Below are 101,779 nucleotides of genomic sequence, written 5' to 3' on the forward strand. Positions count from 1 at the left end.
GTGCCGTACGGCGCCCATCAGGCCATTGCGGTGTGTGTCCAGCCAGGTGAGCGCCGCCCCCGGGGCCGTCGAGTGGGGCCGGCACCGTTCCCGGCCAGGGGCTCACCGTGGCATGGGCTGCTGCGGTGACCAGGGGCAACGGGCCCGCCTGCCCGGCTCACTGACATCTCAATGAGTACACAAGAAGGAGCGGGGCGAGTGCGTGTGCTCCCAGGGGGCGTCACGGTGTGAGGGCCTTCAGACACAGCGCCTCCACTGTCCGAATCACCTCCTCGATCGGGTGCCCCGGCTGCGGGTCGAGCAGTGCCCCGTGCAGCTGCGCCTCCACGCCCTGCACCAGAAGGATCGCCGTGAGGTCCGGGTCGGGGCCGCCCACTCCCAGCCGGCGCAGGTGGAACTCGACCTCGGCGGCGATGTCCCTTTGCACCTCGCGCAGTTGGGCGGCGGCCTCCGCCGGCCGCGGGGCCTGGTCGTACAGCAGCCGGTGCATCCGGGGGCGGGCCAGGTGCAGGTCGGCCAGGGCTTGCACCAGCGCGTGCACACATGCGGGGAGCGGAGGCAGGTATCGGCGCAACTCCCCCGCGACATGGGCGAGTTCGGCCTGCAGGTGCCGTACGTGCTGTTCTCCGATGGCGTACAGCAGCGCGTCCTTGTTCGGGAAGTACTGGTAGAGGGACCCGATGGACACCCCGGCGCGCTCGGCGATCCGGTTCGTCGTCGCCCTGGCGTAGCCGTCCCGTTCGAAAAGCTGAGCAGCGGCCTCCACGATGGCGTCGTAGGTCTCCTGAGACCGCTCCTGACGTGGCCTTTTGCGGGGTGTGGCGGGTGGGGGCACAGACTGTCCAATGCGAGTTGTGGAGCCCGGGGATCGCGCCCACTCTAGGGCGGTGCTCACCTTCGACATCGCTCCCGCCGAGCTCTTCGACGAACGCTCCCGCCAGTTCGCTGCCTGGGGCATTCCCGCCCGGACCGTCGCCAGGGCGCGGGCCGGTATCACCGACATGTGGGAAACGGGCCCGCGTGGCTGGGTGCCGGTCTGGGCGCAGCTGGCCGAGGAGGCGGAGACCGCCGGGGAGTGGCTGCGCGCGGCCCAACTCTGGGGCGCTGCCCGCTTCCCGGCCCTGGCCACCCCCGAACGGCACGAGGCGTACGAGCGTCAGCGCGCCGCCTACGCACGGGCGACCGCCGGCCGCCGCCTCCCGGTGCGCTTCGCGCGCGGGACCGTGGAGCTGCCCCTGGACGGCGGCACGGTCCCCTTCCCCGTCCACCTCATGGCCCGCCGCCACCGGCGCCGCCCCGGCGTGCTTGTGCTCTCGGGCGGGGTCGACACCTGGAAGGTCGAGCTGCACCGCATGGCGGTGGCGACGGCGCTGGCGACCGGCCTGCTCGTGGTCTGCGTCGACATGCCCGGCACCGGCGAGGCACCGGGCCCCCTCACCCCGGACGGCGACCGCCTCCTCACCGCGCTCGTCGGTGAGATACGGCGCTGGCGCCCCGGCGAACCCGTGGCCTACCTGGGCTTGAGTTTCGGCGGCCACTGGGCGGTCAAACTGGCCCTGCGGGGCGTGGTCGACGCGGCGGTCGACATCGGCGGCCCGACCGGCGCGGCCGAGCCGGAGGAGCCGATCGACGTGCTCGCCCTCCCATATGGCATGCCGGGCATCCTGGGCAACGCCCTGGGCCTGGCCACCCTCCCCGAGGCGCCCCGAACCGACGTCATGCTGGCCGAGTTCTCGCTGCGCCGACAGGGACTGCTGGACTCCGCCGCGGACAACGACGTACCCCTGCTGGCCGCGAACGGAGCGCACGACCAGTTCATCCCGCGCGGCGACACCACCCGCCTGGCCACCCTCCCGAACACCACGGTATGGATCGTGCCGGGCGCCACCCACTGCGCCGCCGAACACATCCGGCCGCTGCTGGTGGCCACCTGGGCCTGGCTGCTGACCCGCTCGGCCTTCCGCCACCGCCCGGCCGCACGCACCGCCCGATCGGGCCGATGAGCGGCCCGTTGCGGGGCGAGCCCGCTCACTTGGATCGCCACCGAGCGGCCCCGGCTGCGACCGGGCACCCTTCCACTGTGACGAGGCTTCCGGCATTGAAGTCCCGGCCGCCGTCAAGGACTTCGGCAACCATCGCCTCCACTGCGCACACGACACCCGTCAGACTTGCCGAGGGAACGACAAGCTGAGGTCTTCCGGAGCGAGGAGCTTGCGAGGCGAACCGTGAAGCCGCAGGTCAATGCCGCATTTCGATGCTGGGAGCATGAGGTGTGCGGCCACCGCTCGCTCTCGTGCCCCCACGTGCCCGATATTCGTGCGCCTGGCGTGCTGAAAACCGCCGGACAACCCTCGGCAAGACCCCAGCCCCAGGCCACTGACCTGGGGCTTCAAGAAGAGCGGGTGACGAGAATCGAACTCGCACTCTCAGCTTGGGAAGCGACGGCGCTTGGGCGGCCACATGGGTGCTGACCTGTGTGGATTCTTCGTGCCGAAGCCTTTGCGTGCGCCCGATCACACCGCTGTTGACCGTGGTTGTCCGCTTTTACGGGCACGCAGTGGGCACGGATTTCGAACCACACGAGACACGGACGTCGGCGGTGCCGGCCGTGCGGCTCACTCGGTGCCGGCGGGACGGTGGGCGTCGGCGCCCGGGAAGAGGGCTGCGGCCACGTGCCTGGTGTCGGCGTATTCGATGACGGAGGCGATCTTGCCGTCGCGCACCGTGTAGATGCCGATGCAGCGATTGTCGTAGGTGCCGCCGTACACGGTCGTGGCCTTGGAGGTCCATTCGGCCACCACGCGGTCGCCCTCGGCGATCGTGCTGACCAGTTCGATCTCCATGGTGCCGGGGACCAGGACCGGTCCCATGCTGCCGAGGAACTCGTTGATGATCTCGTCGCGGCCGTGCCACACCTTGGAGATGGGCAGGTCGCCCGGGTAGTGCCAGGTCGCGTCGTCGGAAAAGCTGTCGTGGATGACGTCGGCGTCGCCGTCGCGGACGGCCTCGACGTAGCGGATGACGACGGCCCTGGGGTCGCTGGTGGTCATGGGTGTGCTCCTTCGGTTGTTCTTGCGTCCGGTCGTCTGGGCGTGGATCAGGAAAGGGTGAGGACGGCCTTGCCGCGGATGCGGCGGTCGCGCAGGTCGGTGAGGGCGGTCGCGGTGTCGGCCCAGTCCGTGACGCGGCCGATCTCGGGGTGCAGGCGGCCTTCGGCGGTCAGCCGGACGAGCGCCGCCAGGTCGTCGTCGAGGCGGCTGTCCGCGTCGAGGTAGTGGAAATGGCGGACGACAGCCGATTCGGGTCCGCTGAAGAAGTCGAAGAAGTCGAGCGTTGCCGGTGTGCGGCTGGCCTGCCCGAACCAGATCAGCGTGCCGCGCCTGGCGAGCCGCGCAAGTGCGAGGGAGAGAGTCTCTCCGCCGGTCGACTCCAGCACGATGTCGTAAGGGCCCTGGGCGGCGGTGACGTTCTGGACGATCTCGGTGGCGCCGAGTTCGGTGAGCCGGGCGCCGCGATCGACGTTCCTGGTCACAGCGGTGACCTGGGCCCCGGCGGCGGCTGCGAGTTCCGTGACGAAGTGGCCCACGCCTCCGGAGGCACCGGTCAGCAGGATCCGCCGTCCCAGCACCGGTCCGGCAGCGCGCAGCAGCCGCAGGGCGGTGAGCCCGGCCAGCGGCAGCGCCGCGCCCTGAAGCACGGAGACGGTGTCCGGCAGCTCGGCGAGCGCGTCGGTCGGCACAGCCGCGTACTCTGCCCAGCCTCCTTCCATGGGGTGGCCGACCACCCGGGTGACCCCGGACGGTCCGCTGCCGTCGGCGGCCGACTGCACCACCAGCCCCGCGATGTCCTTGCCCGGGCGATCGCCGGAGGCGGGCTTTTCCAGCTTGAACGTCTCACCCCGGTTGACCGAGAACGCCTCGACCTTCACCAGAGCCTCGTTGGGGCGTGGTGTCGGCTCTGGGACATCGGCGAGCACGACCGGCTCGGCGGGATCTCCGGTCGGTATGAAGGCCTTCATCGTGGTCATCTCCTCGGTGGTCCTCGGTGGTGTCTTCTGGGACCATCCGACCGGGTGGAGGGGCGGCTGTGCCAACAACGAAGCTGCCTGGCCGACAACTTGGGGTTGTCGCATATGGTCAGCAGCATGGACCTCGACCTCGCGCTGGTCCGGGCTTTTGTCGCGACCGCCCGGACGCTGCACTTCGGGCGCGCCGCCGCCGAGCTGAACACCAGCCAGCAGGCGCTGTCCAAGCGCATCGCGCGGCTGGAGAAGCTGCTGGCGGTGCGGTTGTTCGAGCGCCGGGGCGGCACCCGGCTGAGCGAGGCGGGGGAGCGGTTCCTGCCGGCCGCGCGTGAGGCGCTGGCGGCGGGCGAGCGCGCGATCGCGGCGGTGACGGGCGCCGGTCCGGTCGTACGGATCGACACATGGGGGCATCTGTACGCGCCGATGCGCACTGTTGCCGACGCGGTTCAGGAGCTCGGCCCGGTGCGGTGGGAGCCGAGCCCCGGACGTGACTGGTTGTCAGTCGCGGGGGCGTTGCTGCGCGGAGACACGGATCTGGGATTCGGCCGGGTGCACCCACTGCCCGACGGCCGGGACGCAGGACTCACCCAGCGGCTGGTGCGGCTGGAACCCGTCGATGCGGTGGTCAGCCCCTCTCACCCGCTGGCCGGCGCCCACGCACTGCGCCCGGCCGACCTGCGCGACAGCGTGTTGTGGTGCCCGGCCGAACTGAGTCGGCTGGACTTCCTGCGCCGCTTCGCCGACGAATTCCGGATCACTCGGCGGCACGATGGCCCCAATCTGGGCCTGGACCACCTTGTGCAGCACCTCCGCACCGAGCCCGACGGCTTCACCCTCTTCCCCGCCGACGCGCCGCTGCCGGACCACACGCGCCTGCGCTGCATACCGCTCGTCGAGCCGACACCGCTGTACGCGTGGTCGCTGGCCTGGCGCGAGTCCTCCCGCCATCCCTTGCTCGACACCTTGCTACGAGGCTTCACCGAGGCCGGCCGTAGCCGACGCTGGCTGGACTACACGCCGCAGCGTGACTGGCTCCCCGACATCGACCATCCGAAACTTACGGTTCGTCAGGCCTTCTAAGCGGTCTTGGGGAAGTGAGGCACGCCCCCACGCCGCCCGGCACGCGCCCCACCCTCGAACCGGCTTCGCACGGCTCGGGCGGGGGACCCCCTTCGCCGCACCGGGCAAAGACCCAAGTACGTCCGGTACGAGGGCCTTTGCCCGGCAATCCCCCAGCCTCCGGCCGGGGGACCCCCAGAGCACGCACCGGCTGCGACACAGGCCGCTGCCGCGGCGGGCGCGGGAACGCACCCCACTTCCCCAAGACCGCGTAGCCGTCGCAGGCAAGCTCGTAACGTGCGGTGCGGCTCCGGCGAAGGGCGGGTCCTGACCTCACGGCTGGGCTGCCGTCGCGCTCATGCACGTGGAGGACACGGCGCCAGTAGACAGAAAAGCCCCTCGGGTCTATGACCTGGGGGCGTATAGAGCGGTTGACGAGAATCGAACTCGCGCTCTCAGCTTGGGAAGCGACGGCGCTTGCAGAGCCTCGCACCGTCTGACCAGCGCAGATGCGTTCAGTCGCTGCTGGTGTGGGGGCTTGGTGGCCCCGTTGTTGACCGTGGTTGTCCGTCCTTAAGGGCACGCTATGGGCACGGCGCTCCAGGACGGGCAGGTGTCGGGCTGAAGTGGCCCGCTTTCTACACGCAGTCTGCCGGTGCCGAGGCGGACCACGCGGAGTCCTTGCGAGTGCACATGGACTCGTCTTCGGCCTATGGGCTCCGGCGTGGTGTCCATCTCCCGCTCCGGGCCTCTCGGCGGCTCAGGCAGCCGCCAGCTTCTGGATGCGTGGGTGGTTCTCCAACGCCCAGCGCACGGTCTTCGGCGGGCGTCCGAGCAGGGTCTCCAGTTGGTCGGTGGTGCCGCGGTACCCGCCGCCGCCCATCAACCGGGTCAGGGTCTTCAGGTGCTCCGCGGTGTGTGGGAGCGCGGACAGGGCGGTGTCGACGTAGGTGGCGTTCCAGGTTTCGATGTCTTCGGGGACGTAGACGACCGGGCGTCCCAGCACGGCCGCGTAGTCCTCCGCGAATCCGTGCATGTCCTTCAGCTCCGGGCCGTTGAGGTCGTAGGACTTCGAGATGTGCGGCGCCGGGTCGGTCAGGATCTTCACGCACAGTTCGGCCACGTCGTAGCCCGCGATGGGTGCGAGCCGGTGGTCACCGAAGGGCAGGCGCAGTTCACCTCTGCTCAGCGGCTCCAGGGCCAGCCAGGTCATCAGGGGGTTCTCGACGAACATAGCTCCGCGGATGTTGACGGTCGGGAGGCCGGACCAGTCCAGCACCTGCTCGGCGACCCAATGGGCCCGCTGCTGCGGCGACCAGTTGGCGAAGAGTCCGCCGAGCCACGCGCGCCGTTCTTCCTCCGGTGCGGTCATCTTCTCGAACGTCATGAACGACTGCTCGTACTCGGAGATGTTGACGAAGACCTCGATGTCGCCCTGGGCCCGCGCCGCCGCGGCCATCAGGCTCACGGCGTCGGTGTAGTACGGCGACAGGCTCATGCTGAAGTAGATGCGCCGCACCCCCTTCAGCGCGGCGGTCACCTCGGCGACGGTCAGCAGGTCACCGACGAAGACCTCGGTCCCGGCCCTGCGGAGCGCATGCGCGCGTTCGTCGTCCTGGCGCACGAACGCCCGTACCGGGTGCCCTTGTTCACGCAGCATGTCGACCATCGTCCGGCTCACACCACCGATTTCGCCGGCGGCACCGGTGATCAGGATGGGATTGCGCTCTGGCCTCAAGGGGTCCTCTGTCTGGTGGAGGTGGGGCGGCTGTCCGGAAAGCCCAGGCGGCGCCTGCGCGTCAGCCGGCCAGCTGGTTCATCTTGCGGATCTGCTTGTCGAAGACCCCGGCGGGAGCGAGACGGCGCAGTACGCGTGCGCGTCCGGCCAGGGGGCCGGCGGTGTAGCGCGGCTTCGGCTTCGGGTCGGTCGCTGCCGTGACGATCGCCTTGGCGACGACGGCGGGGGCGTCGCCGTCCCTGACGGCCTCCGCCATGACACGGTCGACGGTCTGCCGCTGCTTCGCGTAGGCGTGCAGGGGAGTGTCGGGCTTCGCGCTGTTGGCCTCGAATCCGGTTCTGGTGTAGGCGGGTTCGATGATGAGAGCCCGGACGCCGTGGTCACGGATCTCGTGGTCCAGGGACTCGGTGTAGCCCTCGATCGCGTGCTTGGAGGCGGCGTAGGCGGCCATGTAGGGCTGGGGCAGGAACCCGAGCACGGACGAGATGTTGATGATGCGCCCGCGTTGCTGAGTGCGCATGTGCGGCAGGACCTCGTTCACCATGCGCATGACCCCGAAGACGTTGGTGTCGAAGACGGACTGGGCCTGCTCGACGGAGGTCTCCTCCGCCGCACCCATCGAGCCGACGCCGGCGTTGTTGACCAGGACGTCGATCCGCCCGAACCGCTCGCTCACCTCCTGGACCGTGGCGGCGACCGAGGTGTCACTGGCGACGTCGAGTCCGAGGAACGTCACGCCGTCGAGCGGGGTGACGCGTGAGGTGTCACGGCTTGTGCCGCCCACGTTGAATCCGGCTGCGACCAGGGCGAGCGCGGTTTCCTTCCCGATGCCGGATGACGCACCCGTCACGAGTGCCACCGGCTGATCTGTCGTCATCATGGACTCCCGCGCTCACTCGAAACCGATCGGTTTCCTCTACGGTAAACTGATCGGTTTCCGCGTGCAAGTTCAAGCAGGGAGAATGTCGCCATGGGCAGGATCAGTGCGCTGGAGAGGCGTGAGAGCGTCACCCGCGCGGCGATCACCGAGTTCGCGATCGCCGGCTACCACGGCACCTCCACCGCGGCGATCGCCAAGCGGGCCGGCGTCACGCAGCCGTATCTCTTCCGCCTCTTCCCGGACAAGAAGGCGATCTTCGTCGCCGCTCTGGTGCGGAGCATGGACGACACCCGCCTGGCTTTCGAGACGGCGGCCGACGGGGCGGAGGGCGGCGAGCGGGTTCTTCAAGCCATGACGAACGCTTACGCGCAGCTGATCTCGACGCGACCCGAGACGCTCCTGATGCAGATGCAGGGATATGCCGCCGTGGCGGCCGCCGAGGCTCAGGGCGATGGCCTGATCGGCGAGGTCGTCCGAGCCGGCTGGATGAATATCTGGGAAACCGTGCACCTGTCGCTGGGCGCCGATGCCGACAAGACCGCAAGCTTCCTTGCCTGCGGCATGCTCGGCAACACGCTTACGGCCATCGGGCTTCCCGCGAGCGCCGGGACGTGAGGGAGTCTTCTGTGCGGGCGACGCGTCAGCGCACGCCTGCCGCGTCGAGCAAGGTGGTCACCGTGGGGGCGATGAGCCCTTTCAGGTTGTCGGCCTGAATTCCCGCGCGGGCGCTGGCTCCGTCGAAGACCAGGCTGAGCTGCCGGGCCAGCAGATCGGGATCGCCCGCCCCGCCCTGTTCGGCCTCGGCACGGAAGAAGCCGGTCAGGTTCGCCTTGACCTGATGGGCGACCCGGCTCGCGGGGTGACTCTGGTCCTTGAGTTCGACCTGCACGGCCAGGTACCGGCAGCCGCGGAACTCGGGGGCACCGGCCTGTGATTCCACCTGCGCGAAGACGTGCAGGATCCGCTCGCGGGGGGAGCCGTCGTCCGCCGCAGGCAGGAGAGTCGCCACGTAGGCGGAGGCGCGCTCCTTGAGGCTTGCTGCCAGGAGTTCGTCCTTGCTCTCGAACAACTGGTACATGGAGCGCTTCGACACCCCCGCCGCCTTGCACAGCGCCTCGACGCCGATGCTGACGCCGTCTCGGTAGGTGAGCGTGGCCGCCGCCTCCAGCAGCCGCTCCCTGGGGCACAGTTTCACTTCGGTGGTCATACCGCGAGGTTAACCCGAAGCGGACGAAATAAAAACCGATCGGTTTCCAGGGGGTCCCGGGGGAGAGGCTCGGCGACGGCCTGGGGGAAGGGCCGCCGCCGAGCCGTGATGGTGTGCGCGCCCGTCGTCCCCGGCAGGGCGACACACACCGGGGCCACTCCGAGTAATGACCCGTCCAGGGTGACCTGCCGTTACGCCGGGACGGCGGTCTTCTCGGGCTTCGTCTCCGTCGGGATGCGGTGCAGTCCCTTGCGGTCGTACCACCCCAGTACGCCGAAGCCGAACAGTGCAGCCGCCACGAGTCCGGCCGTCATCATGACCCAGCCCCGCGTCAGACCCGCGTCGCCCTGGGCGTCGTAGTAGAGGATCGAGCGGATCCCGCCGGTGATCTGCCGCAGGGGCTCGAACTCCGCGAGGAAGCGGTAGAAGCCGGGCAGTGCCTCGAAGGGGGTGGTGGCAGCGTGTGCGCCCCGCCACCGGTCCTGCGCCGGGCGAGTACAGCTTGAACCGACGGGTGGGCGGCCAGCTTCGCCGGAAGCCTGGGGGCCGGGGTAGTCGGTTGCCCCTCGGCGTCGCGCGCGGCAGTCATCCGTGCTCCTCGTGATTCGGGTGCGATACTCGCCTCCAGGGCGAGAAACCGATCAGTTTCGCCACTGTAAACCGATCGGTTTCCGCGTGTAAGCCCAGGCGGTGAGCCTCTCCTTCGGACTGTCGATCAAGTTCCTCGCGGACGTTGGCGATCGATCACCGGCGATCAGAGCTCAGCCCCGTGAGTCGGTCCGGGCCGCTGGATGTTTGTGAGGCCGTGCACTGCCGCTGGGGGCTGATGTCAATGAGGCCACGACCCTTCCTGGCTCACGGCATGCTCATCGACACTCTTGCGGCTACCTGACTCCCCTCGGATGGCAGGGGGTAAGGGTGTTGCTCGGGTCGCCGGAGGCCGGCCGCGACTCGCCGCGCACATCGGTCGCCGCAGCTGCTCGTAAAACGCGATGCGTCAGCGCATGTCCGCAGCATCGAGCAGGACGGTCACAGTGGGAGCGACGAGCCCAGTCGGCGTGTCGGCTTTGGTTCCCGCACGGGCGCCGGCGCCGTCGAAGACCGGGATCAGCTGCCGGGCCAGCAGGTCCGGGTCGCTCGCCCCGCCCTGTTCGGCCTCGGCGCGGAAGAAGGCTGTCAGGCACGTGGCTGACGAGGAAACGAGCCTGGACCCGGCTCCGACGGCCTCACCGAGCGCGACCGCCGCCACCACCGGCCTCGCGGACGTCCTCGGTTCCCTCCTCCATGGCGACACCGAGCAGCAGAGTCCGGCACCCGACACGAGTCCCTCATCGAGCCTGGCCGCTCCGACGCCGACGCCGACGACCGCGGAACCATCCGACGCGCCGCCGGCCGCACCTCACGCGTCACCCACCCCCGGCCATCGGACCACTGAGCCGTCGTCCCGACCAGCGTCCACCACAGGGACCTCCCGCACCTGTGACATCAGCGACGTCAAGGCTCCCGAGGACACGAGCGCCGGTCGATTCGCCGCCGAGTCCTGGAACATGAAGGGAAGCCGCCTCGAACTGCGCGACCTCGTCTTTGGTGGCGTGGTGATCGTGGACACGGCCGCCGGGCCCAAGCGGGTGCTCAAGTTCTCCGCGGCGGCCGTGACGATCCGCGACCTGCAGATGGCCGTACCCGTCGGCCCGCAGATCCAGTACATCGACGGAGCGCCCGGCTCGACGTCCACGCTGCGAGGCGACCGCATCACGATGTACGTCGAGAGCCTGACGGGCACCCTCTCCGGCGTCGAAGGCGTCCCCCTGCCCCCAGTCCTCCGCCTTCACCTCACGCCCGACACCGTCCCGGAGTGGCTCTACGACACGGTCGGGAAACTCGACCTCAAGCTCCAACTCGGCTTGGACGACGCCGACATCGACCAGGCCGGACAGACAGGTGGAGAACTCGTCATCCCAGGGATCCACGGGTACGGAACGCCCCGGTGAAGCCGGGGGCCCTGCCGGGCTTGCGCCTGGAAACCGATCGGTTTACTGTACTGGAAACCGATCGGTTTCTCATTCTGTGGAGGCAGTCATGACTGTTTTGAAGGGCGCGAACGTGTTCGTCACCGGCGGCAGCCGGGGCATAGGCAAGGCGCTGGTGGAGGAGCTGTATGTGCGCGGCGCCGGCAAGGTCTACGCCACGGCCCGCGATCCGCGCAGTGTGACGCACCCCGACGCGGTCCCGGTGGCGCTGGAGGTCACCGACCTTGCCTCCGTGGCGGCCGCCGCCGCGCAGGCGCAAGACGTGACCGTGCTGATCAACAACGCCGGTGCCTCGGTCGGCGCGTCATTCCTCGATTCCCCGGTCGACGACGTACGCCGGGAGTTCGAGACCAACTTCTACGGTCCGCTGCTTCTCACCCGCGCCTTCGTGCCGGTCATCGAGCGCAACGGCGGCGGCCACATCCTGAACGTGCACTCCGTGCTCTCCTGGCTGGCCCTCGGCGGCTCCTACAGCGCCTCCAAGGCGGCCCTGTGGTCGCAGACCAACTCTCTGCGCCTGGAGCTTCAGCCGCGCGCCATCGCCGTCACCGGACTGCACGTCGGCTACGTCGACACGGACCTGGCGGCGGACGTCGACGCACCCAAGTCCGACCCTCGTGACGTCGCCGCACTCGCCCTCGACGGCATCGAGACGGGCGCGTACGAGGTGCTCGCCGACGACATCTCGCGGCAGGTCAAGGCGGGCCTGGCCGGCGACCTGGCCGGCCTGTACCCCCAACTGGCGAAGTAACCCCCTTCACACCCCGAGGAGTCGGCGAGATGCCCAGCCACGAGTCACGTCCCACGATTCACATTCAAGGGACCACCAGCCACACCATCGCCCCGCGCGCGGGACTTGAAGGCCGCGAGGGAACCCTGCGCTACCTCAAGGCGGGGTCCGGTGCTCCCGTGGTCCTGCTGCACACCGTGCGCACGCAGGCCGAGCACTTCCGCCACCTCATCCCGCTGATCGCGGACCGGTACACCGTGTATGCCCTCGACCTGCCGGGGATGGGCTACTCCGAGATCGTGCCCGGGGCGTCGTACGACGAGCCGGCCATGCGCGCGGGCGTCGAGCGGCTCCTGACCGAACTCGACCTCCACGACGTGACGTTGGTGGGGGAGTCCATGGGGGCGGTGCTCGCCCTGACCGCCGCGGCCGATCTGCCGGAGCGGGTCCGGCGCGTCGTCGCGGTGAACACCTACGACTTCCGCGGCGGCATCGCCCGGTCCAGCCTCCTTGCCCGTGTGGTGATCAGCGGTGTCCTCGCCCCGGGCGTGGGCCCGGTGATCGCCGGGGTGGAGCCCAAGGCCGCCCTCCGCAAGATCCTTCAGGGCGGCCTCGGCGACAAGCGCGTACTGCGCGAGGACTACGTGGACGAACTCCTCCAGTCGGGCGCCCGTCCCGGCTACCCGACCGTCGCCCGGGCCGTGTACCAGGCCCTGCCCAGCCTCATCGCCGCCCGCCCGCGCTACCCCGAGATCAAGGCGCCCATCCACCTCGTCTACGGCGAAAAGGACTGGTCCCGCCCCTCGGACCGGGAAGCCAACAAGCAACTGCTTCCGGCCGCCGACTTCACACAGGTCCCCAAGGCAGGCCACTTCATCGCCCTTGAGCGCCCAGACGTGCTGGCCGACCTGTTGAACGCGGTGGCCTGACCCCCGGGACCACTGACCTGAGGAGCAGTGCATGGCGGAGATCCAGATCGGGGTCGACGTTCCGTCACAGATGCAGCACGTCCAGCGGTGGTGGTCGTCGCGTCGGCAGCTTGCCACCTGCCGAGGCGCAGTCACTGCATCAGGCGGAAGTCCCTCTGCTCGATGGCGTATTCGCACCAGACAGCGTCCGCCTGACCGGGCTGAGCCAGGAAGGCACAGGACGCCTGCAGATCGAGCTCCTCGCGGCGTACGGGCACCGGCACATCGGCTACGCCGCGCTGGACGACCCCCGAGAGCGCCCCTTCTGTCAGCCGCGCCTACGGGGAGCCACCGGGGCCTGCGGTGAGTTGGGTCTGCCGGCGCCACAGGTCGTCAGCCTGCGCCATCGCGGAATGGACGGGGGCACCACCCCGGTCACAGCAGTCGCCGCCTTCAACCATCTGATCGCTCTCGCCGTCCTGGCGAGCTGCCGCACGCAGCGCATCGAAGTCCCGGACGGCCTGGCGCACATCGGCGTCGACAACCTCCCCGTGAGCTCACACTCGCCTACCCGCCCTGACCACCATCGGGATGGGCCTCACCGGAGCAGCCGGCAGTCTCGCCATTACTTGGCTAGCCACATGATTGCTGTTACCTTGATTATGTGGCCAGCCACGCTTTTGGTGGCCGAAGGGAATGGAGTCATCATGAAAGCAATCGTTTTCGACCAGTTCGGCGGCCCGGATGTGCTGCACGAGGCGGACATCGAGGTCCCGCAGCCCGGCCCCGGCCAGGTCCGGGTCCGCGTGAAGGCCGCCGGGCTGAACGCGCTGGACGGCAAGATTCGCGCCGGGATGCTGGAGGCCGTCCGCCCGACGACCCTCCCCGCCGTCCCCGGTGGCGAGCTCGCCGGCGTGGTGGACGCCCTGGGTGAGGGCGTGAGCGACGTGCAGGTCGGCGCTGGGCTGGTCGGACACCGGCTCGTACGCCCAGTACGCGCTGGCCACCACCGTGGCCCCCAAGCCCGCCGGCCTCGACTGGCAGCACGCGGTCGCGCTGCCGGTGGCCAGTGAGACGGCCGAGCGGGTCCTGAACCTGCTGGAGGTGGTCGCAGCGGAGACCGTGCTGATGCACGGCGCGTCCGGAGCGGTGGGAACCCTGGCGGTCCAGCTCGCCACGGCCCGCGGAGCACGCGTGATTGCCACCGCGGGCCCCTCCAACCAGGACTACCTCACCTCGCTCGGCGCCACCGCGACCGTGTACGGCGAAGGCCTGGTCGAGCGGGTGCGGGCGCTGGCCCCCGACGGCGTGGACGCGGTGTTCGATCTGGCCGGGAAGGGCGCCCTGGAGGACTCCATCACCCTGCGGGGCGGTGCCGAGCGCATCGTCACCATCGCCGACTTCGGTGCACGGCAGCTGGGCATCACCTTCTCCCAGGGGTCCCAGGAACGCTCGACCGCCCGCTTGGCCGCCCTGGCCCAGGACGCCGCGGCCGGCAAGCTCGTCACCACCGTCACCGCCTACCCGCTCGACCAGGCGGCCACGGCCCAGCAGGTCAGCGACGCCGGGCACGTGCGGGGCAAGCTCGTCCTGACCGTCGACTGAGCACGCCCTCCCACCGCCTCCCCACGACCACCCGCCGCCTTTTCGGTGACCGGCCGGTCACCGCCCTATCGAAGGACCCCCTCATGCTGGATTCCCTGTGGACGCCGACCACTCTTGGCGGCATGTCTCTGCCGCACCGCCTGGTCATGGCCCCCATGACCCGTGACCGCTCCACACCTGAAGGCGTACCGACCGAGCTGAACGCCGAGTACTACGCCCAGCGGGCCTCGCACGCGCTCGTCATCACCGAGGGAACCCAGCCCTCCGCCGACGGGCAGGGCTACCTCCTGACCCCCGGCATCCACAACGACGAGCAGATCGCCGGGTGGCGCAAGGTCACCGACGCCGTGCACGCGGCCGACGGCCGGATCGTCATCCAGCTGATGCATACCGGACGCATCGCTCACCCCGACAACACCCCCCACGGCCGCCGGCCGGTCGCCCCTTCGGCGATCCGGCCGCAGGGCGCGATGTTCACCGCGTCCGGGCCCCAGGAGATGCCCACACCCCGTGCTCTGTCGACGCAGGAGGTCGCGGCGACCGTCGAGGACTTCCGCCGCGCCGCAGCGGCCGCCGTCGCGGCAGGCGCCGACGGCGTGGAGATCCACGGCGCCAACGGCTACCTGGTGCACCAGTTTCTGTCCGACAACACCAACCAGCGCACCGACCGCTACGGCGGCTCGATCGAGGGCCGCATCCGCTTCGCCGTCGAGGTCGCCGCCGCGGTGGCCGACGAGATCGGCGCCGACCGCACCGGCCTGCGCATCTCCCCCGGCAACCCCTACAACGACATCGCCGAGTCCGACACCGCCGAGCTGTATCCGGCGCTCCTACGCGCCGTCAGCCCGCTCGGCCTCGCCTACCTCCACGTGATGCACGCGGGCGACGAGGAGCTGCTGGGCACCCTGCGCACGCAGTGGCCGACCACGCTGATCCTCAACCGGGCCGGCACCGACCTGCCCGCCCGCGCCAAGGACATCGACCAGGGCACGGCCGACCTCGTCTCTGTCGGTGCCCTCGCGCTCGCCAACCCGGACCTGGTCGAGCGGCTACGCTCTGACGCGCCGCTGAACACCCCCGACCCGGCGACCTTCTACGGCGGCGGAGTGGCCGGCTACACCGACTACCCCACCTACACCGTCTGAGGAACCGAACCATGCCCGCCCCCACACCCCGCACCCCCACCACGGCCAGCGAGGGGCCGATGAGCTACGCGATCTTCCAGCTCGCCCGCGCCCACCGCGCCAGCGCCGCCGCCATGCTCCGCGAGATGGACCTGCATCCCGGACAGGAACTGCTGCTGATGCAACTCCTCGACCGGGACGGCCAGACCCAGTCCGAGCTGCTCGAAAGCGTCGGCCTGGACCACTCAACCGTCTCCAAGTCCCTACGCCGCATGCAGGACGCCGGCCTGCTCATCCGCGAGCCGGCCGAGCACGATCGGCGCGTCATGGTCGTCCACCTCACCGACAAGGGCCGTGCCATGCGCGAGCCCCTGGCAGCCATGTGGCGGGCTCTGGAGGAGACCTCCGCCCGGAATCTGTCGGAGCAGCAGGCGGAGTCCTTCGTCCAGACCGCCTACGCCATCACCGAGGCGATCAGCAGCCGCGCGCTGGCGCAAGAAGGGTCCGCGTGAGCACCCATGCCCGCGTACGCCACACCACACGTGAAAGAACCTCGGCCGCAACCTGATCCTGGACGCAGGTTGGGATAGCTACCCGTGGAAGCGGCACGCCGATCTCGATGAGGCCGACTCGGCATCGCCTGGCGTTGCAGCCGGGTAAGGAGACTCTTCATGTCAGTGGCTCGACGTCTTCTGCCGTGAGCCGGGGCGCTGGGTTCGCGTGATTGGCATAGGCAATTGGCTGCTGTTCGGGCGAGGGAGGCGGGCATCTGCCTGCTTCAGGCCGAGCAGTGGTGCGCCACCCTGCAAGCTGGCCTTTGCGTAAGCGACTTGAACCCCATTTGCTCGATACGTGACGCGGGTCAGTCGAAATGTGTCTCGTCATTTGAGACGATCTCGCCGGAGGGTGCCGCGATTCGTGCCCAAAGGGTCTCAGGTGCGGGCATGACCTCGACTTAGGGCGCGCGAAGAGCACGAAACCCCTGAGCTGATCCAGACAACAAACAAACCCCAGGCCACCGACCTGGGGTTTCATTATGGAGCGGGTGACGAGAATCGAACTCGCGCTCTCAGCTTGGGAAGCGACGGCGCTTGTGTGTGCCTTACGGCTTTGACCTGCGCAGATGGCTGCCCGCCGGGGTGGTTGTGTCGGTCGTATTGCACTGCTGTTGTCCGCACTGACGGGCATGCTGTGGGCACGGCTTCATGGAACGGCCGGCAGGGCCCTTGCGCGAACGGGCTCTGAGCTTGGCTCGGTTGGTGGGGATGTCCGGCTCGAGGGCGCCTTCGCGCGAGCACACGCCCTCCGGCACAGCTCCTCGGAACAGCGAAGGCGGCCCGGCTCATTTCCCGGCGTCTGGGCCGTACCACTGGAGCGCTTGTCCGGTGACCGCGGCGATGCACTCGAAGTCCCGGTCCCGGTGCAGAAGAGTCAGCCCCTGCAGCTCGGCCGTGGCGGCCACCACGAGGTCGACGGCTCCGGCGCTGCGGTGCTGTCCGCGCTGGGTGAGGATCTCCTGGACCTGCCAGGCGCGGTCGTCGACCGGCACCCCTCCGAAGAGCAGGCGCATGTCGTCGATGCCCTGTGCCCAGTCCGCAGCGGAACGTGCGCTGTAGAAGAACTCCAGCTCGGGGTGATGGGACAGGTGGCGATGAGCCCGGCGGTCGCCGCCTGGTCCCATCCGAACTGCTCAGCGTCGCCGCGCAGGAGGCGGGCGAGCGCGCTGGTGTCGATGAGGAATTGCGCGGCGTTCACCGGCGGTAGTTCCCCTTGTCCTCGAAGAGCTCCAGGTCGAAGGCGCCCTCGTCGGCCGCCGCTCGCAGGTGGGTGAGTGCCAGGGCGCGCCGCCGGTTCTCCAGCACTTCGCGCAGCGCGGTGTTCACCGTCTCCTTCTTGGTACTGGTGCCGAGGGCCTTGGCCACGTCCGCGACAAGTTGATCGTCGAGGTCGATCACGGTTCGGCTCATCGACCGCACCTCCATGGATATCAATAGTGTCACCGGTTATATCCGCACCTATGTATGAAGGGGAGCCGTCATCACCCTGTCGAACGACGTCGCGTTGGAAGGCAGCCCGCTGGTCGATGTCAGTATCGACGTACGGCGCAAGCACAAGGTGGCTCTCTGCCAGCTGTCCTGGGCTGAAGTGGCCCATCAGGCCCAGATGTTGATCCGGCATTAGGGCGTGGGCAACCTGGCACACGCCTGGCTGCCTCCAGGAGCTGCACTGCACCACTGGGAAGCGATGGCGCTGGGCGATGCTATGCCTCTGACCTGTGCAGATTTCCTCTCTGAGGTGATCGAGCACCGGGCATCCGCCCGCATGCTCACGATCGGTCAGCTGCCGCCGCCTGTCGCCCGATGGTGCTGGCTCTGGGAATCAGCCGGTGCGGCGCCCGGATCTCCATGCCCGGGACGGGGGTCGAGCTGCCGATCCGCTTGAGCAGTCGTTCCACCGCCGTCTCCGCGATCACCTTCTTGTCCGGGGAGACCGTGGTGACGGACGGATTGGAGTAGCGACCGTCCTCGATGTCGTCGTAACCGACGACGGCGACGTCCTCGGGGACGCGCAGTCCGCGGGAGGCCAGGGTGTGCAAAGCGCCCAGGGCGACCAGGTCGCTGTAGCAGAAGACCGCGTCGGGCGGTTCCTCCAGGTCGAGCAGGTGGGCCATGGCCGTCGCGCCGTCGGCGCGGTTGAAACGTGGGGTGGAGACGACGAGTTCCTCGCGGACGGGCAGACCGGCCCGCTCATGGGCCAACCGGTAGCCCCGGGTGCGCAGTTGGGCCGCCTCGCCGGTGCGGTAGGGCTGGTCGCCGATCGCTGCGACGTGGCGCCGGCCGAGGTCGAGCAGATGCTCGGTCGCCTCCAGGGAGGCGGCTACGTCGTCGATGCCGACGTGGTCGAAACCGCCGTCGCTCACCCGCTCGCCGAGCACGACGAGCGGCAGGCTCGGGTCGCGTTCGGTCAGGTCGGACTGGGCGAGGCCGAGGGGGCTGAAGATGACGCCGTCGAAGAGCAGGTGCTGGGAGCCGCGGCTGAGGAACAGCTTCTCGTGCTCGGCGTCGCCGTCCGTCTGGTCGATCAGGACGTTGTAGCCCTGGACGCGGGCCGCACGGATGATGCCCTGCAGCAGTTCGGCGAAGTACGGGGTGTCCAGGTACGGCACCACCACCGCGATCTGGCCCGAGCGGCCTGCGGCGAGGTTGCGGGCCAGGACGTTGGGCCGGTAGCCGAGCTTGTCCACGGCCTGCTGAACCCGGAGGCGGGTGGCCTCGGCGACGGGCGCGTAGCCGTTGACCACGTTGGACACGGTCCGGCTGGAGACGCCGGCGAGCTCCGCGACGTCGCGGAGTGTGACGCCCTTTGCCATATGCCACCTTCATCCCGGATGTCGGTTTCAGCGCTGAAATTTTCTCCAAGAGGTCCCCTGTGCCTCTTGCAGCGCGGCAACTTCTCGGTTAACACTTTTGCAGCGCTGCAGAGCGTAGCAGAAGGGCTTGATCCGGTCGGATCAAGTACCCAGGGACCGTGACGGAGCCGCGCCACGGACCGGATCCCCGAGAGCGATCACGGGGATGAACAGTAGGAGCCGCAGTGGGACCAGCAACCTCTCACGGGCCGGGAGCCGCACCCGTCCTGACCGGGCATCACTCTTTACTCACCGCGGTCTGAGCCGTTGCCCGGCGCGCCCGCCGCGCTGATCATCGAGCCGTCTCTCCTCTCACCCTCACCGACGTCACGCACGCCCACCCTCCCGCGTCGACCGACGTCCGCCCGCCGGCATCCGTAGGCGGGCAACCCCCTGAGCGCTTCGCGCCCGAAGCGCCCGCCCTTCACCCGGGCCGACGTAACCGCACGCCCTCGCCCCGTTCACCGTCTTCACCCTCTTCACGCCGGTCCTCCGTATGCCCGGCGCACCTCCCTGCACCCCCCGCACCTCCCGTACTCCGTCCTGCCCTCGGGCACCACACCCAGGAGATCGCTCATGTCGTCCAGCAGAAAGCCCCAGCTCCGTTCCCTCCGCCGGACCACGGTCGCGGCGGCCTCCGCCGCCCTCGCCGGTGTGCTCCTCGCAGCCTGCGGAGGCGGGGGCGGTAGCTCCAGCGGCGCGCAGAGCGGTCCCGTGCACATCAAGGTGTGGGCCTGGTACCCGCAGTTCAAGCAGGTCGTGGCCCAGTTCAACAAGACCCACAAGGACGTCCAGGTCGACTGGGTGCAGGCCGGTGTGGGCCAGGACGAGTACACCAAGCTGAAGACCACGCTGAAGGCCGGCCAGGGCGCCCCCGACGTCGTCATGCTGGAGTTCCAGGAGCTGCCGACCATCCAGCTCACCAAGGGCCTGCTCGACATGGGCAAGTACGGGGCGACCGCGGACAAGGACAAGTACGTGGCCTGGGCCTGGAACCAGTCCTCCGACGGCGACCACGTCTACGCCATCCCGGTCGACGGCGGCCCGATGGCGATGATGTACCGGGCCGACCTCTTCAAGAAGTACAACCTCAAGGTGCCGACCACCTGGGCGGAGTACAAGGAGGAGGCGGCCAAGCTGCACAAGGCCGACCCCAGCGCCTACATGACCGACTTCGGCAGCGACGAGACGGCCGCCGGCTGGCGTCAGGGCCTGATGTGGCAGGCCGGTTCCCGCCCCTACACGTACTCGGCGAGCAAGCTGCCGAACATCGGCGTGAAGCTGAACGACGACAACGCCAAGAAGGTGTACGGGTACTGGGGCGACCTGGTCAAGAACAAGCTGGTCGACACCCAGTCGTACGCCACCACGGACTTCTACAGCGGCCTCAGCAGCGGCAAGTACGCCACCTACATCGCGGCCGGCTGGGGCCCGGGCTACCTCTCCAGCGTCGCCGCGAAGACCTCCGGCAAGTGGCGCGTAGCCCCGCTGCCGCAGTGGACCGCGGGCGCGGGCGCCCAGGGCGACTGGGGCGGTTCGAGCTTCTCGGTGACCTCGCAGACCAAGCACCCCAAGGAGGCCACGGAGGTCGCCCGGGAGCTGTTCGGCACCTCCCAGGCGGCCTGGAAGATCGGCATCGACCAGGCCTACCTCTTCCCGCTGTCCAACCCGATCCTCAACGGGGCGTACTTCAAGTCCAAGAAGTACGACTTCTTCGGCGGCCAGCAGATCAACTCGGTGTTCGTGCCCGCCGCGAACGGCATCTCGACCTTCGACTGGAGCCCGTTCCAGGACTACGCCTACAACACCGACACCAGCGAGGTGGGCAAGGCCCTCCAGGGCCAGACCGCCTGGTCGTCCGTCAACGACAACGTCCAGCAGCAGGTGACCTCCTACGCGAGCAAGCAGGGATTCAAGGTCGGCAAGTAACCGGCCCGAGTCCCGACTCCCCACCGCCTCCGCCGGCGCGCCCGCGCCCGACAGCTCCGCCGCCGGCGGGGGCCCGCACCACGCGCAAGGAGAAGTGATGAGCCTGCTCCGACAGCAGGGATCCACCGCGACGGCACCGCCAAGTGCCGTCCCCGCGAGGGGACTTCGCACTCCCGTGGCGGGCCGGCGCCCCGGCGGGCTGTCCGCCCGCACCCGGCACAAGGGCATGGGCCTGCTGCTGGTCAGCCCGTTCCTCCTGCTCTTCCTGGCCTTCCTGGTGGCCCCGCTGTGCTACGCCTTCTGGCTGAGCCTGAGGACCTCCACCCTGGTCGGCGGGGACCACTTCAGCTGGTTCGCCAACTACCAGCAGACCTTCACCGACCCGCAGTTCCTGTCCGGCGTACGCAGAGTCGTCGTCTTCGGTGTGGTCCAGATCCCGCTGATGCTCGGCCTCGCCCTGCTGGGCGCGCTGATCATCGACGAGGTCACCAGCAGGCTCGCCAAGGTCTTCCGGATGACCCTGTTCATGCCGTACGCCGTGCCCGCGGTGATCGGCGCCCTGATGTGGGGCTTCCTCTACAGCCCGACCTTCGGCCCGGTGAACTCGATCAGCAACTCGCTCGGCCTCGGCAAGGTCGACCTGCTGTCGCACGGTCTGATGCTGACCTCGCTCGGCAACATCGTGACCTGGCAGTGGACCGGCTACAACATGATCGTCCTGTACGCCGCCCTGCAGGGCCTGCCCCGCGAGGTCTACGAGGCGGCGAAGCTCGACGGCGCCGGCCAGCTCCAGACGGCCCTGCGCATCAAGGTCCCGATGATCTCATCGGCGCTGGTGCTCACCCTGATGTTCACCCTCATCGGCACCCTGCAGTTCTTCACCGAGCCGCGGGTCCTGGAGAAGACCGCCTCCTCGGTGATCACCCCGGACTACACGCCGAACCTGTACGCCTACAACCTGGCGTTCCAGTACTCGGAGTTCAACTACTCCGCCGCCATCTCCTTCTCCCTCGGAGCGGTGGTCTTCATCGGCTCCTACATCTTCCTGTTCGCCACGCGCAAGAGGAGCGGACTGAAGTGACCACCGTCGCCGCACCCGCCGTAACCGCCGCCCCGGCCACCGGCCGTCGTCCGTCCGCCGCAGGTGGGCGCGTCACCGTCAACGTGGTGATGGTCGCGATGATCCTGTACTTCCTGCTGCCGTTCTGGTGGCTGGTCGTCGCCGCCACCAAGGGCAACGACGCGCTTTTCTCCACCGCCGCCCTCTGGTTCCACTCGCCGGGCTCCTTCTTCACCAACCTCCAGCAGCTGTTCACGTACAACGACGGCGAGTACCTGCGCTGGATGGGCAACACCGCGATCTACGCCGGTGTCAGCGGCGTCGGTGCCACCGCCGTGGCGACCCTCGCGGGCTACGCCTTCGCCAAGTACCGCTTCCCCGGTCGCAACCTGCTCTTCTCCAGCCTCCTCGGCGCCATCATGGTGCCCGCCACCGCGCTGGCCATCCCCACCTATCTGCTGCTGAGCAAGGTGGCGCTGACCAACACCATGTGGGCGGTCATCCTGCCCCAGCTGCTCAACCCCTTCGGCGTCTACCTCGTACGGGTCTACGTCCAGGAGTCCCTGCCGGACGAGCTGCTGGAGGCGGCCCGCATGGACGGGGCCGGCGAGCTGCGCGTGCTGTGGTCGGTGGCACTGCCGACCCTGAAGCCGGCGCTCGTCACCGTGCTGCTGTTCTCCATGGTCGGCACCTGGAACAACTTCTTCCTGCCGTTGGTGATGCTCAACAACGACAAGCTGTTCCCGCTCACCGTCGGCCTGCAGTCCTGGTACGAGGGGGCGATGATCCAGTCCGGCGCAAACGCGCTGTTCACCCTGGTCATCGCGGGTTCCCTGGTGGCGATCCTGCCGCTGATCGTCACCTTCCTGCTCCTCCAGCGGTACTGGCGCGGCGGTCTGACCGTCGGAAGCCTCAAGTGATCTGACGGGCCCGCCCGTTCTCCCCTCTTCTTCGCGCACCTCCCGGAGCGACCTTCATGCTGCACGCCTCCCTGGCCGTCGACCCCGCCTTCCGCGTCGCCGACGTGAGTCCCCGTACCTTCGGCTCGTTCGTCGAACACATGGGCCGCTGCGTCTACACCGGCATCTACGAGCCTGGCCATCCCCTTGCAGACGAGGACGGCCTGCGCCGTGACGTCCTGGATCTGGTGCGCGAGCTGGGCGTGACCGCCGTGCGCTATCCCGGCGGCAACTTCGTCTCCGGCTTCCGCTGGGAGGACAGCGTCGGCCCGGTGGCCGAACGGCCCACCCGTCTCGACCTCGCCTGGCACAGCACCGAGACCAATGCGTTTGGCCTGCACGAGTTCCACCGCTGGGCCGAGAAGGCCGGCGTCGAGCCGATGATGGCCCTCAACCTCGGCACCCGGGGCGTCGCCGAGGCCCTGGACCTGCTGGAGTACTGCAACCACCCGGGCGGCACCGCCTGGTCCGACCAGCGGATCAAGAACGGCGCCCCCGACCCCTTCGGCATCCGCATGTGGTGCCTGGGCAACGAGATGGACGGCCCCTGGCAGACCGGCCACAAGACCGCCCAGGAGTACGGCCGCATCGCCGCCGAGGCCGCCCGGGCCATGCGCATGATCGACCCTAAGCTCGAACTGGTCGCGTGCGGCAGCTCCAGCTCCTCCATGCCGACCTTCGGCGCTTGGGAGGCCACGGTCCTGGAGGAGGCGTACGACCAGGTCGACTACATCTCCTGCCACGCCTACTACGAGGAACTCGACGGCGACCTCGGCAGCTTCCTGGCCTCCGGAGTCGACATGGACCACTTCGTCGACTCGGTGGTCGCCACCGCCGACCACATCCGGGCCAAGCTGCGCCGCAAGAAGCGGATCAACCTCTCCTTCGACGAGTGGAACGTCTGGTACAACACCCGTTTCGAGGCGCAGGAGAAGCCCGCCGAGTGGGCCGTCGCCCCGCGCGTGATCGAGGACGAATACAACGTCGCCGACGCCGTCGTCGTCGGCGGGCTGCTGATCAGCCTGCTGCGGCACAGCGACCGCGTCACCGCCGCCTGCCTCGCCCAGCTCGTCAACGTCATCGCCCCCATCCGCAGCGAGGCCGGCGGTCCCAGCTGGCGGCAGACCACCTTCCACCCCTTCGCCCAGGCGGCCCGCCACGCGCGCGGCACGGTCCTGCGGGTGGAGCCGGTCGCGCCGACGTATGAGACGAAACGTTTCGGCGAAGTCTCCGTCGTCGACGCCGTGGCCACGCACCTCGCGGAGGCGGACGGCGCCGACGAGCTCACCGTCTTCGCCGTCAACCGGCACCAGAGCGAGAACGTCGAACTCGCCCTCGACCTGCGGGCGTTCCCCGGCTACACGCCGGTCGAGCACTCGGTGCTGAGCGACCCCGACATCCGCGCCGCCAACACCCAGGACGACCCCGACCGGGTACGCCCGTACGACGCCGACACCGGTCCCGTCGCCGACGGCCGTCTCACCGCGAGCCTGCCGCCGGTCTCCTGGAACGTCATCCGGCTGCGCCGCGCCGGCTGACCCACCCCCTCGGACACCCGCCGTTGCTTGTTCTCCCGGAGAGCGGCGGGTCCCGCACCACCCCCTCTTCCCGGACATCCCTTGGGAGCCGCCCATGTCCACCACCAGGGAAGGCGCCAGACACGGCGCCCTGCCCCGCACTCAGGCGATCACCCTGCTGCTGGCCCTGCTCGCAGCCGCCGTCGCCCTCGTCCTGCCCGCTGCCGGCCCGGCGCACGCGATCTCGCGCGCCTCGCAGACCATGTACACCCCGCCGTCGAACGCCCCGTCCCCCGGCTCGCTCTACCCGCGCGCCGTGCGCCTGCAGTACAGCGGATCCTCCGACGGCACCCTGCTCGCCACGTTCGAGCAGTACAGCTCGGGCACCCCGGTCTTCCCGATCTACCGCAGCACCGACAACGGCAACAGCTGGACGCAGATCTCCAGCATCACCGACACGCACAACGGCTTCGGCATGCGCTACCAGCCGTTCCTGTACGAACTCCCCACCGCCGTAGGCAACTTCCCGGCGGGCACGATCCTCGCCGCCGGCAACTCCATCCCCAGCGACCTGTCCTCGACCGAGCTGGACCTGTACGCCAGCACCGACCACGGCGCCAGCTGGTCGTACGTCAGCACCATCGCCACCGGCGGCAAGGCCGACCCCACGAACGGCCAGACGCCGGTCTGGGAGCCGTTCCTGATGGTCTCAGGCTCCAAGCTGATCGTTTACTACTCCGACCAGCGTGACCCCAACAACGGCCAGAAGATCGTGCACCAGGTCAGCACGGACGGCGTGAACTGGGGTTCCGTGGTGAACGACGTCGCCACGTCGACGTACGGTGACCGCCCGGGCATGCCCGTCGTCGCCAAGCTGTCTAACGGCAACTACGTGATGACGTACGAGTTCTGGGGCGCTCCGGAGGGCGGCTTCGCCGTCTACTACAAGATCTCCTCCAACCCGGAAGCGTTCGGTTCCGCCACTGGCATCGCCCTCAAGGCGACCGACGGCACCCAGCCCAAGAGCTCCCCGTACATCACCTGGCTGCCCACCGGCGGCGCGAACGGCACCCTCGTCGTCAGCGCCAACAGCAGTGACGACCTGTTCCTCAACACGCAGAACGGCGCTGCGAACACCTGGACGCGCATCGCCTCCACCGTGCCCGGCGGCTACAGCCGAGGCCTGCTCCCGCTGGCCGACGGCCACAGCCTGCTGGTCCTCAGCGGCGGCCACCTGACCAGCACCGGCCTCAACCCTGTCACCTACGGCACCATCGACCTCGGCGGCGGCATCTCCGACGGCGCCACCTACACCGCGTCCAACGCCAACAGCAACCTGATGCTGGCCATCGCGGGCGGCTCCACCACCAACGGAATCAACGCCACCCAGCAGAACGCCGACAACGCCACCGACCAGCAGTGGAAGTTCGTCCAGCAGACCTCCGGCTACTTCAAGATCTTCAACGTGGCCAGTGGCAAGGTCCTGGGCGTGCAGAACCAGTCCACCGCCAACGGCGCCAAGGTCCTGCAGTGGGACGACAACGGCACCCTCGACCACGAGTGGGCGATCGCCCCGAACCCGGCGGGCGGCTTCACCGCCACCAACCGGATCAGCAGCAAGTACCTGGAGATCCCCAGCGCCTCCACCACCGTCGGCACCGCCGCCGGGCAGTGGTCCGACGCCGGCTGCGCCTGCCAGCGGTGGAACCTCACCCAGACCGCCCTGCCCACCCTGTCCACCGGCCAGTACCGGCTGGTCAACAAGAACAGCGGCAAGTTCCTGGAGATCCCCGGCGCCTCCACCACGGTGGGCAAGCAGGCGGGCCAGTGGGTCAACACCGCCAACAACTGCCAGCTGTGGACGTTCCAGTCGGTCAGCGGCGGGGCGTGGACCGTGAAGAACGTCAACAGCGGTCTGTTCCTCGACAACGACGGCTCGACCTCGGCCGGCGCCGCCGTCGTCCAGAACTCGTCGTCGGGGGCGAGCTCCCAGAAGTGGACGCTCGCCGACGCGGGAGGCGGCTACTTCAAGCTCGTCAACTCCGCCAGCGGCCTGGTGGCGGACGTCGCCTCCGCCTCCACCGCCAACGGCGCGCTGATCGTCCAGTCGGCGGACAACGGCGCCGATGACGAACTGTGGCAGGTCGTGCGGGTCAACTGACCCGCCAGGGGGCCCGGTCGTGGCCGGGCCCCCGTTCATCTGTCCGATATACCGAACGATGACTGTCATATCGAACGAGAGAGGTGGGTCGCCCCGTGTCTGAAGAACCCTGTGTCGTGGGCGTCGACTTCGGAACCCTGTCCGGCCGTGCCGTGGTGGTGCGGGTCAGCGACGGCGCGGAACTGGCGTCGGCGGAGCACGTCTACGCCCACGCCGTCCTCGACGGGAGCCTGCCCGACGGCACCCGGCTGCCCCCCGACTGGGCCCTGCAGGTGCCCTCGGACTACATCGACGTGCTGCGAGGCGCCGTACCCGAGGCGATGACGCGGGCGGGAGTGCGGCCGGAGCAAGTCATCGGCATCGGCACCGACTTCACCGCCTGCACGGTCCTGCCGGTCCTCGCCGACGGCACGCCGCTGTGCGAACTCCCCGGCCTGGAGAACCGCCCGCACGCCTACGTCAAGCTGTGGCGCCACCATGCCGCCCAGGGCCAGGCCGACCGGATCAACATGCTGGCCGCCGAGATGAAGGAGCCGTGGCTTGAGCGGTACGGCGGGAAGATCTCCTCGGAGTGGGAGTTCGCCAAGGCCCTCCAGGTGCTGGAGGAGGACCCCGAGGTCTACCGGCGCACCGAGCGCTGGCTGGAGGCGGCCGACTGGATCGTGTGGCGGCTGTGCGGGACGTACGTCCGCAACGCCTGCACAGCCGGTTACAAGGGCCAGTACCAGGACGGCACTTATCCCTCCCGGGACTATCTCGCCGCCCTGAACACGGACTTCGCCGACTTCGTGACCGACAAGCTGGACCATCCCATCGGTCAACTCGGCGATCCGGCCGGTGTGTTGACGGCCGAGGCGGCCGCCTGGACCGGGCTGCCGGAGGGCATCACGGTCTGTGTCGGCAACGTCGACGCCCATGTCACCGCCCCGGCGGCGTTCGCCGTGGAACCCGGCCAGATGGTCGCCATCATGGGCACCTCCACCTGCCATGTGATGAGCTCCGACCAGAAGGGTGCCGTGCCCGGCATGTGCGGGGTCGTGGACGGCGGCATCCTCCCCGGGCTGTGGGGCTACGAGGCAGGGCAGAGCGGTGTCGGCGACATCTTCGGCTGGTTCGTCCGCACGGGCCTGCCCGCCGAGTACGCGGAGCGTGCCGCCGCGGCCGGCCAGACCCCGCACGAGTACCTGACCGCCCTCGCGGCCGGACAGAAGGTCGGCGAACACGGCCTCCTCGCCCTCGACTGGCACAGCGGCAACCGCTCCGTCCTGGTCGACCACGACCTCAGCGGCCTGCTCATCGGCCAGACGCTCTCCACCCGCCCCGAGGACGTCTACCGCGCCCTGCTCGAGTCCACCGCCTTCGGCACCCGCACCATCATCGACGCCTTCGAGTCCGCCGCCGTACCGGTGACGGAACTGATCATCGCGGGCGGCCTGACGAAGAACGCCCTCCTCATGCAGATCTACGCCGACGTCACCCGCCGCCCGCTGAGCATCATCGGCTCGACCCAGGGCCCGGCCCTCGGCGCCGCGATGCACGCCGCCGTCGCCGCCGGGGCGTACCCCGACATCCGTGCCGCGGCCCACGCCATGGGCAAGGTCCACCGCCGGGTCTACCTGCCGGACCCGCAGCGCGCGGCGGCCTACGAGCGCCTCTACTCCGAGTACCGCGTGCTGCACGACTACTTCGGCCGCGGCACCAACGACGTCATGCACCGCCTGCGCCACATCCGCGCGGAAGCCTCTGCCTGAGCCACTGTGAAAGGAACCCCCTCATGACCACTTCCGAAAGGCCCTACGACAGCCAGGAGATCTGGTTCCTCACCGGAAGCCAGGGCCTGTACGGCGACGACGTGCTGCGCCAGGTCGCCGACCAGTCCAGAAGCACTTCCGAGACCCTCGGCCGCCCCGGGAAAGTCCCGGTCAGGATCGTGTGGAAGCCGGTCCTCACCGACGCCGAGTCGATCCGCCGGATGTGCCAGGAGGCGAGCGCCTCCGACGCCTGCGTCGGCGTGATCGTGTGGATGCACACCTTCTCCCCGGCGAAGATGTGGATCGCCGGACTGAGCGCGCTGGACCGGCCGTTGCTGCATCTGCACACCCAGTACAACCTGTCGCTGCCCTGGCCGAGCATCGACATGGACTTCATGAACCTCAATCAAGCCGCCCACGGCGACCGGGAGTTCGGGCACATCGAGTCCCGCGTCGGCGTCGACCGCAAGATCGTCGCCGGTCACGCGACCGACCCGAGGGTGATCCGGCGCGTCGCCGCCTGGGCCCGTGCCGCCGTCGGCCGCCACGCCTCGCGGACCCTGCGGCTGGCCCGCTTCGGCGACAACATGCGCGACGTCGCCGTGACCGAGGGCGACAAGGTGGAGGCCCAGCTGCGGTTCGGCTTCTCCGTCAACACCTACGCCGTCAACGACCTGGTCGCCGTCGTCGACGACATCGAGGACAAGGCGGCGGCGGTACTCGCCGACGAGTACGTGGAGTCGTACGAGGTCGTCCCGGCCCTGCGCCCCGGCGGCATCCGCCACGACTCGCTGCTGTACGCGGCCCGCCTCGAACTCGGCCTGCGCGCCTTCCTGACGGAGGGCGGCTTCACCGCCTTCACCACCAACTTCGAGGACCTCGGCGGCCTGCGCCAGCTGCCCGGCCTCGCCGTCCAGCGCCTCATGGCCGACGGCTACGGCTTCGGCGGCGAAGGCGACTGGAAGACCTCCGCCCTGCTACGCACCATGAAGGTCATGGGCGCCGGACTGCCCGGCGGCACCACCTTCATGGAGGACTACACCTACCACCTCGGCCCCGGTACCCCGCGCGTCCTGGGCGCCCACATGCTGGAGGTCTGCCCCTCCGTGGCCGCCGACCGCCCCCGCTGCGAGATCCACCCCCTGTCCATCGGCAGCCGCGAGGACCCGGTCCGCCTGGTCTTCAACGCCTCCGAGGGGCCCGCCGTGGTCGTCGGCCTCTCCGACCTCGGCGACCGCTTCCGCCTCACGGCCAACGCCGTCGACGTCGTCACCCCGAGCGAACCCCTGCACCGCCTGCCGGTCGCCCGCGCCGTATGGAAGCCACGTCCGTCCCTGGCGGAATCGGCGGAGAGCTGGCTGCTCGCCGGCGCCCCGCACCACACCGTGCTCAGCTCGGCGGTCGACGTCGAGACCCTGACCGACTACGCCGCCATGACCGGCGTCGAACTGCTCACGATCGACGAGAACACCACCACCGAGCAGTTCGGCAAGGAAATCCGCTGGAACGCCGCCTACCACCGCCTCGCCCAGGCCCTGTGACGAAGGAGACCACGATGACCACAGTTGTCCGGGAGGGCCTGCGCCGAGAGGTACTGGAGGCGAACCTTGCCATCCCCCAGGTCGGCCTGGCGACCCTGACCTGGGGAAACGTCAGCGGGGTCGACCGCGAGGCGGGTGTGTTCGTCATCAAGCCTTCCGGGGTCCCCTACGCGGCCCTGACCATCGACGACCTGGTGACGGTCCGCCTGTCCGACGGCACGGTGGTCGAGGGCGACCTGCGCCCCTCCACCGACACCGAGACCCACCGCTGCCTGTACCTGGCGTTCCCGTCCGTCGGCGGCGTGACCCACACCCACTCCACCCACGCCGTCGCCTTCGCCCAGGCCCGCCGCGACATCCCCGTCCTCGGCACCACCCACGCCGACACCTTCAATGGCCCCGTCACCGTCACCCGTGACCTCACCGAGGAGGAGTGCGCGAAGGACTACGAGTACAACACCGGCCACGTCATCGTGGACCTCCTCGACGGCGACGACCAGCGGGCCGTCGAGGTCCCCGCCGCCCTCGTCGCGGGCCACGGCCCCTTCACCTGGGGCGCCACCGCCCGCAAGTCCCTGGAACACGCGATCATCTGCGAGGCGGTCGCCGACATCGCCCTCCACACCATGTCCCTCTCACCGACGACACCGCCACCCCGTCACCTCCTGGAGCGCCACTACACCCGCAAACACGGCCCCGACGCCTACTACGGCAATCCGACGACCCCGGCGACCCGGTGACGGCGATGCACAGAAGCCGCGTATACGCCGTACTGATCGACACACCCGAAGCCGAGGCCGCCCGGGCAGCGGACTTCTGGTCGGCAGCTCTCGGTGTGACTGCCCAACCGTTTCCACCGGCACCGCAGTTCACCACGCTCCACCAGGCCCTGCCAGGCCTGATCACCGCAGTCCAGGCGGTCGACAACGCACCCCGTATCCACCTCGACATCGAGACCGACAACGTCGAATCGGAAACCGCGCGCCTGATCGCCCTGGGCGCCGAGCAGATTTCACCGTGGCAGGAGTGCTGCGTGCTACGAGTGCCTGGCGGTCATCTGCTGTGCGTACTACCTGTGGAGAGCGACCCCGACACGTTCCGGGCACAGGCCCACGTCTGGCCATGACGAATACTCGAGCGGTCCCGGGCGGCCCGCCCGTTACCCCCAGGTTGGCCGAGATCGTCGAGGGGATCGTGGTTCAGGGGGCGGGGACGAGGGGCGGCTCTCCCCAGCCGGCCGCAAGGGCCTGCTTGAGCGCCGTCGAGCGCGTCGACGGCCGGCCCAGCCGCTGAGGTGGCCTTGCCCGAGCTGCGGGAGGGCTGCCTGATGGCCAACGGCAAGGGCAGGCGCCGCCGTTTCGGCGCGATCAGACGGCTCCCGTCCGGCCGCTACCAGGCGCGCTGTCCGGGGCCGGACGGCGTCATGCGCCCCGCCCCGGAGACCATCGCCACCACAGCAGACGCTGACGAACGTCTCCGCACGACCGGCGCCAAGACCACGACCGCCAAGGCGTACCGACTCCTGAAAGGCATCATGGAGACGGTCGTGGACGACGACCTGATCAAGCGCATCCCATGCCGGATCAAGGGCACCGGAAAGGAGAAGGCGGCCGAACCCCGCATTGCCACCGTGGCCCAGGTCGACGCCCTCGCAGACCAGCTCGGCCCCCGCCGGCGCCTCATGGTCTACCTCGGCGCCTATGGTCCTCTCCGCCCCGAGGAACTCGCGGGCCTCCGCCGCCGGGACATCAACGTCGACCACCTGAAGATCACGGTTCGTCTCGCGGAGCCGGAGCGCACCAATGGCCGACGTGCCCCCGGCGACACCAAGTCCGAGGCCGGTACCCGGACCGTCTACCTGCCGGAGTTCCTCCGCCCGGAGCTGCGTATCCACATGGAGCTGTTCGCGGGCAAGGGACCTGACGGGCTGGTCTACGACCTTCGCCACACCGGACACACGCAGAGCCAGAAGACCTTCCACCACCCCCAGGTTGGAACCCTCACCCTCAGCGGCCAGAGCATGCAGCTGGAGGAGACCCCTGGCCAACGCCTCGGCGTCTACACCGCCGAACCCGGCACCCCCGACCACGACGCCATGCTCCTGCTCGACATGACCGCACCTCAGCCCGCCGGGCAGCCCGATACGCAGGTCGAACAGGAACGACGCACACAGTCCTGACAGCACCCCCCCCGCGAAGCGCTCTCCCGTTTCACGGGAGAGCGCTTCGCGGGTTCAGGTAGAAGAGGACGTGCTCTCGTCTTCGGACGACGTCGGTTCGTGAGGCGTCGGCTGGGCGCCGAGCATGTCCAGGAGGACGAGGGCGTCGTAGTCGGCGGTGCCCGGCTCGGCGTAGTACGTGATGAGCCGGTGGCCGGGGGTGCCTTCCAGTTCCATGGTCTGGTAGCCGACAGTGAGGTCGCCGACCTCCGGGTGGTGGAAGGTCTTACGGCCGTAGGAGTTGCCCTTGATGTCGTAGCGCTCCCACAGGCGGGCGAACTCCGGGCTCTTCAAAAGGAGTTCACCGGCAAGCCGCGTCAGGTCGGGAGCGTCCGGGTCGGTGCCTGCGAGCGCGCGCAGGAGGGCGACACAGCCGCGGACCTGGGTGGCCCAGTCGTGGAAGAGGTCGCGGGCGGCAGGGTGCAGGAAGACGTAGCGGGCGATGTTGCGCTGCCTGACCGGCCACTCCTCGATTCCGGCCAGCAGCCTCAGCCCGCCGGGGTTGGCCGCGAGCAGGTCCATGCTGCGGCTGACCACGTGCGCGGGGTTCGGCCGCAGCGTCTCCAGCAGCACCTTCACGCCCGGCCTTATGGTCCGGCTGGGCGGCGCCGGGGGTTCCGGCGCGGTGCGGGCGGCGAGGACGGCGAGGTTGCGCAGGTGCTCGTGTTCGTCCTCCTCCAGGCGCAGGGCACGGGCCAGGGCGTCGACGACGGCGGGACTGGGGCGGGTTTCCTTGCCGCGCTCCAGGCGGTTGTAGTAGTCGATGCTGATGCCGGCGAGGGTGGCCACTTCCTCACGGCGCAGCCCGGGGGTGCGGCGCAGTCCCGGGCCGACCGTGAGACCGGCCTCGGCGGGGGTGATCCGGACCCGGCGGGCGCGCAGGAAGCTGCCCAGCTCGGTGCCCCCGCTGGCGGGCTGCTCACGTGTCATGCCTTCGAGTGTGCGGGCGCAGGTGACCTGCCGGTAGGCGCGTGGGGGGCCCTGTCATGCCCCTGAACGCGGTTCCCTGGCACAGCGCGGTCTGGCACGTGACGCGTGCGCGAGGGAGCGTTGCGGGTGTCGGGAACCCAGCCCTGACCGTCTTGTACACCGGATGGCCGAGCGCCATGAGCGCGAACGTGCGGCCCGAGGACATCGTGGAGGACGAAGCCGCAGCCAGGCAGCCCTCCCGCGCCCTACGCCCACCCCGCCACCGACGAGGAAGAGCACCGCAATCGCCCACAGGAAGCAGGCAGAGCTCATGCGCACGACGACACTCGGCACCAACGGCCCGGAGACCGGAGTACTCGGCCTGGGCTGCATGGGAATGTCGTTCGGTTACGACATGGCGACCCCGCGGGACGAGGAGACGTCCGTCTCCGTGATTCACCAGGCGATCGACCTCGGCATGACCCTGATCGACACCGCCGACATCTACGGGCCGTACACCAACGAGGAGTTGGTCGGCCGGGCGCTGGCCGGCGGCTACCGTGAGCGGGCGGTCCTTGCCACCAAGGTCGGTGTGACGGCCCGCGACAACGCCACGGACATCGCCCTCCAGGGTCCCGTACCGAACGGCCGCCCCGAGCACATCCGCAAGTCCATCGACGAGAGCCTGCGCCGTCTGGGCACCGACCACGTCGATCTGTACCAGCTGCACCGGGTCGACCCCGAGGTGCCCATCGAGGAGTCCTGGGGCGCCCTGGCGGAGACGGTGGCCGCGGGCAAGGCCCGGTACATCGGTCTGTCCGAGGCGACGGTGGACCACATCAAGCGCGCCCAGGCCGTGCACCCGGTGACCTCCGTGCAGTCGGAGCTGTCGCTGTGGACGCGGGAGTGGATGGACGAGGTGCTGCCGTACTGCCGGGAGCAGGGCATCGCCTTCCTGCCGTACTCGCCGCTGGGAAGGGGCTTCCTCACCGGCCGGTTCGCCTCATTCGACGCCTTGCCGGACGACGACTTCCGGCGTTCACTGCCGCGCTTCCAGCAGGATGCGCTGCGCGTCAACTTCGCCCTGGTCGGCAAGGTGCGGGACATCGCCGAGCGCATCGGCGTGACTCCGGCGCAGGTGGCGCTTGCCTGGGTGATGGCTCAGGGCGAGCACGTCGTCCCCATCCCCGGTACCAAGACCCCGAAGTACTTGGCGGACAACGCCGGGGCGGCGGACGTCGAGCTGAGCGCGGCCGACCTGGCCGAACTGGACGCCCTGCCCGACCCGCAGGGCGGCCGTTACTGACGGTCCGTCACCTTCGTACTGAGCCATTCAGCCGGGGACACCTGCATGCGAGCAACACTGATATACGGGGCAGGAGACGTCCGTGTCGAGGATGTCCCGGACTCGACGATCCAGCAGCCCCGCGACGCGATCGTGAGCGTGCTATGCGCCTGCGTCTTCGGCAGCGACACGTGGCGCTACAGGTCCGTGCCCGCGACAGAACACGGGCGGCGGATGGGGCACAAGTTCCTTGACGTGGTCGAGGAGACCTGCGCGGCCGTGTCCGGACTCAGGCGCGGTGACCTGGTCGTGGTGCCGTTCGTCTGGGCCGAGACCACCTGCGACTTCTGCCGCGAGGGTCTGCACACGTCCTGCCGGCATGGCGGCTCGTGCGCGAGGAACGGCATCGACCGCGCTGAGGGTGAGGCCGTGCGCGTTCCTAAGGCGCAGGGCACGCTGTGCCGGTAGGACGCAGAAAGGGGAGGGGAAACGCATGATCTCCACACGCATCCTGGATGAGAGAACGCCGAACTGCAGTCGGCCCGCGAATGGTGCAACAGATGTGCAACGGGTCCCGTCCTGTGAGGCTGCCGTACAGGTCAGAAGCGGTCTGTAGGAGTGAAGTGACGTTCCCGGCAGGACAGTTCGTTTGTGCCGGTGACGGCCTGGGGCTGAGCTGCACGTCTGCTGACCCCCTCACCGTGCGGGGCCGTCCGGCCCCGCAGGGGCGGCCGCGCGTACGTCACGCGGGCTCGCGCCGAGTTCACGGCGGCAGGCCTTGTTGAAGGCCTGGAGATCGGCGATGCCCACGGCCGCGGCGACGGCGGTGATGGACAGGGTGGAGGACAGCAGGAGGTGGCGGGCGCGTTGAAGGCGTCGGTGCCGGATGTACGACACGACCGTGAGGCCGGTTTCGGCACGGAACACGCGCGTCAGGTGTGTGTGGGAGATTCCGACGGCGCGTGCGACGTCCGGTACGGACAACGGGCCGGCCAGGTGTTCCTCGACGTAGGCCTGTGCGGCGGCCACGAAGGGGTGGCGGCGCCCGGCTCCATCGCCCCTCGGCAGCTCGGCGATGCGCCACAGAGCGGTCCAGACCTCGGCCGTGGCGCGCGGGGGAGAAGTCGGCATGGCCGTCACGGCGTGCCGGAGCAGATCGGCCAGGCGTGTGCTCTCGGCCGCGGCGTCCTGCATCACCGGCAGCACCCGCGCGGTTCCGCCGTCGTGCAGCCGTAGATGGACGTAGAAATGTTCCGACCTGCCCCGGTAGTGAAAGTGCACCTCCGTGTTCGGCGGCACCAGGCTGACGTGGCCGGGGCGTATGGGGTGGACCGACTGCCCGAGGGACAGCGCACCCTCGTAGTTGTAGAGGTGCAACTGCCACAGGTCGGGCAGCCGGAAGACGTCGTGGGCGGCGGAGACGCCGTGCACCCCGATGCCTGCATTGACCACGGTGGGCGCCTCGTCGAGCCGTACTGTTGCGTGTTTCACGAGGACGGAAAATTACCAGCACTGGACGAATTCAGCCCACGACCGATCCGTACTGGGCACGTACGTTCGTCGCATGTCAACCAGCAAGCAACTCCTGACATCGGTTCAGGTGGCGCGCTTCGTCGCGCAGGGATTCCTGCGCCTGGACGGGGTGGTGCCGCAGGAGATCAATGAACGGGCCGTCGCGGCCTTGACCGAGGGCCTGCCGGAAGTGTCCTACGGCACTCCGCTGGGCGGGGCGTTCGCGCCGGACACCTTCGTGCACGAGCTGCTCGCCCTGCCGGTCGTCGCAGGCGCCGTCGAGAGCCTGGTCGGCCCCGAGCCGACCGTCGACCATCATGCGGTTCATGTGCGCGAGCCGCACGAGGGACAGGCGCAGCCGCTCCACGGAGACGCGATCATCGACGTGCGGCCGGATGCGTTCGACGTCCAGCTCATGTACTACCCGCACGAGGTGACCGCCGAGATGGGCGGCACTCTGAGTGTGCCCGGAAGCCATCTGCGCAGGATCAACGAGACGGACGTCGGCCGCGTCCAGAACCTCAGGGGGCAGACCCGTCTGACCTGCCCGGCAGGCACGGTCGTTCTCGTGCACCACGGCATCTGGCACAGTGGCCGCCGCAACGACACCGCGGGCCGTCGCTACATGTACAAAATCCGCCTCAACCCGACCGTGCCGCAGGTGCGGCTGTGGGACGTCACCGACCTGCACGACCCCGCGGTGACCGCGGAACTCAACACGTACTTCCCCTGGTACGAGCAGGCCACGGCCCGACTGGAGATCTACAACCGGGTCCTGCTGTGGCGGGCCCTGACCGGTGACGACTCGTTCGATGTCGAGTACTGGGTCACGCGCGTCAGCAACCGCCCTGCCCTGAGGAGTCACGCATGAGGCAGCAGGTTCTGGTCCTCTATCTCGCGACGTCGACGCTGGATTCCGACGTCGTGGGCTGGTCCCGGTACGACGGGACCGGCCGGACCCGTCCGACGACAGGTGACAGCGACGAGCCGCCCTATCCCACAGGGCTTGCCGCGCTGCTCGACGGGTGGCGCCTGTTCCAGGCCTCCCAACTGCTGCCGCCCCAGTCCGGTCACGAGTACGACGTCTCCTTCCTCAAGCACGAGTTCTTCTTCGAGAAGGTGGAGGACAGCTCTCGCCCTTGACCCGGAGCTGGAACGGCTGCTCCTGGCCGGTGGGGTTCTGCGCCGTGGTGAAGTCGGCGGGGACGTCGAGCGAGGTTGAGGTGGTGGACCCAGGTGTCGGGGACCTGGCGGTTGAACCGGGCGAGGGCGCCGGTGATGACGCCCCTCGTTCGTCGATCTGAGCCTGGGTCGTGCAGTCGTGGTCCGCGAGGGAGTCCGGTTCGAGGAGGGACGGCGGCCGGGCGGTTGGCGATCCCGACGGCGAACCGCGTGATCCGGGTCGCCTGGGCGGACGGCGAGGCGGCTCCGCCCCTGGAGCGCCCGCCGGACTTCGGCAGAGCGCGCGAGACGACCGGCCACCTGGTCTCGCGCGGCCGGATTCACGTGGCCGCGATCTGCGCGTGTCCGGGCACCGAGGTTGTTCGCCCGGGGGGATGCCGATACGGGCGTCCCCCAGCGCGAGAGGCGCGCCGAATCGTCTGATGGCCCGGATCGAGTCGGACCGGACGCGGATGACGAGTTGCCGCTGCCCGGCCCACATGCTCACGGAGCCGGCGGTGCTGGACCCGATGCGGCTGACATCTCAGTCAAGCGATTCGACAAAGCCCTATCCCATCGTCCGCCCTGCCTTTGTGCCGACTGCCCTGAGAAGCCAATCGATGCAGCGCGGTTACATTCGAAGCGCTTCGACAATATGGTGTGCGCCGGGAGTATCGCGTCCGGAGTGCCCAGAGTGATCAGACGCTGGTGGCCATCCGAGGACCTCTCGATCGACGCGTGATCGGTTGCGACCGCCGATGACGTCCGCCGCTCGCAGGTGATCTGTAACGGGAGTACCGGTCAATGGATCGGATCTCGACGCGGCCGGCCCTGCCTCGGGGACGTCCCCGGGGGAGGAGCGGGCTGACGCACTCGGGGAAGGAGACACCAATGAAGGGCATGTATATGACATTCAGGGTTCCGTGGCGGGGATGCGGCAGACGTACGGGGGTGCTCGCCGCGGTGACCGCCCTTTTGGCGGCGCTGTTAACCGCCTTGGGCACCGCCGGGACGGCGCAGGCGGCCGGTGTGGACACGAGCGCGTGGTACGTGCTGGTCAACCGGGACAGTGGCAAGGTGCTGGATGTGGCGGGTGCGAGCACTGCCGACGGGGCGAGTGTGACGCAGTGGCCTCGCACCGACAGTGCCAACCAGCAGTTCCAGTTCGTCGACTCGGGCGGTGGCTACTACCGGTTGAGGGCGCAGCATTCCGGCAAGGTGCTGGACGTCCTCAACTACTCCACGGCTGATCATGCGGACATTGCGCAGTGGAGCGACGCGAACGGTGTCAACCAGCAGTTCCGGCTGGCGGACTCGTCGGATGGTTATGTCCGTCTGCTCAACCGCAACAGTGGCAAGGCCGTCGAGGTGGACAACGCCTCGACCGCGGACGGTGCCAAGGTCGTGCAGTTCACCGACTGGGGCGGGGCCAACCAGCAGTGGCAACTGGTCCGGGCGACGGGAGTGCTGGCCCAGGTGCACACCGCGGGGCGGGTCAAGGACGCCGGAAACACGGTGCAGTACAGCTGGCCCGGCGTGTACTTCGAGGGCCGCGTCAGCGGCACCGGCGTCGGCATTGTGCTCAACGACTCGGCCGCTGACTACGACGTCCAGATCGACGGAGCCACCGTCGCCACGCTCGTCACGCCCGGCAACACCACGCACTGGATCAACGGCCTGTCCAACAGCACGCACACCGTCCGGCTCGTCAAGCGCAACGACACCCCGGGGGACACCAGCACGTTCGGAGGCTTCGTCGCCGCGCCCGGCGGTGCCGTACTGAGCAAACCGGCTGCCCGCAACCGCCAGATCGAGTTCATCGGCGACTCCCTCACGGTGGGCTACGGCAACCTCTCGACGTCGCGCACCTGCACCTGGGACCAGGTCAAGCGGAACACCAACTCCGATGTGAGCTACGGCGCCCTCACCGCCCGCCAACTGAACGCCGACTACCAGATCAACGGCTACTCGGGCCTTGGCATGGTCCGCAACTACAACGGAGGATCCCCGGACGTCACCTACCGGACCTTCTACGACCGTGCCCTGCAGAACGTGCCCGGCGACGTCTGGCAGAACCCGGGCACCTGGCGCCCCCAGGTCGTGGTGACAAACCTCGGCACCAACGACTTCTCGACCGACATCAAACCCGGTGAACCGTGGACGCCCGACAGCCTCGCGGCCGCCTACCGCAGCGCCTACGGCGACTTCATCCAGAAGCTGCGCACGCGTTACGGGGCCGACACGACCATCGTGGCGGTGGGCGCCGGCCAGTACGCCGCCCATGTCCAGCAAGTGGTCAAGGCGCGCAACGACGTCGGCGACAACCGGGTCCGCTACTGGTCCCTCGACGACTCGGGTCTGGACTTCCTCGGCTGCGACTGGCACTACTCGGCCCACGACGACCGACTCATCGCCGACCGGCTCACCTCGTTCATCGCCGGTCTGCCGACAGGCTGGTGACGGCACCGACCGACCAAGAACATCACGACGTTGTGCCTTGCATGCCGCACTCGGGTCCAGGCACAGAACGGGTACGCGGCCCTGCCGAACCAGGCCATACGGCGGATCGGGGACGACGTACCCCGGTCGCCGGCCCTTGTGAGGCCGCGGGCTCCCGCACCGACGTGCAGTGGCGTTGCCGTGTCCTGCCGCGCGGCGGGCGACGGGCTGCGGGCTTGGATCTCAGTGCGGCTCAGGCAAGGGGAGGGTCTGCGCGCACCAGATCGTCTTGCCGTTGGTGGTGTGCCGGGTGCCCCACCCTTGGGTGAGCTGGGCGACGAGCAACAGGCCCCGGCCGCCCTCGTCGAAGGCGCGGGCTCGGCGCAGGTGCGGAGCGGTGCTGCTGGCGTCGGAGACCTCGCAGATCAGGGAGGAATCGCGAATCAGCCGCAGCCTGATCGGCGGCTCGCCGTATCGGATGGCGTTGGTGACCAGCTCGCTGACGACCAGTTCGGTGACGAAGGCCGCCTCCTCCAGGCCCCAGGCGTCCACCTGGTCGACGGCGAACTTCCTGGCGCGCGGCACCTGCGCGGGGTCGGGCTCGACGTTCAAGTCGGCGACATGGTGGCGAGCCAGCGTGCGAGTGCGAGCCAACAGCAGGGCGGCGTCGTCGGTGCGGCGATCGGGGGCCATGGCGTCCATCACCGTGTCGCACAGGGCCTCCAGTGAGGTGGCCGAGTGGTTCAGGACCTGCTGCAGTTCGGCGATCCCCGCATCGACGTCACGCTCGCGGCTTTGCACCAATCCGTCGGTGTAGAGGGCGAGCAGGCTGCCCTCGGGCAGCTCGAGCTCGGTGGCCTCGAACGGCAGCCCGCCGATGCCGAGCGGCGGTCCCGGCTGTGCGGATAGGGGTGCCCTGGTGCCGTCCGGGGAGATGATCAGTGGTAGGGGATGGCCGGCGCTCGCCAGCGTGAACCGTCGGGAGACAGGGTCGTAGACGGTGTACAGGCAGGTGGCCCCGGACTCGCCGGTCGGCTGGAAGTGGTCGGCGGGCTGGAGGTCGCTGGCGAGGTGGAGGACCAGGTCGTCCAGGTGGGTCAGCAGCTCGTCCGGCGGCAGGTCGACGTCGGCGAGGGTGCGGACCGCCGTCCGCAGCCGGCCCATGCCGGCCGAGGCGTGCAGGCCGTGACCGACGACATCGCCGACGACCAGGGCGACGCGGGCGCCGGACAGCGGAATGACGTCGAACCAGTCACCGCCCACTTCCGCACCGGTCCCGCCGGGCAGGTAGCGGGATGACACCTCGACCGCCTCCTGGTTCGGCAGCCCCTGCGGCAGCAGGCTTCGTTGCAGGGTCAGCGCGGTCGTGCGCTCGCGCGAGAACCGGCGGGCGTTGTCGATGGCGACGGCTGCCTTGGCGGTCAGCTCCTCGGCGAGGATCAGGTCGTCGGCGGTGAAGGCCTCGGGTCGGTCGAGGCGGGAGAAGGCGACGACCCCGAGCAGCGCGCCGCGTGCCCGGAGCGGCACGGTGATCCGGCCGGTCAGCCCGTCCGCGGTGATGGAACCGTCGATCAAGGGGTTGCCCGGTGGCCAGTGGGCCGGGTCGGCGGCGAGCCCGGGTCCGAAGGCCCATTCGCCGCCCTCGCCGGGCTCAGCGGCGAGCTCAACCGTGGACCTGCCGGTGGCCATGCAGCGGGCGGCGACGGAGCCGGGAGTATGGCTGACCGGCATCGTGGGCCCGGGAGCCGGGTCGGTGTCCTCCTTCGCGCTGTGCTGGGCGGCACGGCTGAGCGCGATGGTCTCGCCGGGGGCGAACTCGGACACGGAGGGCGGCTCCTCTCCGCGCAGCACCTCGTCGAAGAGATCCACGGTGACGAGGTCGGTGAATGACGGCACCGCGGTCGTGGCCAGTTCCTGGGCGGTGCCGATCACGTCGAGCGTCCGGCCGATGCCGGCGCTGGCCTTGTTGAGGATGAGCAGGCGCTGCCGGGCCCAGTACTCGGCGCTCATGTCGAATCCCCAGTTGGCGACCGCGCGGACCCTGCCCTCGGCATCTCGGACGGGCCAGATGCTGGTGGCCCAGGCGTTGGCGTAGTTGCTGCCGAGCGGGCGGAAGACGGTGATGAGACGCGCGGGCTTGCCCGTCCTCGCCACTTCGGCGAGCTGGTCGGTGTAGGGCTTGTCGTCCCGTTCGGGAAACAGCTCGCGGTCGAATTCGGGAAACAGCTCGCGGTACTTCTTACCGAGCACCTGCTCCTCGGAGTGTGCGATCACCCGGCCCGAGGAGGCGTTGATCCACAGGAACCGCAGATCAGGGTCGTAGACCCCCAGAGCGAAGGGGCACTGCTCGAAGGCCCGGTCGGCGATCACCGGGCGCCGCCCCCAGCGCTGGACGGTCATCGCGTGCCCCAGCGCCCGCCCGTCGGGGCCGAACAACGGGTGAGTCGTCACCACGGCGTCCACCGTGGAACCGTCACGATGGCGCAGGGCGATGAACCCCGTGGGGTCGGGGCCGGAGCCGTAGCCCTCGGGGAAGCCGGGTGGCGGGGGATCGACCAGCAGGTCGGTCACGGGGCGGCCGACGGTGTCCTGCGCCGTCCAGCCCAGCAGTAGTCGGCCCCCCTCGCTCCAGCCGCTCACCTTGCCGTCCGGGTCCACCACGGCAACGGCGGTGGGCGCGTCCTGCTTGTCGGCCATCTCCACGCGCCACGCCTCCGTCCGGACAGCCTTGCCCGTCAGGGCTGGGTTCCAGCGGCTGCTTCCAGCCTAGATCGACCGCCGCTCCACGGCGCTCCGGCCGGTGCGTTCGGGGGTGCCAGGTATCGAAGCGACTTGGGCGGGGACCTTCGCGCCGCCGCTCGGCAGCAGCCGCAGCGCGTCCGCCGAAGTGGGCGCGGCTCCGTGCCCTGCCTCACGGGGCACTGGTCGGGGTCGGCGGTCAAGACACCGCAGCCGACGGACACCGCCGGGTGTCCTGGTGCGCCATGAAGGGTTGACGCAATGACGCCGAACGCCGCCTCCACCTCCTCAGGACCCAGCCGGAGAAGCTTCCTCGCCTCTGCTGCGGTCGCCACCGCAGCAGAGGCCGGTGGGATGCCGCTGCTCACCGCCTGCGGCGGTTCGGACAGCAGGTCGCGAGAGGGTGCCACGTCGGGCAAGGCCGCCGACAAGCTGATCCCCACATACATCGCCAGCACGGTCGCCAAGCCGGATCTTCCGTCGAAGAACGGATCGTCGGCCGGCTACACCAGCAAGGTCGACCTCGCGGCTCTCGAAACCTCGATCCCGAACAAGCGCGGTACCGGCGCACCCTTGAAGATCATGTCCCCACTCTGGGGCACCCCGCCGAAGGGCGGGTGCGCGTACTACAAGGCGGTCGACGCGGATGCGGGCACCAACGTCACCTGGCTCGCGGTACGCGGCGAGGAAGTCCGGAAAGCCGATGCATGGGCCTGTTCGGCGGTCTTCACGTACCAGGCGGAGGAGTCGCCGTGGACATCAAGCCGATCCTCCAGTGGCTCGCCTACAACAAGCGCTGGATGGCCGGCAGCGAGACCACCGGTGACGTGCAGTTCGGCTACGAGATCACCTCGTCGTCCGGCGGACTCAACTTCAACACCAACAACCTGACCGTCAGCGGCGGCTGACCCGGCCGTGGGCCCCGCACCAGCGGTGCGGGGCCCACATGGTCAGCAGGTCGAATTGGTCTGGGTGAGGAGGGCGAGCCGCCAGGGGAGGAGGTTGTAGTCGCCGCCCGCGTTGGGGTTCATGCCCTGGTAGAGGTAGTGGAGCCGGCACGAGGGGATGGTGAGCGTCTGGTCGTAGCCGGCCCGGATCATCTCGCCGTGGCTGATGTCCCTGGTCCAGGCCCCGGACGGGAAGGTGACGTTGTTGGCCCGGGCGAACGGGTTGCTCTCGGACGCGGCCAGGGGTGCCCAGGAGCCGGCGAGGCTGCCCGAGGTCCAGGAGCGGAAGTAGCGTCGGCCGTCCGAGCCGATGGCCTCGACGATGAGCAGATACTGGTTGCTGCCCTGCACCTTGTACACGTTGCTCGCTTCGAACAGGGCGTACTTGTTGGAGTCCTGGGCCGCGATGACGGTGTTGGTGAAGCCGTTCGGGAACTGGCCGACGGTCGTCTGCGAGCGGTACAGGTGGCCGTTGTCGTCGGAGGAGAACAGGTAGCAGTTGGCGCTGTCGCAGATCACCCACATGTCGACCCAGTAGCCGTTGCCGATGTTCTGCTTGATGATGTCGGGCATCGACGAGTAGAAGTTGCGGGGCGCGCTCCAGCCGTTCGGGTTGCTGATGTCGGCGTTGGTGGAGTACGAGGCGTTGCCGGTCTGGTACACGAGGTACCACAGGCGCTGCGGCGCGTAGTAGAAGACCTGGGGCGCGGCCCGGTAGCCGGTGCCGATGGCGGTGCGGTCCAGATAGTGGTGCGTGGCCGAGCCTGCCTGCGACCAGTCACTGAAGTTCAGGTACACCAGGCTGTATCCGGAGGAGCTGGCGACGCTGGCGAACACGTGGTACTTGCCGTTGTAGTAGACGACCGTCGGGTCCTTGATCCCGGCGATGTTGTGGGTGGCGTCCGGCTTCGGCGCGATCAACGGGCCGCTGGAACTCCAGGAGAAGCGGGAGGGCAGAGCGCCGGCGGACCGGGGCGACAGGGCGGCTGCCTTCTGTGTCGTGGCCGTGCCGCCCAGCGCCGACAGCACCGCCTGGTAAGCCGGTTTCTTGTTGCCGTTGCGGTCGAACAGCAGCGGGTTCTCCCCGCTGCGCCAGGAGTCGCTGTCGCGGATGCCCCAGACGGTGACGCCGTTGCAGCGCGGCACGTTCATGCAGGCCTTCACCGTGTTCGCGTACGCCGTCGGCGGCGCCTGGGCGATGTCCAGCTCGGTGATCTGTACGTCCACGCCGAGGGCGGCGAAGTTCGACAGCGTGCTCTGGAAGCTCGCGGGCGGGCCGCCGGTGCCGAAGTGGGACTGGAAGCCGACGCAGTCGATGGGCACGCCGCGCGCCTTGAAGTCGCGCACCATGCGGTAGACGCCCTGGGTCTTGGCGTCGCTCCAGTTCTCGATGTTGTAGTCGTTGTAGCAGAGCTTGGCCGCCGGGTCTGTGGCCCGTGCGGTGCGGAAGGCCTGCTCGATGAAGCCATCGCCCAGCAGGTTCTGGAACACCGAACTGCGGTGCTGTCCGCTGCCGCCGTCGGCGAACGCCTCGTTGACCACGTCCCAGGCGTAGATCTTGCCCTTGTAGTGGTTCATCACGCTGGTGATGTGGTTGTTCATCACGCTGCGCAGGGTGTTCGCGTCCCTGATGGAGCTGACCCAGCCGGGCAGTTGGGAGTGCCAGACCAGAGTGTGGCCGCGCATGCGCTGCCCGTGTGCCGTCGCGTGGTTCACGATCTGGTCGGCGGGGCCGAAGTTGAACGAGCCGCGGGAGGGCTCGGTCGTGTCCCACTTCATCTCGTTCTCGGGCGTGACCGAGTTGAACTCGCGATCCAGGATGGCGGCGTATGCGCCGTCGCCGAGCCGTCCGGCGGCCACGGCGGTTCCGAAGTACCGTCCGGACTGGGCCGCTTGGGCGCCCAGTGTGGAGGCCTTGACGGCGCCGGGTGCGCCGGTCGCGGTCCCGGGTGTCACCAGGGCGGCCGCGGCCAGGAGGGCCAACAGCGAAGCTCGGCGACGGCCGAGTTGTTTCAGCGGGTTCATGGTTCTCCTCGTACGGTCGGGTGGGGGTTGGGGGTGGAAGAGGGAACTGGCGGGCCGCGTATTGATGAGGGCATGACACATCCATGGGTGGTGGCGTCCAGTCCGAAGCGACTCGATCGATCCAGGTTTGTTCGTAATATCGAACATAGGACGGCTTGTCGAGCATCCTGGATGATAGAAGGTCGACGGATCCCGTCAATCCCTCTCGCACTATTCGCCTCTTGCATCGAAACATTCGAAGCCGGGTGGAGGCGTGATGCTGCAGGTCGGCTGTCCGGAAATCGCAGATCGATTCCGAACGTCGGAGGGTGTTGGCGCATTCGGAGACCCCTCCAGCGTTCGTAACCCTCAGACTTTCCGAATGGCATCCGAAATTTCGGATTGAAGTCCCTCTTGCGTTCTGCGCCGAGGCCGGCTTCTACAGGGGTGCAACAATGGCCGCGCCAGCAGGCGAGGGGAGGGGGAAAGGCGACCGTGCCGGACAACCGAGCGGGCACACCTTCGGCGGGAGAACACGGTCGACGCGGCGAGGGCCCCCATCGGTGACGATCGCGTACATCGCCGAATCCGCGGGCGTCTCCGTGCCCACCGTGTCGAAGGTGCTCAACGGCCGGTCGGGGGTGTCGGACGAGACCCGGCCCGCGTCGAGCAGCTCATCCATCAGCACGGTTACCGCAAGCCTCCGAAGAGCCGCAGCAATCTCGTGGAGCTCGTGTTCCGCGAACTGGAGAGCATGTGGGCCGTGGAGATCATCCGCGGTGTCGAGCGCGTGGCCCGCAGGAACCGGATCGGTGTGCTGGTGTCGGAGTTCGGACTCCATGACACCTCGGGCATGACCATCGACGACACGGTCGGTCGGCGGCCCCAATGCGTCCTGTCGGTGGCACAGCTCTCCGAGGCGGAGCGCGAACAGCTGACGGCGAAGGGCATCCCGTTCGTCGTCTTCGCCCCGATCGACGAACTGCCCGACCATGTGCCGTTCGCGGGAGCCACGAACTGGAGAGGCGGGCAGGCGGCGACCCGGCATCTGATCGGACTGGGACACCGGCGCATCGCCATGATCAGCGGGCCGGATCATCCCTTCTGCCTCGCCCGGCTGTCCGGCTACTCGTCCGCCCTCGCGGAAGCGGGCCTGCCGATGGAACCCGACCTGATCGTGAAGACCCGGCTCACCCGCGAGCACGGGTACGCCGCCGCGCGGGGGCTGCTGTCCCGCCCCGATCGCCCCACCGCCGTGTTCACCGCCAACGACATGCAGGCGCTCGGTGTCTACCAGGCCGCGCGCGAGCTGGGCCTGCGCATCCCGCACGATCTCAGCGTGGTGGGTTTCGACGACGTGCCGGCCGTGGCCTGGATGGATCCGCCCTTGACCACGGTCCATCAGCCGCTGGCCGAGATGGCGACGGCCGCCACCGAACGGGCCCTGGCACTCGGCCGCGGCGAGGAAGTGCCGCAGGTGGGACTGGAGATCGCGACCACCCTCACCGTCCGGGAGAGCACGGCTCCGCCCAAGCAGGAGTGACGCGACCGCGCGCGAAAAGGGCGGTGCCCTGGTTGCCGGAGGGGCAACCAGGGCGAGGGGGCCGGTCGTTCAGGATGTCGTGCCGGTGACCGAGCCTCCGGATTTGGTGACGTGGTAGGTGACGGTGGCGCCGCTGTGGAAGTGGAAGGTCAGCGTGACCGGTTCGCCGTCGTGCAGCGCGTTCAGGAAGTCGGGGGTCAGAATGATCGTGCCGCCCGGGTAGTCCGGTGAGAAGGCCGCGTTGAACTCCTGGTACGGAGTCCAGCCGGCCTGACCGGCGTTGCTGCCGTCGGCGTACTTGGCCTCCATGGTCGCCAGTCCGTCACCCCGGTATTGGGTGGGAATGGTGAACGAGCCGGTCGTACCCGTGGCGTTCGACAGCACCGGAGTGTCGAACGTGGTCACGTCGATCGTCCAGGGCAGCCCGCTGGAGAACCGGGCCTGGAGCGTCGCGTTGACCCCGTACTGGCGATCGCCGGTCAGCCGGGTCAGTGCACGCGCCGTGAGGGTGAGCTGGTTGTCGGTGACGGTGTAGTCCAGTCCCGGGGCAAGCGGGGTGCTGCCCTGCCACAGGCCGCGGAACTTGGTGCCGTTGGGGTTCAGAGTGAGTGTCTTGGCCGTGATCGGGCTGGACTTGGGCACGAAGACCTTGTCGAAGGAGGCGGTTCCCGAGCGGGTGGTCCAGCTCGACTTGATCCAGGCGTAAAGGGCGGGGTCGGTCCACTTCAGCGTCTCGCGGTTCAGGTAGGCGAAGGTTCCCGGGTCCCACAGGGCGGTGGTGACACCGGCGACGCGCGCCGCGTAGCCGACGTGCTCGAAGTACTTCAGCGCCTCACCGCGCTCCACACGGTCGGGATGGTTGTGGTCCGGATAGGCGAGCAGGCCGTACTCGCCGAGGTAGACCGGGATGTTCTTGGCGACGAACGTGTCGTGCATCCGGGCGAAGGCCTCGTTCAGGTCCTTCTGGGCGGCGGCGTCGTACAAGGTGCCGCCCGCGATGTTCACGCTGAACGGGTACCAGCTGTAGTAGTGCACGGTGGCGACCAGATTGCTGTCGTGCAGCGCGCCGATCGTGGCGGACAGGGCGTCCATGAAGTTCTGGGAGGGCGTGCAGCCCACCGTCGGAAGGACGAGCAGGCGGTTCGCGTTCCCGCCGCCCGAGGAGCGGACGACCTTGTGGAAGGAGGTGTTCAGCTCGTTCAGGAGCTGGGCCTTCTGCGCGTCCGTGGAATTGTCGAAGGCCGGCTCGTTGACACTCTCGAAGAGCAGGGTGCGCGGCTCGTCGCGGAACGCCGAGGCGATCTGGGTCCAGCTGGCGTTGAAGCGGGCGAGTACGTTGTCGTGGTCGGTGGGCATCTTCGAGATCCACTGCCACGAGTCGTGGTGGACGTTGAGCACGACGTACAGGCCGTCCGCCTGCGCCCAGTCGACCACCTGCTTGACGCGGCTCATGAAGGTGGCGTCGATGGTGTAGGGGGCAGTGGCGGACTGGTGGTCGGTCCAGGACACCGGGATGCGGACGCTGCGGAAGCCCTGCGCGCGGATGGTGTCGAACAGGTCCTTGGTGACCTTCGGGTTGCCCCAGGACGTCTCGTCCGGGATCGCGTCCAGGGTGTTGCCCAGGTTCCAGCTGGGCTGCATCGCGGCGACGGCGTCCATGGCCCGGGCCGGAACCTTGACCGTCGACGGTGCCGGTTTCGCCGTGTTGTCGGGCGCGGCGATCGAGGTGCCGGTGCCGGCGGACAGTCCCAGGATGACGAGCAGCGCCGTCAGCAGGCCGGCCAGACGTCCGGGGCCGCGGCGGCGGTGGCGGGCGGGTTGCCGTATGTCCTTCACATTCTTTCCTTTCGGTCGGTCGTACGGTTGATCCGATCCGGGGCCGGGCAGCGATCAGGCGTCACTGCGCTCGGGTTCAGCCGTCGAGCGGCTCGTAGTCGAACCAGTCGAAGTGGACGGCGCCTGCCGTGGCGTACATGCCGATGACCCGGCCGGTGAAGCCGCCGGCCACCTCCGTCGACAGGTAGCGACCGTCGAGGGTCGCGAGCTCGGTGAACGTTCCGTCCGGGGCTTCGATGCCCAGACGGACGACGTCGGGTCCGGTGCAGGGCCCGTGCGGTGACGGTGCGTCAGTGACGGTGACGGCAAGGACCACAGGGCCGGCGGGCACGGACTCGGCGGCCACGACCGTGCGCAGGGAGCCGATGCGCGCGATCACCCGCACCTCCGTGCCGCACGCCTCGATCGCGTAGTGGTGCCGCTCGTCCAGCCGGACGGCTAGGCCGCCGCGCCCCTGCTCCGCATCGACCAGGGTGCGTGCCCGGCAGGAGAGGTGCTGCTGGCGGCGGCCGGTGAACACCGCGTCGGGCTCGTCCAGGGAGTCGCCCCGCGCGCGGAGTGTCAGCCAACCGGGGCGCTCCTTGGTGGTGCAGAGCTCGGCGGGGCGGTCCCGCACGGAGATCCAGGCCGGCCCGAGTTCGCCGAGCTCGAAGTCGTCGCGCCGTTCCTCGGCGGGGGCGGGGGTGAGCGGCCAGGGGAGCGCGGACAGGTCCAAGGCGACCTCGCCGACGACCGGCCAGCCGTCCTCCCAGGTCACGGGAGCCAGGAAGGTCTCCCGGCCGAGCACATGCCAGCCGGGCGTGCCGCCGCGCGGCCGTACCCCGAGCAGGACCATCCACCACGAGCCGTCGGGGCCCTGGACCAGGTCCGCGTGGCCGGTGTTCTGCACCGGGTGGTCGGTGCCGCGGTGGGTGAGGATCGGGTTGGCCGGATGCGGCTCGAACGGGCCGGTCGGCGTACGGCCGCGGGCGATCGACACGCCGTGGCCGCGCTCGGTGCCGCCCTCGGCGATGAGCAGATACCAGTAGTCGCCGATCCGGTACAGGTGAGGCGCCTCCGGAGCCTTGGCGCCGGGGCCGCCGGACCAGAGCTTGTGCGGTGTGCCGTACGTCTGCCCGGTGGACGGGTCGATACGGACCTGCGACACCCCGGCGACCGTGCACCAGCACGTGCCGTCCTCGTCCCAGGCCAGGTCGGGATCGATACCGGGCACGCCCGGTGCCCAGATCGGATCCGACCACGGTCCGGCCGGATCGGTCGCCGTGACGATCAGGTTGCCGCCGCCCTCGCTGCAGTTGGTGACGATCAGCCAGAAGCGTCCGTCGTGATGGCGCAGGGTGGGGGCGTAGATGCCGCCCGAGGATGCCATGGAGGCCGGCAGACGCAACTGCTCCGGCCGGTCCAGGACGTTGCCGATCTGCCGCCAGTGCACCAGGTCACGGCTGTGGAAGAGGGGTACGCCGGGGAAGTACTCGAAGCTGGAGCAGGCGAGGTAGTAGTCGTCGCCTACCCGGCAGATGCTCGGGTCGGGGTGGAACCCGGGGAGCACGGGGTTGGTGGCGCGGGCGGTCCGGTTCTGAGCGGGCACCCTTGATCGTCCTTTCGTCGGGTGGGCGGCAGGGCCGGCGCTCAGGGAGCGTCCAGTTCTGCGCGGGTGATGCGGAGCAGCGCCGTGGACGGCGCGGTGGGCAGGGTCACGGTGAGGTCGGCGGTGTCGGGGTTCCAGGTGGCAACGGCCTGACGTGCGGTGGGGTACAGCACCTCGACACCGGCTGCGCCGCCCGCCCGGTCAGCCAGTTGGAGGCTGGTGGTGGCCTCACCGCCCGGGCGGCGCCAGACGGTGAGGTACGTGGTGGCGGGGGTGTGCAGGGCGAGAGCGATCCAGGGGTCGTCCCAGCCGGGCAGCCCGAGTGGCCAGGACGGCACGGCCCGGGGCAGGTCGGCGCGGACGGCCTTGTACACGGCGACCGCCTCGTGGACCAGGGCCCGGGCCTCGGGCCCCAACTCCGGCAGAAGGCCGGGGAGGTGGATGCGGCCGAGGAGGGCGCTGGCCATGGTGAAGGCGACCTCGTCGAGTGAGTCCTCCGGCTGCGGATAGGCCCACACGGCGCCCTGCTCGGGGGTGACGGCGGTGGGTGCGGAGGCCGCGATGGGCGCATAGAGGTGCAGGTTCTGCTGGTCGCTGGTGGACTGCAGTTGCAGCCGCGACAGCAGGGCGTGGTCCCAGCGCATGCCGCCCGAGGCGCAGTTCTCCACCACCAGGTGCGGATGGCGGTCCAAGAGGCCGTCGAGCCAGTCCAGGTGGGCGCGGTTGTGGCCGAGCAGGCCGGCGCCCGGACTCTCGCCGGGGTGGGCGCTGGTGCCGGAGCCGGGGTCGATGTTGTGGTCGAGCTTGAGGTAGCCGACGCCCCACTCGCCGACCAGGCGGTCCACGACCTGGTCCAGGTGGGCGCGGGCGGCCGGGTGGCGCAGGTCCAGGTGGTGCCGGCCGGACTCTGTGACCCGGACGCCGTCGCGGCGGAAGAACGCCTCGTCGGGCAGGGACTTGGCCATGGGGCTGCGTACGCCGATCACCTCCGGCTCCAGCCACAGGCCGGGCACCATGCCGCGCTCCCGGATGCGGTCCAGCACCTCGTGGATGCCCTTCTCCCCGGGGAAGCGTGAGGCGGCCGGTTCCCAGGTGCCGACGGTGGTCCACCAGCCGTCACCGCCGTCGTCGTACCAGCCCGCGTCGATGACGAAGTACTCGGCGCCGGCCTCGGCCGCCGCGTCGATCAGCGGCAGCAGCTTTTCGGTGGTGGGGTCTCCCATCAGGCAGTTCATGTAGTCGTTGAAGATGACGGGCAGACCCAGGTGGTCGGGATGCGGGCGGCGGTGGGCGCGTCGGTAGCGGGTCAGCGCGGCGAACGCGGCGTCGGGACCGCCGTCGGCGCTGAAGGACAGGGTCACCTCGCTGCGGAGCGCGGGGATGCCGTCCGGCGACCGGTAGGTCACCTCCGCGGCCAGACCGGTGTCCGGGTCGTGGAGTTGGACGGTCAGGGTGTGCCAGTCACCGTCGCGGGCCGCACGGTGGGTCCGGTGGCGCAGCCGCCCGCCGATCGCCGTCTGGACCAGGCGGCTGCCCGACCAGTCGCGCCCGTGCCCCGTGGCCGTCACCTCGACCAGAGGCAGGGACCCACGGGGGCCGTTGCCCGCCTCTCCGGGTAGTCCGAGGTGTGTCAGGCGGGCGCTGCCGTCGTCGCCGAGGACGAACTCGAGGTGCAGTGCCTCGTGACCCCAGCGGAAGCTCCGCTGTTCGGTTTCCATGGTGGCCTTTTCCAGGTCAGTGGCCGCGCAGGACCGCGCAGGCGCCGGGCGGCAGTTCATGGGCCGTCGTACCGGTGAGCAGGTCGTGGGCGGGATCCGGCAGGGGCACGGCGTCCTCGGTGTGGTTGATCAGGACGTGCCAGCGGCGGCCGTCGGCTGCGTGCCGGGTGACGGCTTCGACACCGGCCGGCAGGTCCGCCCGCTCCGGCTCGACGCCGGCTTCCTTCAGGAGCCGTCCGATCAGGGCGCCGTAGTCGGCCTCGTCCAGGCGGGTGGAGAGATACCAGCCCTGTCCGGTGCCGAAGCTGTGCCGGGTGAGTGCCGGGCTGTCCGTGAGCATGCCGTGGCCGTAGGCGGCGAGCGTCTCCGCGCCCTCGGCGCACAGGGACTCGCTCCAGACGGTGCCGTGCGAGCCGTCGGACAGGGTGATCCGCTCGTCCGTCCGCAGCGGCCGGTGCTCCTCGACGCGGATGCCCAGCGCCTCGCGCAGCGGTGCGGCCGGGTAGCCGCCGAGACGGGCGTGCATGCGGTCGTCGACGTAGCCGGTGGCGTGCTGGACGAGGAGCGTTCCGCCGCCCTCGACGTAACGGTGCAGGTTCTCCGCGCCCTTGTCGGAGAGCAGGAAAAGGGAGGGGGCGATGACCAGCCGGTAGCGGCTCAGATCGTGCTCCGGGTGGGCGAAGTCCGCCGTGACGCCCGCGTCCCACAGCGCGCGGTGCGCCCCGGCGAGCGGTGCGTGGTAGCCGAGGCGGGAGGAGGGCAGGCCGTCCACCTCCAGTGCCCACATGGCGTCCGGGTCGTCGAGCACGGCCACCTGCGCGGTGACCGTCGATCCCGCCAGCTCCCCGAGCCGCGCGACCGCCTCGCCTGTCTGTGTGACCTCGCGGAAGATGCGGCTATCGGGGCCCGCGTGCGGGAGCATCGCCGAGTGCCAGGTCTCGGCACCGGCCCGGGACTGCCGCCACTGGAAGAACAGGGCGCCCTCCGAACCGCGCGCGATGTGGCCGAGGCTGTGGCGCAGTACGTCGCCCGGCTCCTTGCCGATCACCTGGTCGCCGTCGTAGACGGTGCTGGTGCCCTGCTCCATCAGCAGCCACGGGCGGCCGCCGGCCAGGGAGCGGGAGCGGTCGGCGTAGAAGGCCACATGTGCGGCGCCGTCGAGGCCGTTCGCGTCCGGGTACTGGTCGGAGCTGACGACGTCGAGTTCGCGGGCGAACGCCCACACGTTCAGCCGCAGGTCGTAGGGCAGCATCAGATTCGTCGTCACCCGGCGGTCGCTGTGCTCGCGGATCGCGTCGCGCTGCTCGCAGTAGGCGGCGATGATCTCGTCGGCCCAGAAGCGGTGGAAATCCACTGTCTGGCCGGGGTTCTTGTGGTACTGCGTAGCGCGCGGAGGCAGGACCTGCTCCCAAGAGGTGTAGCGCTGGCTCCAAAAGGCCGTGCCCCACGCCTCGTTGAGGGCGTCCAGCGAGCCGTGCCGGGCGCGCAGCCACACTCGGAACGCGGCCGCCGCATGGTCGCACCAGCACAGCGTGCCGTACTCGTTGTGCACGTGCCACAGCGCCAGGGCGGGGTGATCGCCGTACCGTTCGGCCAGGGCGGAGGCGATCCGGCGGGCCGCGCTGCGGTAGGCGGGCGAGGCCAGGCAGTAGGTGTCGCGGCTGCCGTGGACTAGGCGGGTGCCGTCCGCCCTGACCGCGAGCGCCTCGGGGTGGGCGAGGGTGAACCAGGGCGGCGGGGAGGCCGTCGGGGTGGCGAGGTCGACGGCCACGCCGTTCGCATGGAGGCGTTCGACGTGGGCGTCCAGCCAGGTGAAGTCGTAGCGTCCCTCCTCCGGTTCGAGCAGGGCCCAGGAGAAGACACCCATCGTGGCCAGGTTGACCCTGGCCCGGCGCATGAGTACGTCGTCCTCCTTCCAGACCGGCTCGTCCCACTGCTCGGGGTTGTAGTCCCCGCCGAAGGCGAGGCCACCGAGGCGGTCGGTGATACTGCGTGCCGTCATGAGGCTTCCTTGGGTACGGAGAGACCAGTAATTCTCTGACGAGGCGTCAGGACAGGTCCGGGCACGCCCGGTTCATCAGGCGCCCGCCCGCAGCGGCACTTGGCGGCGGCCCGTCCTCGGCAGTTGTCGAAGCGCTTCACCTCGCAGGCGAAGGTAACGGAGAAGTTTCATGCGAAACAAGAGCCCCTGCGCCAAGGAACTTTCTTTCCCCTGCTCATTGACAGTTCCTCAGGGGCGACGGCGCTGTCGATGCGCTTCGACACTCGGCCCTTCATCGCCACAAGTCGGCTTCGGATGGAGCCGGCGCCGTTCGCGTCGGAGCAGTGCTCGACGACGCTACGGGGCCGCGGTCCGCCGAGATGGACACGGACCTGACGCAAAGAGCCAAAGCCCTGCTGGGTCAACTGCTTCTGAACCAGCAGGGCTTCGGCACGGCCGACGATGAGGGCGATCAGTGCCGGGCGAACTGGACCCGGGTCGGTTGCACGACGTTCGGCCGCAGGGCGATCCCGCTGACGGTCAGCTGTTCCCCGTAGATGTCCGTGATTCTGATCGTGCTGCCGCACCCACCGCCGTCGGCGGATATGAAGTAGTTGTAAGAGGTGCGGGGCAACTGCCGCCAGCCGCTCCCGGTGTGGACCTCCAGCCTCGCCACCGGATTGCGATGGCCGATCGCCTGGATGCCGCACCAGTAGGGGTTGGACCCGGTCTTGTACCTGATGGACACCGTCTGGGACGTGCTCGGGCTGACCAGGTTCCAGGTGATCGGGATCCGGCCGACCTTGAGGTCGGCGAGTTTGGCGAAGGCCTGCTGGCTGAGGTCGAGTTGCCCGGGTGCGCAGGGCAGGGGGCACTCGTTGGTGATCCGTACCGTGATGGAGGCGCCGTTCGCCGCGCGGACGTGGACGTAGGCGCCGCACGCCCTGGACGTCTCGTAGTCGGTGGTGTTCATCGCCGCGATCATCATGTCGTCGCTCGGGCCGAACCCGCAGGCGCCGTCTCCGTCGCCGGCTTCGTAGGCGGTGGCGACCCCTGGGTAGGTGGTCCCGGGCCGTATCCGCCCTGCCGACGATGCCGTGGTCGAACTCGTTCGCGCGGCCCGCGGGGTGGACGCGGCCGGCCGTCGTTTCGACGGGGTGTGTGCGGAAGCCTTCGGCGCCGGCGAGCCCGTCGCGGTCGGCGTGCCCGTCGCAGTCGGGGTGCCCGTGGGACTCGGGGTGCCTGTGGGGGGCGTGGCCCTTGCCGGGGTGCCGGCGGCGCGTGCGACCGCGACCGACGCCCCGTCGGTCCCGTGGTCGGGGAGCAAAGCCATGACCAGGGCGGCGACGACTCCCGCGGCGGCCAGCCCCACCGTGCCCATCATCAGCCTGCGTCTGTGCCTGCGCTGCCGTGCGGCCTGCCTTGCTGTCTTCATGCCTGTCCGTTCGGATGCTCGAGTCGACGGTGCACTGTTCAGTGGCCACAGGAAGCGCAAAGGTTGCCGACGATTTTTTCGGCTTGTCGACGAGGAGCGGTCGCCGAGCCCGCCCGGCGCAGGATGCCGCGCTCACGGACCCGGGGGGTGCGTTGTCGTCCGGACCGGTGGGCGGGGCGTCCATCCCGGACCGGCGGCACCGGCCTCAGCCCGTGCGGCAGCGGTGCGGGCCGGAGGTGTGCAGCACGGCGAGCAGACCGGGCGGGAAACCGGGGCCATGGTCGCGTACCCGCACGACCAGGCCGTCCACCTCCACCTCCACCTCCACCGGCGGGGCCTGTCGTGCGCCGGGCCCCCCCTTTCGGATGGCGGGGTTCCGGCCTGTCGGCGGGGGTGGTCCCGCTGGTCGGCGGAGTGAACACCGCAGGGGCCCGCGATGGGATGGAGATGCGGACCAAGACCATGAGGAGTTCGGAATGAGCAGAGTGAGGCGCGAGCCCCGCGAGATCATTACGCACGGCGAGGACGGCCTCGTGGTCCCGGACCGCCGCCCGGTCGAGAACGACGCCGAGCGCGGGCGGACGGCGGTCCTGAGCCCGAGGAACGGGCGCACCTCGTCGAAGGCCGCGGCCGGTCTGCGGCGGCTGACCGGGCTGTTTGGCCTGGGCGTTGCCCGGCGCAGCCGGCCGCTCACGGTCGACTGCCGGGTGATGCCAGGAGGCTCGCTCGCCTTCGAGGTGTCCGCCGGTCAGCCGGTGCCCCGGAACCGGCAGTTGGTCCTGCAGCCCCGGAACGAGAACATCGCCGCCACTGCGCAGATCCAGTTCGAACAGCCCGACACGGGCGGCGACGGCAGCGTACGGGCCGTCCTCGACAAACGTCACTGGGAGCTCGCCGAGGGCGACTGGGACGTGTTCCTCCGACGCGCGGGCGGCAGCAGGTCGCGCCCGGTCCGGGCGGGGCTCGTCGAGACGGCGCGCCTCCTGGATCCCGCGGTCCTCCGGGCGGCGGACGAGGGAGGGCGCACATGGATCCCGTACGCGACCGAAGACGGAGGACTCGCTGTGCGCACCTGGCTCCGGCCTGCGCACGCCGAGGTCGTGTCGGTCGAAGTGGACGACCACGCGATCCGCTTGAAGGGCTCGCTCCACGGAAGGACCGCGCGGGCGTACCACTACCGCTTCCTGGCGCGGCTCCAGGACAACGGCGGGCATCTCATCGACGCCCCTTGTTTCGTGGATCAGCACGGCGACTTCCGCATCACCCTGCCGGTCGACGTGGTGGCGGAACTCCATCCCGGGGGAGAGGCGCTGTGGGATCTGCGCCTGAGCGCATACGGCGGGCCGGAGATCCGCCTGGCGATGCTGGCCGGCGATCTCGTCGACCGCCGGGACGTCAGCGTGTTTCCGGCCCTCCGGTGCGCGGGCCCCGGCGGCGGGCTGTCGCTGCGGCCCCAGCTGACCCGTGATCACGACCTGGTGCTCAGAACCGCCGATACGCTGCTGGGCCGACCGTAGAGCGGCGAGGGTCAGAGGGCGACCAGCCGCCACTGCTGGTTGGTTCCCTCACCGACAGGCCACTGGATCACCTTGGCGCCGTTGTCCGCCGATCCGCCCTCCACGTCCGCGCACAGGCCGTTGCGGACGTTGACGAGCCGGACGTATCCGCCGCCCGCGTCGACCACCCTCCAGTGCTGGTTGTCGCTGTTGCCGTCCGGCCACTGGATGAGCTGGGCACCCTGTCCGGAGCCCCCGGGGCTGTCGACGACCTTGCCGCTGCGGCGGGAGACGAGGCGGAAGGAGCCGTCGGCGTCGGGCTGGAGCCGCCACTGCTGGTTCTCGCTGCCGGACCAGCCCCACTGGATGAGGGTGGCGCCGTCGGCGGTACTGCCGCTGGTGACGTCGAGCACCTTGCCGCTGCGTCGGTTTTCGAGCCGGAAGAAGCCGCTGAGCAGGGAGACGGTGATGTCGGTGCGCTGCCTGGCGGTCAGTGAGACCTTCCTGGCGTGGGTGCCGAGGGACGAGGGCGTGACGGTCGCGGTCGTGGCCACGGAGGTCATGCCGCGGCGGCTGATCAGCGTGACGTCCTGGTTGACGTCGGAGGTGACCGACAGGGTGGCGGTCCGGGCGTTGAGGTCCCAGGCGAAGCTGTGGATCCGGATCCGGCCGCGGGCCCGGACCCCGGTGATCGTGCCCTTCGGCAGCTGGTCGGGCAGCGCGGGGAGGATCTCCAGCACTCCGGGCCGGCTGTAGATCAGGGCCTCGGCCAGCACGCCGGGGATGGCGTTCGCGGCGTCGGCGTTGTAGATGTCGAGGTTCGGGTTGTGGGAGGTCATCAGCGACTTGAAGACCATGTTGTTGCCGAGGATCTTCCGCAGGTTGCCGTAGACCTGTCCGCCGTCCTTCAGTCGGGCCCAGGCCAGTGCCCGGTGCAGGCTGCCGTGTGCGGAGATGTTCTGGTCGCCGCGCAGCTCGAGGGCCCGCTGCGCCGGGCGGACCAGGGAGGGTTCGTTCTCGGGGTTGATCTCGTGCAGCGGCCAGGCGCCGTACAGGTGCTGGACATGCCGGTGGTTGTAGTTGTCGGTAAGGCTCGGCCATGACCATTCGGCCAGTGCCTTGTCGCTGTTGACGCGGTAGTCCGGGAATTTCTTCAGCAGCGCCGTCCAGCGGGCGACGCCCTGCCCGCCGCCCTGTTCGACGCCGAGGGTGTTGGCCGCGTCGATGGCGGCCTGGAGGGCGTGCTTGCCGGCCATGATGTCGCCGGTGGCGTTGGTCGAGAGGTACACGCCGGTGTTGCCGGGGGCGTTCTCCATGGAGAAGGACGGTACGAAGACCGCCTTGCCGTTCGCGTCGGTGCGGGTGAGGAAGTCCTCGTAGAACAGGGCCAGTTCCATCAGCGCGGGGCCGAGCTTGTCGCGCAGGAACGCCTGGTCGCCGGTGACCTGGTAGTGCTCCAGGAGCGGGTGGAGGAGCCAGTCGGCGCCGCCGGTCCAGCAGTGGCCGGGGAAGTTGCCGTTGTTGAAGTGGAGCATGTGGCCGTACTCGCCGTCGGTGCGGGAGGGGGCGAGGAAGCCGCGGGCTCCGTAGAGGTTCTTCGCGTTGGTGCGCCAGTCGTTCAGCTGGCCCAGGATCAGGTCGAAGTAGCCCTGCATGGACTCGGTCAGGTCGAGGATGTTGCCGCCCGCGACCTGGAGGTTGACGTTGGCGTCGGTGGTGAAGTCGTCGGCCCAGGCGGCGCCCCACGATCCGGCCCAGATGCCGGTGAGACGAGGCGGCAGAATGCCGCTGGAGCTGAGGAAGAGATAGCGGCCGGAATCGTAGAGCCGTTCCAGCAGCGCCGTGTCGATGACCGTGCGGTCGGCGTTCTGGCGGGCGATCAGTTCACTGACCGAGAGCTGCCGGTCGGCGGCCGGGACGTTCAGGTCGAGGCGGGAACGGTCGTAGACAGGGGTGTGCAGGGCGGTGTGCCGCGCGAGCAGCCCGGTGTAGTCGGTGCCGAGCGCGGCCAGTTGTGTGTGCAGCGGCTGGGAGTCCCAGCCCGTGGACGACTCGTAGCGGCCCAGCTTCGTCAGCAGCAGCACCTTGGCCGCCTTGGCCACCACGATCGTGGAGCCGTTGACGGTGACCGTGGCGCCGGCGCCCGAGGCGACGACGCGGGTGACGCCCTCGTAGCCGAAGGCGCCCTGCCCCGAGGGGTAGGTGCCGCGCAGATTCAGATAGCCGGAACCGCCGCTGACGGTGGCCCGCGTGGTGAAGCTCATGCTGCTGGGCAGCCCGGCGAGCGCGGTGTTGGTGCTCAGCGTGGTGTCGACGGTACGGCCGGAAGCGGGTATCAGCTCATGGACGATCACCTTGTCGGCCCGCGAGACGAACGCCCGCCGGGTCCAGGTGCCGAACTGGTCCGTCCAGCTCGAACTCACCTCGCCGGTACGGAAGTCGGTGACCCGTGCGTAGTCGTTGACCGTGGTCATGCCGGGCGTGTCGATCTGCAGTTCGTACGCGGGGTGGTAGGCCTGCGTCCAGCGCAGCGACCAGCCCGCGGCGAAGTCCCGGTTGGCCCCCGCGTAGTCACCCGCGAGTGCTTTGTCGCGGGCGCCTTCCAGACGGCCGGAGATCACCGGCGGGGTCACGTCACGGGTGCCGTTCGGCAGCACCAGCCGCTGATAGTTGAAGACCACCTTCTCCAGGGCGGCAGCGCCGTACAGCACGGCCCCGTATTCGCCGTTGCCGGTGAGGAAGCCGTCGGTCCAGGAGGAGGCCGGGGACGTGTCGTGGATGCCGCGCTCGGGGAGGGTGATCTGCGGGGGGACGGCCGCCTCCGCCGTGCCCGAGAGCAGGCCGCCTGGCAGGGCCGCGGCTCCCGCGGTCAGCGCGGCTGCGGTGAGGAACCGTCTGCGGTCCATGGCGCTGTCCGTCAAGGGGACTCCTGTGTCCGGTCGGCGGTGCGTGGTCGTGGGGGAGCGGAGCGGTGGCGTCGTCGTGGTGACCCACCGCCGCCCGGCCGACTTGGAGCGGAATCCGGGCGGCGGCGGGGGTTCGCGGGGAAGGGATCAGACGGCCGTGAAGGACCACAGCAGGTTGGAGCTGCCGCCGTACGTCCACTGCTTGGTGACGGAGCCCGAGGAGACGTTGCCGCCACCGTCGAGGACCAGGCCGGTGGTGCGGTTGGCGATCGAGTAGCTGCCGCCGCCCCGGTGGGTGATCTTCCACTGCTGGTTGCTGCCGCCGTTCCAGGCGGCCTGTCGGGCCACGGAGCCGTCCGCGGTGGCGCCCCAGCCGTCGGCGACCATGCCGTTGGTGCGGTTGACCAGCTTGTAGTAGCCGCCGCCCACATCGACCGCCTGCCACTGGAGGTTGGAGCTGCCGTTCCAGGTCCACTGCTTGAGGTTCGATCCGGAGGCGACGTTGCCACCGCTGTCCAGGGCGAGACCGTCGGTGACATTGGTGAGCCGGAAGTACGTCGACGGGTTGAACTGGACCCTCAGCGAGGTGATCTGATCGTTGTTCCCGGTGCCCCTGAGGTCGGGGTTGTCGGCGGTGAACGTCCAGGCGGTGCCGGTGAAGTTGTCACCGGAGTAGCCGATCACCTGGTAGCCCTGGGCCGGACGGAGGGAGGAGATGCTGCTCGTGCCGACTCCCGCCGCGGTCAGGTCGGCCGCGGTATGGTCGCCGAGGGCGAACGTGGCCGAGCGGCCGGTGTAGTTGACGTCCGTGAAGGCGACGGCCCCGGCGAGCGGCGTCATGGCCGGGATGGTGCCGGAGAAGGAGAGCTTCAGGACATAGGCGTTGGCGCTGTACGGCGCGGAGGACGGCAGGTTGACCGTGAGGCCGGAGGTGCTCTGGGTCGGCGTCGGCAGGTCGATGTAGGTGCCGGCGGTGGAGCCGAGAAGTTTCACCGAGGTCAGCGACGACAGGTTGATGCTGCCCGAGCCGAGTGTCTTGATCGTCAGCGAACTGCCCGGCCAGCCCAGGACGGTGGCGTACAGGACGTTGTTGTCCTTGTTGCGGGTGAAGCGAATGTCCTGCGCCGTGCCGGCCGTCGGATTGGTGAAGGCGCCGCCGCCCATCTTCGTCGGGCCCTCGCCGTACACGCTCCACGCGCGGGTCGAGTAGATCGACTCGCCGAAACGCTTCAGATGGTCGCCTATGCCGAGCAGGACGTCCTTCTGTGCCTGGGGGATGGTGCCGTCGGCCATCGGCGCGATGTTCAGCAGCATGTTGCCGTTCTTGCTGACCCGGTCGATGAACGAGTGCAGCATCTGCTGGATGCTGTAGTAACCGATGCCCTGGGTGTAGCACCAGCTGGAGCTGGAGATGCTGTCGTCGGTCAGCCAGTACGGCGTGGTGATGTCGGCCGGGCCGCCGCGCTCGTAGTCGAAGACCTCGCCCTTGCTGTTCAGGCCGTCCTTGTAGGTGGCGACGACCTCACGGCCCCAGCTGTTGGCCTGGTTGTAGTAGTACGACAGGAAGTTCAGGCGCTGGGTCTCGTCGATGGCGTCCAGCTTGAAGTCCTGCCACAGGATGTCGGGCTGGGCGCGGTCGATGACCTCCTTGAGCTTGTCGTACCAGAGCTGGTTCTCCGCGGCCGAGCCCAGCTGTCCGTAGAGCTTCTTCAGGCTCGGGTCCGTCTGGGCGGGGGCGTGCTCGTAGTAGCCGTTGAAGTTGTATGCGTGGTGCATGGCCACCAGCAGTTTGAGGCCCTTGGCGCGAATGGCCGTGGAGAAGAGCTGCAGCAGGTTCAGCCCCGGGCCCTTGTTCACCGAGTTCCACTCGTTGACCTGGCTGTCCCACATCGAGAAGCCGTCGTGGTGCTCGGCGACCGGGCCGGCGAACCTGGCGCCCGCGTCGACGAACAACTGAGCCCACTCGTTGGGGTCGAAGTTCCCGCCGGCCGACTTCAGCTTCGGCGCGAACTTCACGAAGTTGCCCGCCAGGTCCTGCGCCCCGTTGATGAAGTTGTGGTACGGCCATGCCGAGGGCTGGCCGTAGGTCGCGATGTGGTGCTGGTTGGCGTTGCTGCCCGCCTGGTACATGTTGCGCGGGTACCACTCACTGTCGTACGCGGGGACGCTGAAGACGCCCCAGTGGAAGTAGATCCCGAACTTCGCGTCCTGGAACCACTCCGGGGCCGGCGGGTGCTGGTCGACCGAGTTCCAGTCGGGCGTGTACGTGCTGGGCGCCGCCTGCGCGATGCCGGAACCGAACACACCTCCGGCAACGGCCGCCGCGGCGACGCACGTGGCACCGGCCAGGAAGTGGCGTCTGTTGATCGAACTCGACATGGAGACATCCCTGATGCAGAGGGGGCAGGGGAGGGGAGGGCGCCGCTTGTTACGGATGAAGGTCCGCCATGTCTCCCTGGGATGTCAACGGGTGTGCAGGGATGAAAAGCGCTGCACGGCAAGGTAGTTGGACGTACTTAAGGCGTTTCTGTTGCGATTTGCGACTGCCTAAACATGGCATGTCTGTCGGGGCTCCATGGCCGATTCGGATCATCCAAGCGCGAGGATTGATGGGATGGATCTTGCCTTCCTGCTGTCACCCCACATCGATCCTAGGTGGGCTTTGAGCTGGCATTACGGTTCTCATTCGCTCGTGGGGGTAGACAGGACGCCGAGGGCGCCCCTATAAACATCCCATCTCTACCGCACGGCGATACGCAGATGTCGTCGAGGCGAAACATCTCCCGCTACGGGACCGGCGCGAGGAAGCACCGATGAGAGTCAGAACCGCCCTCTGTTCAGCCGTCTCCGCCCTGTCCGCACTGGCGTTGCTGAGCGCTTGCAGCAGCGGCTCCACCAGCAATGCGTCGTCGAGTGACGCGCCGCTGGTCGGCGTCGACTACCCGCGCTCCGACACCGACTTCTGGAACTCCTACATCAAGTACACGCCCCAGTACGGCAAGCAGCTGGGCCTGGACCTGAAGACGACCAACTCCCAGAACGACGTCGCCAAACTGACCGCCAACGCGCAGACGTTCATCAGCCAGGGCGTCAAGGGAATCGCCATGGCCCCGCAGGACACCGCCGCCATCGCGCCCACCCTCGCGCAGCTGGAGGCGAAGAAGATCCCGGTCGTCACCGTCGACACCCGCCCCGACAGCGGCAAGGTGTTCATGGTCGTACGTGCCGACAACCGTGCCTACGGCGAGAAGGCCTGCCAGTACCTCGGTACCAAGCTCGGCGGCAAGGGCAAGGTCGTCATGCTGGAGGGCGGTCTGGACTCCATCAACGGCCGTGACCGCACTGAGGCGTTCAACGACTGCATGAAGAAGAACTACCCGGACATCAAGGTGTTCGGCGAGGCCACCAACTGGGACGGCGCCGTCGCCGCCCAGAAGCTGCAGACCGACCTGACGGCCAACCCGGACATCAAGGGCGTCTACATGGAGGCCAGCTTCGCGCTGTCGGGCACGCTCCAAGTCCTCAAGCAGAAGGGCCTGTTGGTGGGCCCGAAGGACAAGAAGCACGTGTTCGTCGTGTCCAACGACGGCATCCCCGAGGAGCTCAAGTCCATCGCCGCGGGCAAGATCGACGCCACGGTCTCGCAGCCGGCCGACCTCTACGCCAAGTACGCCCTGTACTACGTCAAGGCCGCGATCGACGGGAAGACGTTCAAGCCCGGCAAGACCGACCACGACAGCACCATCATCCAGGTCCGCGACGGCGTGCTCGAGGACCAGCTCTCCGCCCCGCTCGTCACCGCCGACGGCGCCACCTACGGCGGCGTGCCCAGCGTCAAGAGCGACGACAAGTCGCTGTGGGGCAACAACCTCGGCTGATTCGCCTTCCGGAACAACGGCCCAGAAGAACAACGGCCCACAAGAACAAGGCGGTTGAGATGAGCGACGGGGAGCGAGCAGTCACTCCCGCGCCCGCCTCGGCGGACGACGGGCGGGCCCCCGCGGACCCGCCCGTCGTCGAGGCGACGGGCATAGTCAAACGATTCGGTCCGACGGTGGCCCTGAACGGCGCCCGGATCACCATCAGGCCCGGCGAGACCCACGCACTCGTCGGCCGCAACGGAGCCGGCAAGTCGACCCTGGTGTCGGTCCTCACCGGCCTTCAGGCCCCCGACGAGGGAACGGTGACCTTCGGCGGCGAGCCGGCACCCCGGCTCAGCGACCGTGACGCCTGGCGCCGGCGCGTGGCCTGCGTCTACCAGAAGTCGACGATCATCCCCACGCTGACCGTCGCCGAGAACCTCTTCCTGAACCGGCACGACCACGGACAGAGCCGGCTCATCAGCTGGCAGGCCACCCGTCGCCGCGCACAGGACCTGCTGTCGGCCTGGTCGGTGGACGTCGACCCGCAGACCCCGGCCGCTGAACTGAGCGTGGAGCAGCGGCAGTTCGTGGAGATCGCCCGCGCGCTGTCCTTCGGCGCCCGGTTCATCATCCTCGACGAGCCGACCGCCCAGCTCGACGCGGCGGCCATCAACCGCCTCTTCGACCGCATCCGCGACCTGCAACGCCAGGGCGTGACCTTCCTGTTCATCAGCCACCACCTCCAGGAGATCTACGAGATCTGCGACATGGTGACGGTGTTCCGCGACGCCCAGCACATCCTGACCGCGCCGGTCGCTGACCTTCCCCGCACCGACCTCGTCGCCGCCATGACCGGCGAGGCGGCGGCCGACCGGCTCGAGGAACGAACGAGCGCCCTCGACCCCGGTGCCACAGCCGCACTGAGCGTCCGCGCTCTGCGCGGCGACGCGTACGACGACGTCAGCTTCCAGATCGGGGCCGGCGAGATCGTCGGCCTCGCGGGGGCCGCCGGCAGCGGTCGTACCGAGGTCGCCGAGACCGTCGTGGGACTGCGGGCGGCAGCGGCGGGCGAGGTGGAGATCGCCGGGAGCCGGCCCCGGCCGGGCAGTGTGCCCGCGGCGCTCGCCGCAGGCGCCGGGTTCGTCCCCCAGGACCGGCACCACCAGGGCTTCGTGCCCGGCATGTCGATCGCGGACAACGCCACCCTGTCCGTTCCCCGCAGGCTCGGCTCCAACGGCTTCCTCAGCCGCAGCCGCCGGGACCGGCTCGCCGAGGGCATGATCGAGAACCTCGCGATCAAGACTCCCGGCCCCGACCTGCCCGTCTCCGCCCTGTCCGGAGGCAACCAGCAGAAGGTCGTCATGGCCCGCGCCCTCGCCGACGACCCCCGGCTGCTGGTCCTGATCAACCCGACCGCAGGGGTGGACGTGCGCTCCAAGGAGTTCCTCCTCGGCAAGGTCGAGGAGACCGCGGCCACCGGCACCGGAGTGCTCATCGCCTCCGACGAACTCGACGACCTGCGCATGTGCGACCGGGTCCTGGTGATGTTCCAGGGCCGTGTGACCTCAGAGATCGCCCGCGGCTGGCACGACCACGACCTGGTGGCGGCGATGGAAGGAGTGGACCTCGATGCCTGAAACCGTCCTCGCGGACACCGCCGCCGCGGGCGGCACGGAGCCGACGCCCAAGCGGACCGTGCTGCTCGGCGGCCGGATACCCCTGGCCCGCCTGCGCGACCTCGCGCTCGTCCCGGCCATCGTGGTCATCGCGATCGTCGGACAGATCGTCAACCCGGTGTTCCTGCAGGCCGACAACCTCATCAACGTCCTGCAGACCATGTCCGAGATGGCCCTGCTGGTCCTCGCCCAGACGATGATCCTGATCGTCAAGAAGATGGACCTGTCGCTGGAGTCCACCATGGGCCTCGCGCCCGGTGTCGCGGCCTGGCTGGTCGTGCCGGTCGGCGCGGGCCACGGACTCGGGCTGCTCCCCGGCGCGTGGTCGATCCCCGTCACCCTGGCCGTGGGCGCGCTCGTCGGCGTGATCAACGCCCTGCTGATCATCCGCTTCGGCCTCAACGGCTTCATCGTCACCCTCGGCATGCTGATCGTGCTGCGCGGCGTCCTCACCGGCATCTCCGGCGGCCAGACCTTCTTCCAGCTGCCGCAGTCGATGCTCTACCTCGGCACGGCCGAATGGTTCGGGATGCCCGCGTCCATCTGGGTCTGCCTGGTGCTGTTCGCCGTCGCGATCGTGGTGCTCGGCTGGACCAGCTTCGGGCGTTCGCTGTACGCCATCGGCGGCAACGTCGACGCCGCGAAGGCGGCCGGTGTCCGCACCGACCGGGTGCTGTGGATCGTCATCGTCACCGGCAGCGTGCTCGCCGCCCTCGCCGGGCTGATGCTCTCCGGACGCCTGGCCTCGGTGGCCTCCGCGCAGGGCAACGGCTATATCTTCACCGTCTTCGCCGCCGCCGTCATTGGCGGGATCAGCCTCAACGGTGGCAAGGGCACCATGTTCGGGGCCTTCTGCGGCATCCTGCTGCTCTTCATGATCCAGAACGTGCTCACGCTGGCGGGCGTCCCCGCGCAGTGGATCGGCGCTCTCAACGGCCTGATCATCCTGGTCGCCCTCGCCATCTCGCGTATCACGGGCGGCAAGGTCCAGGAGTGAACCGGCGGGCGTCCAGGACGCCCGCCCTCCTCCTCCGCCCTTCATCTCGTCGCCAGGGGTCGTATCGCCCCCGCACCTCACAGGAGTTGCCGCCATGTCATCCGCCCTGTCCTCTTCCCAGGCATCCCCGGCCTCTGCCCGCATCACCGCCCTGGACGTGCTCGACGTGCGTTTCCCGACGTCCGAGCACCTGGACGGATCGGACGCGATGAACCCCGAGCCCGACTACTCCGCCGCCTACGTCGTCCTGCGCACCGACGCCGGCGACGGACTGGAGGGCCACGCCCTGGCCTTCACCACCGGCCGCGGCAACGATGTCCAGGCCGCCGCCATCGCCGCTCTCGCGCCGTACGTGGTGGGCCGGTCGGTCGAGGATGTCTGCGCCGACCTCGGCGCGTTCTCCCGCTCCCTCGTCCACGACCCCCAACTGCGCTGGCTGGGCCCGGAGAAGGGCGCCATGCACATGGCCACCGGCGCAGTCGTCAACGCCGCCTGGGACCTGGCCGCCAAGCGGGCCGGCAAGCCCGTGTGGCGCTTCCTCGGCGAGATGTCGCCCGAGGAGCTGGTCGCGCAGGTCGACTTCCGCTGGCTGTCCGATGCCCTCACCCCGGAGGAGGCCCTGGAGATCCTCAGACGCGCCGAGCCCGGCCGCGCCCAGCGCATCGGCCACCTGCTCGACCAGGGCTACCCCGCCTACACCACCACCCCCGGCTGGCTCGGCTACTCCGACGAGAAGCTGTCGCGCCTCGCCCGCGAGGCCGTCGCCGACGGCTTCACCCAGATCAAGCTGAAGGTCGGCGCGGACCTGGCGGACGACATTCGGCGCATGCGCACCGCGCGCGAGACCGTCGGGGAGGGCATCCGCATCGCCGTCGACGCCAACCAGCGATGGGACATCCAGGCCGCGATCGACTGGATGCGTGCCCTGGCGCCCTACCAGCCGTACTGGATCGAGGAGCCAACCTCCCCCGACGACATCCTCGGTCACGCCGCCGTGCGCAAGGCCGTCAGCCCCATCAAGGTCGCCACCGGCGAGCACATCGCCAACCGTGTCGTCTTCAAGCAGCTTCTCCAGGCCGGCGCGGTGGACGTCGTGCAGATCGACTCCGCGCGGGTCGGCGGGGTCAACGAGAACATCGCGATCCTGCTCCTCGCCGCCAAGTTCGGCGTCCCGGTCTGCCCGCACGCGGGTGGAGTCGGCCTGTGCGAAATGGTCCAGCACCTGTCGATGTTCGACTACGTCGCCGTCTCCGGCACGACCGAGGACCGCGTCATCGAGTACGTCGACCATCTGCACGAGCACTTCGTCGACCCGGTGCGCATCGTCGACGGTCACTACCTTGCGCCGACACTGCCCGGGCTGAGCGCGCAGATGCACCCCGCGTCCCTCAAGGAGTACGCCTACCCCGACGGCCCCGTCTGGATCGCCCGTGTCTGACGCCCAGGCCCTCGTCGACGCCCACCACCACATCTGGGACCTGGACGTCCGGCCGCAGCCCTGGCTGGACGAGCCGGGGCACGAGCCGATCCGCCGCAACTTCAGCCCGCACGACTTGCGCTCGGCCGCGACCCGGCCGATCGCCGGACGGCGACTGACGAGCACGGTGGTCGTCCAGTGCGTCGCCTCCGTGCCCGAGACCCGCGACCTCCTCGCCCTGGCCGACAGCGACCCGCTGATCGGGGCCGTGGTCGGCTGGGCGGACCTGACGTCCCCGGGGATCGGGGACCTGCTCGACGGGTTGCTCGCCGGACCGGGCGGCGCGTATCTGCGGTCCCTGCGTCATCTCGTGCAGGGCGAGACGGACCCGCACTGGCTCCAACGGCCGGACGTGGAAAGGGGGTTGGCAGCGGTCGCGGAGCGCGGGCTCGGATACGACGTCCTGATCCGCAGCCACCAGCTCCCGCAGGCGATCCGTCTCGCGGAACGGCTTCCCGAGCTGCCGCTCGTCCTGGACCACGCCGGCAAACCCCCCATCGTGCGGCGGGAACTCACCGACTGGGCACAGCAGTTGAGGATGCTGGCCAGGCATCCCCAGGCCCGCTGCAAGGTGTCGGGGCTGATCACAGAGGCCGACCACGAGAAGTGGACCGTCGAGGACATCCGTCCCGTGTGGGACGTCCTGCTCTCCGCCTTCGGCCCCGACCGGCTGATGTTCGGCTCCGACTGGCCGGTCGCGAACCTCGCGGGCGGCTGGAACCGCTGGGCCGCCACCGTCGAGGAACTCCTGGACGGCTGTTCCGACACCGAGATCCACGCGGTGCTCGCCGGCACCGCGACCGCCTTCTATCACCCGACCCCCGTCCCACGAAGGAGGTGACACCGTGCTCCTGACGGAACTGCTGCACCCCGGGATCCTCGAATCCCTGGCCGGAGCGGGTCACGGATCCCGTGTCCTGCTCGCCGACGGCCACTACCCCGCGAGCACCGCCACCGGCGAGCGCGCCCGGACCGTCCACCTCAACCTGGCCCCTGGCCTGCTCGACGTCACCACCGTGCTCGACGTCCTGCTGCGTGCCCTGCCCGTCGAGGCGGCCCACGTCATGGTGCCGCCCGAGGGCGAACCGGAGCCGCCCGCCATCGCCGAGTACCGCTCGATGCTGGCGCCCCTCCCGGTCGACACGCTCGGCCGCTTCGAGTTCTACGACGCCGCCCGCTCGCCCGACCTGGCGCTGGCGATCGTCACCGCCGACACCCGTACCTACGCCAACCTGCTGCTGACCAACGGCGTCCGCGCTGAAGGGACCCTGAGCTCACGATGACTCTTGCCGTCCGTTACGTTTCCGCCCGCTCCCTGGACACGGCTCCCGCGATCGGTGTGCCGCCCGGTCCGGGTGAGGTGGAACTGGCTCCCGCCTACGTGGGGATCTGCGGCACCGATCTGCACATCTTCCACGGCGACATGGACGCCCGGGTCGATGCGCCGGCCGTCCTGGGACACGAGATGTCCGGCCGCGTGGTGCGGGTCGGGCCGGGCGTGGAGGGCTGGCAGCCCGGTGACGCGGTCACCGTGATGCCGCTGCGCTGGGACGACACCTGCCCGGCCTGCCGCGCGGGCCATCAACACATCTGCCAGCACCTCGACTTCATCGGTATCGACTCTCCGGGTGCGATGCAGCAGCGCTGGACGGTGCCCGCCTCGACGCTGATCCGGCTGCCGGAGTCGCTCGCTCTGGACCGGGCCGCGCTCGTCGAGCCGACCGCGGTCGCCGTGCACGACGTGGGCCGCGCCGCCGTGCGTGCGGGCGAGAAGGTCGTGGTGGTCGGTGGCGGTCCGGTCGGCGTGCTGATCGCGCTGGTCGCGCGGGCCGCCGGGGCCGAGGTCCGTGTGGTGGAGCTGAGCGCCCACCGCCGTCTGCTGGCCGAGGAGTTGGGGCTGACCGTCTGGGACCCGGCCGCGGACGACATCGGCGCCCTGGTCGGCGAGTGGACGCAGGATGCGGGCGCGGACGTCGCCTTCGAGGTGTCCGGCGCGGCGGCCGGCGTGGACACCGCCGTCGACGTCCTGGGCGTACGCGGCCGGTTGTGCCTGGTGGCGATCCACCCCCGCCCCCGCGAAGTGAACCTGCACCGCTTCTTCTGGCGTGAACTGACCCTGGTAGGCGCGCGGTTGTACGACCGCTCGGACTTCGAGCGGGCGGTGGCCCTGGTGGCGGACGGCACGGTCCCGGCCGAGCGGCTGATCAGCAAGGTCGTGCCGCTCACCGAGGCGCCCGCAGCCTTCGAGGCCCTGGAGAGCGGCGGCGACGTGATGAAGATCCTCGTGGACTGCACCGACGACACCCAGGGAGCCGACGCATGACCGCCTTCGACTTGACGGGAAAGCTCGCCGTGGTCACCGGGGCGCGGCGGGGCATCGGCCGGGCCATGGCCCGCGCGCTGGCCGGGGCCGGCGCGGACGTCATCGGCGTCAGCGCCAGCCTGGAGGAGTCCGGCAGCGCGGTCGAGAAGGACGTCCTCGCCGCGGGCCGCAGCTTCGAGGCGATCCGCGCCGACTTCGCCGACCCGGAGGCGGTACGAGCGCTGGGCGCGGACCTCGCCGGACGCGAACGCCCGGTGGACATCCTGGTCAACAACGCGGGCACGATCCGCCGCGCCCCGGCCGCCGAACACTCGGACGCGGACTGGGAGTTGGTGCTCCAGGTCAACCTGGGTGCGCAGTTCGCGCTGACCCGGGCGGTCGGCGCGGCGATGGTGGCCCGCGGCCGGGGGAAGGTGATTTTCACGGCGTCGCTGCTCAGTTTCCAGGGCGGCATCACGGTGCCCGGCTATACCGCCGCCAAGCACGGCATCGCGGGTCTGACCAAGGCGCTGGCCAACGAGTGGGCGCCGCGCGGGGTGAACGTCAACGCGCTTGCGCCGGGCTACATCGCCACCGACAACACCCAGGCCCTGCAGGACGACCCGGTACGCAGCAAAGCGATCCTGGACCGTATCCCGGCCGGTCGCTGGGGCGACGCCGACGACCTGGCGGGCGCGACGGTGTTCCTGGCCTCGGACGCCGCCGCCTACGTCCACGGCGTCGTGCTGCCCGTCGACGGCGGATGGCTGGGCCGATGACCGGCACCGACCTGGCCGCCGTGCTGGCCGGCGCCCGCATCATGCCGGTGCTGACCGTGCCGTCCACCGCGACCGCAGGCCCGCTGGCCGACGCGCTCGCGGCGGGTGGCGCCCGGTGCGCCGAGGTCACCTTCCGCACCCCCGGCGCCGAGACGGTGCTCAAGACGATGGCCGCCCACGGCGGGCTCACCGTCGGCGCCGGCACGGTCCTCACGCCCGAACAGGCGGAACGGGCCGTGGCGGCCGGGGCCCGCTTCGTGGTCGCTCCCGGCTTCGACGAGGAAGTCGTCGCCAGGTGCCGGGAGTTGGGGGTGCCCGTGGTGCCCGGGATCGCCACCGCCACCGAGCTGATGCGCGCCCTGAAGGCGGGCCTGGACACCGTCAAGCTCTTCCCCGCCGAGGCGCTCGGCGGCCTGCGGACGCTGCGCGCGCTGGCGGCGCCGTTCCCGGGCGTGCGTTTCGTGCCGACCGGCGGAATCGACGCCTCCCGCATGGCCGGCTACCTCGCCGACCCGGCGGTCCTTGCCGTCGGCGGCAGCTGGATGGCCACCGCGGATCACCTCGAGCGGGGCGACTACGCGGAGATCCGCCGACTGACCGCCGAGGCCGTGGAGGTGGGTACGCCGTGAGCGATGTGGTGGCCCTTGGTGAGGTGATGCTGCGTTTCGACCCGGGGGACGGGCGGATCAGCACCGCCCGCTCCTTCCAGGTCTGGGAGGGCGGCGGTGAGTACAACGTGGTACGCGGACTGCGGCGCTGCTTCGGCCTGCGGACAGCCGTCGTGACCGCGCTCGCCGACAACGCGGTGGGCCGGCTCGTCGAGGACCTGATCCTGCAGGGCGGTGTCGACACGTCGCTGATTCGCTGGGTACCGGACGACGGCATCGGCCGCACCGCCCGCAACGGTCTCAATTTCGTCGAGCGCGGCTTCGGCATCCGCGGCGCGCTGGGCGTCAGCGATCGCGCGCACACCGCCGTCTCCCAGCTGCGCAAGGGGGACGTGGACTGGGACGCGGTGTTCTCGGCGGGGGTGCGCTGGTTCCACACGGGCGGCATCTTCGCCGGCCTGTCCGACACCACCGTCGACGTCGCCGACGAGGCCATGGCCGCGGCTCGCCGCCACGGTGTCACCGTCTCCTACGACCCCAACCACCGCCCCAGCCTCTGGGCCGGCCGCGGGGGACCGGAACGGGCCCGCGAGGTCGACCTGCGGCTCGCCCGGCACGCCGACGTCATCGTGGGCGCCCTGGGTCTGGCCGGGACGTACCCGGGACAGGCGCGCGTCGGGGACGACGAAGTGGCGGACGCCATCGCCGAGGTGGCCGGCCTGCTGCCGGCGGCGAAAGTACTGGCGACGACCCTGCGCGGCGTACCGTCGGCCGGCGTCAACGACTGGTCCTCGGCCGCCTGGTCCGCCGAAACCGGCTTCATCCCCGGTCCTCGGATGCCCGGCCTGCAGGTCCTGGACCGCATCGGCTCCGGCGACGCCTTCGCCGCCGGCCTGATCCACGGCCTGCTCGCCGACGCCGGCCTGGAGCGCGCCCTGGCCTACGGCACCGCCCACGGCGCGCTCACCATGACCACGCCCGGAGACGTGTCCATGGCCTCGCTCGCCGAGGTCGAGGCGCTCATCGCGGGCGGATCGGCCCACGTCAGACGCTGACCGACGCCCCCGTCGGCCGTATCCCAGGAGCACGTCTTGCACCAGCGGAAGATCCAGAACACGTCCGTCTCACTCACCGAGCTCGGCTTCGGGGCCTCCGTGATCGGCAACCTGTACCGCGTCACCCCGGTCGAGGACGCGACTGCCGCCGTCGAGGCGGCCTGGGAGGCCGGCCTGCGGTATTTCGACACCGCACCGCACTACGGCCTCGGCCTCTCCGAACGACGCCTGGGCGCCGCCCTCAAGGACCGCCCGCGTGCCGAGTACGTCATCTCCTCCAAGGTGGGCAGGCTGCTGGTGCCCAACGAGGAGCCACGTGGCGTCGACACCGACGGCTTCGTGGTACGCGACGACCTGCGCCGGCAGTGGGACTTCAGCCGCGACGGCGTACTCCGCTCCATCGAGGACACGCTGCAGCGCACCGGCCTGGACCGGCTGGACATCGTCTACCTGCACGACCCCGACGACCACTGGCAGCAGGCCGCGGAGGAGGCCATGCCCGCGCTCGCCGACCTGCGCGACCAGGGTGTGATCGGTGCGATCGGCGCCGGCATGAACCAGTCGGCGATGCTCGCCCGCTTCCTGCGTGAGACGGCCGCCGACGTGGTGATGCTGGCCGGGCGCTACACGCTCCTGGACCAGTCGGCGCTGGACGACGTCCTGCCCGCCGCGCAGGAACTGGGCGGGAGCGTGGTGGCGGTGGGCGTGTTCAACTCGGGGCTGCTCTCCCGCGACCGGCCCGCCGAGGGCATGAAGTACGACTACCGGGACGCCCCGCCGGCTCTGGTCGCCCGTGCCCGGGCGATCGCCGAGGTCTGCGCGGCGCACGGGACCAGCCTGCCCGCCGCCGCGATCGCCTTCCCGTACACCCATCCCAGTATCATCAACGTCACCCTCGGCATGCGGACTCCGCAGCAGGTCGGACGAAACGTGGAACTCCATGATCAGCACGTCCCGGACGGCCTCTGGGACGATCTGAGCGCGCAGGGGCTGATCAGGTCGGACGTGCTCGCGGGGCACGGTGGAGGGAGGGATGTGCGGTGTCTCTGACGGACAAGGCCATCGAGCAGATCCGTGAGCTGATCCGGACCGGTGCCCTGCCTCCGGGCTCGAAACTCCCACCGGAGCCGGACCTGGCCGCTCAGCTGGGCCTGTCCCGCAACCTCGCCCGCGAGGCGGTCAAGGCGCTGGCCGTCGCGCGGGTCCTGGAGGTGCGGCGGGGTGACGGCACGTATGTGACCAGCCTGCAGCCGAGCCTGCTCCTGGAGGGGCTCGGCGGTGCGGTGGAGCTGCTGCAGGGCGACTCGGTCGCCCTGCAGGACCTCATGGAGGTACGGCGGCTCCTCGAACCCATGGCCACGGCCCTTGCCGCCACGCGGATTTCTGATGAGCAACTGGCCGAGGTGAAGCGGCACCTGGACGCCATGCGCGAGGCCCGCGACGATGTCGAACGGCTCAACGCCCATGACGCGGCCTTCCATCGCGCCGTCGTCTCGGCCACGGGCAACGAAACCCTCCTCACCCTCCTGGAAGGGATCTCCGGCCGCACCCTGCGCGCCCGCATCTGGCGCGGTCTGGTCGACGACAAGGCCGCGGGCCGCACCCTCGCCGAGCACGAGGCGATCTTCAACGCCCTGTCCACCCGTGACGCCACCCTCAGCCAGGCTGCGGCACTGCTGCACGTGAGCAACACCGAGCAGTGGCTGAGGGAACACCTGCGCTCGGGCGCACCCCTCCCCTTCGGGACGACAGCGGGGAAGTGACGGGCGGGCGCCTATGTTCTCCCCGGACCGGAGCTCGGGGAAAGGCTGAGGTCCCGGGAGCGGGGGTCATCCTGCGGTCGGAGTGGTCCACTTCTGATTGGCGCCGCCGTTGCAGTCCCACAGGTGGAGCTGCGTGCCGTCGGCCGTGGAGGAGTTCGGAACGTCGAGGCAGCGGCCGGAGGCGGGGTTGCGGTAGCCGCCGTTGTAGGGCTGCCAGACCTGGTTGGCGCCGCCGTTGCAGGCCCAGAGCTGCATCTTCGTGCCGTTGGCGGTGCCCCAGCCGGCGGCGTCGAGGCACTTGCCCATCGAGCGCAGCGTGCCGTCGGTGTAGGCGGACCAGAGCTGGTTGGCGCCGTCGCCGCAGCTCCACGTCTGGACGGCGGTTCCGTCGGCGGTGTTGGCGCCGTTGACGTCCAGGCACTTACCGGCGATGCCGGACTGCACGCGTGCGGCCGCGGGGGCGGGGTTCCTCAACCACCCTGCGCTGTCCGCGGCCTGGATGCCGCGATGGAAGGCGTCGGCCATCTTCTGGTAGCCCGAGTCGTTGGGATGCAGGGTGTCGGCCAGATCGGCGGTGGTCAGGCTGCTCATGTCGACGTATGCGACGTGCTTGCCCGCGGCCTGCTCGTCCCTCACGATCTGGGGGATGGCCTGGTTGTACGCGGCACGGTACTGCTCCTCCGAGCCGCTGGTGGACACGACCAGGGAGGCCACGAGGACGGTTGCGTCGGGGGCGGCGGCGGTGACCTGGTCGACCAGCGACCTCAGCCGGGCGGTGGCGGTGGAGACCTGGTAGCTCTCGTTGAGGTCGTTGGTGCCGATGTGCAGCGTCACGACGTTGGGCCGGTAGCGGGTCAGCGAGGCGTCGGCGAGTGCGGCGATCTGGTGGATCTTGTATCCGGAGTGGCCTTCGTTGTCGGGGTCGGACATCGAACCGCCCCGCAGCGTGCCGACGAAGTCCAGCGGATGGCCGTCCGCCGCAAGCTGGTTCCACAACGGCCCCCGGTAGCCGTTGCCCGTACTGCTTCCCACACCCCAGGTGATGGAGTCGCCCAACGGCATGACCCGCAAGGGCGTGTTCGAGGCGGCGGAGGCAGGGGTGACACCTGCCGTTGTCACCCCGAGCGCGGCGGCGACAAGCGTGATCAGAGGTAAAGCCCAAGGCTTTCTCATACGGCGTCCTTTTCTGCGGGTGGTTGCTGAGTCCTGTACCGAGCGGGTCGGTCCGAACCGGCCTCGCAAGCGCACCCGTTTGGATACCACGATCCCCGGCTGGAACATCCCATGAATGAATGGATACCAGGGGCCAAGGGGTCAGTAATAGAGGGCGGACCCGATTAACATCCCATGTCTGTTGCCGGCGTTCGCCCCTGCCGGACAGGGCCCGGTCCGTGGACGTGGATGTGAACCTCAACAGCCCTGTGAAGGCTTGTGATTAAGGCCTTAATCACTCAGCGTACGCAGCGACGGCCGCCGTGCCGGATGCGAGTACGCCACATGGACAAGAGGGGAAGCGGTGGAGGCGACGATTTCACAGGTGCGGCAACGCGCCATACCTCCGGTCGTTGCGGCGCGGTGGGCGCTGTGGACGTTCGTCATCGCCAACCTGGCGATCGTCGAGGTCTTGTTCCTCGCCGCCGGGACCGGCCAGAACGGGGTGCTCACGGTCGCCAAGTTCTTCGGCCTGCACGCCGCCGTGCTGATGCTGTTCCAGCTGCTGCTGGTGGCTCGGCTGCCGTGGCTCGACCGCCGCATCGGCATGGACCGGCTGACGGTGTGGCACCGGTGGGTCGGTTTCACCCTGTTGTGGACCATCCTCACCCACGCCGCCCTGGTGGTGCTCGGCTTTGCCAGGCTCAGTGGCGACTCGATGACAAAGACGTTCTTCTCGCTGGCCGGAGTGCCGGCCTCTCTCCTCGGGATGGGGGCCGCGGCGATCGTCGTCGTGGTCGCCGCGGTCTCTGCCCGGTATGTGAGGCGGCGGCTGCGGTACGAGACCTGGCAGGGCCTGCACCTGCTGCTGTACGTGGCGTTGGGGCTGTCGTTCGTCCACCAGTTGCAGGAGACCACGACCTTCAGCTCTTCTGCGCCCGCGAAAGCCTACTGGTGGGCCCTGTGGCTGTTCGCGTTCGGTGCCCTGGTCGCGGGCCGGATCGTCATGCCCCTGTGGCGCAACGCTTACCACCGGTTCGAAGTCGCCGCAGTGGTCCCGGAGTCGGACGACGTGGTGTCGGTGCACGTCACCGGCCGCCATCTCGACAGGCTGCCGGCGCGGGCCGGTCAGTTCTGCATCTGGCGGTTCCCCGGGCACAACCACTGGTTCCAGGCGAATCCGTTCTCGCTGTCGGCGGCACCCGACGGCCGCACGTTGCGCCTGACCGCCAAGGCGGTCGGCAGCACCAGCGCCGGCCTGCGGCACATCCCGGTCGGCAGCCGCGCCTTCGTCGAGGGACCGTACGGGGCGTTCACCTCGTTGCACCGAACGCGGCCTGGTGCACTGCTGATCGCCGGAGGGGTGGGCATCACGCCGGTTCGAGCCTTGCTGGAGGAGGAATCGGCCGGCGACGTCGTTGTGCTCTACCGGGCGCGCAGCGAGAGCGACGCCGTGCTGGTCGACGAGGTACGAACCCTGGTCGCGGACCGCGGTGGGACGCTGCACCTGCTCACCGGCCGCACGGGGGAGGGAAACTCGCCGTTCGAGCCGGACAGTCTGCGTGCCCTGGTTCCCGACGTGACCGAACGCGACGTGTACGTCTGCGGCCCGCCCGCGATGACCTCGGCCGTGCTCGGCGCCCTGCGCAGCCTGGAGGTTCCCGACCGGCAAGTGCACGCCGAGCGGTTCGGCCTGGCCTGAGCCCCGCCTGTGGCGGTATCCGGCACACTTTTCCGGACCATCTGCGAGAAGTTCACCTTCCGCATCCCGTGGCGGGCCGGTACGCACGCCATGATCGATCCGAATAACCTTCTTCGAGCACCACTTGGACGTGGGTGATGCACGGCCTCACTCGAGCCGGGGGACGTCCGCAGCTGCAGACGATTCGACAGGGAGATGACGATGAGCGTTCTTGACGGGATCCTTGAGGGAGTTCGCGAGGACTTGGAAGAGCGCAAGCGCGCGACGCCGTTGGCGGAGCTGCGCTCCCGGGCGGCCGACGCGGCACCCGCACTCGACCCGCTGCCCGGCTTCCGGGCGCCCGGAGTGTCCATCATCGCCGAGGTCAAGCGAAAGAGCCCCAGCAAGGGGTCGCTGGCAGACATCCCCGACCCCGCATCCCTGGCGGCCCAGTACGCGGCCGGCGGCGCCGCTGCGATCAGCGTGCTCACCGAGCGTCGGCGTTTCGGCGGCTCCCTCGCCGATCTGGACGCCGTACGTGCCCGGGTCGATGTGCCCGTCCTGCGCAAGGATTTCATCGTCGACCCCTATCAGCTGTGGGAGGCCCGCGCGCACGGCGCCGATCTTGCGCTTCTCATGGTCGTGTCCCTGGACGACGGTCAGCTCGCCGACCTGATGGGGCTGTGCAAGGAGTTGGGTCTCACGCCGCTGGTGGAGGCGCACACGGCCGACGAAGTGCGGCGCGCTGTCGCTGCGGGAGCCGAGCTCCTCGGCATCAACGCGCGGGACCTGACAACCCTGGACGTGGACCGCAGTGTGTTCGCCGACCTCGTGACGGCCATCCCGGAAGGCACGGTCAGGGTCGCGGAATCGGGGGTGACGGGCCCGAAGGACGTAGCGGAGTACCGTGGTTGGGGAGCCGACGTGGTATTGGTCGGCGAGGCGCTGGTCCGCTCGGGGGACCCGCGCACCGCCGTGCGCGAGTTCATCGAGACGGCCGGGGCGTAGCGGTGCTCCGACAGTGGTCGGAGTACCGGGCGGGGAGCGCGCGGGACGGGAAGCGGATTTCAGCCGGTTGAGGTGTCAGGCCGCGCGGTGTCCGCCCGCGCGGTGTGGCGGCGACCTGGGGGTGCCGGTTGGGGCTGCTCGTCTTGTGCCAGGTGCGGCAGATGGCGATGACGGCTCGTGGACGACGGTGAGGGTGGTCAGGCCGAGGGTCACGACGGTGTCGCTGTCGTGCAGGACTCTCAGTACGTCAAGGCGTCCGAGACCGTCGGCAAGGCCACTCGCGGGTGGGACGGCGGGAAGTTGATCAGCGGTCGGAAGCGGCACATGGGCTGTGACCCTCGCAGCCTCGTCCTGCTGGTCATGGTCACTCCCGCCGTAGCCCAGGACTCCCTCGTGGCACGGGAGTTGCTGTTCCGCCTCGCTCTGCTTCACGCGGAGTTCGCCATCGTCTGGGCCGACTCCGCCTACGCCAAGAACGGGCTGGTGTAGTGGGCGAAGAAGTACCTCGACATCACCATCAAGACGGTCCGGCGCCCGCCGGAAGCGAGGGGCTTCGTCGTCCTCCCGCGCAGGTGGGCAGTGGAACGGGGTTGGGAATGGATCATGACGGCCCGTCGGCACTGCCGTGACCACGAACGCCTGCCCGAGATGAGTGAGTCCCTGATCACGTGGGCCGCCATCACACTCATGGCCCGGCGGCTGACCCGCCGCGAGGCCCGTCTCGCAGAACGGCGCGACGTCGTCCACGGCTATGTCATGCCAGAAGCCGCCTGATCACACGGTCGGTCCCGCATCCCGGTTCAGGTGAGAGGCCGCCGGGTTCGTGGTGGGGTTCGTGAGGGCATCGAGCTGGGCAGCGAGGTCGGGGTGGTCGGGGGTGAGGTGGGGGCGGGTGGCGTTGAGGGGGTGGATGAGGGCGGCGGGGTCGTCGTGGGCGAGAGCCGCGTGGAGCTGGCTGAGCGGGTTGCGGGCTGCGGTGGGCAGGTCGGTGAGGGCGGTGATCTGGCCGGCGATGCGGCGCAGGTCGGCGGCGTTGCGGCGGGCCCAGGTTGCGGTGGTGCGTTCGGCGGCGCGGCGTTCGCGGGTGGCCTGGACCCGTTGTTCGCCGGTGGTTCCGGCGGGGCCGGGGCGGCCGCGCAGGTAGCGGCGTTCGGCGGCCTGGCGGCTGGCGACGCCGAGGGGGTGGGCGAGGTCGGCCCAGCTGGCACCCGCGTGGCGGGCGGTTTCGATCAGGCCGGTTTCCCATCCGGCGAGGTGCTCGCGTACCTGTCGCAGCAGCAGGAGGGAGGCCAGGGCCTGCTCCGGGGCGACATCCTGGGTGTCGGGGGTCCCGGAGTCCTCTTCGCGGGCGGCCTGCAGGGCATCGTCTATGGCCTGAAGGGCTGCTGCGGCGGCAAGGAACGAGGCCGGGCTTGGTGTGTCGGCGCTGGACGGTATCGGCTGGTCGGCCGGGGTCATGGGCACCTCACTCGGCTAGTCATCCTTTGGACGACACCATGCTTGTCATCCATTGGATGACATGTTACAACGGTTTGAGTGAAGCGCATTGGCAGCAACTGCCGAACCTTCCTGGAGGTGTTTTCCGATGTTGATGCGCACCGACCCCTTCCGTGAGCTGGACCGGCTCGCCCAGCAGCTGATGGGACCGGGCACCTGGTCCAGGCCGTCCCCGATGCCGATGGACGCCTACCGCGAGGGCGATCAGTACGTGGTGGCCTTCGACATCCCCGGCGTCAGCGCGGACGCGATCGACATCGACGTCGAACGCAACATGCTGACCGTCAAGGCCGAGCGCCGGCCCGCGACGAAGGCCGACGACGTGCAGATGGAACTGTCGGAGCGGCCGCTGGGCGTCTTCTCCCGCCAGATCGTGCTCGCCGACACGCTGGACACCGAGCACATCCAGGCCGACTACGACGCAGGCGTGCTCACCCTGCGCATCCCGATCGCCGAGCGCGCCAAGCCCCGCAAGATCGCCATCGGCGTCGGATCCGGCCGCAAGGAGATCTCCGGCTGAGCCGGACGGACGAGGGCTGAACAGCGGCGGAGGACGGGTACCTGATCTCTCCCCCCAGGGGCCTGTCCTCCACGCCCCCGTGGCCCGAGGAAGGGTGACGATCGACGCGACTGTGCGACGGGATGCATTCCTCGACCATGTGAAGGAACGCGGCGAGTACGACACCCTGCAGGAAGCCGACCGTGCGGCCCGCGTGGTGCTCGCTCTGCTGGGCGCACACCTGGTCGGCGAAGTACGCGCCCAGTTGGCGGCGCGTCTGTCGGAAGACTTCGCCCTGATCCTGTTCAACCCGCTGCAGAGCGCCGAGCCGCTGCCCCCGGAGCGATTCGTGCGCGCGACCGCGGCCTGGATCGAAGGCGCGACCGAACAGACCGCGGCCTGGGACGTCAGCGCCGTCCTGTCCACGGTCGCCGACGCCGTCGGGGACGGCCTCCTCAAGGAGATCCTGCTCCAGCTCCCCGCGGGCTACGACCTCCTCTTCGACCGCCCCCAGCACACCTCACCACCCACGCCCGGTGACCGCACACCGGTCACCACGACCTCGGTGACAGAAAGGCAACCACCGCCGTGATGTCCGACCACAGCGCACCTCTCCAGCAGCCCTACGGCAGGGCGTATGAGCAGATGCTGGAAAACGTCCGCTACGACGGCGCTTACCCCACCCGTGAGAAGGCCGAGGAAGCCGTCCGCCTCGTCCTCGCCGGACTGGGACGCCAGCTGACCGGCGACGAACGCGTCGAACTGGCCGCCCGCCTGCCCGTTGAGGCCGCACGCGTTCTCACCGCCCAGATCCCCGATACCCAGCCGCTGGGTGGCTGGGCCTTCGTCAAGGACCTCGCCGCCCGCACCGGCGGCTCCCTGGCCACCACCCGCTGGGACACCGGATCCGTCTTCTCCGCCGTCGCGGCCTACGCCGGACCCGACCTCGTCACCCGCATCCTGCACCGGCTCCCCTCCGGCTACGCGCTGCTGTTCGGCCGCGCCGAACTCACCAAAGCCGCATAGACGGTCCGTACTTCCCGCACCGCAACACACCGGTGACCATGACGCATGCACGGCTGCAAAGCCAGCGACGCGTCACGGTCCCGGCGGCAACATGCTGACGCCGCCGGGACCACAACGTGGTCCGTCACCGGCGCCGAGTGAGCCGATGTTGGAAGCTCCACTCATACGCAGTCCGCTGACGGCCGGCTGCCTCCCTTGCCCGGGCCCCTCGTCCGCGGACCCGTGCGCCGACGAGTGGGCCCCGGAGAGCGAGACGCGCCGGTCAGGCTTCGGTGGCCCCGCCGTGGTGACTTCACGCCCCGCGGCGGGGCCACCGAAGCCTCGCTCACACGGAGTCGACGTCGGTGGTGGCGAGCCTGGCGTAGACGTCGGGCCGGTTGCCGCGGATCCGCAGGGCGAGTGCCACCCCGGCTCCGAAGACGAGCGGAGTGAGCGCGACCAGCGTCCAGTTGACGGCCGGTCCGGCACCGGTGAAGAGACTGAGCCGCGTGCAGACCAGCCCTGTGATCACAGCCAGGAGGAGCGCGGCGGCCACCGGTGCGGCGACCGTGCGCAGGCGCCCCGCCGCGGCGGCGCCGGGGTTGCGGCGGAAGAAGACGGCCACGGAGCAGGCCGCGAGCGTCTGCAGCGCGAGGATGCCGACCACGCCGGGGGTGTTCACCCACAGCAGGAACTGGTTGTAGGGGTGCGCACCGATCGCGGCGAACACGGCGGTGACGACGGCTGCCAGCACGGTCTGCGCGATGCCGGAGACCCAGGGCGAGCCGTGCCGGGGGTGGATGCGGCCCAGGCGGGCGGGGGCGGCCCCCTCGGTGGACAGCGCGTAGCCGTAGCGGGTGATGGCGTTGTGGAAGGCGAGCAGGGAGGCCAGCAGGCTGCTGACGATCAGCACGCGCTGGAGGTCGGTGGCCCAGCCGCCCACGTAGTGGGTCATGGCGGTGAAGAACATCTCGGCGGGGTTTTGTGCCGCGGCCCCGACGGCCCGGTCGTCGCCGAAGGCCTGGATGATGACCCAGACGACGAACGTGTAGAACAGGCCCAGGAATCCGACGGCCAGGTAGGTGGCGCGGGGCACGGTGCGGTCGGGGTCGCGGGCCTCCTCGCGGTAGAGGACGGTGGCCTCGAATCCGATGAAGGCGGCGATGGCGAGGCCCAGCGGTGCGCTCATCTGCGAGGTGAAGACGTGGGAGGGGGCGAAGGAGGCCAGGCTCAGGCCATGCGCGCCGCCCTTGACCAGGATCGCGCCGGCGAGCAGCACCAGGACGGCGGTCTCCGCGATCAGCAGAGCGGCGAGGACCTTGGCGCCCACGTGGATCGACCGGAAGCCGAGGAACCACACCACGGCGATCCCCGCGAAGGCGTAGACCGGCCAGGGCAGGTCGATGCCCAGGAGGTCGTTCGCGGTGCCGGCGGCGAAGAACCCGAAGGCCCCGTAGGTGCCGATCTGCAGGGCGTTGTAGGAGAACACCGCGAGCAGCGCCGCACCCAGTCCGGCAGGGCGGCCCAGGCCCCGGGAGACGTACGAGTAGAAGGCGCCCGCGTTGCGGATGTAAGGCGTCATGGCGGTGAAACCGACCGCGAACAGGCACAGCACGACGCCGACCGTCAGATAGGCGACAGGGGCGCCGATGCCGCCGAAGAGGATCGCGAGCGGGGCGATACCGGCCATCACGGTGAGCGGCGCGGCGGCCGCCACGACGAAGAAGACGATGTCGGCGACGCCGAGCGTGGCGCGCTGCAGACGGCCGGCCGGATCCGTACCGGCGGCCGCCGGGGGCTGTTGGGGAGCGGTGGAGGTGTGGGGCTCGGTCATGGAGGTCTCCGCGTGATGCATGAGGTCGACGGGGGACGGGAGTGGAGGGGACTTGTCCCTGGCACGCAGGCCCGGCCGTGACCGCGCCGTGAGGCTATCGCCCCACGGCGGGTACCGGGTCGGGAGTGCCGGAGCCGTGCGTGCGCCGGCCGGCCAGCCAGGTGCCAAGGACGGGCAGGTGCGCGAGGTCGCGGGGAGCGGTCTCGACCGGGTCGGCGGCGAGATGCACCAGGTCGGCGCGCATTCCGGGGCGCAGGACGCCCCATTCCTTCTCCTCGAACGCCTGGTAGGCGCATCCGGCGGAGTAGGCGGCCAGGGCGGTCGTGGTGTCGATCCGCTCCTGGGGGAGCCAGCCGCCCTCGGGGATTCCGTCGGGCGTCTGGCGGGTCACGGCGGTGGCGATGCCCCGCAGCGGTTCGTGATCGGTGACCGGCCAGTCGCTGCCGAACGCGAGGTGTGCGCCGGAGGAGAGCAGGGCGGCGATCTGGTACTGGCGCGCGCCGCGCTCCGGGCCGATCTTCGGCAGGATGAGGTCGGTCATCAGCCGGTCGGGCTGGGCCCACAGCGGCTGCAGATTGGCGATCACCCCGAGTTCGGCGAAGCGGGGCAGGTCGGCAGGGTGGATCAGCTGGGCGTGGGCGATGACCGGGCGGCGGTCGCGGGGGCCGTTGGTGCGGGCCGCGGCCTCGATCGCGTCGAGGGCGACCCGGACACCGCCGTCGCCGAGCGCGTGGATGTGCGGCTGGAAACCGAGGGCGTCGATCGCGGTGACGGCTTTCGCCAGTTCCGCCGGAGTCCAGTTGGCGATGCCGTGGGAGTGCGGGCAGTCGACGTAGGGCTCCAGGAGGGCGGCCGTGCCGGACTCGACGACCCCGTCGGCGAAGAACTTCACGGTGTGCGCGGTGAGGAGCCCGGGGGCGGCACCCTCCACCCGCTCACGCTCGGCAGCGAGCCGGGCGACCCGCTCGCGCCAGTGCTCCGGTCCCAGGAAGAAGCCGAGGTCGGCACGGATCGGCAGTCCCGGACCACTGGTCGCCGCGGTGATCCAGACGTCGGCGTGGTGCGGTTCCACCCAGGCGTCCTGCACCCAGGTCACCCCGGAGGCGGCGAATCGGGCGGCGGTCTCGCGCAGCGCGTCCACCTGCGCGTCGTGGGACGGCTGGGGGACGAGGTCGAGGACGGGAAGCACGGCGCCGAACTCGCGCAGGGTGCCCAGCGGCTCGGCGGAGCCTTCCCGGCGCACGATCTCCCCGCCGTCCGGGTCGGGCGTGGCGGCGGTGAACCCGGCCCGGCGCAGCGCCTCGCTGTTCACCCACGCCGTGTGGTGGTCCATCGTGCGCAGCACCACGGGCCGGTCGGGGACGGCCGCGTCCAGCAGGCGGGCGTCGAACCGGCCGTCAGGGGCGAGCCAGGCGTCGAATCCGTCGCCGGTGATCCACTCGGCTTCGGGGTGCTCGTCGGCCCAGTGCCGTACGGCCTCGACGATCCCCGCCACCGAGGTGCACTCGCGGACGGGTGCTCCGAGCAGGCCCAGGCCGCCCATCACGGGGTGCACGTGCCCGTCGCCGAACGCGGGCAGCAGGGCGCCTCCTTGCAGGTCGACCACGACGGTGCCGCTGCCGCGGGCGTCGAGCGCCGCCGGGCCGAGCGCGCTGATCCTGCCGCCCGTGACGGCGAGGGCGTCGAGCACCGGGCCCTCTGCGGCCCCGGTCCTGACGGTCCCTCCGGTGAACACGATGTCGGCCTGCATGGTGGTGCGCCCTTCCCGTCGTACGACAACCGAACTGAAACTGATTCGGTTTCGGTAATGTAGACACCGCTCGAACGGTCGGGAAGGGTTTTACTGAAAGTCATTCGGTAAAGTTCGAGTGACAGCCGCGGGCAGCGTGCCGCCGCCCGGCGGGGGAGACCGATGAAGAGGAGCCCACGTGGCAAGGCCGCGCACCCCTCTGCTGGACCGCCGGCGCATCGGCGCGGCAGCGCTGAGAATCGCCGATGAGCAGGGCGCCCTCACCATTCCCGCCCTGGCCCGGGAACTCGGGGTCGCTCCGTCCGCGCTCTACCACCATGTGTCAGGCCGTGAGGAGATCATCTCGCTCATGCGGGAAGAGCTGGCCCTGGAGACCGGCCCCGACGACTGGGACTCTGCACAGCCCTGGGATCAGGCCCTGGAGGCCTGGGCCCGCTCCTACCGCACGGCCTTCGCGGCCCACCCCGGGGCGGTGCCGCTGCTCGCGACGGCACCGCTGGCCGAGCCCTTCATGCATGCGATGTACGAGAAGGTCGCCGAACTCCTGCTGACCGCCGGCTTCACCGCCGGCCAGGTCATGCCCCTGATCAACGCGATGGAGAGCTTCATCCTCGGCTCGGCCCTCGACCTCGTCGCGCCGCCGGTGATGGTCTCCGACGTGACCCGCGAGACCGCCCCCCACCTCAGTGCCGTACTCGACGACACCCCCACCGACCACCGCCGGGCCGAGCTCGCTTTCGACACCGGTCTGCGAGCCCTGCTCACCGGCTTCCGGGCGTTCCTGCCCCGGTGACCGGCTCGGACGGCCCCACACCCCACCCATCAGCTCACCCGAGGAGCCCCTCATGACCGCTGCCTTCCACGTCCTGACCACCGGCTACGCCGACGAGCGGGTGGCCGGCACCGTCACCCTGCTCGTCGACGGCGAGACGGTCGCGATCGTCGATCCCGGCATGGTCGCGGACCGCCGGCTCATCCTGGACCCGCTCGCGCACCACGGACTGAGCCCGGAAGACGTCACCGACGTGATCTTCAGCCACCACCACCCGGACCACACGTTGAACGCGGCCCTGTTCCCCGAGGCCCGCTTCCACGATCACATGGCGATCTACCAGAACGACATCTGGGAGGACCGCGAGGCCGACGGATACCAGCTGTCGCCGTCGATCACGCTCATGACGACCCCCGGCCACACCGCCGAGGACGTCAGCACCCTGGTCGGGGCCGACGAGGGCCTGGTGGTCCTGACCCATCTGTGGTGGACCGCCGAGGGACCGGCCGACGACCCCTTCGCGCCCGACCGCGAGCAGCTGCGGGCGGCCAGGGAGAAGGTCCTGGCCCTGGGCCCGGCGCTGATCGTGCCGGGACACGGGGCACCGTTCGTGCCGTCGGCGTCGACGCCTCTTTAGCCTGCCGCGCACCTTCGTCGCCCAGGCGTGGACCATCGGCCGACGCCGTCCCGCCCTCCCCCTTCCCACACCGGTATTGACCCAGGGGGACCAAGGGGGAGGAGCGCGCACTTGAGAGTGCCACCACATCCGTACCGGCGTCGAAGGCGCCACCGCCCAGGGCGTCCAGCGCTGCGCTCTGCGCAGATCCCGCTACAAGGGACTGGTCACGACCGGCCTCAAGCACCAACTCACCGGCGTCACGATCAACCTCGCTGGCATCGAAGCCCACGTCACCGCCGTACCCCGAGCCTGCACCCGCATGTTCGCAGCGCTTCGCCCCGCCGCACGCGGCGGGGCGAAGTCACCAGGCTGGGCCGGGGCGCGTCCCCCTGCTCGGGTCAGTGCCCCTGGCAGCAGGAACCACCGCGTGTCCGGCCGGCGCCCAGCGCGCCCATGTGCTGCGCCGCCTCGGCTCGGGCCCGTCCCGTCTCCGATGCCGCGTCGTGGACCACCCGTCCGGAGACCAGGGTGTAGCGGACCTTGGTGGCGCGGATGTCCTTCACCGGCACGCTGGCGATGTCCCGGTCGAGGACGATCAGATCGGCCCGCCGGCCCGGCCGAACGGTTCCCGAGCCGCCGTCGTGCAGCTGGTGCGCTGCACCCGCGGTGTGCATGACCAGCGACTGGAGCCGGGTCAGCGCTTCGCGGGTGTTGAGAGGTGGGTCGTTCTCCTCAGGGTTGCTGCGGTCGATCGCGGTGGCGATCTGGGTGAAGTGCAGCAGCGGGTCGACCGGCCAGTCCGAGCCACCGGCCAGCCGGGCCCCCGCCTTGGCCAGGCTGTGAGCCGGATACAGGCGCGCGTACCGCTCCGGCCCGAGATAGGGCCGCAGCGCGTCGTTCGTGAACGCGGAGGGCATCGCCCACTGCAACTGCATGCTGGCCACCACTCCCGCCCGGGCGAAGCGCCGGTAGTCGTCGGGATGCACCAGCTGGAGGTGGGCAATGGTGTGCCGTCGGCCGGGGCGGGCGACGGCCTCGTAGGCGTTCAGGGCCGTGCGTACGGCGCGGTCGCCGATGGCGTGGGCGTGCAACTGCCAGCCGTCCGCGTCCAGGGCGGCGACGAGAGCCCGGTAGTCCCGATCGCTGACGTGCAGGGTGCCACGCTGATCGGTCGGCCTGCCCTCGGCGTCCAGGTACGGGTCCAGCAGGGCGGCGGTCTGCGCCGGGAACTCCATCACACCGTCCAGGAAAACCTTGGCGGTGGTCAGCCGCAGCGTGTCCGGTCCGGTGAAGCGCCGGCGCACGCCGCGCAGGTACTCGGCCGCCGCCCGGGGCTTCTTGGCGAGTTCGGCGTCGATCAGCAGCGCGGGGGTGATGTGCTGCGGCAGCAGGCCCTTGCCGATGAGCTCGGCGTAGGTCTTGACGGTGTCCTCGCCGCTGGCGGCGTCCAGGAAGGACGTGATGCCGGCGGCCAGCAGCATGCCGGCCATCTTGACCTGCGCGGCCTCGATCCGGTCAGCGCTCGGCGGAGGGATCACCCCGGCGACGAGCCCCTGGGCGTCGTCCTTCAGCAGGCCGGTCGGTTCCCCGGCGCCGTCGCGGACGATCTGTCCGCCCGCCGGATCGGGAGTGGTGCGGTCGACTTTCGCGAGGGCCAACGCCCTGCTGTTCGCGAGGCTGTTGTGGAAGTCCGAACCCTGCAGGAAAATCGGGCGCCTGGTGTTCAGCGAGTCGAGCACCTTCTTGTCGGCCACGGTGCCCGCTGGCAGCAGGCCCACCGGGTTCCAGTCGGCCACCTGGAGCCAGCCGTCCGGCTCCTGCGTCGCCGTCGCGTCGAGCATCTCCTGGATCTTGGCGCGGAACTGAGGAACCGTCAGGGACGCATTGCCCAGCGACGGGTTCAGGGACTGCGCGGCCGCGCCGAGCGGGTGCATGTGCCCGTCCTGCAGGCCCGGCATGACGGCCCGCCGCCCGCGTCGATGACGACCGTACGGGGGCCGATGCGCCGCCGTATGTCCGCGTCGCACCCGACCTCGAGGATCTTTCCGTCGCTGCCGACGGCCACCGCCTGCGCTCGTGCGCTGCCGTGGGCTGCGGTGAACACTCTTCCGTTCAGGATCACGGTGGACACCCGCACCGGATGCCGGCCGGTGGCGGCCTGTGCGGCTGTACCGGCAGCAGCCACCGCGAGGGCACCTGCCCCGGCCGCGGCCAGGAACGTCCGCCGGTGGAGCGGGCCGCTCGCGGGTGCCGCAGAGGTGCCGCCGAAGACATCGGGCATCTGATTAACTCCTCACCCGGCGGCCGGTCCGGGCCGCCGTCGCCCGGCACGCCGATTGATTAAGGTCATAACCACAAGCCGTCACGAGGCTGTTGGGGAACATCACGGGGCTGTTGGGGAACATGGGGTACACATGACGAGCTCGCGTGCCTGGCGGCGTCCCACGCTGGGTGCCGTGGCCGCACGTGCCGGGGTGTCCACGGCCACGGTGTCGAATGCGCTCAACGGCACCGGACGACTGTCCGAGGCGACCAGGCAGCGTGTGCTGGCCGCGGCACGCGAACTGGGTTATGCCCCGGCCAGCACGGCCCGTGCCCTGGCGCGCGGCGGCACCGGAGTGCTCGGCCTGACCATGACGACGTACGGCGACCTTCCCGTCCCGTACACCGAGATCCCGTACTACGCACAGCTGGCGCTGGGCGCCATGGCGGCGGCACACAAGCGCGGCTATCTGCTCCAGGTGATGCCGAGTTCGATGTCACCGTGGATGTGGCTCAACACGCCGATGGACGGCGTCATCCACGTCCATCCGCGCGCGGAAGACCCGGTGCGTTCCATCCTGCAGGAGCGTGGCATACCGATGGTCTGCGAAGGCCGGCCGCCCCAGCCGCACTGGTGCGACACGTGGGTGGACGCCGACTACGAAGCGGGCCTGCGCCTCCTGCTCGACCACCTCACGCAGTCCGGCGCCCGGCGGATCGGGCTCTCCCTGCCCCTGCACGACGACGCGTACCCGCACCTGATCGCGCACGCCTACCGGTCGTGGTGCGACGAACAGCGCATGCCCGCCCTCGTGGAGGAGTACGCCCCGCTGCCCGACCCCTTCACGGCCGAACAGGACGCGGTCAGCCGGCTGCTCGAGCACGATCCAAGACCGGACGCTGTCCTCGGCGTCTACTCCGACTCCGGTCACAACATCCTCGCCGCCGCTCGCCACCACGGTCTTCGAGTGCCGCGGGATCTGCTGGTGGCGTGTGTCAGCGAGGATCCGGACTACGCGACGACCACCCCGCCCGTCACCACGCTCAGCCTCCGGCCGGACCGGGTGGGCGCCGAAGCGGTCGACCTGCTGATCGCTGTCATCAACGCCCGCAGCGGCGTGGACCGGCAACGGCTCGTGCAACCGGTGCTGCTCCCTCGACGGTCCACACGGCGCTCTCGCTCGTCGAGGCCCGCCGCTCGCCTGCCCGGCGCGGTCGGTTGAGCGGACTGTCCCTTGGCGGTTGCCGGGGGCAGCGCCCGTGATGGGCGACGCAGGCCGGGGGCCGCGCCGTCACGGGGCACGGCCCCCGTCCTGGCGTCGTCACAGTGCGAGGATCTGCCAGTCCTGGTTGGAGCCGCCGGTGCCGGGCCACTGGATGACGTTGGTGCCGTCGGCCGTGGAGGCGTTGGCGACGTCGGCGCACCAGCCGGTGCGGGCGTTGACGAGCCGGTAGTAGCCGCTGGTGGCCGAGGGGACCAGCTTCCACCACTGGTTGTCACCGCCGTTGTCGGACTCCTGGGCCAGGGTGGCGCCCTGGGTGCTGCCCGGGCTCTGCAGGTGCTTGCCGCTCTTGACGTTGGCCAGTCGGAACGATCCGTCGGTGTTCGGCAGGAGGCTCCACTGCTGGTTGGTCCCGCCGCCGTAGGGCCACTGGATGAGCGTGGCGCCGTCGGCCGTCGAGGCGTTGGCGACGTCCAGCGCCTTGCCGCTGTTGCGGTTGATCACCTTGTAGGTGCCCAGGTCCGCGGTGAAGGGCCGGTCGTAGACCTCCAGGTTGCGGATGGACGCGTACACCCCGGCGGGCAGCCCGGTGACGGTGACGCGGACATGGCGTGCCTGGGCCTGGAACACGGCCGTCTGGACCTGGCTGGTGCCGGCGGTGGCGGTGTTGTCGACGAGCGTGGTCCACGTGCTGTTGTCGGTGGAGCCCTCGATCTTGTACTGGTAGTTGGTCTTGTCCAGTTCCCAGGCGATCCGGCTGCCGGTCAGCGAGCGGGTCGAGCCGAGGTCGACCTTGAGCCAGTGGCCGGTGTTGCCGTCGTTGGCGCACCAGCGGGTGGCGGTGGCCCCGTCGACCGCCTTCGCCGCGGTGTTGCCCTTGGAGGTCTCCTCGCTGTCGGCGGTCGCGGTCCTGCCGGCGGCGATGTCGCCCGGCTGCACGGCGCGGTCCAGAGTGACGCCGACGACGCTGTCCTGGGGATGGGTGGTGCGGTCGATGCCGCTGATCGTGATCCGGCCGTCGTTTGCGACCGAGAACGACAGGTTGGCACCGGAGCGCACATCGAAGACCCGCTTGACCTGGGCGTCCGCGATCGACGGGGTGGTGAAGGCGGTGCCGCTGTAGCCGGGCAGCAGGTGGGCGTAGAAGGTGTTGTCCTTGTACGTGAAGCCGTACTGACCGTCGACCGGGTTCCACGGTCCGCCGCGGGTGCCGTAGACGGACTGGCCGCAGACGCTCATGAAGGCGCCGATCTGCCGCAGCAGGCCGGCCTGGCCGTCGGAGACGGTGCCGTGCCGGTCCGGGCCGACGTTGACCATCACGGTCATGTTCCGCACCCAGCAGTTGACCAGGATGTTCAGGGCGGTGCCGTAGCTCATGACAGCGGTGTTGGAGTAGCCCCACGTGCCGATGATGCTGAAGACCTTCTCGACGAGCCTGCCGGTGCGGATCGCCCCGGTCGGGACCCCCGGGCCCTCGTCGCTGTCGTAGTCGCCCTTCCAGCCGGAGCGTGAGGTGGCGACGATGTCGGGCTGGTGCTTGCGGACCATGCCCATCAGTCCGAGCGGCTTGCCGCTGGAGTCCGTCTCGCCGTAAGTGGCGTCCACCTGCCACTGGTTGGCGGTGTCGCGGAACTGGCCGGGCTCCCAGAAGAACGCGCCGTCCGCGTCGGTGCCCTGCTCGGCGATCCAGCCGCCGTCCCACCACAGGTCGTCGATCACGCCGTACTGGGTGACCAGCTCCTTGACCGACTGGTACACCTCGGTCTTCATGATCCGCGCGTTCTCCTTGTGCGCCGGATCGGTGGTGTAATTCCACGGGTTGCTCGCGCAGTTGGTGCCGTTGACGTCGTAGTAGCCGGGGTAGCGCCAGTCGATGGGCGAGTAGTACAGGCCCACCTTCAGCCCGGCCGCCCGCACCGCCGCCACATAGTCCTTGACGAAGTCACGGTTGAGCGGTGCCTGTCCGGAGCTCCAGGCGTTGGGGTGGTTCAGCGGCCACATCGCGAACCCGTCGTGGTGACGGGTGGTCAGCGTCGTGTACTTCGCTCCGAAGTCCTTCGCCAACTGCGCCCAGGCCGCCGGGTTGTAGGCGTCCGCGGTGAACTGCTCACTCGTCGCGTCGGTGACGTACTTCCGGTAGTCCGCAGGCGTGACCGGCCCGTTGTGCATCCACCACTCGCCCTTGGCCGGGCCCGCGTACGGCCCCCAGTGGATGAACATGCCCAGCTTGGCGTCCATCAGCCACTGGATCTTGGAGTCCGGCTGCTGCTCCAGGCCCAGATCGACCTTGGGAATCCGCAGGGGAGGGAGCGGCAGGGGGGTGGCGGCCGTTGCCGCGTACGCGGGTGTCGCCAGCGCGGCGGAGCCGACGGTGGCAGCCACCGTCATGGCCGCCATTCCGGCGAGAACTGATCTTCGTGAGATGGATTGCGGCACTGTTTTTCGTCCTGTTCGGTCGTGGGGAACCCCGCCCGGAGTCGGCGGCTGTGGGCAGGGCGGCAGCGCGGCTCGGCCGATGGGTCCGGGGCCGGTAGGGGCCTCGGACCTATCGGCCCGCTCCACTAAGACATGGGATGTATTAACGAGTACGAACGTTGCTCTCGTCTAGTCCCGTGACGTAAGTCTTTGCAGTTCCCCACTACATGCATGGTCAGGGCCCTGGTGACCAAACCAAACATTGGATGTATTGATGGAGATGTGAGGCGTTCGGTCAGCTCGTCACGCGGAACGTGGCGTCGCTGCGCTCCGTCGCGTTGGTGATGGGGTCGAGCCGTAGCTCGTACGCGTAGTGCCGGATGTAGCGGTCCGGGTGGTTGTACGACTGGAACGACGACCAGGTCGAGTCGGCGAGCCCGGCGACCTTGCGGAAGGCGGCGTCCTGGGCGAACTGGCTGCTGCCGTCGTTGTGGGCGAGCTGGAAGTCGTAGTTGGAGTGGCGCAGGAAGTAGCCGGGGAAGTTCACCGACTCGAAGGAGACGGTGCCGGAGCCTGCCAGGCCGGGCCGCAGCCGGAACTGGGAGTCGTCGGCGGGGCTGACGTTCGGGTCGATACGCACGTCGAAGTTGGTGTGCCGGACGTACCGGTCCTGGAAGTTGTACGACTGGAGCCGGTTGATCGCGGTGTTGGGCCAGCGGGCGAGCACACGGCTCTCCTCGGCGGCCGTCAGGTTCAGGATCCAGCCGTGGCGCTTCTTCGTGCCGCCCATGTTGTAGCTTCCCGACGCCTGCTTCCGGTAGGCCGCCGGATTGGACGGGTCGGTCGTCAGGACCGGCATGTAACCGCCCCCTGAGGCGTACTGGTCGAGATAGAGGGCCCACTCGTTGCGGCCGTTGGCCTTCATCCACATCGGGCCTTCGACCTGCGAACCGGTCAGGCCGATGCCGGAGAGGTTGCCGAGGGCGGTCCAGGTGCCGAGGATCGAGTTGCTGCCTTCGAGCGTGATCTGGCCGTCGCCGGAGGCCCGCACGTAGCGGTAGTTGCCGACTCCGGCCGGTACCCCGACGATCTGGGTGTCGATGATGCCCTGGGTGCCGGGGCGGTCGATGTACACCTGCGGGGTGGTGATGGTGTGGAAGTCGGTGGTGCGGGCGTAGTAGATACGGTGCTTGAGTACGCCGTTGAGGGTCGCGTTCGTCGCCCAGTACAGGACGTAGTCGTTGGTCTCCGGGTTCCAGATCGCTTCGGGCGCCCACGCGTTGCGCCCGTCGGGGATCGCGCCGGCGACGTTGAGCAGCCACGGCTGCGACCAGTTGACCAGGTCCGTCGACTCCCACACCACGATGTTGCGGCTGGCGTTGTTGACGGCCTGGTCCCAGTTCTGCCCGCAGCCGATGCACAGGTCGGTCGCGATGATCCAGTACCGGCTCCCGTCGGGGGAGCGCACCAGTGCGGGGTCGCGTACTCCGCGCGTGCCGACCGTGGAGCGCAGGGCTATCCCGCCGCCGTTGAGATCACTCCAGTTCAGGCCGTCCGTGCTGTGCGAGAAGTAGATCTGCTGACCGTTGGACCCGTCCCCGGTGAAGTGCACCATCAGGTAGCCGGGATCGGCGGCGGCGGCATGTTGCGGTGTGGTCAGGGCCTGGCCGGTGAAGAGGAGGCACGCGGCGAGCAATATCGCCGTCAGCCGTGCGCGCAGCGCGGACATGTACATCTCCTGTCGTCCTTCGCACGCCACCATCGGGTGACGAGGGGCGCGGTGGAGTGGTGGGGGGTGGAGCAGGACGTTCTACGGCGTTCGGGCGCCCGTGAGGTGGCGCTTCGCCTGTGCCGCTTCGGCGTCCTGTTCCCGTGCGACTTCTGCTTCTCTCCTGTTCGGCCCCAGGGGCCTTCGGAGCACGGCGATGTCCGGCGGGCGACCGAAGTCTCCGCCGGTGACGGGGAACGCCGTTGCGTGTTGCGGTGTGCCGTCGAGGTCCTTGGTCGGGGGAAGCCTGCGCAGCAGATTCCCTGTTCAGTGGGGCGAGTTGTCCGAAAAATCGAACGGCGTTCGTAAAGTCGGGCAGACGCTAAATGGGGGAAGGGGGACGCGTCAATACCTCCGACATCTGTGGATCGGGGGACCGGGGAAGGCGGTTGGGGTGGACGGTGGCGGTGGGGTCGCACGTTCAGGTTTCCGAGGTCCCTCCGGGGAGACGGCGGCCACCCCGACCTCGTACACCCTGGTGAACCGCAACACCTGGCTGAACGACAACTGCCGGCAGTGTCGGCTGGTACCGGTCAGCTGACCACCGCAGGAGAGAGGCCGCCTGTGGCGGGGGCCGCCAAGGCCTTTATTGCTCGGGCAGTCCGCCCAGGCCTACAAGGTCCTGTCCGAGGCCGGGTTCTTCAAGCCTTGACGGCAGCTCGGGTGCTTCACCGCGTCGGTGTCAGCGGCGAAGACCGAGGGCCTCGGCTCCCGCATAGCGGGCCTGGGTGCCCAACTCCTCCTCGATACGGACGAGTTGGTTGTACTTTGCGGTCCGGTCGGCGCGGGACAGCGACCCGGTCTTGATCTGACCGCAGCCGGTGGCGACGGCGAGGTCGGCGATGGTGGTGTCCTCGGTCTCGCCGGAGCGGTGGGACATGACGACGGTGTAGCCGGCGCGGTGTGCGGCGGCGACGGTGGCCAGGGTCTCGGTGAGGGTGCCGATCTGGTTGACCTTCACCAGGATCGAGTTGGCGATGCCGTCGCGGATGCCGGCGCGCAGCAGGGTCTCGTTGGTGCAGAAGACGTCGTCGCCGGTGAGCTGGCAGCGCTCGCCCAGCCGGGCGGTCAGGTCGCGCCAGCCGTCGTGGTCGTCCTCGGCCATCGGGTCCTCGATGGAGGCGACGGGATAGCGGTCGACGAGCGCGGTGAGGTACTCGGCGTGTTCGGCGGGGGTGCGGCGGACGCCCTCGCCCCTGTAGTCGTAGACGCCGTCGCGGAAGAACTCGGACGTGGCCGGGTCCATGACGAGGGTGATGTCGGTACCGGCCTTGTAGCCTGCCTGTTCGATGGCGCGTACGACGAAGTCCAGGGCCTCCTCGGCGGTGCGCAGGTCGGGTGCGAAGCCGCCCTCGTCGCCGACGTTCACGCTGTGTCCGGCGGCGAGCAGGTTGCCGCGCAGGGTGTGGAAGACCTCCGAGCCCATGCGGACGGCCTCGGCGAAGGTGGCCGCCCCGATGGGGGCGATCATGAACTCCTGGAAGTCCAGCGGATTGTCGGCGTGGGCACCGCCGTTGACGATGTTCATCATCGGCACCGGCAGCAGGCGGGCGTCGACCCCGCCGACGTAGCGGTACAGCGGCAGGCGGTGGGCGGCCGCGGCGGCCTTGGCGGTGGCCAGGGAGACGCCGAGCAGGGCGTTGGCGCCGAGCCGTGACTTGGTGTCGGTGCCGTCCAGTTCGATCATGGTGCGGTCCACGGTCGTCTGGTCCTCGGCGTCGAGGCCGGTGACGGCGTCCGCGATGGTCTCGTTCACCGCGTCGACCGCGCGCCGAACTCCCTTGCCGTGGTACCGGGTTGGATCGCCGTCGCGCAGTTCCACCGCCTCGCGGGCTCCGGTGGAGGCGCCGGACGGAACGGCCGCGCGGCCGAGCGAGCCGTCCTTGAGTTCTACGTCGACCTCGACGGTGGGATTGCCCCGGCTGTCGATGATCTCCCGTGCGACGACCCGGCTGATGGCGGTCACGGTGCAACTCCTCACGCTGGGCCCGCACGGCGGCGGGCATAAGTTCCAGAAAGAAACAAAGTGAGTCCCGATAGGGAACCTACTATGGGTGCATGAGGATGCACAACGCTGACGAGACCTGCGGCATCGCCCAGGCCGCCCTGGTCCTGGGGGACTGGTGGAACGTGCTGGTGCTGCGAGAGGTCGCCCGCGGGCACGTCCGTTTCGACGCGCTGGCCGCCGAGATCGGCCTGTCCCGCAAGGTGCTCACCGAGCGGCTCGGCCGGCTCGTCGCGAGCGGGGTGCTGCGGCGCAGCCTCTACCAGCGGCGCCCGGTGCGCTACGAGTACCTGCTCACCGATGCTGGCGAGGCGCTGCTTCCCCTCCTCGTCGCCATGCAGGACTGGGGCGACCGATGGGTGCTGGGCGACGGCAGCCTCACCGCGACCGCGGAGGCCGACGGCGCCGAACACGCCCGCGTGCACGCCCTGACCGGCACCCGCCTCCGCGACAGTCTCGAACTGCCCGGCGCCCAGGGCGAGGATCTGCCCGTCGTCTCACCGGATGCCGCTGCCACCGTGCTGTTCACCTACCCCGGCACGGGGATCGAATGGGGCCCCATCCCCGGAGCCGCGGGCTGCACGCTGGAGAACCGGCTCTTCAGAGACGCCTGGCCCGACTTCCGCCGAGCGGGTGTCGATGTGCGCGGCATCAGCACCCAACTCGTCCACGAGCAGGCGGAGTTCACCCGCGCCGAGGACATCCCGTACCCGCTCCTCTCCGACGCCGCCCACCAACTGGCCGCGGCCCTGCGGCTGCCCACCTTCCGCGGGGCAGGGCGGTTGCGCCACAAGCGTCTGGTCCTGGTCGTCGACGCCGAACTGACCGTACGACACGCGCTGTTCCCGGTCGTCGACATCCCGCATGCGGTCACCGAGAGCCTGCGCCTGGCAAAGGACACACTCCGGACGGCGTGAACGGCCCTGCCGCGACCGCTCGCCCCATGAAGCCGGCTCTCACAGCCTCGAACCCCGCGCCGAGGAACGTGGATGGTACGGCTCGCCGCCGACCTCGCCTCCGGAGCGTGGGACGCGCGGTACGGGCACCTCCGCACACGGCACCGACCTCCGGCGCGGAGCCCGTCAGCACGCATGGAGCAGCCGGCGCATCGCCCACGGCCGACGAGACGTCTGAGCCGGCTGCCGTCCGCCCGTCTCAGACACCGCCCGGCCTTCCGCGGCATCGGCACTCGACACACCCACCAGCCCCGTCGCCGCTCGCCACCCTCGTCAGGATCGCCTTGCCCGTTGCCCTGCCCACCCACTTCGGCGTCCAGCTCCCCGGCGCGTGACCTCCGAACTCGCCGACGTCCCCGACATCCTCCCCACCGACGAAAACCGCGTGTGCCTCTCAACCGCCTCGCCACCCGGAAGCACCAGGACGCACAGGCAGCCCGTTCCCCGCCCTCGTCGTCGAGACCGAGACCGGCCGCATCCGATCGGCGGGCTTCAACCTGGTCCCGGCCTCAGGGCTCTCCTCCACCCACGCCGAGGTCGTAGCGGTGCCCTGTCCCTCGCCCAGGCCGGCCAGGTCCGGTGTGCGCCGCCTGCTCAATCGCCGGCCACGAACCCGAGGCGCCCGCAGGCGCGGCTCCCTCCGCACCGAGCCGCAGCCATGAGGAATCCCATTGCCGCAGACGATCTAGCTGGTTAGCTTCGGCGTCATGGCGGATGACGAACCCACGCGCGCGGCGCGACTGCTGGATGCCCAGGCGAAGGCCGAGCGGCTTTTCGCGGAGATCGAGGAGCGCGGGCTGGTCGCGCCGGGCCAGGGGGAGCAGGCGGTCAGCGACCGGGTCCGGGACCTGGCGAACGAGCTGTTCGGTACGACCCGGCACTGGCACAAGCGGATCATCCGCTCCGGCCCGAACACGCTCAAGCCGTACCGGGAGAACCCGCCGGACCGGAACATCGGCGTGGAGGACATCGTGTTCGCCGACTTCGGGCCGATCTTCGAGGAGTACGAGGCCGACTTCGGCCGGACCTTCGTGCTCGGCGACGACCCGGTCAAGCACCGCCTCCGCGACGACCTGCCGAAGATCTTCGCCGCCGGCAAGCGGTACTTCGCCGAGCACGCCGACATCACTGGCAAGCAGTTGTACGCCGAGGCGGAGCGGCTCGCCGCCGAGGCCGGCTGGGAGCTGGGCGGCTGGCACGCCGGGCACCTGGTCGGCGAGTTCCCGCACGAGTGGATCGACGGCGCGGACGTGGAGTCGTACATCGCCCCTGCCAACGACACCCCGCTGCGCCGTACCGACAAGGCCGGCCGCTCCTGCCACTGGATCCTCGAGATCCATCTCATCGACCGGGAGCGGGAGTTCGGCGGCTTCTACGAGGAACTGCTCACCCTCGGCTGATCACGGCACGGTGCGCGTCGAGCGAGGACACAGGCCGGTACGCGGGCCAGGAGAAACGGAGCCACGGCAGCTCGTTTCGGCGCGCTGACCCGTCATCGGCACCAGCCTGCACCGGGCGCTTGGAGCCGAGAGGGCTGGGGGGCCGACCTGCACGCGGGAGGGGACTTCCGGGGGCCGCGACGTCTCCCGGGGGCAACCACGTTTGTAGAGGTCAGTGTTGTGTCGCCGGACCCGTGGCACGGTTCTGCGGTCGCGCCTTGGTCAGTCCGTGCTCCACGGCCCTGAGCAGGGTGAGGGCGGCGTCGAGGTGTTCGGTGTCGTGGCCGGCGGCCTCGGAGACCGTCGCGGCCCATTCCTGCCGGACCAAGGTGGCGTTGCTGCGTCCGCGCTCGGTGGAGTGGACCGTCACCCCGCGACCGTCGCCCGCGTGGGCGCGCCGCTCGATGAAGCCCTTCTGTTCGAGCCCGCGCAGAACGGTGGAGAGGTTGGTGCGCTGCAGACCGGTCGCGTCCGCGATGCGGCTGGGCGGAGCGGCGGGGTCGTGCTTGAGGTAGCGCATCACCATGCCCTCGGACTGCGACAGGTGGACAGCCTGCTCGTCCGTGTAGCGGCGGAACTGGATTTCCCGGCTGATGATCAGTACGAGGTCGGCCAGTTCGGCCCACCGTTGCTCGTGTTCCGGCCCTGCTGTCGGGCCTGTCGGGTGCGCTCGGTCCTCCATCACCGCTCCAGGGTACGGGGTTGCCGCCATATGGTTATGAGGGCATACTCCTTATGGACTCATAGTTATGAGTACATAACTTTCGCTTTTCTGGAGTCGTCATGACGACAACCACCTGCTCACAGGCAGCCAGGGCGACCGCGCTCTCGCCCCATGCCGCAGCCCGCGTCGGCGGGCTGCACCCGGCCGGAGTGTTCATCCTGCTGGCGGGCGCATTCCTGCCGATCATGGATTTCTTCATCACCAACGTGGCCCTGCCCAGCATCGACGCCTCCCTGCATGCCTCGGCGTCCTCGCTGGAGCTGGTGATAGCCGGATACGGCGTGGCGTACGCGACCCTGCTCGTCCTGGGCGGCCGGCTGGGCGACCGCTACGGCCGCCGCCGCGTCTTCCTCGGCGCGCTCGTGGGCTTCGTGCTGGCCTCGTTGGCCTGCGGTGTCGCACCGAGCGTGGGTGCGCTGATCGCCGCCCGCATCGTCCAGGGCGCCACCGCCGCCCTGCTGATCCCCCAGGTACTGGCGACCTTCCACCAGGTCCTCGAAGGGGAACGCAAGTCCCGTGCCGTGGCCCTGTACGGCGCCACCTCCGGCATCGCCGCCGTGGTCGGGCAACTGGTGGGCGGGCTGCTGGTCAGCGCCGACATCGCCGGTACCTCCTGGCGGCCGATCTTCCTGGTCAACGTGCCCATCGGCGTCGTGGTGCTGATCGTGGCGGCCCGGATCGTGCCCGCCACCCGCTCGCACCACCCGGTCGGCATCGACCTGCCCGGCACCGTGCTGTTCGCCGCCACTCTGACCGCCCTGCTGGTTCCGCTGACCGAGGGTCACTCCCTGGGCTGGCCGTGGTGGACCTGGCTGCTGCTCGCCGCCGCGGTCGTACTCGGCGCCGCCACTTACGTCGTGGAGAAGCGCGCCGAGCGACGCGGCGAGGTCCCACTGCTGCCGCCGTCGCTGCTGCGCCTGCCGTCGATGTCCCGCGGCCTGGTCATGGTGTTCGCCTTCAGCATCGGCTTCGGCGCGTTCATGTTCGTCTTCGCCCTCACCGTCCAGAACGGCCTGCACGCCGACGCCCTGCACGGCGGCCTGGCGATCCTGCCGATGGCCCTGCTGTTCTTCGCCGGCTCGCTGTTCGCGCCGCGGCTCATCGGCCGGTTCGGCAGGGCGGCGCTGTCAGCCGGCGCCGTCGTCCAACTCGCCGGACTGGTCTCCCTGGTGGCGGTCCTGCTCGTGAAGTGGCCGCACGTCAGCCTCTGGGCCATGGCCGTACCGCTCGCCCTCGCCGGGGCCGGGCAGTCGATGCTGTTCGCCGGCCTGTTCCGCAGCGTGCTCGCCGACGTGCCCGCGCACCTGGGAGGCATCGGCAGCGGCGCGCTGATCACCCTGCAGCAGAGCGGACTCGCCCTCGGGGTGGCCACGCTCGGCACCCTCTACATCGGCCTCGCACCGCACGGCGTCTCGCACGCCTTCGCCGGAGTCGAGTACGTGCACATGGGCATCGTCGCCCTCCTCGCGATCGGCGCCGCCGCCCTCCCGCGCTTCACCGCCGCCGCGCCCGCCGCCACTCCGGTCGCAGAAGCCTGAACCCGCCCCTTACGAAAGGGAGCAGTGATGAGTCTTCTCGACTGTCGCGACGGTAGTTCGCCATCACCGTGATGTTCCACATGACCTTCCCGGCGATCACCGTCGGTCTGTCGATCTTCCTGTCGGTCGTCCACGGCCTGTACTGGCGAACCGGCAGGGCGGTCTAGCTGCAGATGTTCCGGTTCTGGCGGCGCATCTTCGGCGTCGGCTTCGCGATCGGCGCGGTCGCCGGAGCCGTCATCACCTTCCAGATGGGCCTCAACTGGGGCGCGTACGGGGCGAAGACTGGCCCGATCATGGCCTGCGCCATGCTGCCCGGCCTCGTCGGCATCCTGTCCGCTTCGGTGCTGACCGGCGCCCGAACCGGCCTGGTCACCCCGCTCGGCTTCGCCGCCCTCGCCGCGCTGATCGCCCTCGCGGGCTTGGTCGCGAAGCCCACGTCGGCCGGGATGCCGGCGGCCCGGCACCGGTCCGGGGCCCGGGTCCAGGAGCGAGGAACATGGAGTCGGCGGCCGATGGCCGTGTGCCCGGCCTTCGCGGAGTAGACCAGGTAGACGGTGACCTGGGCGTTCTCGATCCGGCCAGCGGCCCCGGTGCACGGGCGCTGAACCCCGACGCTCCCGGTGCCCTGCATCACATCGCCGGTTTCGTCCACGACGAGGACCGCTTCCTCGTAGGCGAGGTTCTCGACAATGAAGGCCCGCACGTCATCACGCACTTGGTCCGTATCCTGCGCAGCCCAGGTCAAGGGGCCGCGTCCTGCGACGTGGCTCCACCCGGGCGAACCGGCCGGCCGCCTTCGTCGTCAGCCCCTCGAACACCGAATGTGACCGGGCAAGGTCCACGTTCTGGTCTTCGACCACCGCCTGATCTTTGGTTGTCCACACGACATCCGATGATCAGGGGTGGCCGCATCTGTCGATGCGCCACCCCGGACCAGGGCAGCTGAGCATCAGCTCGTTCGACCGGCGCGAGGCAGTGGACCTTGACGTCGAACAGTGCGAGTCCGGGGGCAGCGCCGACTTCACGGAAAAGCCGGGGCGCCGGCGGGCCGTCCGGAGCCGCACGCACGGCCTCAAGGGCGGCGCGGTCCCGCCACAACGTCTGAATACGCCAGTCTCCGCCCTGTCCGCTGAGCAGCTCAGTTCGCACCAGCCCATCAGGGAAAGGACGGGCGACAAGCTCTCGGTAGGCCGCCACAAGGTCGGCTTCACGCTCGGGCGCGACGACGGCGCTGACCTCGGTCAATATCTGTCCGGTCATTACCCTCATCTCCTCTGCCCTCACGCTACGCGGCAGGCCCCGGGACCGCCTGTGTACCACCCCCCGACCAGCAAGATCGCGATCGTGGGGCGGCGTTCAGTATTGCTCGGTCTCCATGAAGCCCGCGTCCGCGTCGTTGTTCGCGCCGAGGGCAGCGGCGGTCGGGTCGAATCCGGGCGGGCTGTCCTTGAGGCCCAGGCCCATGTCGGCGAGCTTCGCCTTGACCTCGTCGATGGACTTCGCACCGAAGTTGCGGATGTCCAGGAGGTCGGCCTCGGAGCGCGCCACGAGCTCACCCACGGAGTGGACGCCCTCGCGCTTGAGGCAGTTGTACGAGCGGACGGTGAGGTCGAGCTCCTCGATCGGCAGTACCAGATCGGCGGCAAGGGCGGCGTCCGTCGGCGTCGGGCCCATGTCGATGCCCTCGGCGTCGATGTTCAGCTCGCGGGCGAGACCGAACAGCTCGACCAGGGTCTTACCGGCGGAGGCCATGGCGTCAC

General features: G+C 69.7%; 79 protein-coding genes and 12 pseudogenes. 56 read left to right on the forward strand and 35 right to left on the reverse strand.

All coding sequences use genetic code 11. The annotated features are described in order from the left end of the window. Positions 1-220: 220 nt before the first annotated feature. On the reverse strand, positions 221-766 hold the full coding sequence (locus ACFY10_RS22990; RefSeq protein WP_390667025.1) for a TetR/AcrR family transcriptional regulator: 546 nt from the start codon (positions 764-766) through the stop codon (positions 221-223). A gap of 121 nt (positions 767-887) precedes the next feature. Between ACFY10_RS22990 and ACFY10_RS22995 the strand changes: the two genes are divergently transcribed. After that, on the forward strand, positions 888-2,003 hold the full coding sequence (locus ACFY10_RS22995; protein ID WP_390667026.1) for an alpha/beta hydrolase: 1,116 nt from the start codon (positions 888-890) through the stop codon (positions 2,001-2,003). A 612-nt stretch (positions 2,004-2,615) separates the two neighbouring features. On the opposite strand, the gene ACFY10_RS23000 is transcribed toward ACFY10_RS22995, so the two are convergent. Both ACFY10_RS23000 and ACFY10_RS23005 read right to left on the reverse strand, forming a co-directional pair. Continuing rightward, a complete protein-coding gene (locus ACFY10_RS23000; protein WP_390667027.1) occupies positions 2,616-3,050 on the reverse strand; it encodes a nuclear transport factor 2 family protein in 435 nt (144 codons plus the stop codon). 47 nt (positions 3,051-3,097) lie between these two features. Continuing rightward, entirely contained in the window at positions 3,098-4,018 is a 921-nt protein-coding gene (locus ACFY10_RS23005) for a zinc-binding dehydrogenase (protein WP_390667120.1), read from the reverse strand. Between the two features lie 126 nt (positions 4,019-4,144). Between ACFY10_RS23005 and ACFY10_RS23010 the strand changes: the two genes are divergently transcribed. Further along, on the forward strand, positions 4,145-5,104 hold the full coding sequence (locus ACFY10_RS23010) for a LysR family transcriptional regulator (RefSeq protein WP_390667028.1): 960 nt from the start codon (positions 4,145-4,147) through the stop codon (positions 5,102-5,104). 739 nt (positions 5,105-5,843) lie between these two features. Here ACFY10_RS23010 and ACFY10_RS23015 read toward each other — a convergent pair. Together ACFY10_RS23015 and ACFY10_RS23020 are read right to left on the reverse strand one after the other, a co-directional pair. Beyond that, positions 5,844-6,743, reverse strand: coding sequence for an NAD(P)H-binding protein (locus ACFY10_RS23015; RefSeq protein ID WP_390667029.1), 900 nt, complete (start codon positions 6,741-6,743; stop codon positions 5,844-5,846). Positions 6,744-6,882: 139 nt separating this feature from the next. Continuing rightward, positions 6,883-7,698 (reverse strand): oxidoreductase, encoded by an 816-nt coding sequence (locus ACFY10_RS23020; RefSeq protein ID WP_390667121.1) that lies wholly within the window; start codon positions 7,696-7,698, stop codon positions 6,883-6,885. A gap of 93 nt (positions 7,699-7,791) precedes the next feature. On the opposite strand from ACFY10_RS23020, the gene ACFY10_RS23025 reads away from it, so the two are divergent. Next, on the forward strand, positions 7,792-8,316 hold the full coding sequence (locus ACFY10_RS23025) for a TetR/AcrR family transcriptional regulator (protein ID WP_390667030.1): 525 nt from the start codon (positions 7,792-7,794) through the stop codon (positions 8,314-8,316). Between the two features lie 25 nt (positions 8,317-8,341). On the opposite strand, the gene ACFY10_RS23030 is transcribed toward ACFY10_RS23025, so the two are convergent. From ACFY10_RS23030 to ACFY10_RS23040, 3 genes and pseudogenes are all read right to left on the reverse strand, one after another. Further along, positions 8,342-8,908: a TetR/AcrR family transcriptional regulator gene (locus ACFY10_RS23030; protein ID WP_390667031.1), complete on the reverse strand. Its 567-nt coding sequence runs from the start codon at positions 8,906-8,908 to the stop codon at positions 8,342-8,344. A gap of 191 nt (positions 8,909-9,099) precedes the next feature. Next, positions 9,100-9,366: pseudogene (locus tag ACFY10_RS23035) on the reverse strand (DUF3533 domain-containing protein); the annotation flags it as partial. 539 nt (positions 9,367-9,905) lie between these two features. Then, a pseudogene (locus ACFY10_RS23040) lies at positions 9,906-10,091 on the reverse strand (TetR/AcrR family transcriptional regulator); the annotation flags it as partial. Position 10,092: 1 nt separating this feature from the next. Here ACFY10_RS23040 and ACFY10_RS23045 point away from each other — a divergent pair. From ACFY10_RS23045 to ACFY10_RS23075, 7 genes and pseudogenes are all read left to right on the forward strand, one after another. After that, a complete protein-coding gene (locus ACFY10_RS23045) occupies positions 10,093-10,899 on the forward strand; it encodes a hypothetical protein (protein ID WP_390667126.1) in 807 nt (268 codons plus the stop codon). An 88-nt stretch (positions 10,900-10,987) separates the two neighbouring features. Continuing rightward, the gene (locus ACFY10_RS23050) at positions 10,988-11,689 is read left to right on the forward strand and encodes an SDR family oxidoreductase (protein ID WP_390667032.1); all 702 of its coding nucleotides are present in this window, start codon (positions 10,988-10,990) and stop codon (positions 11,687-11,689) included. Positions 11,690-11,718: 29 nt separating this feature from the next. Beyond that, positions 11,719-12,597, forward strand: coding sequence for an alpha/beta fold hydrolase (locus tag ACFY10_RS23055; RefSeq protein WP_390667033.1), 879 nt, complete (start codon positions 11,719-11,721; stop codon positions 12,595-12,597). A gap of 110 nt (positions 12,598-12,707) precedes the next feature. Then, positions 12,708-13,073, forward strand: a pseudogene (locus ACFY10_RS23060) (LacI family transcriptional regulator); the annotation flags it as partial. A gap of 210 nt (positions 13,074-13,283) precedes the next feature. Then, a pseudogene (locus ACFY10_RS23065) lies at positions 13,284-14,181 on the forward strand (NADP-dependent oxidoreductase). A gap of 83 nt (positions 14,182-14,264) precedes the next feature. Then, a complete protein-coding gene (locus ACFY10_RS23070; protein ID WP_390667034.1) occupies positions 14,265-15,326 on the forward strand; it encodes an alkene reductase in 1,062 nt (353 codons plus the stop codon). An 11-nt stretch (positions 15,327-15,337) separates the two neighbouring features. Beyond that, positions 15,338-15,817 carry a MarR family winged helix-turn-helix transcriptional regulator gene (locus ACFY10_RS23075; RefSeq protein WP_390667035.1) on the forward strand — a complete coding sequence of 160 codons (480 nt, stop codon included), beginning with the start codon at positions 15,338-15,340 and terminating at the stop codon, positions 15,815-15,817. An 830-nt stretch (positions 15,818-16,647) separates the two neighbouring features. Here ACFY10_RS23075 and ACFY10_RS23080 read toward each other — a convergent pair. The 3 genes and pseudogenes from ACFY10_RS23080 to ACFY10_RS23090 form a co-directional block, all read right to left on the reverse strand. After that, positions 16,648-17,060: pseudogene (locus tag ACFY10_RS23080) on the reverse strand (PIN domain nuclease). Then, on the reverse strand, positions 17,057-17,272 hold the full coding sequence (locus ACFY10_RS23085) for a type II toxin-antitoxin system VapB family antitoxin (protein WP_390667036.1): 216 nt from the start codon (positions 17,270-17,272) through the stop codon (positions 17,057-17,059). The pseudogene ACFY10_RS23080 and the gene ACFY10_RS23085 overlap by 4 nt, the downstream one beginning before the upstream one ends. A 359-nt stretch (positions 17,273-17,631) precedes the next feature. Continuing rightward, positions 17,632-18,675, reverse strand: a complete 1,044-nt coding sequence (locus tag ACFY10_RS23090; RefSeq protein ID WP_390667037.1) for a LacI family DNA-binding transcriptional regulator — start codon at positions 18,673-18,675, stop codon at positions 17,632-17,634. 615 nt (positions 18,676-19,290) lie between these two features. On the opposite strand from ACFY10_RS23090, the gene ACFY10_RS23095 reads away from it, so the two are divergent. The 10 genes from ACFY10_RS23095 to ACFY10_RS23140 all read left to right on the forward strand — a co-directional run bounded on the left by ACFY10_RS23095 (position 19,291) and on the right by ACFY10_RS23140 (position 31,811). Beyond that, positions 19,291-20,643, forward strand: coding sequence for an ABC transporter substrate-binding protein (locus ACFY10_RS23095; RefSeq protein WP_390667038.1), 1,353 nt, complete (start codon positions 19,291-19,293; stop codon positions 20,641-20,643). A 97-nt stretch (positions 20,644-20,740) separates the two neighbouring features. Continuing rightward, on the forward strand, positions 20,741-21,724 hold the full coding sequence (locus ACFY10_RS23100) for a carbohydrate ABC transporter permease (protein ID WP_390667039.1): 984 nt from the start codon (positions 20,741-20,743) through the stop codon (positions 21,722-21,724). Further along, positions 21,721-22,623, forward strand: a complete 903-nt coding sequence (locus tag ACFY10_RS23105) for a carbohydrate ABC transporter permease (protein WP_390667040.1) — start codon at positions 21,721-21,723, stop codon at positions 22,621-22,623. Before ACFY10_RS23100 ends, ACFY10_RS23105 begins: the two co-directional genes overlap by 4 nt. A 56-nt stretch (positions 22,624-22,679) precedes the next feature. After that, positions 22,680-24,200: an alpha-N-arabinofuranosidase gene (locus ACFY10_RS23110; protein WP_390667041.1), complete on the forward strand. Its 1,521-nt coding sequence runs from the start codon at positions 22,680-22,682 to the stop codon at positions 24,198-24,200. Positions 24,201-24,294: 94 nt separating this feature from the next. Next, positions 24,295-26,340 (forward strand): RICIN domain-containing protein, encoded by a 2,046-nt coding sequence (locus ACFY10_RS23115; protein WP_390667042.1) that lies wholly within the window; start codon positions 24,295-24,297, stop codon positions 26,338-26,340. 95 nt (positions 26,341-26,435) lie between these two features. Next, the gene (gene araB, locus ACFY10_RS23120) at positions 26,436-28,091 is read left to right on the forward strand and encodes a ribulokinase (RefSeq protein ID WP_390667043.1); all 1,656 of its coding nucleotides are present in this window, start codon (positions 26,436-26,438) and stop codon (positions 28,089-28,091) included. A 23-nt stretch (positions 28,092-28,114) separates the two neighbouring features. Further along, positions 28,115-29,632, forward strand: coding sequence for an L-arabinose isomerase (gene araA / locus ACFY10_RS23125; RefSeq protein WP_390667044.1), 1,518 nt, complete (start codon positions 28,115-28,117; stop codon positions 29,630-29,632). 14 nt (positions 29,633-29,646) lie between these two features. Beyond that, complete coding sequence (araD, locus tag ACFY10_RS23130; protein WP_390667045.1) at positions 29,647-30,372, forward strand: L-ribulose-5-phosphate 4-epimerase AraD; 726 nt, start codon at positions 29,647-29,649, stop codon at positions 30,370-30,372. Between the two features lie 5 nt (positions 30,373-30,377). Further along, on the forward strand, positions 30,378-30,758 hold the full coding sequence (locus ACFY10_RS23135; protein WP_390667046.1) for a VOC family protein: 381 nt from the start codon (positions 30,378-30,380) through the stop codon (positions 30,756-30,758). 201 nt (positions 30,759-30,959) lie between these two features. After that, entirely contained in the window at positions 30,960-31,811 is an 852-nt protein-coding gene (locus ACFY10_RS23140) for a hypothetical protein (protein ID WP_390667122.1), read from the forward strand. A 54-nt stretch (positions 31,812-31,865) separates the two neighbouring features. Here ACFY10_RS23140 and ACFY10_RS23145 read toward each other — a convergent pair whose 3' ends face one another. Next, complete coding sequence (locus ACFY10_RS23145) at positions 31,866-32,780, reverse strand: helix-turn-helix transcriptional regulator (RefSeq protein WP_390667047.1); 915 nt, start codon at positions 32,778-32,780, stop codon at positions 31,866-31,868. 310 nt (positions 32,781-33,090) lie between these two features. Here ACFY10_RS23145 and ACFY10_RS23150 point away from each other — a divergent pair, with 310 nt between their 5' ends. Both ACFY10_RS23150 and ACFY10_RS23155 read left to right on the forward strand, forming a co-directional pair. Next, complete coding sequence (locus ACFY10_RS23150) at positions 33,091-34,065, forward strand: aldo/keto reductase (RefSeq protein ID WP_390667048.1); 975 nt, start codon at positions 33,091-33,093, stop codon at positions 34,063-34,065. A gap of 45 nt (positions 34,066-34,110) precedes the next feature. After that, positions 34,111-34,512, forward strand: coding sequence for an alcohol dehydrogenase catalytic domain-containing protein (locus ACFY10_RS23155; protein WP_390667049.1), 402 nt, complete (start codon positions 34,111-34,113; stop codon positions 34,510-34,512). Positions 34,513-34,740: 228 nt separating this feature from the next. On the opposite strand, the gene ACFY10_RS23160 is transcribed toward ACFY10_RS23155, so the two are convergent. Continuing rightward, positions 34,741-35,535, reverse strand: a complete 795-nt coding sequence (locus tag ACFY10_RS23160; RefSeq protein ID WP_390667050.1) for a helix-turn-helix domain-containing protein — start codon at positions 35,533-35,535, stop codon at positions 34,741-34,743. A gap of 73 nt (positions 35,536-35,608) precedes the next feature. Here ACFY10_RS23160 and ACFY10_RS23165 point away from each other — a divergent pair, with 73 nt between their 5' ends. The 3 genes from ACFY10_RS23165 (at position 35,609) to ACFY10_RS23175 (ending at position 39,177) form a co-directional block, all read left to right on the forward strand. Beyond that, the gene (locus tag ACFY10_RS23165; protein WP_390667051.1) at positions 35,609-36,427 is read left to right on the forward strand and encodes a phytanoyl-CoA dioxygenase family protein; all 819 of its coding nucleotides are present in this window, start codon (positions 35,609-35,611) and stop codon (positions 36,425-36,427) included. Then, on the forward strand, positions 36,424-36,699 hold the full coding sequence (locus ACFY10_RS23170) for a hypothetical protein (protein WP_390667052.1): 276 nt from the start codon (positions 36,424-36,426) through the stop codon (positions 36,697-36,699). Before ACFY10_RS23165 ends, ACFY10_RS23170 begins: the two co-directional genes overlap by 4 nt. Positions 36,700-37,608: 909 nt before the next feature. Next, on the forward strand, positions 37,609-39,177 hold the full coding sequence (locus ACFY10_RS23175; protein ID WP_390667053.1) for an RICIN domain-containing protein: 1,569 nt from the start codon (positions 37,609-37,611) through the stop codon (positions 39,175-39,177). 222 nt (positions 39,178-39,399) lie between these two features. Here ACFY10_RS23175 and ACFY10_RS23180 read toward each other — a convergent pair whose 3' ends face one another. Then, positions 39,400-41,853 carry a SpoIIE family protein phosphatase gene (locus tag ACFY10_RS23180; protein ID WP_390667123.1) on the reverse strand — a complete coding sequence of 818 codons (2,454 nt, stop codon included), beginning with the start codon at positions 41,851-41,853 and terminating at the stop codon, positions 39,400-39,402. Positions 41,854-42,156: 303 nt separating this feature from the next. On the opposite strand from ACFY10_RS23180, the pseudogene ACFY10_RS23185 reads away from it, so the two are divergent. Together ACFY10_RS23185 and ACFY10_RS23190 are read left to right on the forward strand one after the other, a co-directional pair. Further along, positions 42,157-42,564: pseudogene (locus tag ACFY10_RS23185) on the forward strand (Tat pathway signal sequence domain protein); the annotation flags it as partial. Positions 42,565-42,647: 83 nt separating this feature from the next. Further along, a pseudogene (locus ACFY10_RS23190) lies at positions 42,648-42,803 on the forward strand (hypothetical protein); the annotation flags it as partial. 42 nt (positions 42,804-42,845) lie between these two features. Here ACFY10_RS23190 and ACFY10_RS23195 read toward each other — a convergent pair. Beyond that, complete coding sequence (locus ACFY10_RS23195) at positions 42,846-44,867, reverse strand: non-reducing end alpha-L-arabinofuranosidase family hydrolase (RefSeq protein WP_390667054.1); 2,022 nt, start codon at positions 44,865-44,867, stop codon at positions 42,846-42,848. 542 nt (positions 44,868-45,409) lie between these two features. Here ACFY10_RS23195 and ACFY10_RS23200 point away from each other — a divergent pair. Beyond that, positions 45,410-46,389, forward strand: a pseudogene (locus ACFY10_RS23200) (LacI family DNA-binding transcriptional regulator). 69 nt (positions 46,390-46,458) lie between these two features. Here the strand turns inward: ACFY10_RS23200 and ACFY10_RS23205 are convergent. The 6 genes from ACFY10_RS23205 to ACFY10_RS23230 all read right to left on the reverse strand — a co-directional run bounded on the left by ACFY10_RS23205 (position 46,459) and on the right by ACFY10_RS23230 (position 55,275). Further along, positions 46,459-48,225, reverse strand: a complete 1,767-nt coding sequence (locus ACFY10_RS23205; protein ID WP_390667055.1) for a cellulase family glycosylhydrolase — start codon at positions 48,223-48,225, stop codon at positions 46,459-46,461. A 76-nt stretch (positions 48,226-48,301) separates the two neighbouring features. Continuing rightward, a complete protein-coding gene (locus ACFY10_RS23210; RefSeq protein WP_390667056.1) occupies positions 48,302-49,813 on the reverse strand; it encodes a glycoside hydrolase family 43 protein in 1,512 nt (503 codons plus the stop codon). Between the two features lie 41 nt (positions 49,814-49,854). Further along, positions 49,855-51,531, reverse strand: coding sequence for a glycoside hydrolase family 36 protein (locus ACFY10_RS23215; RefSeq protein ID WP_390667057.1), 1,677 nt, complete (start codon positions 51,529-51,531; stop codon positions 49,855-49,857). A 16-nt stretch (positions 51,532-51,547) separates the two neighbouring features. Further along, positions 51,548-53,533 (reverse strand): beta-galactosidase, encoded by a 1,986-nt coding sequence (locus ACFY10_RS23220; protein WP_390667058.1) that lies wholly within the window; start codon positions 53,531-53,533, stop codon positions 51,548-51,550. Between the two features lie 451 nt (positions 53,534-53,984). Next, a complete protein-coding gene (locus ACFY10_RS23225) occupies positions 53,985-54,947 on the reverse strand; it encodes an expansin EXLX1 family cellulose-binding protein (RefSeq protein ID WP_390667059.1) in 963 nt (320 codons plus the stop codon). A 205-nt stretch (positions 54,948-55,152) separates the two neighbouring features. Continuing rightward, the gene (locus ACFY10_RS23230; RefSeq protein WP_390667127.1) at positions 55,153-55,275 is read right to left on the reverse strand and encodes a hypothetical protein; all 123 of its coding nucleotides are present in this window, start codon (positions 55,273-55,275) and stop codon (positions 55,153-55,155) included. 148 nt (positions 55,276-55,423) lie between these two features. On the opposite strand from ACFY10_RS23230, the gene ACFY10_RS23235 reads away from it, so the two are divergent. Continuing rightward, positions 55,424-56,464, forward strand: a complete 1,041-nt coding sequence (locus ACFY10_RS23235; RefSeq protein WP_390667060.1) for a hypothetical protein — start codon at positions 55,424-55,426, stop codon at positions 56,462-56,464. Between the two features lie 11 nt (positions 56,465-56,475). Here ACFY10_RS23235 and ACFY10_RS23240 read toward each other — a convergent pair whose 3' ends face one another. Next, a complete protein-coding gene (locus ACFY10_RS23240) occupies positions 56,476-59,364 on the reverse strand; it encodes an RICIN domain-containing protein (protein WP_390667061.1) in 2,889 nt (962 codons plus the stop codon). A 132-nt stretch (positions 59,365-59,496) separates the two neighbouring features. Then, the gene (locus tag ACFY10_RS23245) at positions 59,497-61,728 is read right to left on the reverse strand and encodes an alpha-L-fucosidase (protein WP_390667062.1); all 2,232 of its coding nucleotides are present in this window, start codon (positions 61,726-61,728) and stop codon (positions 59,497-59,499) included. A gap of 434 nt (positions 61,729-62,162) precedes the next feature. Between ACFY10_RS23245 and ACFY10_RS23250 the strand changes: the two genes are divergently transcribed. The 12 genes from ACFY10_RS23250 to ACFY10_RS23305 all read left to right on the forward strand — a co-directional run bounded on the left by ACFY10_RS23250 (position 62,163) and on the right by ACFY10_RS23305 (position 73,869). After that, positions 62,163-63,227, forward strand: coding sequence for a sugar ABC transporter substrate-binding protein (locus ACFY10_RS23250; RefSeq protein WP_390667063.1), 1,065 nt, complete (start codon positions 62,163-62,165; stop codon positions 63,225-63,227). A 59-nt stretch (positions 63,228-63,286) separates the two neighbouring features. Beyond that, a complete protein-coding gene (locus ACFY10_RS23255; protein ID WP_390667064.1) occupies positions 63,287-64,849 on the forward strand; it encodes a sugar ABC transporter ATP-binding protein in 1,563 nt (520 codons plus the stop codon). Continuing rightward, positions 64,842-65,885, forward strand: a complete 1,044-nt coding sequence (locus ACFY10_RS23260) for an ABC transporter permease (RefSeq protein ID WP_390667065.1) — start codon at positions 64,842-64,844, stop codon at positions 65,883-65,885. The genes ACFY10_RS23255 and ACFY10_RS23260 overlap by 8 nt, the downstream gene beginning before the upstream one ends. A 94-nt stretch (positions 65,886-65,979) precedes the next feature. Next, a complete protein-coding gene (locus tag ACFY10_RS23265) occupies positions 65,980-67,323 on the forward strand; it encodes an L-fuconate dehydratase (RefSeq protein WP_390667066.1) in 1,344 nt (447 codons plus the stop codon). Then, on the forward strand, positions 67,316-68,203 hold the full coding sequence (locus ACFY10_RS23270) for an amidohydrolase family protein (protein WP_390667067.1): 888 nt from the start codon (positions 67,316-67,318) through the stop codon (positions 68,201-68,203). Before ACFY10_RS23265 ends, ACFY10_RS23270 begins: the two co-directional genes overlap by 8 nt. A gap of 4 nt (positions 68,204-68,207) precedes the next feature. Beyond that, a complete protein-coding gene (locus ACFY10_RS23275) occupies positions 68,208-68,645 on the forward strand; it encodes an RbsD/FucU domain-containing protein (protein WP_390667068.1) in 438 nt (145 codons plus the stop codon). Then, on the forward strand, positions 68,642-69,685 hold the full coding sequence (locus tag ACFY10_RS23280) for a zinc-binding dehydrogenase (RefSeq protein WP_390667069.1): 1,044 nt from the start codon (positions 68,642-68,644) through the stop codon (positions 69,683-69,685). Before ACFY10_RS23275 ends, ACFY10_RS23280 begins: the two co-directional genes overlap by 4 nt. Beyond that, complete coding sequence (locus tag ACFY10_RS23285) at positions 69,682-70,443, forward strand: SDR family oxidoreductase (protein ID WP_390667070.1); 762 nt, start codon at positions 69,682-69,684, stop codon at positions 70,441-70,443. Before ACFY10_RS23280 ends, ACFY10_RS23285 begins: the two co-directional genes overlap by 4 nt. Beyond that, positions 70,440-71,072: a bifunctional 4-hydroxy-2-oxoglutarate aldolase/2-dehydro-3-deoxy-phosphogluconate aldolase gene (locus ACFY10_RS23290; protein WP_390667071.1), complete on the forward strand. Its 633-nt coding sequence runs from the start codon at positions 70,440-70,442 to the stop codon at positions 71,070-71,072. Before ACFY10_RS23285 ends, ACFY10_RS23290 begins: the two co-directional genes overlap by 4 nt. After that, entirely contained in the window at positions 71,069-72,106 is a 1,038-nt protein-coding gene (locus ACFY10_RS23295; protein WP_390667072.1) for a sugar kinase, read from the forward strand. Before ACFY10_RS23290 ends, ACFY10_RS23295 begins: the two co-directional genes overlap by 4 nt. 36 nt (positions 72,107-72,142) lie before the next feature. Further along, positions 72,143-73,156 carry an aldo/keto reductase gene (locus tag ACFY10_RS23300; RefSeq protein ID WP_390667073.1) on the forward strand — a complete coding sequence of 338 codons (1,014 nt, stop codon included), beginning with the start codon at positions 72,143-72,145 and terminating at the stop codon, positions 73,154-73,156. Continuing rightward, positions 73,147-73,869, forward strand: a complete 723-nt coding sequence (locus ACFY10_RS23305) for a FadR/GntR family transcriptional regulator (protein WP_390667074.1) — start codon at positions 73,147-73,149, stop codon at positions 73,867-73,869. Before ACFY10_RS23300 ends, ACFY10_RS23305 begins: the two co-directional genes overlap by 10 nt. A gap of 66 nt (positions 73,870-73,935) precedes the next feature. On the opposite strand, the gene ACFY10_RS23310 is transcribed toward ACFY10_RS23305, so the two are convergent. Continuing rightward, positions 73,936-75,042 (reverse strand): ricin-type beta-trefoil lectin domain protein, encoded by a 1,107-nt coding sequence (locus ACFY10_RS23310; RefSeq protein WP_390667075.1) that lies wholly within the window; start codon positions 75,040-75,042, stop codon positions 73,936-73,938. A gap of 364 nt (positions 75,043-75,406) precedes the next feature. On the opposite strand from ACFY10_RS23310, the gene ACFY10_RS23315 reads away from it, so the two are divergent. From ACFY10_RS23315 to ACFY10_RS23330, 4 genes are all read left to right on the forward strand, one after another. After that, positions 75,407-76,723 (forward strand): ferric reductase-like transmembrane domain-containing protein, encoded by a 1,317-nt coding sequence (locus ACFY10_RS23315; RefSeq protein WP_390667076.1) that lies wholly within the window; start codon positions 75,407-75,409, stop codon positions 76,721-76,723. Positions 76,724-76,924: 201 nt separating this feature from the next. After that, positions 76,925-77,710, forward strand: a complete 786-nt coding sequence (trpC, locus tag ACFY10_RS23320) for an indole-3-glycerol phosphate synthase TrpC (RefSeq protein ID WP_390667077.1) — start codon at positions 76,925-76,927, stop codon at positions 77,708-77,710. A 228-nt stretch (positions 77,711-77,938) separates the two neighbouring features. After that, positions 77,939-78,199: a transposase gene (locus ACFY10_RS23325; RefSeq protein WP_390667078.1), complete on the forward strand. Its 261-nt coding sequence runs from the start codon at positions 77,939-77,941 to the stop codon at positions 78,197-78,199. Positions 78,200-78,313: 114 nt separating this feature from the next. Then, positions 78,314-78,484 (forward strand): hypothetical protein, encoded by a 171-nt coding sequence (locus ACFY10_RS23330; RefSeq protein WP_390667079.1) that lies wholly within the window; start codon positions 78,314-78,316, stop codon positions 78,482-78,484. Here ACFY10_RS23330 and ACFY10_RS23335 read toward each other — a convergent pair whose 3' ends face one another. Beyond that, positions 78,485-79,168 (reverse strand): type III effector protein, encoded by a 684-nt coding sequence (locus tag ACFY10_RS23335; protein ID WP_390667080.1) that lies wholly within the window; start codon positions 79,166-79,168, stop codon positions 78,485-78,487. A gap of 127 nt (positions 79,169-79,295) precedes the next feature. On the opposite strand from ACFY10_RS23335, the gene ACFY10_RS23340 reads away from it, so the two are divergent. From ACFY10_RS23340 to ACFY10_RS23350, 3 genes and pseudogenes are all read left to right on the forward strand, one after another. Next, positions 79,296-79,727, forward strand: a complete 432-nt coding sequence (locus tag ACFY10_RS23340) for an Hsp20/alpha crystallin family protein (protein ID WP_381784674.1) — start codon at positions 79,296-79,298, stop codon at positions 79,725-79,727. Between the two features lie 94 nt (positions 79,728-79,821). Then, positions 79,822-80,226 (forward strand): annotated as a pseudogene (locus ACFY10_RS23345) (DUF2267 domain-containing protein); the annotation flags it as partial. A gap of 71 nt (positions 80,227-80,297) precedes the next feature. After that, complete coding sequence (locus ACFY10_RS23350) at positions 80,298-80,732, forward strand: DUF2267 domain-containing protein (protein WP_390667081.1); 435 nt, start codon at positions 80,298-80,300, stop codon at positions 80,730-80,732. Positions 80,733-81,057: 325 nt separating this feature from the next. Here the strand turns inward: ACFY10_RS23350 and ACFY10_RS23355 are convergent, their stop codons facing one another. Next, entirely contained in the window at positions 81,058-82,545 is a 1,488-nt protein-coding gene (locus tag ACFY10_RS23355) for an APC family permease (RefSeq protein ID WP_390667082.1), read from the reverse strand. 94 nt (positions 82,546-82,639) lie between these two features. Then, a complete protein-coding gene (locus tag ACFY10_RS23360) occupies positions 82,640-84,295 on the reverse strand; it encodes an amidohydrolase (protein ID WP_390667084.1) in 1,656 nt (551 codons plus the stop codon). A gap of 178 nt (positions 84,296-84,473) precedes the next feature. On the opposite strand from ACFY10_RS23360, the gene ACFY10_RS23365 reads away from it, so the two are divergent. The 3 genes and pseudogenes from ACFY10_RS23365 to ACFY10_RS23375 all read left to right on the forward strand — a co-directional run. Continuing rightward, complete coding sequence (locus ACFY10_RS23365; RefSeq protein WP_390667085.1) at positions 84,474-85,088, forward strand: TetR/AcrR family transcriptional regulator; 615 nt, start codon at positions 84,474-84,476, stop codon at positions 85,086-85,088. 52 nt (positions 85,089-85,140) lie between these two features. Further along, a complete protein-coding gene (locus ACFY10_RS23370) occupies positions 85,141-85,704 on the forward strand; it encodes an MBL fold metallo-hydrolase (RefSeq protein WP_390667086.1) in 564 nt (187 codons plus the stop codon). Positions 85,705-85,825: 121 nt separating this feature from the next. Next, positions 85,826-86,029, forward strand: a pseudogene (locus ACFY10_RS23375) (IS5/IS1182 family transposase); the annotation flags it as partial. Positions 86,030-86,084: 55 nt separating this feature from the next. On the opposite strand, the gene ACFY10_RS23380 reads toward ACFY10_RS23375, so the two are convergent. Both ACFY10_RS23380 and ACFY10_RS23385 read right to left on the reverse strand, forming a co-directional pair. Further along, entirely contained in the window at positions 86,085-87,620 is a 1,536-nt protein-coding gene (locus tag ACFY10_RS23380; RefSeq protein WP_390667087.1) for an amidohydrolase, read from the reverse strand. After that, the gene (locus tag ACFY10_RS23385) at positions 87,587-87,967 is read right to left on the reverse strand and encodes a hypothetical protein (protein WP_390667088.1); all 381 of its coding nucleotides are present in this window, start codon (positions 87,965-87,967) and stop codon (positions 87,587-87,589) included. The genes ACFY10_RS23380 and ACFY10_RS23385 overlap by 34 nt, the downstream gene beginning before the upstream one ends. A 133-nt stretch (positions 87,968-88,100) precedes the next feature. On the opposite strand from ACFY10_RS23385, the gene ACFY10_RS23390 reads away from it, so the two are divergent. Further along, on the forward strand, positions 88,101-89,171 hold the full coding sequence (locus ACFY10_RS23390) for a LacI family DNA-binding transcriptional regulator (RefSeq protein ID WP_390667089.1): 1,071 nt from the start codon (positions 88,101-88,103) through the stop codon (positions 89,169-89,171). A gap of 99 nt (positions 89,172-89,270) precedes the next feature. On the opposite strand, the gene ACFY10_RS23395 is transcribed toward ACFY10_RS23390, so the two are convergent. The 3 genes from ACFY10_RS23395 to eno all read right to left on the reverse strand — a co-directional run bounded on the left by ACFY10_RS23395 (position 89,271) and on the right by eno (position 95,320). Then, positions 89,271-91,559 carry an alpha-L-fucosidase gene (locus tag ACFY10_RS23395; protein WP_390667090.1) on the reverse strand — a complete coding sequence of 763 codons (2,289 nt, stop codon included), beginning with the start codon at positions 91,557-91,559 and terminating at the stop codon, positions 89,271-89,273. A gap of 322 nt (positions 91,560-91,881) precedes the next feature. Further along, positions 91,882-93,315 (reverse strand): glycoside hydrolase family 43 protein, encoded by a 1,434-nt coding sequence (locus ACFY10_RS23400; protein WP_390667091.1) that lies wholly within the window; start codon positions 93,313-93,315, stop codon positions 91,882-91,884. A gap of 721 nt (positions 93,316-94,036) precedes the next feature. Continuing rightward, complete coding sequence (gene eno, locus ACFY10_RS23405) at positions 94,037-95,320, reverse strand: phosphopyruvate hydratase (protein ID WP_390667092.1); 1,284 nt, start codon at positions 95,318-95,320, stop codon at positions 94,037-94,039. 92 nt (positions 95,321-95,412) lie between these two features. Between eno and ACFY10_RS23410 the strand changes: the two genes are divergently transcribed. Together ACFY10_RS23410 and ACFY10_RS23415 are read left to right on the forward strand one after the other, a co-directional pair. Further along, the gene (locus tag ACFY10_RS23410; protein WP_390667093.1) at positions 95,413-96,276 is read left to right on the forward strand and encodes a winged helix-turn-helix transcriptional regulator; all 864 of its coding nucleotides are present in this window, start codon (positions 95,413-95,415) and stop codon (positions 96,274-96,276) included. 746 nt (positions 96,277-97,022) lie between these two features. Beyond that, complete coding sequence (locus ACFY10_RS23415; RefSeq protein WP_390667094.1) at positions 97,023-97,715, forward strand: M24 family metallopeptidase; 693 nt, start codon at positions 97,023-97,025, stop codon at positions 97,713-97,715. A gap of 211 nt (positions 97,716-97,926) precedes the next feature. On the opposite strand, the gene ACFY10_RS23420 is transcribed toward ACFY10_RS23415, so the two are convergent. After that, positions 97,927-98,436, reverse strand: a complete 510-nt coding sequence (locus ACFY10_RS23420) for a MarR family winged helix-turn-helix transcriptional regulator (protein WP_390667124.1) — start codon at positions 98,434-98,436, stop codon at positions 97,927-97,929. 101 nt (positions 98,437-98,537) lie between these two features. Here ACFY10_RS23420 and ACFY10_RS23425 point away from each other — a divergent pair, with 101 nt between their 5' ends. Both ACFY10_RS23425 and ACFY10_RS23430 read left to right on the forward strand, forming a co-directional pair. After that, positions 98,538-100,016, forward strand: a complete 1,479-nt coding sequence (locus ACFY10_RS23425) for an MFS transporter (protein ID WP_390667095.1) — start codon at positions 98,538-98,540, stop codon at positions 100,014-100,016. 68 nt (positions 100,017-100,084) lie between these two features. Next, positions 100,085-100,315: pseudogene (locus ACFY10_RS23430) on the forward strand (cytochrome ubiquinol oxidase subunit I); the annotation flags it as partial. A 110-nt stretch (positions 100,316-100,425) separates the two neighbouring features. Here ACFY10_RS23430 and ACFY10_RS23435 read toward each other — a convergent pair. Both ACFY10_RS23435 and ACFY10_RS23440 read right to left on the reverse strand, forming a co-directional pair. Next, positions 100,426-100,755: pseudogene (locus tag ACFY10_RS23435) on the reverse strand (transposase); the annotation flags it as partial. A gap of 620 nt (positions 100,756-101,375) precedes the next feature. Beyond that, a partial coding sequence (locus ACFY10_RS23440) for a DNA-directed RNA polymerase subunit alpha C-terminal domain-containing protein (protein WP_390667096.1) occupies positions 101,376-101,779 on the reverse strand: 404 nt, incomplete at its 5' end.

The sequence above is a fragment of the Streptomyces sp. NPDC001401 genome (genome assembly GCF_042895385.1).
Classification (GTDB): domain Bacteria; phylum Actinomycetota; class Actinomycetes; order Streptomycetales; family Streptomycetaceae; genus Streptomyces.

Coding starts and splice junctions, on each gene's coding strand:
- ACFY10_RS23000 (WP_390667027.1), bottom strand. CDS start 3,050: ATGACCACCAGCGACCCCAGGGCCGTCGTCATCCGCTACGTCGAGGCC.
- ACFY10_RS23005 (WP_390667120.1), bottom strand. CDS start 4,018: ATGAAGGCCTTCATACCGACCGGAGATCCCGCCGAGCCGGTCGTGCTC.
- ACFY10_RS23010 (WP_390667028.1), top strand. CDS start 4,145: ATGGACCTCGACCTCGCGCTGGTCCGGGCTTTTGTCGCGACCGCCCGG.
- ACFY10_RS23015 (WP_390667029.1), bottom strand. CDS start 6,743: ATGCTGCGTGAACAAGGGCACCCGGTACGGGCGTTCGTGCGCCAGGAC.
- ACFY10_RS23020 (WP_390667121.1), bottom strand. CDS start 7,698: ATGACGACAGATCAGCCGGTGGCACTCGTGACGGGTGCGTCATCCGGC.
- ACFY10_RS23025 (WP_390667030.1), top strand. CDS start 7,792: ATGGGCAGGATCAGTGCGCTGGAGAGGCGTGAGAGCGTCACCCGCGCG.
- ACFY10_RS23030 (WP_390667031.1), bottom strand. CDS start 8,908: ATGACCACCGAAGTGAAACTGTGCCCCAGGGAGCGGCTGCTGGAGGCG.
- ACFY10_RS23050 (WP_390667032.1), top strand. CDS start 10,988: ATGACTGTTTTGAAGGGCGCGAACGTGTTCGTCACCGGCGGCAGCCGG.
- ACFY10_RS23055 (WP_390667033.1), top strand. CDS start 11,719: ATGCCCAGCCACGAGTCACGTCCCACGATTCACATTCAAGGGACCACC.
- ACFY10_RS23070 (WP_390667034.1), top strand. CDS start 14,265: ATGCTGGATTCCCTGTGGACGCCGACCACTCTTGGCGGCATGTCTCTG.
- ACFY10_RS23075 (WP_390667035.1), top strand. CDS start 15,338: ATGCCCGCCCCCACACCCCGCACCCCCACCACGGCCAGCGAGGGGCCG.
- ACFY10_RS23085 (WP_390667036.1), bottom strand. CDS start 17,272: ATGAGCCGAACCGTGATCGACCTCGACGATCAACTTGTCGCGGACGTG.
- ACFY10_RS23090 (WP_390667037.1), bottom strand. CDS start 18,675: ATGGCAAAGGGCGTCACACTCCGCGACGTCGCGGAGCTCGCCGGCGTC.
- ACFY10_RS23095 (WP_390667038.1), top strand. CDS start 19,291: ATGTCGTCCAGCAGAAAGCCCCAGCTCCGTTCCCTCCGCCGGACCACG.
- ACFY10_RS23100 (WP_390667039.1), top strand. CDS start 20,741: ATGAGCCTGCTCCGACAGCAGGGATCCACCGCGACGGCACCGCCAAGT.
- ACFY10_RS23110 (WP_390667041.1), top strand. CDS start 22,680: ATGCTGCACGCCTCCCTGGCCGTCGACCCCGCCTTCCGCGTCGCCGAC.
- ACFY10_RS23115 (WP_390667042.1), top strand. CDS start 24,295: ATGTCCACCACCAGGGAAGGCGCCAGACACGGCGCCCTGCCCCGCACT.
- araA (WP_390667044.1), top strand. CDS start 28,115: ATGACCACTTCCGAAAGGCCCTACGACAGCCAGGAGATCTGGTTCCTC.
- araD (WP_390667045.1), top strand. CDS start 29,647: ATGACCACAGTTGTCCGGGAGGGCCTGCGCCGAGAGGTACTGGAGGCG.
- ACFY10_RS23135 (WP_390667046.1), top strand. CDS start 30,378: ATGCACAGAAGCCGCGTATACGCCGTACTGATCGACACACCCGAAGCC.
- ACFY10_RS23140 (WP_390667122.1), top strand. CDS start 30,960: ATGGCCAACGGCAAGGGCAGGCGCCGCCGTTTCGGCGCGATCAGACGG.
- ACFY10_RS23145 (WP_390667047.1), bottom strand. CDS start 32,780: ATGACACGTGAGCAGCCCGCCAGCGGGGGCACCGAGCTGGGCAGCTTC.
- ACFY10_RS23150 (WP_390667048.1), top strand. CDS start 33,091: ATGCGCACGACGACACTCGGCACCAACGGCCCGGAGACCGGAGTACTC.
- ACFY10_RS23155 (WP_390667049.1), top strand. CDS start 34,111: ATGCGAGCAACACTGATATACGGGGCAGGAGACGTCCGTGTCGAGGAT.
- ACFY10_RS23165 (WP_390667051.1), top strand. CDS start 35,609: ATGTCAACCAGCAAGCAACTCCTGACATCGGTTCAGGTGGCGCGCTTC.
- ACFY10_RS23170 (WP_390667052.1), top strand. CDS start 36,424: ATGAGGCAGCAGGTTCTGGTCCTCTATCTCGCGACGTCGACGCTGGAT.
- ACFY10_RS23175 (WP_390667053.1), top strand. CDS start 37,609: ATGAAGGGCATGTATATGACATTCAGGGTTCCGTGGCGGGGATGCGGC.
- ACFY10_RS23180 (WP_390667123.1), bottom strand. CDS start 41,853: ATGGCCGACAAGCAGGACGCGCCCACCGCCGTTGCCGTGGTGGACCCG.
- ACFY10_RS23195 (WP_390667054.1), bottom strand. CDS start 44,867: ATGAACCCGCTGAAACAACTCGGCCGTCGCCGAGCTTCGCTGTTGGCC.
- ACFY10_RS23215 (WP_390667057.1), bottom strand. CDS start 51,531: ATGGAAACCGAACAGCGGAGCTTCCGCTGGGGTCACGAGGCACTGCAC.
- ACFY10_RS23220 (WP_390667058.1), bottom strand. CDS start 53,533: ATGACGGCACGCAGTATCACCGACCGCCTCGGTGGCCTCGCCTTCGGC.
- ACFY10_RS23225 (WP_390667059.1), bottom strand. CDS start 54,947: ATGAAGACAGCAAGGCAGGCCGCACGGCAGCGCAGGCACAGACGCAGG.
- ACFY10_RS23235 (WP_390667060.1), top strand. CDS start 55,424: ATGAGCAGAGTGAGGCGCGAGCCCCGCGAGATCATTACGCACGGCGAG.
- ACFY10_RS23245 (WP_390667062.1), bottom strand. CDS start 61,728: ATGTCGAGTTCGATCAACAGACGCCACTTCCTGGCCGGTGCCACGTGC.
- ACFY10_RS23250 (WP_390667063.1), top strand. CDS start 62,163: ATGAGAGTCAGAACCGCCCTCTGTTCAGCCGTCTCCGCCCTGTCCGCA.
- ACFY10_RS23255 (WP_390667064.1), top strand. CDS start 63,287: ATGAGCGACGGGGAGCGAGCAGTCACTCCCGCGCCCGCCTCGGCGGAC.
- ACFY10_RS23260 (WP_390667065.1), top strand. CDS start 64,842: ATGCCTGAAACCGTCCTCGCGGACACCGCCGCCGCGGGCGGCACGGAG.
- ACFY10_RS23265 (WP_390667066.1), top strand. CDS start 65,980: ATGTCATCCGCCCTGTCCTCTTCCCAGGCATCCCCGGCCTCTGCCCGC.
- ACFY10_RS23280 (WP_390667069.1), top strand. CDS start 68,642: ATGACTCTTGCCGTCCGTTACGTTTCCGCCCGCTCCCTGGACACGGCT.
- ACFY10_RS23285 (WP_390667070.1), top strand. CDS start 69,682: ATGACCGCCTTCGACTTGACGGGAAAGCTCGCCGTGGTCACCGGGGCG.
- ACFY10_RS23290 (WP_390667071.1), top strand. CDS start 70,440: ATGACCGGCACCGACCTGGCCGCCGTGCTGGCCGGCGCCCGCATCATG.
- ACFY10_RS23310 (WP_390667075.1), bottom strand. CDS start 75,042: ATGAGAAAGCCTTGGGCTTTACCTCTGATCACGCTTGTCGCCGCCGCG.
- trpC (WP_390667077.1), top strand. CDS start 76,925: ATGAGCGTTCTTGACGGGATCCTTGAGGGAGTTCGCGAGGACTTGGAA.
- ACFY10_RS23330 (WP_390667079.1), top strand. CDS start 78,314: ATGACGGCCCGTCGGCACTGCCGTGACCACGAACGCCTGCCCGAGATG.
- ACFY10_RS23335 (WP_390667080.1), bottom strand. CDS start 79,168: ATGACCCCGGCCGACCAGCCGATACCGTCCAGCGCCGACACACCAAGC.
- ACFY10_RS23340 (WP_381784674.1), top strand. CDS start 79,296: ATGTTGATGCGCACCGACCCCTTCCGTGAGCTGGACCGGCTCGCCCAG.
- ACFY10_RS23350 (WP_390667081.1), top strand. CDS start 80,298: ATGTCCGACCACAGCGCACCTCTCCAGCAGCCCTACGGCAGGGCGTAT.
- ACFY10_RS23355 (WP_390667082.1), bottom strand. CDS start 82,545: ATGACCGAGCCCCACACCTCCACCGCTCCCCAACAGCCCCCGGCGGCC.
- ACFY10_RS23360 (WP_390667084.1), bottom strand. CDS start 84,295: ATGCAGGCCGACATCGTGTTCACCGGAGGGACCGTCAGGACCGGGGCC.
- ACFY10_RS23370 (WP_390667086.1), top strand. CDS start 85,141: ATGACCGCTGCCTTCCACGTCCTGACCACCGGCTACGCCGACGAGCGG.
- ACFY10_RS23380 (WP_390667087.1), bottom strand. CDS start 87,620: ATGCACCCGCTCGGCGCGGCCGCGCAGTCCCTGAACCCGTCGCTGGGC.
- ACFY10_RS23385 (WP_390667088.1), bottom strand. CDS start 87,967: ATGCCCGATGTCTTCGGCGGCACCTCTGCGGCACCCGCGAGCGGCCCG.
- ACFY10_RS23390 (WP_390667089.1), top strand. CDS start 88,101: ATGACGAGCTCGCGTGCCTGGCGGCGTCCCACGCTGGGTGCCGTGGCC.
- ACFY10_RS23395 (WP_390667090.1), bottom strand. CDS start 91,559: ATGACGGTGGCTGCCACCGTCGGCTCCGCCGCGCTGGCGACACCCGCG.
- ACFY10_RS23400 (WP_390667091.1), bottom strand. CDS start 93,315: ATGTCCGCGCTGCGCGCACGGCTGACGGCGATATTGCTCGCCGCGTGC.
- ACFY10_RS23410 (WP_390667093.1), top strand. CDS start 95,413: ATGAGGATGCACAACGCTGACGAGACCTGCGGCATCGCCCAGGCCGCC.
- ACFY10_RS23415 (WP_390667094.1), top strand. CDS start 97,023: ATGGCGGATGACGAACCCACGCGCGCGGCGCGACTGCTGGATGCCCAG.
- ACFY10_RS23420 (WP_390667124.1), bottom strand. CDS start 98,436: ATGGAGGACCGAGCGCACCCGACAGGCCCGACAGCAGGGCCGGAACAC.
- ACFY10_RS23425 (WP_390667095.1), top strand. CDS start 98,538: ATGACGACAACCACCTGCTCACAGGCAGCCAGGGCGACCGCGCTCTCG.